The organism is Pseudonocardia halophobica (genome assembly GCF_050948485.1).
Taxonomy (GTDB): Bacteria; Actinomycetota; Actinomycetes; order Mycobacteriales; family Pseudonocardiaceae; genus Pseudonocardia; species Pseudonocardia halophobica.
The window spans coordinates 4,424,734-4,537,600 of the sequence record NZ_CP192046.1 but is presented as its reverse complement, the minus strand read 5'-3'; the positions used below and the strand labels follow the sequence as shown (position 1 = coordinate 4,537,600).

Genomic DNA, 112,867 nt, shown 5'->3' with positions numbered 1-112,867 from the left:
GGCGTCGGCACCACGCGCTCGTAGAAGCCGTTGCCGCCGGTGTAGACGAGCCGGCCCCCGCTGCCGACGAACTCGGCGAAGGCCTCGCGCATCGGGTCGGAGATGTATTCGGGGTGGGTGCACAGCAGCACCGCCCGGTAGGCGCCGAGCAGATCGGTACCGCGCTGGTGGACGTCGGAGTCGGCGACACAGTCGAAGCCGACACCCTCGCCGGCCAGCCAGCGCAGCAGGATCAGGTCCGACTGCAGCAGATGCGACACCGCTCCGGTCGGGTCGACCTCCGCCGACGTCGACGGGCGGTGGAAGCTGAGCACACGACGCACGCCTGGCTGACCGTCGGTGTACTGGTCGTGGCCGCCCCAGTAGTTGTAGGCGTTGTAGGTGTAGGTCGGGATGACGGTGAGCATGTCGGCGGCCGGGGCGTTCGGTCGCACCACGAAGACCGCGTGCCGGCGCAGCCCCTCCGGCCCGGTCAGCTCGAAGTCGTACACCCCGGAGGTCCACGTGTCGGCGACCGGGACGCTCAATGCGACCGGCCACCCGCAGCCGACGGACCGGTAGCCGGGAGGCAGGATGCTCGGGCCAGGACCGGGGGAGATCGTCGAGACCCGGCGCACGACCGCGGAGTCAGGGACGAGTCGCCGGACCCGGACGTCGTAGGAGTCGAACGTCGTCGATACCGCCACCCGCGCCGTGTCACCGGGCTCGACCGAGTCCTCCTCGGCATAGCCCTGCAACGCCGCCGTCTCCTCGACCGTGAACCCCTGGCCGATCGAGACGCCGCCGGCCGGGTGCGCCCAGTTGGCGGTGACGCCACCCTGGTCGACGGTGAGGTAGTTCAGTAGCCGGTACCAGCGCAGCACGTGGTCCATATCGGGCACGACGCCGGTGTCGAGGGCGATCGTGTAGATCTCGCCGTCGGCGCCGACCGTCCACTCGCGCATCGACTCGGGCGCCCAGCCCGACCCGATGTCCGCCCGTATGCCGCCGCGGGCCCACGCGTCCGGGCCGTTCGACCCGTCGCCGGCCAGGTAGCGCCACCAGGAGAACGCGCCGGCGATCTCGGCGCCGAAAACGACGCCCGACGGGCCGGCGGCGAGCTGCGGGAAACGGGCGAAACCCCTTCCGATCTGCTGCCCGACACCGTCCGCGGCCCACGCCCCCGGGCCGTTGCTGCCGTCGCCGGCCAGGTAGCGGTGCCACCACAGGGTGCCGTTGGGCGCGACCCCGTAGAGGGTGTCGTCATACCCGCCGAAGACGCGCGGGTAGCCGTCGAACCCGGTATGGACGGCCGAGCCGGAGCCCGGGTGCCAGGAGCCGTCGCCGTCGCCCCCGTCGGGGTTCGTCAGGTCGTAGCGCCACCAGCGGACGGTGCCGTCGCCCGACACCGTGTAGAGCTGGCCCTCGGCGCCGGCGAGCACCGCCCGGAAGACGTGCCAGTCGGTGCCGATCTCGCGCCCGACGCCGTTGGCCCAGCTCACACCGCCGGTGCTCCACCCGGCGTGCCGGTACCAGCGCAGCACGCCGTCGGCCTGGATCGCATAGATGATTCCTCGGCCCGCGGCGACGAGTCGAACGAATCGTTGCGCAGGATCGAAGGTCATGCCCGCCCCGTCTCACCGGTGGTTCCGCTGACTCGAGGAGCGTCCCACGATCGGGTGACGTCGAGGAAGCGCACACACCGGGGCGTCAAGCTCGTAGGCCGCGATGGTCGCCCTGGCGACCGACGCCACCCACTTGCTCGGCTACCAGCGGGTACTTCGACCCGTACCGGTTCGACCGCGGTGATGCGGGGCGAGTGTCCCGCTGTCCACCCTCCACAGGCGACCAATTGGGAGGACAGGGTGACGACGCACCGCGGCCGTGCCGACACACGAGCGTCGGCACGGCCGCGAGGAGATCCCGGAAGCCCGGGCCGAGAAGGAGCCGGGCTCCTAGAAATAGTGCTTACGCCCACCGACCGCCCGGCCGGCGGCACCGAGGATCGCCAGCACCGCGCCGACGACCAGCAGGATGATCCCGAGGATCCACAGCAGGGAGATCTTCAGCAGGAATCCCAGCACCAGCAGGATCAGACCGAGAATGATCATTGTGTTCCGTTTCCTCCACAGTGTCGCGCCCCTACGCGGGGAGTCGGCAGAGGACGGAGCGTCCAATCATGGATCGTCGTTTCGATGCGGAACCGTGATCACTCGCCGACGGGCGAGCCGCCCGGCGCAGGTCGCCGAGAAGATCGGATGGATCCCAACCTGGCCGCCGACCGGGGCGCACCGTGCGCTTCGGCATCCGGCTGCACGTGATCATGCGGGACACTCCGAGCAGGCCCGGACGCAGGCGGAGTCGCTGCTCGCCGCGCTGGACCCGGCGACGATCGAGAAGGTGCAGGCCGGGCTGGCCGCCGGCGAGTCCGAGGGCATCGACGAGTTCGTGCTCTCCGGCTACCCGCACCTCGAGGAGGCGTGGTGGACGGGGGAGGGCGTGGTGGAGGGCCGCCGGTGAGCGCGGGTGATCAGTCCGGCGGCGGACGTCGCGATGCCGAGCTGGTTCGGCCGGCGTCCGGCGCGGACCCGGGGGGATCGCTGGTGACGGGCGGTCCGGCGTCGCCGGCGAGGGCACGCCGGATGCGGGCGAGGTTGTCGCACAGCGCGTGCAGCCAGCCCCAGCCGTCGAGCAGCCGGGAGTCGCCCTCGGCCGGGAGCGGCGGGAACCGGCCGCGGCACTCCTCGGCGAGGCCCTCCGGCACCCGGTCCGCGGCGACGGCGTCGGCGGTGCGCCGGTAGGCCTCCGCGACGTCGGCGGCCGCCGCCCGCAGCGCGTCCGCGTCGGGATCGGCCGGGCCGGAGCGGACGGTCAGCAGCGCGGGGTGGCGCTCGCGGAGGGCGCCGTCGTAGGCGTCGAGCCGGTGCACCACGAGCACGACGCTCAGCCAGTCCGGGCCGGCGGCGCCGTGCGGCATCGGCTCGGTCCGGTACTGGACGTAGGCGTGCTCCAGCAGGACCGCGGTGCTGTGCAGGCGGCCGGGTTCGTCGGTCTCCGTGACGGGGGACCGGCTCAGCACCGCGGCGACGGCCTCGGCGTCGTCGGCCACCGCCCGCAGGGCGTCCGCGGCCACCTGCCGGACCTCCCCGCCGCCGCCCCGCGGCCACACCGCCGCGCCGATCACCGCGCCGATCACCCCGCCCACCAGCACGTCGACGAGCCGGACCTCGGCCAGGTGCCAGGTCGGCGGCGCGAGCTGGGCGAACAGCGCCGCGACCAGCACCGTGAAACCCGCCTGCCCGGCGGCGAGGCCCAGCAGCGGGCCGGCGGCGAACGTCGCGATCATGACGACCGGGAGCAGCCAGACGTAGACGGCGCGGTGGTCGCCGACCAGGAGCAGCACCCCGGCGGCGAGCACCGCACCGACGATCGTGCCGGCGAACGCCCGGACGAGCACCGACCGGTCCGCCGACGCCGAGGTGCGCATCAGGCTGAGCGTCGCCAGCAGGACCCAGAAGCCGTGCTGTAGGTCGAACACCCCGGCCACGACCCGCGCGACGGCGAGACCGAGCGCGAGGCGGACGGCGTTCTGCAGGTAGACCGAGCGCGGCGTGAGGTGCGCCCGCAGCCGCCGCCCCCACAGCTCCGCATGCCCGGCGTGCAGGAACCAGAGCATCGGCGGCGTGTCCGCGGGCGCCGGCCGGGGTGCACCGGACCAGCCGGACACGGCCAGCCCGGCGAGCCGGGCGTCCTCGGCGAGAGCGACGGCGGCGAGCCCGGCCCGCAGCGTCGTCGCCGGCCCGGGGGTGCGCGCAGCACCGTGCGCGGCGAGCACCGCGTCGAGTCCGGTGACGTCGACCGGCAGCGCCTGCCGTCCGGCCCGCAGGGTGCGGGCGACCCCGTGGAGGACGTGCCCGGACTCCGCCACGAGGTCCGCGGTCCGCGGGTGCGGCGGCTCGCCGGACGCGGAGAGCAGGTCCGCCAGCGCGACCGACCGATCCGCCGCCGCCCGGATCGCGGCGGCGGTCGCGAGCAGGCTGCGGTCCCGGCGCCCCGGCCCGAGCGGCCGTTGCTCCCGGGCGAGCCGGGTGATCCGCAGGTCCTCCGCCGACCCCAGCACCTCGCGCTGCCGGGCGAGCTGCGGGGCCGTGGCCGCCGGGACCCGAAGCGAGTCCGCCAGCGCGCCGGTGAACCCCGCGACCTCGTCGGCGAGGACCGCCATCCGGTCCGGCACCGGCGTCGGCACGGACGCGGGCAGCAGCCAGCGGTCGCAGGCGATCAGCAGCACGGCCCCCAGCGCCAGCCCGAGGAGCCGCTGGTCGAGCGTGTCCGGCTGGAAGGGCGGGAAGCACGGGAGCACGTAGAGCAGCTGCAGCCCGTTGGCCACGCCGACCACCCGCGGCCCGCCCGTCCCCGCGTAGGCGACCACGAACCCGACGACGAGCATCCCCGCCGCGGCGGCCCAGGTCGAGACGGCGAGCAGGGTGCCGAGGCTGACCAGCACCACCCCGGCTGCGGCGGCGCCCAGGAACGTCCGGAGCCGCCGGTCGGGCGAGCCGGTGACCTCGGACAGCGCGCCGAGCGCGATCACGGTGAACAGCGCGTAGATCGCGACGGTCGAGTCGCCCAGCCCGTACAGGCCGCCGTAGAAGCCGACGAGCGCAGGTACCGACACCCGGATCGACCGGCGCAGGGCCGGCCCGGCGGGCGGCCTCACCGGGCGAGGGCCCCCTCCGGTGCGGCCCCCTCCGCCGCGGTCCGCAGGGGCGGTGTCGCGGACGGTGTCGCGGCTGCCGTCGGCGGGAGCGGCACCCAGCCCTCGGGGCCGGGCAGCCGCTCGGCCGCCTCGGGTCCCCAGGAGCCCCGGGCGTACGACGCCGGAGGGGTCGCCGGGTCGAGGATCGGCTCGACGATCCGCCAGGCCTGCTCGATGGTGTCCATCCGGGCGAAGTGCGCCGGGTCGCCGGCCAGCGCGTCGCCGAAGATCCGCTCGTAGGGTGCCTGGACCGGGCCCAGCACCTCGCGGAAGTCGACGGAGAGGGGGATCTCCGTGGGGACGTCGCCGCGCCCGGGCTGCTTGGCCAGCAGCGTGATCGTGATCCCCGCCCGGGGCTGCAGGCGCAGCCGGATCCGGTCCGGGCGCATGCTGCCGAGCCCGCCGGAGAACAGCGCGCGGGGCGGCGGCCGCAGCACGGCGACGATGTCGAGCAGCGTCTCCGGCAGCGCCTTGCCGGCCCGCAGGTGCACCGGCACCCCGGCCCACCGCCAGTCGTCGACGTGGAAGGTGGCCGCGACGAACGTCTCGGTGGTCGAGTCCGGCGCGACGCCCGGCGTCTCGAGGTAGCCGTCGTACCGGCCGCGGACCACCGCGCCGGCGTCGAGCCGGCGCACGGCCCGCAGCAGCCGGAACTTGGCGTCCCGCTGGTCGTCCGCGGCGTCGGAGAGCGGGGCGTCCATGAGCAGGTAGGCCATGACCTGCAGCAGGTGGTTCTGCACGACGTCCCGCACCGTGCCGACCGCGTCGTAGAACGAGCCGCGGTCGGCGACGTCGAAGTCCTCGGCCATCGTGATCTCGAACCGGTCGATCCACTGCCGGCTCCACAGCGGCTCCAGCAGCGTGTTGGCGAACCGCAGCACCAGCAGGTCCTCCACCGGCTCCTTGCCGAGGAAGTGGTCCACCCGGAAGATCCGGTCCTCCGGGTAGTGCTTCGCCAGCAGGGCCTGCAGCGCCCGCGCCGAGTCGAGGTCCCGCCCGAAGGGCTTCTCGACGACGAGCCGGGACCGGGTGTGCAGGCCGACCCCGGCCAGCCCGTCCGCCACCGTGCCGAACAGCGAGGGCGGCACCGCGAGGTAGTGCACCGCGAACGCCGTCGGCCCGGCCTCCGCGGTGATCGCGTCGGCGAGGCGGGTGAACACGGCCGGGTCGGTGTAGTTCCCCGCCACCAGGTGCGTCGAGCCCTGCAGGCGCTGCAGCGCGGACTCGTCGACCTCGTCCACCGCGGCCCGGACGCAGTCGGCCATGTGCGCGCGCAGCCGGTCGTCGTCCCAGTCGGTCAGCGCGACGCCGATGACCGGCACGGTCAGCTCGCCGCGTTCGACCAGGCGGTACAGCGCCGGGATGATCATCTTCTTGGCGAGGTCACCGGTGATGCCGAAGAGGGCCAGGACGTCCCCCTGCCGAGCGGTCACGCCGGGCCACCCGCCTTCTCGACGTGCCCGCCGAACTCCAGCCGTTGGGCGGACTCGACCTTGTCGGCGAACAGCTCGCTGCCGCGGGAGGCGAAGCGGCTGTAGAGCGCGGCGGTGAGCAGGGGCGCGGACACGCCCTCCTCGATCGCGGCGATCGACGTCCAGCGGCCCTCGCCGGAGTCCGACACCCGGCCGGCGAACTGGTCCAGGCCCGGGTCCTGCTGCAACGCCTCGGCGGTGAGGTCGAGCAGCCACGACCCGACCACGCTGCCGCGCCGCCACACCTCGGCGACCTCGGCGAGGTCGATGCCGTCGTAGGGGTAGTACTTCGGGTCGCGCAGCGGGGCGGTCTCCGCGTCGGCCTCAGGCGGCCGGACGCCCGCGCCCGCGTTGCGGATGACGTTGAGGCCCTCGGCGTAGGCGGCCATCAGGGCGTACTCGATGCCGTTGTGCACCATCTTCACGAAGTGCCCGGCGCCGGACGGGCCGCAGTGCAGCCAGCCCTGCTCGGCCGGGCTCGGGTCGCCGCTGCGGCCCGGGGTGCGGGGGGCGGTGGCGACGCCCGGGGCGAGCGAGGAGAACACCGGCCGCAGCCGCGAGACCGCCCGGTCCGGGCCGCCGATCATCAGGCAGTAGCCGCGGTCGAGCCCCCACACACCGCCGCTGGTGCCGCAGTCGACGTAGTCGATCCCGCTCGCCGCGGCCTGCTCGGCGCGGTCGATGTCGTCCCGGTAGGAGGAGTTGCCGCCGTCGACGATCGCGTCGCCGGCGTCGAGCGCGCCGAGCAGCGCCGTCACGGTGTCGCCGGTGATCGCGGCGGGCAGCATCAGCCACACCGACCGCGGCGCGTCCAGGCCGCCGACCAGCTCCTCGAGCGATCCGGCGCCCCGCGCCCCCTCGGCCACCAGGGCGGCGACGGCGTCGGGGGAGACGTCGTACACGTGGCACTCGTGCCCGGCGCGCAGCAGCCTGCGCACCATGTTGGCGCCCATCCGGCCGAGCCCGATCATCGCGATCTGCATCCCGTCGTCCTCCCGTGCGTCAGGTGAGCCGGTGCGGGCCGGAGGCGTGCGCGACCCGACCCGGCCCGTGGTCGAGCTGGTGGTCGAGGTCCACCGCCGCGCTGATCAGCGCGAGGTGGCTGAAGGCCTGCGGGAAGTTGCCGAGCTGCTCGCCGGTCGCCCCGATCTCCTCCGAGTAGAGGCCGAGGTGGTTGGCGTAGGTCAGCATCTTCTCGAAGGCGGTGCGGGCGTCGCCGAGCCGGCCGGAGCGGGCCAGCGCGTCGACGTACCAGAAGCTGCAGAGCGAGAACGTGCCCTCGGTGCCGGTCAGGCCGTCGGGCGAGGCGGACGGGTCGTAGCGGAACACCAGCCCGTCGGACACCAGGGTCCGGTCGATCGCCTCGAGCGTGGAGTGCCACAGCGGGTCGCTCGGGACCACGAACCCGGCGCGCGGCATCATCAGCACGGCCGCGTCGAGCACGTCGCCGCCGAGGTACTGCACGAACGCCTGCCGGCCGGCGTCGAAGCCCTTGGTCATCACCTGGTCGTAGATCGCGTCGCGCCGGGTCGTCCACCCCGGCACGTCGCCGGGCAGCGCGCGCTCGCGGGCCATCCGCGTCGCCCGGTCGAAGGCGACCCAGGACATCAGGCGGCCGTAGACGAAGTCCTTCGCCCCGCCGCGGGTCTCCCAGATCCCCTCGTCGACCTGGTCCCAGTTCCCGCAGAGCCACGACAGCATGTCCCGCACGGCCTGCCAGCCGCGGTGGTCGAGCCGGACGGCGTGCCGGTCGGCCAGGTACAGCGAGTCCAGGGCCTCGCCGACGATGTCGAGCTGCATCTGGTCGGCGGCGCCGTTGCCGATCCGGACCGGCCGCGACCCCCGGTAGCCCTCCAGGTGGCCGAGGGACTCCTCGGTGAGGTCGGCGGAGCCGTCGACCCGGTACATGATCCGCAGCGGCCTGCCGTCGGGGCCGTCGTGCTCGCCGACGCGGTCCGCCAGCCAGCGCCCGAACGCCGCGGCCTCCTCGGTGTAGCCGAGGCTGAGCAGGGCGTGCACCGAGAACGAGGCGTCGCGGATCCAGGTGTAGCGGTAGTCCCAATTCCGCTCCCCGCCGACCTGCTCGGGCAGCCCGGCCGTGGGTGCGGCGACGAGTGCGCCGGTCGGGGCGTAGGTCATGAGCTTGAGCGACATGGCCGAGCGGTGGACCGTCTCGCGCCAGCGGCCGACGTAGGTCGAGCGCTCCAGCCAGGTGCGCCAGAACTCCACGGTCGCGTCGAACCGCTCGTCGGCCTCGCCGATCGGGATGCGGCGGGGCTGCAGGCCCGAGCCGGACTCCAGCACCGTGCCGACCGCCTGGCCCGCGGAGAGTGTGATCGACGCCCGGACGTCCGGCCCGTCGCGCTCCCAGTCGAGGGCGCCGCCGCCGTCGACGACCGTGTGCAGGCACAGGTCCATGTCGGGGCCGTGGAAGACGACGCCCTCGGCGGTGGTCTCGGTGGTGTGGCCGGCCCGGCCGTAGTCGAAGCGCGGCCGGCACTCCACGGTGAACCGCATCGTCCCGCGGACCACGCGCAGCACCCGGACGATCTCGTGCCGGTCGGTCGCGGCGCCGTCCCGGACGGGCATGAAGTCGTAGAGCGCGCCCACGCCGTCGGCCGTCATGAACCGGGTCATCAGCACGGCGGTGTCGTGGAAGTACCACTGCCGGCGCGTGACCTCGCCGTCCGTGTCGGGCGCGATCCGGAAGAACCCGCCGCGCCGGCGGTCCAGCAGCGCGCCGAACACGCTCGGCGAGTCGAACCGCGGGCAGCAGTACCAGTCGACGCTGCCGTCCGTGGTCACCAGGGCCGCGGTCTGCAGGTCGCCGATCAGCCCGTGCTCGGCGATCGGGGGATAGTCGTCGGGATAGGCCACGCCGCTCCTCCCTCTTACGCCGGACGACCGGCGTGATCGCGTTCGTCCCGATCACGGCCGCCGTTACGTCCGCCCCGGCCGGGAGCGGCCCGGATCGGCCGGGCGGGGGAGCAGCGCCTGCAGCACGCGGGCGGCGCGGGTGCCGTCCGGCTCCTCCCCGGTGATCGTGCGCAGGTAGACGTACGACTCGATCACGCGCACCAGGGTGTAGGCCAGGTCGTCGAGCGGGATCGGGCTGGCCAGCCGGACCGCCGCCGTCTCCGCCGCGGCCAGCTCGCGGACCAGGCCGACCAGCCGGGGCTGGAAACCGCCCGACGACAGCGTGAGCAGCCGCAGGGCGCACTCGCCCTCCTCCTCGAGGAACCGGCGCATGCCGCGGTGGGCGAGGGTGTCGGTGACGAACCGGCTCAGGACCGCGGCGAGGCACGACCCCGAACCGTCCGCGCCATCTGCGGCCGGCGGCTCCCGGCGCAGGGTCCGTTCCGTGAGGGACCAGACGACCTCGCACAGCAGGAGCTCGCGGGAGCCGACCCAGCGGTAGAGCGTGGCCCGGTTGACGCCCAGCTCCGCGGCGAGCGCCTGCATGTCGATCCGCTCACCCGCCTGGAACCGGCGCCGGGCCAACAGGAACGCGTCGAGCGCGCCGGGACGGGCCGCGTACCCGGCGAGGCTCCGCTGCAGCGGCGTCGATGCTCCGGCCACGGCCCCTCCGTTGACCCCGATGTGACGCGCACCATACTCTGCGACACCTGGCTGTGCTGTCGCATCGGTGCGACAGCACACCAGCGTGTCTCGTACCGCGACCGACGATCTCGACGAGGAGAGCGCCCATGACGGACGTGTCGACGCCGCACACCCCACCCGGCCGGCTGGGGGACCCCGGCCTGACGCTCGGCACGGACCCCCGCGCCGATCCGCGGATGGTCGCGGTGATGGAGAAGCTCGGGCTCCTCGACCACGCCGAGGGCGCCCCGCTGGCGCCCGACGCGGGGCGGGAGACGTTGCTGCAGTTCGTCGACGCCGTCGAGGAGGGGTTCGAGGGGCTCTTCGCCACGCTCGCCGAGGACCTGCCGCCGATCCACGGTGTGACCTCGGAGCTGCGCACGATCACCGGCGACGGCGGCCACGAGATCGGCCTGCACGTGCACCGGCCCGAGGGGTCCGAGGGCCCGCTCCCGGTGATCTACCAGGTGCACGGCGGGGGCATGGTCATGCTGGCCGCGAAGGGCGCGCTCTACACGCGCTGGCGGGACGAGCTCGCGGCGGCCGGGGCCGTCGTCGTCGGGGTGGAGTACCGCAACGGCGGCGGCGCGCTCGGCCCGCACCCGTTCCCGGCGGGGCTGGAGGACTGCGCGACCGGGCTGCGCTGGGTCGCCGACCACCTCGGCGAGCTGGGCGGCACGCACATCGTGGTCACCGGCGACTCCGGCGGCGGCAACCTCGCACTCGCCCTGCCGATCAAGGCGAAGCGGGAGGGCTGGGCGGAGGCGATCGCGGGCGTCTACGCGCAGTGCCCGTACATCCTCGGCGACTGGACCGAGGCGTCGCTGCCGTCACTGGTCGAGAACGACCGCTACTGGCTCAACCGCAGCCTGTTCCCGCTGCTCGCCGAGGTGTACGACCCGGGGGCCGGCAACGCCGCGGAGGCGACCTGCTGGCCGTACCACGCGACGGCCGAGGACCTCCGCGGCCTGCCGCCGCACGTGATCTCGTGCAACGAGCTGGACCCGCTGCGGGACGAGGGCGTCGCCTACCACCGCGCGCTGCTCGCCGCCGGCGTCCCGTCGATCGGCAAGGTCAACCTCGGGCTCTGCCACGTGGGCGAGCTGATGTTCCGGTCGGCGATGCCCGACGTCTACGCGGAGGCGGTGCGGGACGTGCTCGGGTTCGCGAGGTCGCTGGGCTGACCGTCGTCGCCTCGGGTCAGGGTGGCGAGCGCCAGCACCGCCGGGCCCGAGGCGACCACCGTCACCACGGCCATCGCGAGCGGGCTGGAGCCGGCCGTCACTCCCACACGACGACGTTGCGGCGCACCGGGACCGCGCCCGACGCCGACGCGAACAGCTCGGGAGAGCGCTCGCGGATCGCCTCGACGTCGTCGAACACCGCCCGCAGGTGCGTGCGCATCGCGGCGCGCGCACCGGCGACGTCGCCGGACAGTACTGCCTGGAGGATCTCGACGTGCTGGTCGGCGAAGCCCTCCGGCGGCGTCTCCTGCAGGCCGAGCCGGCGCGCCCGATCCAGGTGCCCCTTGGCCGAGACCACCGTCGCCCACGCGCGGCCGTGCCCGGCGAGGCGCAGCAGGCCGTGGTGGAACTCCTCGTCGAGGGCGAAGAAGTCCTCGACCGTGAGCCCGGGCCGGTGCTGCTCGTCGAGGTTGCGGCGCAGCTCCGCGACGAGCTCCGGGTCGAGCTCCGCGGGGAGGTCCTCCAGTGACGCGAGTTCCACGGCCTCGCGCAGGAACTGGGCGTCGGCGACCCGGTCCGGGTCGACCCGCGAGACGAACGACCCGACCTGCGGGAAGACCTGGACGAGGCCCTCCTCCACCAGCAGGATCAGGCTCTCCCGCACCGGGGTGCGGCTCACCCCGAGCGAGGCCGCCAGCTCGTTCTCCGAGAGCGCGGCACCGGGCGGCAGCTCGAGGGTGAGGACTTTGCGGCGCAACGTCTCGTAGACGGCGCGACGGCTGGTCCGCCGGCTGTTCGTCCGGGTCACGCGCCCACGATATCGGGTGTGGCGCGTCACTGATCGCTCCTCCGGTCCGGTCTTGCACACCTTCGCGACGGATGCTTGTATACAAGTACTGCGCGACCAGTCCTGCCGGGTGGTGCGCGCGGACCGGATCGTCCGAAGGAGTGGGACCTGGTGAGCAAGATCGAGCGGGCCGAGGTGTTCGTCGCCTCCCCGGGCCGGACGTTCGTGACGCTGCGGATCACGACGTCCGACGGGGCCGTCGGCCTCGGGGACGCGACGCTGAACGGCCGCGAGCTCGCCGTCGCGAGCTATCTGCGCGACCACCTGGTCCCCCTGCTCATCGGCAAGGACCCGGCGCGCATCGAGGACATGTGGCAGTACCTCTACAAGGGGGCCTACTGGCGCCGCGGCCCGGTCACCATGACCGCGATCTCCGCCGTCGACACCGCGCTGTGGGACGTCAAGGGCAAGGTCGCGAGCCTGCCCGTCTACCAGCTGCTGGGCGGCCGCTCCCGGGACGGCGTCCTGGTCTACTCGCACGCCAGCGGCCGGGACACGGCCGAGCTGCTCGACGACGTCGAGCGCTTCCTGTCGGTGGGCTACAAGGCCATCCGCGCCCAAGCCGCCGTGCCCGAGGTCGGCGGCACCTACGGCGTCCGCAAGGGCAAGCTCTACGAGCCCGCGGCCACCGCGCTGCCCGACGAGCAGCCGTGGGACACCGAGGCGTACCTGAACTTCGCGCCCACCTACCTCGAGGCCGTCCGCGAGCGCTTCGGCTTCGGCTTCCACCTGCTCCACGACGTCCACCACCGGCTCACGCCCCTCGAGGCGGCCCGGTTCGGCAAGGCCGTCGAGCCCTGCCGGCTGTTCTGGATGGAGGACCCGACGCCCGCCGAGAACCAGGAGGCGTTCCGGCTCATCCGGCAGCACACGACCACCCCGATCGCCACCGGCGAGGTGCTGAACTCGATCTGGGACGTCCAGACCCTGATCACCGAGCAGCTGATCGACTACGTCCGGACCACCGTCGTGCACGCGGGCGGCCTCACGCACCTGCGCCGGATCTTCGACCTCGCCGCGCTGTACGGGGTCCGCACCGGGTCGCACGGCGCCACCGACCTCTCGCCGGTGAGCATGGCCGCGGCGGTGCACCTCGACGTCGCCGTGCCGAACTTCGGCATCCAGGAGTACATGGGGCACGCCGACGAGACCCTCGAGGTCTTCCGCGGCGGCCCCACCCTCGCCGCCGGCATGCTGCACCCGACCGAGGTGCCCGGCCTCGGCGTCGAGTACGACGAGAAGGCCGCCGAGCGCTACCCGTACGAGGCCCGCTACCTGCCGGTCGCCCGCCGGCTCGACGGCTCGGTGCACGACTGGTGAGCACGCTGCTGCGTGCCGGCCTGGGCCGCGACACCCTCGCCCGGATCGCCGCCGACGCCCGCCCGCTCGTCGAGCCCGGCGCGCTGCGGCCGCGGGTCCTGCACCTCGGTCTGGGCGCCTTCCACCGCGCCCACCAGGCCGTCTACACCGAGCGCGCCGCGGCCGCCGCCGGCGAGCCGTGGGGGATCGCGGTCGTCGCGCCCCGGTCCGCGGACACCGCGGCGGCGTTGCGGGCGCAGGACTGCCTGTACTCGGTGACCGAGCGCGGCGCCGCCGGCAGCCGGACCTTCGTCGTCGGCTCGGTGGTCGAGGCCCTCGCCCTCGGCCCCGACGCCGCGCGCGTCGACGCGCTGCTCGCCGAGCCGGACGTCTCCGTCGTCACGCTGACGATCACGGAGAAGGGCCACCACCGGCGCCCGGACGGCACGCTCGACACCGCCGACCCGGCGATCGCGGCGGACCTCGCCGCGGGCCCGGACGGGGCGCGGACGGTCGTCGGCCGGCTCGCCGCCGGCCTGGCCGCCCGGATGCGGGCCGGCGCCGCGCCGATCAGCATGGTGTCCTGCGACAACATGTCCGCCAACGGCACCGCCCTGGCGGCGGTGGTCCGGGGCTTCGTCGAGGCGTCGAGCTGGCCGGACCGCGACCGCGTCCTCGAGCTGCTGGCCGCGGCCGTCACCTTCCCGTCGACGATCGTCGACCGGATCGTGCCGGCCACCACGGACGCGGACCGCGAGGCCGCCGCCGCCTCGCTCGGCGTCGTCGACGCGCTGCCGGTCGTCGGCGAGCCCTACCGGCAGTGGGTGCTCGAGGACCGGTTCGCCGGCGCGCGCCCGTCGTGGGAACGCGACGGCGCCCTGGTCGTGCCGGACGTCGCGCCCTTCCAGCTCACCAAGCTGCGGCTGCTCAACGGGGCCCACTCCGCGCTGGCCTATCTCGGCCTCGCGGCCGGGGCCACGACGATCGCCGACGCCATGGCGACGGGCTGGGGCGAGACCCTCGTCCGGACCCTGGCCGCCGAGGTCGCGCCGACCCTGCCCGCCGACGGGCCGGACCCGTCCGCGTACGCGGCGGACCTGGTCGAGCGCTTCGGCAACCCGGGGATCCGGCACCTGCTGCGGCAGATCGGCTCGGACGGCTCGCACAAGGTCCCGGAGCGCTGGCTCCCGGTCCTGCGGGAGCGACCCCGGGGAATCGGACAGAGCCCGGTGCTGGAGCTCGCCCTGGCCGGCTGGGTGCACGCCACCCGGCCGGGCCCGCAGGGCCAGCTCTTCGGCACCACCGACCCGGCCGCCGACGCCCTCGCCGCCTGCTGGCGCGACCGGGAGGGCCACGCCGACGCCGTGGCGACCGTCCGGCGACTGCTCGACGCGATCGGCGCCCCCGACCTGGCGGCGACGGACGGCCTGGTCACCGCCGTTGCCGCCCACCTTCCCGCCCTCTCCGCGGGGCGCGTCGAGCTCTGAGCAGAGCTCGACAGGACCCCCGCGAGCGACACCCCCCACCCAGCGGTCACTGAGCAACGGAGTTCACGATGACGGACAGCACGACCGACAGCACCAGGACGGAGCCCCCGGGCGTGGTCACCCGCACGACGCGCGACCTCACCAAGGCCGCCGTGTCCGGATGGCTGGGCACCGCGATGGAGTTCATGGACTTCCAGCTCTACTCGCTGGCGGCCGCCATCGTCTTCAACACGGTCTTCTTCCCGGACGTCAGCCCGGCGATCGGCCTGATCGCGGCGATGGCGACCTACGGCGTCGGGTACGTCGCGCGGCTCGCCGGCGCCATCTACTTCGGACGGATGGGCGACCGGCTGGGCCGCAAGAAGGTCCTGTTCATCACCATCCTGCTGATGGGTGTGTCGACCACGCTGATCGGCGCCCTGCCGACCTACGCGACCATCGGCATCCTCGCCCCGATCCTGCTCGTCGCGCTGCGGCTGCTGCAGGGCTTCGGCGCCGGCGCGGAGATCGCGGGCGCCACGGTGATGCTGGCCGAGTACGCCCCCGCGAAGCGCCGCGGCCTGATCTCGTCGCTGGTCTCGCTGGGCACCAACTCCGGCACGCTCGCGGCGTCCGGCATCTGGGCGATCCTGCTCGCGGTGCTCTCCGAGGAGCAGCTGGTCGAGTGGGGTTGGCGGATCCCGTTCCTGCTCAGCTTCGCCCTGATGATCTTCGCGGTGTGGCTGCGCCGGAACCTCAAGGAGAGCCCGGTCTTCGAGGAGCGGGCGGACGTCGTCGACGGCGTCGCGCTCTCGAAGGAGGAGGCCGCGTCCGAGGGTGTGCTGGAGGCGGGACTCAAGCAGCGCAAGGGCAAGGCGTTCTTCCTCGCCCTCGGGCTGCGCTTCGGCCAGGCCGGCAACTCCGGGCTGGTGCAGACCTTCCTGGTCGGCTACCTCGCCACCACCCTGCTCGTCGACCGCTCGATCCCGACCGACGCGATCGTCTACGGCTCGCTGCTCGGCTTCGCCACCGTGCCGCTCGTCGGCCTGCTCGGCGACAAGGTCGGCCGGCGCCCCGTCTACATCGGCCTGACGGTCGCGACGATGCTCGTCGCCTTCCCGGCGATGCTGCTGATCACCAGCGGGAGCGCCGTCGCGATCACGCTGGGCATGATCATCGCCCTGAACATCGGCGTGCTCGGGCTGTTCTCGATGGAGAGCGTCACGATGGCGGAGCTGTTCGGCGCCCGCACCCGCTTCACCCAGCTCGCGCTGGCCAAGGAGATCGGCGGCATCCTCGCCACCGCGATCGGCCCGGTCCTCGCGGCCTCGCTGACCGCGCTCACCGGCAGCTGGTGGCCGATCGCCGCGATGCTGGTCGTCTACTCGGCGATCACCCTCGTCTCGACCCTGCTCTCCCCGGAGACCCGCGGGCGCGACCTGGTGAAGCTGGAGGACGCGGCGTGAAGTCGGTCGTCGTCCACGGGGCCGGCGACCTGCGGGTCGACGAGCGCCCCGAGCCCGTCGCCGGGCCCGGCGAGGTCCTGGTCGCCATGGAGTGGGGCGGCATCTGCGGCTCCGACGTGGCCTACTGGAAGAACGGCGCGTCCGGCACCGCCTCGCTGACGCACCCGCTGGTGCTCGGGCACGAGGTGGCCGGCCGGGTCGCCGCGCTGGGGCCGGGGGCGACCGGCCCCGAGGTCGGCACCCCGGTCACCGTCCACCCCGCCGAGCTCGTCGGCGACGGGCACCTGCCGGACCGGATCGCCGGGCGCACCAACCTGTACCCGCACGTCCGGTACTTCGGGTCGGCGGCCTTCGACCCGCACACCGACGGCGGCTTCAGCGGCCTCCGCGCGGTCCGCGCCGAGCAGCTGCGGGCCCTGCCCACGGGCGTCGACACCCTGTCCGGCGCCCTCGCCGAGCCCCTCGCGGTGGCGATGCACGCCGTGTTCCGGGCCGGCGACCTGCGCGGACGCACCGTGCTGGTCAACGGTGCCGGTCCGATCGGCTCGCTGGTCGTGGCCGCGGCCAAGCACGCCGGGGCGGCCACCGTGGTCGCCTCGGACATCGCGGAGGTGTCCCTCGACGTGGCCTGCGCGATGGGCGCGGACGAGACCGTCGACGTCTCCGCGGCGTCCCTGCCCGACGACGTCGAGATCGTCTTCGAGGCCTCCGGCGCGCCCGCCGCGCTGGGCCCCGTGCTCCGCGCGACCGCCCGCGGCGGCACGCTCGTGCAGGTCGGCAACCTGCCGGGGGCAGCGGTCTCCGCCGCGCTCGGCGATCTGGTCACCCGTGAGATCACCTGGATCGGCTCGTACCGGTTCGTCGAGGAGATCTCCGACGCGCTCGCCGCCCTGGCCGCGGGCCTGGACGTCACCCCCGTGATCAGCCACCGGTTCCCGATCGACGCCGCCGCCGACGCCCTCGCGGTCGCCGCCGCGCCCGGGAGCAGCAAGGTCATGCTGGAGCTGTCGTGAGCCCGCGTGTGGTGACCCTCGGCGAGACGATGGCCCTGCTGAGCCCGCGGGGCCGGCTGGTCGCCGGCTCCGCCCTGACCGTCGGCATCGGCGGGGCGGAGTCGAACGTCGCCATCGGGCTGGCCCGGCTCGGCGTCGACGCCACCTGGGTCTCCCGGGTCGGCGACGACGACCTGGGCCGCGCCGTGGTGCGCGAGATCCGCGCCGAGGGAGTCCGGGTCCTCGCCGACACCGACCCGGACGCCCCGACCGGGATGATGCTCAAGGAGCTGCGGGGCGGGCGGCCGCACCGGGTGCGGTACTACCGCGCCGGCAGCGCCGCCGCGCGGCTGGCACCCGCGCACGTCGACGCGGTCGCGGACGAGATCGCCGCGGCCCGGGTGCTGCACCTGACCGGCATCACTCCGGCCCTCGGACCCGGTCCCCGCGCCGCCGTCGCCCGCGCCGTCGAGATCGCGCGGGAGGCGGGCGTGCTCGTCTCGCTCGACGTCAACCACCGCCGCACGCTCTGGTCCGACACCGAGGCCCGCGCGGCCCTGGGGAACCTGATCCCCGCCTGCGACCTGGTGCTCGCCGGGCCGGAGGAGGCGGCGCTGGTCCTGGGCCTGGACCCGGTGCCGGTCGACGCCGAGGGGGGCGCCGATCTCGCCGCCCGCCTCGCCAAGCTCGGGCCCGCCACCGCGGTGGTGAAGCTCGGCGCGCTCGGTGCCGTCGCGCACGACGGCGGCACCGCCGTCCACGCCCCGACCCGGCCGGTCGAGGTGGTCGACGCCGTCGGTGCCGGCGACGCGTTCGTCGCCGGCTACCTCGCCGAGCTCGTCGCGGACCGGCCCGTCGAGGCCGCCCTCGCGCTCGGCAACGCCGCGGGCGGCGCGGTCTGCCTGGTCCCGGGGGACTGGGAGGGGCTGCCCACCCGCGCCGACCTCGCGGCCCTGCAGGCCGATCCGCACGCCGACGTCGTCCGTTGATCACCACTCCAGGAGTGCACCCGTGACCCTGCCCGTCCGCTGCCCGGTCCTCCCGGTCGTCGTGCTCGACGACCCGGCGCAGGCGCTGCCGCTCGGCGAGGCCCTGCTCGCCGGGGGCGTCGACGTCGTCGAGATCACCTTGCGGACCGCGGCCGGCCTCGCCGGCATCCGCGCCCTGCGCGCGCTGCCGGAGCTGCACGTCGGGGCCGGATCGGTCGTGGTCCCGCGGCACGTCGACCAGGTCGTCGAGGCCGGGGCCCGGTTCGTCGTGAGCCCCGGGCTGTCCGTGTCCGTGCTCGACCGGGCCGTCGAGCTCGACGTGGCGGCCCTGCCCGGGGTGTCCGGCGCGTCGGATCTCATGGTCGCCACCGAGCGCGGGCTCACCGAGGTGAAGTTCTTCCCGGCGAACCTGCTCGGCGGCGTGGCCGGGATCCGCGCACTGGCCGCGCCCTTCCCGGGGATGACCTTCCTGCCCTCCGGCGGGGTGAAGCCGGAGAACATGGGGGACTACCTCGCGCTGCCGTGCGTCCCGGCCGTCAGCGGCAGCTGGATGGTCGACCCGGAGCTGCTCGCCGCCGGCCGGTGGGACGAGGTCACCGCCCGCGCCGCCGACGCGCTGGGACGGGCACGAGGTGCGGTGCCGGTCGGCTGACCCCTACCGGGCGCCCATGAGATGCTCGACGGCGAGCTGGTGCAGCCGGACGAACCCGTACCCGCGCTGCCCGGCCGCCTCGGCGTCGAAGTCCTCGAACGACGAGCGGTCGGCCAGGAGCTCGGCGTAGCCCTCGCCGGGCGCGAGGGTCGGTGTGGACAGCTCGGGGACGCCCGCGGTGGCGAGGGCCTCCTGTACCTCGGGGTCGGCGCGGAAGGCTGCGGCCCGTTCCTTGAGCAGCAGGTACGCCCGCATGTTGGCGGCGGCCGAGTCCCAGACACCCGTGTAGCTCTCGGTGCGCGAGGGCTTGTAGTCGAAGTGCCGCGGGCCGTCGTAGGCCGGGCCGCCGCCAGGGCCGCCGTGCTCGAGCAGGTCGACCAGCGCGAAGGCGTTGAGCAGGTCGCCGTGGCCGAACACGAGGTCCTGGTCGTACTTGATCCCGCGCTGGCCGTTGAGGTCGAGGTGGAAGAGCTTGCCCGCCCACATCGCCTGCGCGATGCCGTGGACGTAGTTCAGCCCGGCCATCTGCTCGTGGCCGACCTCGGGGTTCACGCCGACCAGCTCGGGGTGCGCGAGCTTCTCGATGAAGGCCAGCGCGTGCCCGACGGTCGGGAGCAGGATGTCGCCGCGGGGCTCGTTGGGCTTGGGCTCGAGCGCGAACCGGATGTCGTAGGCGCGGTCGAGGACGAACCCGCAGAGCAGGTCCATCGCCTCGCGGTAGCGGTCGAGCGCCGCCGCGACGTCCTTCGCCGAGTCGTACTCCGAGCCCTCGCGCCCGCCCCACAGCACGAAGGTCCGCGCGCCCAGCTCGGCGGCGAGCTCGATGTTGCGGAGCACCTTGCGCAGCGCGAACCGGCGCACCGACCGGTCGTTGCTCGTGAACCCGCCGTCCTTGAACACGGGGTGGGTGAACAGGTTCGTCGTGATCATCGGGACGGTCATGCCGGTGGCGTCGAGCGCCTCGCGCAGCCGCGTGACCTGCTTGTCGCGGGTGCCGGCGTCGGGCCCGAAGCCGAGCAGGTCGTCGTCGTGGAAGGTCAGGCCCCACGCGCCGAGCGCGGCCAGCCGCTCCACCGCCTCGACGACGTCGAGCGCGGGGCGGGTGGCCTCGCCGAAGGGGTCCCGGCCCTGCCAGCCGACCGTCCAGAGGCCGAAGGAGAAGCGGTCGGCCTGCGACGGCGTCGGTGCGGTCATCGGGCGCTCCTTCATTAGTCCAGATCACGAACTAAAGGAGGACGTTAGACCTGTGGTGGAGGCCGGGCAAGGGGGTCGAGCGTCGGTGAGTCGCGCTCTGTGCTCCCGCGAGTCGCGCTGCGGGGCTGACCGGTGGGAGGTGAGGACACGCTGCACCGAAGATCGAGCCGAGCGTGACACCTCGGTCGCCGACACGACCGCACGGTCACCCTCGCGCCGACCGCACCGCGTCACCCCGGTGAAGATCACGACGAGTGGGACGGGAGGCTCGTCGGCACGACCACACCGTCACGCTCGCTTCGATCACCCGCAGACCGACGAGCGCGGCGGGATGCGCAAGTCAGGCGGGCATGATCCGGACCGGGTCGGCGAGGACCGCGTCGACGACGCCCAGGGCGGCGCCGAGGACGGCTGCGTCGGGGCCGAGGGCGGAGGTCGTGACCGGGGGAGCGGTACCGCGCAGTGCCCCGACCTGCGCGGCGAGGGCGGCGTCGAGCCGCGGGACCAGGACCGGGCCGAGGGCGGCGAGCGTCCCGCCGAGCACGATCAGGCCGGGCGCGAGCAGGTGCACCGCGGCAGTCAGGGCCAGGGCGAGGCCGGCGGCGCCCTCGTCGACCGCCGCCCGCGCGGCGTCGCCGGCCGGGTCGCCCGCGGGGAGGTCCAGGGCGTCGAGCAGCGGCGTGAGACCGCCGTCGGGGTCGAGGCCGGCGGCGCGGAGCAGGGCGGGCAGCCCCGCGACCGTCTCCAGGCAGCCCCGGCCCCCGCAGGCGCAGGGTGCGCCGCCGGGCGCCACCACCACGTGCCCCAGCTCGCCGGCGAAGCCGTCGGCGCCCGAGTACAACCCGGACCCGACGACCAACCCGGCGCCGATGCCCACCTCGCCCGTGACCACGAGGAACGACGGGTGCCCGCTCCCGGCGCCGAGCCGGAGCTCGCCCAGCGCGGCCAGATTGGCCTCGTTGTCCACCGCCACCGGCAAGCCGGTCCGCGGCGGGAGGTCGGCGAGGTACGGGTCGAGCGGCACGTCCCGCCAGCCCAGGTTCGGCGCGGCGACGACGCAGCGGCCGTGGCCGGCGGCAGAGTGGTCGAGCAGGCCGGGGATCGCGAGCCCGGCGCCGACGAGCGTGAGCTCCTGCGCAGTCGCCCGCCGCTCGGCCTCGGCGGCCAGCGCCGCCAGCTCGTCGAACACAGCGGTGGGCGAGCGCCGGTTGGTGCCCACCTGCTCCAGCCGTACCCGTGTGCGGCCGCGGAGGTCGACGACCGCCACGGCGAGCCGGCGCGCCCCGATCTCGCACCCGAGCCCGGCCACGTGCCCGCCGTCGAGCGCCAGCCCGATGCCCGGGCGGCCCCGCTCGCCCTCGCCCGTGCGGCCCTCGGCCACCAGCAGCCGCGCCGCGACCAGCTCGCCGACCAGCGACGACACCGTGGACTTGGTCAGCCCGGTCGCCACCGCCAGCCCGGCGCGGCTGACCGTGCCCCGCCGCGCCACCTCGCCCAGCACCACGCCCAGGTTGTGGTCCCGCATGCTGCGGTGCCGCATCGCGGGGGCGACGGCCGGACGGTCGGTCATGGGCGCATCCTGCCCTGTCGTGCCGCGGCGCGGGGTCGCCCTGCCCGGGTCAGCCTGCGCGACGCCGGACGATCGCCTCCTGCGCCACGGTGGCGACGAGCCGGCCCGACCGATCGAAGAAACGCCCATGGCACAGCGCCCGGCCGTCCGCCGCCCAGCTGCTGTCCTGCTCGTAGCAGAGCCAGTCGTCGGCGCGGACTGCGCCGTGGAACCACACGGCGTGGTCGAGGCTGGCCGCGGTGACGTCCGGGGCTCCGAACATGGTCGCGTGCGGGGCCAGCGCGGTGGAGAGCAGCATCATGTCCGACGCGTAGGCGACCACGCAGTGGTGGAACAGCGGGTCGGCGGGGAGGGGCTCGCGGGTGCGCACCCAGAAGCGGTGGTGGGGCGGTGCCGCCTCGCCCCGGTGGGCGGCGCTGCGCGGCAGCTCGCCCTCGAACCGGAGGTCGACCGGGTGCAGCCGGTCGAGCCGCGTCCACCAGCTGCGCACGGTCTCGTCGGCCCCGGCGACCTGCTCCACGGGCGTCGGGAGGTCCGCCGGATCGGTCACGTCGGTGGTCAGCCGGGGCACCTGGTGCGCCCAGCCCTCCTGCGGTACCTCGAACGAGGCGGTGAGCAGGAAGATCTCCTTGCCGTGCTGCTCGGCGACGACCTGCCGGAGGCTGACGGTGGCCCCATCGCGCACGGGCGTGACCTGGAAGCGGGTGGCCGCGGCGGCGTCGGCGGGGCGCAGGAAGTGGCCGTGGATCGAGTGGACCGAACGGCCGGGCCCCACGGTCGACCCGGCGGCCCGCAGCGCCCGGCCGACGACGACGCCGCCGAACCCCCGCTCGACCAGCCCCTCCTGGCCGGCAGCTTCGTAGCGGTCCGGCCCGCTGGGGTGGACGTCCAGCAGGGTCCCGACGGCCGTCGCTCCAGGCGCGATCTCGAGCTCGGTCACGAACGGAGTCTGCGTTCCCGCGGCACTCCGGCGGATCTTCCGTGGCCCAGCTCACAGCCCCACCTCACAGCGCGCACCTCGCGCCCATCCCACACCGCCCACCTCACAGCATGTTCAGCATGTTCAGCTCGTACGTCTCCCGCTGGCGCTCCCGCGTGTGCTGCGCGGGGGTCGTCGGTGGGTAGCGGTCCGGCTGCCCGGGACGGCGGCAGGTCGGGATGGTGATGACCTCGGCGTCCGGGCGGCCGGAGAAGAAGAACGGCATCGAGTAGCGCTCGGCCCCGGACGTGTTGACGACCCGGTGCAGCGTGGAGCGGTAGAGGTCGTCGGTCCAGCGCGCCATGAGATCGCCGAGATTGACGACGAACGTGCCCGGGATCGGGGCGGCGTGGATCCAGCCCTCGTTCTCGTCGAGGACCTGCAGGCCGCCGTTCTCGTCCTGGGCGAGCAGGGTGATGCCGCCCCAGTCGGTGTGCGCCGCGCCCTTCTCGCCCGGCCGCGGGTTCGGCGGCTGCGGCGGGTAGTGCAGGATCCGCAGCGTCGGGGTCGGCTCGGCGCAGAAGTCGCGGAACCAGTCCTCGGGCAGGTCGAGCGAGAGCGCGAGGCCGTCCATCAACAGCGTCGCGACCTCGGTCATCCGGCGGTGGTACTCCGTGAGGATCTCGCGGAACTCCGGGCGCGCGGGCCACAGGTTGGGGCCGAAGCCCACACCGGCGTCGCCCTCGGGCACGGTGCCGTCGGAGCGCGCCTCACGGCCCAGGTAATAGCCCTCCTTGAGGTCCGGCGGCGCGCCGGCCTCGAGGGTCTGGCCGCAGACGTCCTCGTGGCCGCGGCCGTAGTTGTCCTTCGTCATCGCGACCCGCCGCTTCTCCGCCGCGGGCAGCGCGAAGAAGGTGCGGGCCTCATCGAACGCGGCCTCGAGCAGCGCAGGCTCGATGCCGTGCCCGGAGACGTAGAAGAAGCCCTTGTCGACGCAGGCCGCGCGCAGCGCGCGGCCGACGGCAGCGCGCGCCCCGGGGTCGTCCGTGCGCAGGCCGGAGATGTCGACGACGGGCAGGGCGCTGGTCTCGACGGTGCGTGCGCCGAGCTCGGCGGACCGGGTCATGGTTCCTCCGTGGGACGGAGCGGCCCGCCCGGCTCGTCGCCGGGCGGGCCGCCCCGGGATGGGGCGGTCAGCTGGTCGGGGCCGTGATCGCCGGTGCGGCGCCCTGGAAGGAGCCGGCCGGGGCGTCGGGCAGCGCGTCGAGCTGGGGCATGACCTCGCTCGACAGGAACGAGTTGTCGTACAGTGGGCCGCTCGGGTTCCAGTCGGCGGGCAGCGCGCCCATCTGCTTCATCTGGTCGATGGTGGTGGTCCAGCGCTCGTCGCCCATGGCGCCCATCTGCTTGCCGCCCCGGCCGCCGATCACGAACGGGCGCTGCCCGGCCCAGGTGAACCAGTTGGTGTCGGCGGCGAGCTGGTTGTTGTCCTCGAGCATCTGGTCGTTGGCCTTGGTGGCCGCGTCGACGTCCGTGAGGTAGGCCGTCCAGCCCTTCGACAGCGCGCCCAGCGCCCGCTTCAGCGTGTCGCCGTGGTTCTTCGCGTAGTCCTCGGTCACCGCGAGGATCTGGCCGTAGGGGTTGAAGCCGGCCGAGGCGTAGCTGAAGTAGTTGACGTCGATGTTCTGCTTGCGGGCCTCGTAGACCGTGTTGGTCGGGTAGCCCTGGACCACGCCGTCGGGCGAGGCGAAGAACGCCGCGTAGGTGCCGTTGAAGTTCTGCGTCGGGAACTGGATGTTCTGGCTGCGCTGCACCCACTGCCAGCCGAGGCTGATCGGGGCGACGGTCCAGGACCTGCCGGCGAGGTCGCTCCACTTCGTCCAGCCGGTGGACTGCTTGACCAGCACGCCGGTCGGCGGAGTGTCGAACTCGTTGTAGACCGCGGTGATCGGCAGGCCCTGTGCCTTGGCCTGCAGGTAGGACTCGGCGGTGGTCACCGCGATGTCGGCGCGGCCGGAGGCCAGCAGCTGGATGCCGGAGACGTTGGGGCCGCCGGGGAGGATCGTGACGTCGGAGAGGCCGGCGTCGGCCAGGTAGCCCTGGGTCTGTGCGGCGGTCCAGCCGCCGTTCTGCGCGTTGCTGAACCAGGACAGCTGCACGGTGAGGCTGTGGTCGCCGGCGGGCCCGGAGCTCGACGCGGCCGCACCGCCGGAGCCGCCGCCGCACGCGGCGAGGACGAGGGCGGTCGCCAGCGCCACGAGGGCGAGCGGCAGGCGCGCCCAGCGGGTGGGGGACAGGGACATGGGGGCTCCAACATCTCGCGGCGGGAACGCCCGGCCGACGCGCGGACAATCATTCCGGCGTCGTCGGGAAAAGGGGACGGACCCATTTCCGCGCGTTCACGGAAATGGCGGTGCTCGGGCCCGGGGAGCGGGTCCGGGTCGAGGGGGAGGGGACGGCGACGTCCGTACGAGCGGGCGGCCGGGCCGGCTCCGGGGTCGCGACCCCTGCCCCCTGATCGGCGGCTGCGCGAGTGATGCGCTCGACGTCGCCCCAGCTCAGCAGGCTGATCGCGGTGCCGGGGAAGGTCCGGACCGGATGGTCCGACCAAGCGGACCGCCCAGACCATCGGCCGTCGGGGCCGCCGCCGTCAACGGTTGAGCGTCGAACTTCACCTAGCCGAAACACAGTGACCAAGGCATTGCGGGCGCGCCTGGTTCACCTGTCCGTGTCGCCGGTATTTCGCGTGTGAACAAACGGTTTCGTGATCGCCGGGCCGCTGTGGTCGAACCATTCCGCCGCCTACCGTCGGATTGGTCAGGCCAACCACCCCCGGGTGGTTCGGCGCCGGAAGTCAGGAAGGACCGGGTGTGGACAGCACCACCGGAGCACCGGGCGATCGCCGCCCGGTGCCGTCCTCCGCCCTCGAGCTGCCGCGGCTCGCGCCGGGCGCGTTCCGCGGCAGCGTCAGCACCGAGATCTCGGCGCACCTGGAGAAGCTGATCGCGGTCGGCGAGCTCAGGCCGGGGGATCGGCTGCCGTCGGAGCGCGAGCTGGCGGCGAGCCTGGGCGTGTCCCGGGCGTCGCTGCGCGAGGCCATGCACGAGCTGGAGGCCAAGCACCTCGTCGAGCGCCGGCCGGGCCGCGGCACCACCGTGCTGCCCGCGCCCGAGCACGTCCGGACGCTGTACTCGCAGCTCTCCGACGCGGAGCACCAGCTGCGGGACGTCGCCGAGCTGCGCGGCGCGGTCGAGCCCCGGCTGGCCGAGCTGGCCGCCGAGCGGGCCACCGCCGCCAACCTCGTCGAGCTCGAGAACCTCCTGCGCAACCCGGTCGCGGAGGTGGCGCCCGAGGAGTCGCTGCGGCTCGACCTCGAGTTCCACATGCTCATCGCGGCCGCGGCGCAGAACCCGCTGATGTCGGCGATCAACACGCTCGCCTGCTCGTGGACCTCGTCGACCCGGGTGCTCTCGCACTCCACCCGCTACGCCCGCGAGGTCTCCTACCTCGGGCACCGCGCGATCCTCGCCGCGGTCGCGGCCGGCAACCCCGCCGAGGCGCGGGACGCGATGGCCCGCCACCTCGCCGACGTCGCCGCGCTGACCCGGGACCGGTTCGAGGACCGCGCGACGGGGGAGACCCCGTGACCGCGTCCGAGCTGGCACCCATCGCCACCGCTCCGGTGTTGCAGCCGCTCACCGCCACGTCCGACGGCGCCTACCTCCCCGCCACCCCGGCGACCACCACCTGGGGCAGGCTGCCCTCTGCCGACGACGCCCCCGCCCTCTCCGTGGAGCCCGGCACCGCCGTCGTCGTCGACACGGTCAGCCACGAGGGGATCCTCGAGGACCAGGGCCGGGACCCGGTCGCCTTCTTCGGCGCCCACGGCGTCGCGCCCGGCGACGTCCTGCTCGACGCGATCGCCGTCGCCGCCGACGCGCACCACGACCGCACCGGCGGCCCGCACGTGGTGACCGGCCCCATCGAGGTCCGCGGCGCGCAGCCCGGCGACCTCCTCGCCGTCCGGGTCGACGCGCTCGTCCCCCGGGTGCCCTACGGCGTGGTCTCCAGCCGGCACGGGAAGGGCCTGCTCCCCGGCAGCTTTCCCGTCGACGGCCCGCTGACCAGCATCTTCTGCCGGGTCGACGACCTGGAGCTCGGCCTCGACGCCGCGCGCGGCACGCTCCCGCTGCAGCCCGGCGACCCCGACCGCCCGGTCCGCTTCCCGCTGGCGCCCTTCCTCGGCGTCATGGGCGTGGCGACCCCCGGCCCGCGCCGGCACTCCACCCCTCCCGGCCTGCACGGCGGCAACATCGACATCCGGCTGCTGGTCGCCGGCACCACCCTCTACCTGCCGGTCCAGGTGGCAGGTGCCGGGCTGTACGTCGGCGACCCGCACTTCGCCCAGGGCAACGGCGAGATCGCACTGACCGCGCTGGAGGCGCCGCTGCGCGCCACCCTCACCGTCGACGTCGTGCCCGCCGCGGAGGCTGCGGCCCGCTACGGCGCCGTCACCGGGCCCTTCGTCCGCACCGCGGAGTTCCTCGTGCCCACCGGCCTCGACGAGGACCTCGACGTCGCCGTGCAGAAGTGCGGCCGCAACGCGGTCGAGCTCCTCGGCGCGGTCTACGGGATGGCCCCCGAGCTGGCCTACGCCTACCTGTCCGCGGCGACGGACTTCGAGATCTCCCAGGTGGTCGACACCGTGAAGGGCTCCCACGCACGGATCCGGCTGGCCGACTTCGCGGCCGTGGACCGGATCGAGGTGCCGCGGTGATCGCCGAGGCCGTGAAGGTCGTCTCGCCGGCGCCGGTCCCCGAGGGCCTGCTCGCCGCCTTCGACGCCTACGAGACCGCGTTGCTGACCAACGACGTCGCCACCCTCGACGCGCTCTTCGCCCCCGGCCCGGACACCGTCCGCGGCGACGGGACCATGCTGCTCGTCGGACACGGCGCCATCGCCGGGTTCCGCTCCGGCCGCGCGGTGATCCCCACCCGGCGGGTGGCCGAGCTGCACGTCCGGCCTGTCGCGGACGACGCGGCGCTGGTGATGGCGTCGACGCAGGAGCCGTCGACGGGCGCGACCGGCCTGCAGACCCAGCTCTGGCAGCGGCTCGACGGGGACTGGAAGATCACCGCCGCGCACGTGACCCTGCCCAGGAAGGACCGGCCGGCCGGGCTGGTCGAGAAGGCGGCGCCCCTCCCCGCCGCGGCCGCGCCTCCCCTCGACCGATCGGTCTGGCGGGTCGTCGGAACTCCGCTCGTCGCCGCGGCGCACTCCGGCCCGCTCGACGGCGTCACGGTCGCGGTCAAGGACCTCTTCGCCGTGGCGGGGGAGCGGCTGGGCGCGGGCAACCCGACCTGGCTCGCCGGGCAGACCCCGCGGACCACGACCGCCCCCGCGGTGTCCGCGCTGCTCGGCGCAGGTGCGGAGGTCACCGGGATCGCCCGCACGGACGAGTTCGCCTACAGCCTCGCCGGGCAGAACGCCCACTACGGCACCACCCCGAACCCGGCCGTGCCCGGCGGGATCGGCGGCGGCTCGACGAGCGGGCCGGCCTCCGCGGTCGCGCTCGGCCAGGTCGTGGTCGGGCTCGGGACCGACACCGCCGGGTCGATCCGGGTCCCGGCCTCCTACCAGGGGCTGGCCGGGATCCGGACCACGCACGGCGCGATCTCGACGGACGGGGTGCTGCCGCTCGCGCCGTCGTTCGACACGGTCGGGTGGGTGGCCCGCGCGGTCGGCCCGGCCCTGCGGGTGGCGGAGGTGCTGCTCCCCGACGCCTCCGCCACGCCGGCCGCCGCCCCGCCGGTGCGGACCGTCGTGCTGCCGACGGCCGAGGGCCACGCGATCCCCGACGTCGCCGCCGCCTGCGCCGACCGCCGCGCCGCGCTGGTCGCGGAGGGGCTGCTGCCGGGCGCCGAGGTCGTCGACCTCGCCGCGGAGACCCTCGAGGAGTGGTTCGCCGCGTTCCGCACGGTGCAGGCCTTCGAGGCCTGGGCCGCGCACGGTGAGTGGATCACCGCCCACCCGGGCGCGCTGGGGGTCGACGTCGGCGGGCGGTTCGCCGCGGCCGCCGCGGTCACGGTCGCCGGGGCGGACGCCGCCCGCGCGACGGTAGCCGAGGCCCGCGCCCGGCTCCGCGAGGTGCTCGACGGCGCGGTGCTGGTGCTGCCCAGCAGCGCCGGCGGCGCCCCGGCGCGGGACGCGAGCGCCGCGGAGGTCGAGGCCGAGCGGGCCGGGACCCTGCGCATGACCTGCCTCGCCGGGCTCGCCGGCGCCCCGGCCGTCTCGGTCCCGCTGCTGCGGACCGCCGACGGCCGCCCCGCCGGCTTGTGCCTGGTCGGCGGCCCGGGCACCGATCTCGACCTGCTCCGCCTCGCCGCGACCCTGGAGGGAACCGCATGAACCCCAACCGCTGGACCTTCGCCGAGGGGCGGGTCGACCTGCGCCGCCCGCCGCGCGAGCCCCGGCCGATCGAGCTCAAGGCCCTTCCCGCGCCCGTCACCGCGGACCTCGCCCGCAGCGCCCTGGTCGTCGTCGACATGCAGAACGACTTCTGCACCGAGGGCGGCTGGCTGCACTCGATCGGCGTGGACGTCTCCCCGCTGGCCCCGGCGATCGAGGCCCTCCGTTCCCTGGTCCCGGCGGCCCGCGCCGCCGGCGTGCCGATCGTCTGGCTGAACTGGGGAAACCGTGAGGACCAGGCCAACGTCCCGCCGGGCGTCGCGCACGTCTACGACCCGGAGGGCCGGGGCGCGGGCATCGGCGCGGTGATGCCGAACGGCTCCACGGTGCTCACCAAGGGCTCCTGGGGCGCGGCCCTGGTCGAGGGGCTCACCGCCGAAGCCGGCGACCTGCACGTCGACAAGTACCGGATGAGCGGCTTCTGGGACACGCCGCTCGACTCGATCCTGCGCAACCTGCGCGTGGACACCCTGTTCCTCGCGGGCGTCAACTCCGACCAGTGCGTCTCCTCGACGCTGGTCGACGGCGCCTGCCTGGGCTACGACGTGGTGCTGGTCGACGGCGCCTCCGCCACCACGTCGCCCGCGTTCTGCCACGAGGCGACGCTCTACAACACCCGCCAGTGCTACGGGTTCTCCTGCGACTCCGCGGACCTGCTCGCAGCCCTCTCCGCAGCATCGAACCAGAAGGACGGATCGTGACCACCCCTCCGCCGATCCTGCGGCACCTCGACGACGTGGCGCCCCAGCTCATCTCGCCCTCCGACACCGTGAAGCTGGCGCTGCTCGCCGGCCCGGCGGACGGCTCGTCGACCAGCGTGTTCTTCGAGGTCTGGGAGCCGGGCGGCAGCCAGCCGGACAACTCGCACCCGGAGTCCACGGAGATCTTCGTGATCCTCTCCGGCACCGGCCGCGCGCACAGCGACGAGCACGTCGTGGACCTGAGGGCGGGCGACGCGCTCGTCCTGCACCCGGGCTCGACCCACCGGATCGTCAACACGAGCGGGACCGAGCGGCTCTACGCCGTGACGGTCATGGCGGACGACGACGGCGCCCTGCCCGGCGGCTTCGCCGAGCTCGTGGCCAAGGGGACCGTCACCGAGTGGGACGCCACGGACCGGGCGGTGCTCTCGTGAAGCTCGCGCAGCTGTCCACCTCGGACATCACGGACCTCGACAAGGCGAACGCCGTCGTCGTGCAGCCCATCGGCGCGATCGAGCAGCACGGCCCGCACCTGCCCGTCATGACGGACGCGTTCGTCGGCGAGCAGATCGCCACGCTGGCCGCCGACCAGACGGACACCGAGGTCTGGGTCCTCCCGACGCTGCACTACGGCAAGTCCACCGAGCACCTCGGCTGGGCCGGGACCATGAGCCTGTCGAGCGAGACCCTGCTCGCGGTCCTCAAGGACGTCGGCCGCTCGGTCGCCGCCTCCGGCTTCACCCGCCTCGCGTTCGTCAACGGGCACGGCGGCAACCCGGCCTCGCTCGACGTCGCCGCCCGCGACATCCGCACCGAGACCGGCCTGCTGGTCTTCCCCGTGACGACAGGGCGGCTCGGTGTGCCCCAGGGCCTCGACCTGCCCGATGCCGAGTTCTCCATCCACGGTGGACACGTCGAGAGCTCGGTGATGCTCCACCTGGCGCCGGAGACCGTCCACACCGACCGGTTCGCCCTCGGCGGCGACCACCTCCCCGAGCTGTTCCCCGGCGAGCTGACCCTGGAGGGCGCGCTGCCCACCGCCTGGATCAGCGACGACCTCACCACCAACGGCGTGATCGGCGACCCGAGGGCCGCCACCGCCGAGATCGGCAAGGAGATCGTGACCCACTGGACCGGCCGCCTGGCCTCGGCCTACGCACGGATGTCCGCCTTCGATTTCCGGACTGCGCGGTGAAGCGCCTGCTGACCGCCGCGCTCGGCGGACTCCTCGCGCTCGGCCTGGCGGCGTGCGGCACGTCGCCGGCACCGGCGGGCTCGGGCGCCGCGCCGGTGAGCGTCGTGCTGGGCTGGTACCCGACCGCCGAGTCCGGCGGGTTCTACGCCGCCGAGGAGCAGGGCCTCTTCGCGCAGCAGGGCCTGGACGTCGACATCCGGCCCGGCGGCCCGCAGGTCTCGCAGACCCAGGTCGTGGCCTCGGGCCGCGCCGACTTCGGGTTGAGCGACGCCACCACGGTCGCCAACGCGAAGGCGACCGGGATCCCGATCGTCGCCGTCGCCGCACTCTTCCAGGAGAACCCGGTCGGTGTGATGGTCCACGCGGACAGCGGTGCCCAGGACTGGAAGGACCTCGCGGGCCGCACCTGGTACGTCCAGACCGGACAGCTCGGCCAGGAGTGGGTCAAGCGCTCGCAGGGCATCGACTTCACCACCGCCGCCTACAACGGCTCGATCGCCACCTTCGTGCACGACACTGCCGCGGTCCAGCAGGGCTGGCCGACCAACGAGGCGTACACGGCGCAGAAGGAGGGCGTGCAGACGCGCTTCCTGAGCTACGCCAGCGCGGGCTACAACCCCTACAACGACGTCATCTTCACGACCGAGGACTTCCTCCGCGACAACCCGGAGAAGGTCAGGTCCTTCCTCGACGCGACGATGCGCGGCTGGTCCGCGTACATGTCGGACACCGCTCTGGCGGAGAGGGTCAACGCCACCCTCCAGCAGGAGAACCCGCAGCTCGACGCCGCCGCGAACTGGTTCGCGTGGGACGCCCAGCGGCAGTTCCTCACCGCCGGGGACGGCGCCACCGCGCTCGGCTCGATGACCCCGGCGCGCTGGTCCACGCTCGTCGACCAGATGACGCAGCTCGGGGCGCTCCAGCCGGGCCTGGACCCGGCGAGCCTGTACGACACCTCGGCCCTGCCCACCGTCCCCGCCCCGACGACGCTGCCGCCGGCCCCCTGAGGAGACCCACAATGACGACTGCCGTGCAGGCGGACCTGGTCAGGTTCGCCGGCGTCACCAAGACCTACTCGAACGGCTTCACCGCCCTCGCCCCGATCGACCTGACGATCGGCGCGGGGAAGGTGGTGAGCATCGTCGGGCCCTCGGGCTGCGGCAAGACCACCCTGCTCCGGATGGCCGGCGGGCTGTCCTCGCCCACCACCGGTGAGCTGAGCATCGGCTCCACCCAGAACTCCTACGTCTTCCAGGACCCGACGCTGATGGCCTGGCGGAACGTGCTGGCCAACACCGAGCTCGTCTCCAAGATCCGCAAGGTGCCGCGGGCCGAGACCCGCCGCCGGGCTGTCGAGGCGCTGCGCCTGGTCGGCCTGGAGAACGTGCAGAAGTCGCTGCCGCGGGAGCTGTCCGGCGGCATGAAGATGCGCGTCTCGCTGGCCCGGGCGCTGGCCTCCGAGCCGGACCTGATGCTGATGGACGAGCCCTTCGCGGCGCTGGACGAGTTCACCCGCGACCGCATGGCGGACGAGCTGATCCGGTTGTGGCGCGAGCGCTGCTTCGGCGTCCTGTTCATCACCCACTCCATCCGTGAGGCCGTGAAGATCGCCCACGAGGTCGTGGTCATGGCCTCGGGCCCCGGCCGGATCGTGGAGATCGTGGAGTCCCCGAGCCCGCCGAGCGCGGACCCGGACGCGGCGCGCGACACCGACGCGCTCGACGAGACCGTCAAGTACATCGGCGCGCGATTGGCGGCGGCATGAGCATCGCAGAGAAGACTCCGGCGACACCCCCGGCGCAGACCACCGCGACTCCGCAGGCGGTCGCCCGGCCGAAGGCGCCCCGCAAGGCCCCGTCCGGCCGGACCCTGCTGTCCTTCGTGCTGCCGCCGCTGGTGGTCCTCGTGGTTGCCGTGGCGCTGTGGCAGGCGCTGATCAGCCTGTTCGGGGTCCCGAAGTTCCTGGTCCCCGCCCCGCTCGACGTCCTCGCCGAGATCGGGCCCGCGATCGGCACCCTGGTCGAGCCGACCCTGGTGACCATGGGCGAGGCGTACGGCGGGTTCCTGCTCGCCGCCGTCGTCGGGTTCGCGGTGGCGTTCGTGATGGCCCGCTGGGACGTCGCCGAGCGCGGCCTCTACCCCTACATGGTCCTGCTGCAGACCATCCCGATCATCGCCGTCGCGCCGATCCTGGTGGTCTGGCTCGGCCCGGGCCCCACCACGAACACCGTGGTCGCGGCCATGATCGCCGTCTTCCCCGTCACCGCGAACACGCTGACCGGCCTCAAGTCCACCGACCGCAACCTCGTGCAGCTCTTCGCCATGGCCGGCGCCTCGAAGCGCTACGAGATGAGCGTCCTGCGCATCCCGTACGCGCTGCCCTACGTGCTGACCGGGCTGCGGATCGCCGCGGGATCGTCGGTCATCGGCGCGATCGTCGGCGAGTTCGTCGCCGGCATCGGCGGCGGCCAGGGCGGCCTCGGCTACGTCATCACGTCCACCGCGCAGCAGCTGCTCATGCCGCGCCTGTTCCTCGCCGTCATCGCCGCGAGCTGCGTCTCGCTGCTGCTGTTCGGGCTCGTCCGGCTGGTGGAGGTGCTCGCGCTGCGCCGCTGGCACGAGTCCGCCATGTCCTCCGACGACTGATCCGGCCACGTCTCTCGGGAGCTCCCTGCAATGCGCATCGACACCAACATCCTCGGCGCCGTCCGGATGCCCGACGCCGGCGCCGCCGGTCCCGCCGCCACCTCCCGCCGCTACGGGCGCCAGGACTACGCGGACGCCTTCGGCGACTTCGTCGACCTGGCGAAGGTCGCGGACGAGGTCGGCTTCGACACCTTCTGGTACACCGAGCACCACTTCCAGCACGAGGGCTACGAGGTCGTCCCGAACCAGGTCCTGCTGGGCCTGTACTCGGCGGCCGTCACGCGGCGGCTGAACTTCGGCCAGATGTTCAACATCGTCCCGCAGTGGAACCCGCTGCGGCTGGCCGAGGACTTCGCCGCGGCGGACATCCTCACCGGCGGCCGGATGCGCTTCGGCGTGGGCCGGGGCACCGTGCCCCGGGAGATGCAGACCCTGGGCGCGAAGATCGAGTCCGGCGACAACGCCATGGACGCCTCGGCCGAGGAGGCCAACCGCGAGCACTTCGTCGAGGCCATGGCCACGATCCGGGCGGCGTTCACCCAGGAGCGGTTCTCCCACCAGGGCACGCACTTCCAGTTCCCGCCGGCCGGGATCCCGGACCGCGGCGGGTTCGTTCGGGACCTCGCGCTCGTCCCGAACGTGACCCGCGAGGTCGAGATCTACCAGGCCTGCACCTCGCCGCGCACCGTCGACTACGTGGCCGAGCACGGGCACATCGGCGTCTACACGCGACAGTCCGCCGCGCGTCTCGAGAAGGCGTGGGCGAGGCACGCCGAGCTCACCGCGAAGCACGGACGCCCGACGGAGGTGGGGGAGGAGCAGATGCTCGTCCTGCACGTCAACGTTGCGCCCACGCACGAGGAGGCCGTCGCCCTGGCCCGCCCCGGCCACGACGAGCTGACCAAGCTGCTTTCGCCCTACGGCCGGTTCGCCACCTACGACCCGCCCGCCGGTATGGACTCCACCCCGTTCGACTACGCGCCGACGCTCGAGGAGTCGATGCGCCAGCGGATCTACGTCGTCGGTGACTTCGACGAGGTCGCGGAGCAGATCGCGGAGTACCGAGACCGGCTCGGCCTGCGCCGGCTCTCGATCGCGATGGACGCCCTGGGCCTGACCCCGGAGCAGCAGAAAGACCAGCTGCGGATGTTCGCCGCCGAGGTGTCGCCGCGGCTCGGGATCGCCATGTCCGCGGACGGCCAGCAGGCGCTCGAGGCAGAAAGCGCAGTGGCGTGACCAGCACTCTCCCCTCGCTCGCCGCCCTCGACGGCACCCGGATGCTGGCGGACCTCGACTCCGGGGCCGTCACCGCGCGGGCGCTGCTGGAGGAGCACCTCGCCCTGCTCGACGGGGCGGGCGGCGAGCTGAACGCGGTCGTGGACCGGGACGACGAGGGCGCCCGCGCCGCCGCGGACGCGGTGGATGCGGCCCGCGCGGCGCGCGAGCCGGTCGGTCCGCTCGCCGGCCTGCCCGTCACGATCAAGGACGCGTTCGACGCGAAGGGCCTGCGCACCTCGCACGGCAGGCTGCTCGACGCGCGGCAGGCCACGGTGGACTCCCCGCTGGTCCGGCGCCTCCGGGAGGCCGGCGCCGTCGTCGTCGGGAAGACGAACGTGCCGGTCCACCTCGCCGACCACCAGTCCGTGAACGAGGACTTCGGCCGCACGCTGAACCCCTTCGACCGCGAGCGGTCGCCGGGCGGGTCGTCCGGCGGGTCCGGGGCCGCGGTGGCGGCCGGGATCGCGGTGGCGGACTTCGGCAGCGACCTCGCCGGGTCGCTGCGGGTCCCGGCCGCGTGGTGCGGACTGTTCGGGCACCGGCCGTCGAACGGGATCGTGTCGAAGCTCGGGCACATGCCGTGGCCGGAGGGCGGCCTGCTGGAGCCGATGGTCTCGGCCGTCGGCCCGATGACCCGCTCCGCCGCGGACTCCGCCCGGTTCCTCGACGCGATCGCCGGGGCCGAGGGGCTCGACGCCCACGCCTGGCGACTGGAGCTGCCGCCCGCCCGGGTCACCTCGCTCGCCGGGCTCCGGGTGGCGGTGTGGCTCGACGACCCCGCCTGCCCCGTCGACTCCGAGACCCGCGACGCGATCCGCGCCTTCGCCGACGCCCTGGACCGGGCCGGTGCGCAGGTCGAGGAGCTGACCGCCCCGCCGGTGCGCGGCGAGGAGGCGATCGAGCTGTTCGTGCGCCTGCAGGCCGGCGAGGTCGTGCACGGCCTGGACCCGGAGGCGTTCGCGCGCAGCGTCCACCTCGCCGGAGCCGGGGCGACCGGCCGGGCCGGCACCATGGCCCGCGGGCATGTGCAGTCCCTGCGCGACGCGCTGGACGACTTCGAGGCGCAGCGCGCGATCGCCGCGCGCTGGGCGGAAATCCACGAGCGGCACCACGTGGTGCTGTGCCCGGCGGCTCCGTGTGCCGCCCCGCGGCATTCGGACGTCCCAATCGAGCGCCGCACCCTGGCGCTCGACGGGCGGGAGTACCCGGCCGGCGACGCCGTCGGCGCGTGGAGCCGGATCTCCAGCCTGGGTGGCGGGCCCGCCACCGTGGTGCCGCTGGGCGCCGGGGCGGTGTCCGGCCTGCCGATCGGCGCGCAGCTGCTCGGCCGCTACCTCGACGACCGCACCCCGCTCGCCGTGGCCGCGCTCGCCGAGGAGGCGGGGCTCGTCGGGTTCACCGCACCGGAAGGCTTCTGATGAGGGCAGAGACCGTGCTCCCCGAGACACTCGCGGCGGACCTACGTGCCCTCCTCGGCGACGCCGCCGAGGTCAGCGCCGACGAGGCCGCACGCAAGGCCGCTACCAAGGACTTCTCCTGGGTCTCGCCGATCATCCACGGCAGCATCCCGCGGACCCTGCCCGACGCCGTCGTCACCGTGCGGTCGGTCGAGGCCGTCCGGGACCTGGCGCGCTTCGCCCACGAGCGCGGGATCCCGCTCACCGCACGCGGCAAGGGCACCTCGAACTACGGGCAGATCATCCCCCTCGCGCGGGGGATCATGGTGGACTTCCACGAGCTGGCCGGGGACATCGTTCTCGGCGACGACGGCGTGGTCAGCGCCCTGCCGGGCACCAGCTGGCACGACCTGTTCGCCTTCCTCGAGGGCACCGGCCGCGAGCCGGCGATGTTCCCGACCACGCTGAACAGCACCGTCGCCGGGTACGTCGGCGGCGGGGCCGGGGGACCGGGCTCGATCGAGCACGGCTTCAACCACGAAGGGTTCGTGCAGAGCCTCACGCTCGTCCCGGTCACCGCCGACGCGGAGCCGGTCGAGGTGCGGTTCCCGGACACCACCCCGCACGTACACGCCTTCGGCACCACCGGGCTGATCGTGCGGGTGGGGCTGAGGACCGTGCCGGCGCGGGAGCGGACCGCCGTGTTCGCGTCCGTGCCGGACCTCGACGCGGGCGCGGCGATGGCGCTGGAGATCCTGCGGCTGGACCCGCCGCCGCAGATCCTCGCGGTGACCGAGCCGGAGCTCGCGGCGCTCTTCCCCGAGGACCCGGGCTTCGAGCCGGGTCGGACGAACCTGCGGGCGGTCGTCGCCGTCGAGCAGTCGGAGGCGGTGCGGGAGATCGTGGAGCTGGGCAGGGGCAGCGTCTCGGGTGTGCGACCCGACGCGGTGCGCTTCCTCGCGACCTTCATCAACAACCACACCACGGTGCGGGCCAAGGCCAAGCGTCCCGAGCTGTACCACATCCTGGTGCGCGGCAACGCGATCCTGGGTGGACGAGCGCTGATCGCCGAGGCCTTCGCGGACGCGACCGTGCAGTTGGAGGGCATCCGCGGCCCCGAGGGGCCGTGTCTGATGGCCCGGATCCTCGCCCCGCACCGCGACGACGCCCTGGTGCACGCGGGCATGGAGCGCCTGCGTGCCGAGGGCCTCGCCGTCGACAGCCCGCACAGCTGGGTGGTGCACGAGGACATGCCGCCGCGCTGGGCCGCCGCGGACCGCTTCGACCCCGCGGGCCTGCTCAACCCCGGCAAGCTCCCGCGGGCCTGAGCCGGCGCGGGAGCCGGGCCCGCGCCGCCGTCAGCGCCGGAACGTGCCGGCGAGGTGCGTCTGCGGGATCCGGTCGGTGCCGAAGAGCTTCTCGCGGAAGGTGCCGGGCGCGTACTCCGTCTTGTAGCGGCCGCGCTCCTGCAGGATCGGGATCACCATGTCGATGACGTTCTCGAGGGTCTCGTGGGCCACGATCCGGGCCACGTTGAACCCGTCGAGGTCCGTCTCGTCCATCCAGCGGATCAGCTCGTCCGCGATCTGCTCCGGGCTGCCGACGAGCGCCATGTTGGTGCCGCACAAGGCCTTCTCCTCGAGCACCTGGCGGAGCGTCCACTTGTTGCCCCGGGTGAACATCTCCAGGGCGGAGCGGTTGGCGTCGTTCTCCTCGTACTCGATGGGCTGGTCCACCGGGTAGTTCGACAGGTCGATGCCCATGATCCCGGACATCGTGGCGATGAGGCCCTCGAAGCTCGTGTACCGCAGGTAGTCGTCGTACCGGGCGCGGGCCAGCTCCTCGGTCTCGTCGACGAAGATCGACACCCCGGCGAAGAACTTGGCCGACTCCCGGGAGCGGCCGACGGCCTCCAGCTCCTTGGCCATCGTCGCGATCTTGTCCCGGACGATCTCCGTGGTGGTGCCGTTGAGGTAGATGCCCTCGGCGTGGGTGCCCGCGAACCGGCGGCCGCGCTCGGAGCCGCCGGCCTGGAACAGCACGGGGGTGCGCTGCGGAGAGGGCTCCACGGCGTGCACGGCGCGGAAGCGGTGGAACTCGCCCTCGAAGACGATCTCCTCGACCTTCGACGGGTCCGCGTAGACGCGGGTCGCCTTGTCCTTGACCAGCGACCCGTCCGCCCAGCTCTGCTCCCACAGCCGGTAGACGGCCTCGCAGAACTCGTCGGCCATGTCGTAGCGCCTGTCGTGCGCGATCAGCCCGTCCAGGCCCATCGCCCGGGCGCCGCTGGCGAGGTAGCTGGTCACGATGTTCCAGCCGAGCCTGCCCTCGAGCAGGTGGTCCAGCGTCGAGATCCGGCGGGCGAACTGGTACGGCTGCTCGTAGGTGCAGCTGCCCGTCATGGTGAAGCAGAGGTTCTCGGTCACCGCCGCCATCGCGGGGAGCAGGACCGCCGGGTCGACGCTGGGGGACTGGCAGCCGTTCCGCAGCGCGCCGTCCTTGCTGCCCTCGTAGACGTCGGGCATGCCGTAGACGTCGGCGATGAACAGGTTGTCGAACAGGCCGCGCTCGAGCAGCTGCGCGTACTCGGCCCAGTAGCGGATGGACGTGTAGTCCACGGCCTTGTCCCGCGGGTGCGCCCAGAGCCCGAAGGACTGGAAGCTCGGGTTGCCCTGCTCGAGGGCGTTGAAGCGGATCTCCTTCGGTGTGCCTGCCACACCCACTCCTCGTCTCGGCATCCTTGCTCGCTCAGTGAGCGTAGCAATCATGGAATGGTAGTGGGAAGCGCTGGACGGCGTCGGCTCCGCCGAGCATGATGCGGCTCCATGACCGGTGACGTGCTGATGGTGGCCAGCCAGTTCGGGCAGAAGCTGGACTTCTTCGACGCGACCACGCTGGAGAAGCTCGACACCGTGCCGGACCTGATCGCACAGCCGCACGAGATGGCGTGGGACGGCGGGCGCCGGCTCGCCTACCTCGCACACACCTACCGGGCGGGGGCGTACGGCGAGGGCAAGCCGAAGGCGCACGAGATCAGTGTCGTCGACGCCGACGCCCGCACGGTCGTCGACGTGATCGACGTCAGCCCGTACGAGGCGCCGCACGACGTGGAGTACGACCCGGCGGCCGACCTGATCTACACCGGCGTCGAGGCGGGCGACGGCCGCAACGGGATCGTGGTGATCGATGCGGCCACCCGGCAGGTCGTCGGGAACATCCCGCTCGAGGCGCCCAACGCGCACTGGATGTGCCTGACCCCGGACGGCGCAAAGGCCTATGTGGCCCACAAGGAGGCGCCGGTGCTGTCCGTCGTCGACCTGCGGGCGCGCCGGCAGGTCGGCACGATCTCGGCCCCGGCGGGCGCGGAGGAGATCGACTGCTCGCCGGACGGGCGGTTCGTGTTCGCCGCGACGCCGATGATGAGCCTGGTCATCAACGTGGCGCAGGGGCAGCTGAACAAGGCGGTCCCGCCGCCCGGCACGCCGGTGCCCGGACTGGTGAAGATCGACACCGGCACGGACGAGGTCGTCGGCCGGCTGGAGTTCGAGGAGTACCTGTCGGCGCTGCGGGTCGCGCCCGACGGCCGGGTCCTGGTCACCGAGTTCCGCTTCCCGGAGCCTGGCGCCACGCCGTCCGGGCCGGTCCGCGGGCGGGTGCACGTCGTCGACCCGGACAAGCTCGAGGTGCTGGCCTCGGTCGAGGTCGACGAGCTTCCCTTCACCACCCGCTTCTCGGCCGACGGCCGCACCGCGTTCACGGCGAACCTCAAGACGGGCTCGGTGAGCGTGATCGACCTCGACACCTACGAGGTCACGGCCACGCTGGACAACAACATCGGCCCGGCGTTCGGCGGCTCGCACGGCATGTGCCTGGTCCCGGGCAGGGAGGGCTGACGTGGGCCTCCTCGACCGCACCGACCTCGTCGCCAGCTACTACACGCTCACCGGGGCGCACCTGAGCCTGCCGCCCCGGCACCCGCTCGCCGCCCGGGCGGAGGCGGCCGCGGCCGCGGGCTTCACCGGTCTCGCGCTCGCCCCCGCCGAGGCGTCCGCCGGGATCGCGGGCGTGCGCGCAGCGGTGTCCGGGGTCGGGGTGCCCGAGCTCGAGCCGCTGAAGGGCTGGGACTCGGGGGGGCACGGCGACGAGGGGGCCGTGTTCGTGTTGGCCGACGAGTTCGGCTCTCGGCAGGTCACCACCATTCAGCTGGTCGAGGACGTGCCGGCGGACCTGCTGGCCGAGCGGTTCGCGGGGCTGTGCGAGCGGGCCGCGGCGCACGGGCTGACCGTCGGGTTCGAGCCGCGGGCGAACTCCCCGGTCTCCACGCCGGCGCAGGCGGCTGCGCTCGTGCGGGCCTCCGGTGCCGCGAACGCCGGGATCGTGCTCGACGCCTACCACGTCCACCGCGCCGGCGTGACCCTCGCGGACCTCGCGCCGGTGGCCGACCTCGTGGTGTCGCTGCAGCTCAACGACATGCTCGCGGAACCGCGGCCGGACCCGGCGGAGGACGCGCTGGAGTTCCGCCTGGTCCCGGGCGAGGGCGCGATCGACCTGCCGGGGTGGCTGGCCGGGCTCGCCGGCCTGGGGATCGACGTGCCGATCGCCGTCGAGGCCCTGTCCCGCGAGCACAACGCCCGGCCGCTCGCGGAGGCTGCCGCCCGGGCGGCCGAGGGGGCCCGGCGCGCCTTGGCCGCGGCGCGGGAGCTCGCCCACCGGCCGGATCGGCCCACTGGCCATTCGGCCCGGTAGCTGGATCAGCCCGGCTCGCGCATCCACGGCGCAAGCCGGCGCGCAGCGTCCTCGAGGTCCGGCAGGCACTTCTCCACGACCTCCGGCGACATCCGGGTGGTCGGCCCGGACAGCGTGACGGCGGCGACGACCGCACCACCGGATCGCACGGGGACGGCGACGCCGGTCACACCCGAGATCAACCCGTCCGCCTGGACGGCCCAGCCCCGCTCGGCGGTCTCGCGCAGCCGGGCCAGCAGGTCCACCCGGGAACCGGCAGCGTCGCGGGCGCGGTCGATCAGCGCGGTCTGCTCCGCCGCGGCGAGCTCGGCCATCAGCACGTCCCCGGTGGCGGTGCCCACCAACGGCATCGCGTCGCCCACCGGCACGACCCGGCGCAGCTCGTGCCGGCTGTCGACGGAGGCGATGCACACGCGGGTGTCGTCCCGGCGGACGTTCAGCGACGCCGTCTCGCCGGTGCGGTCCCGCAGCTCGGCGAGCACGCGGTGGACGGTGGCCATCGGGTCGCCGCCCGCGCGCGCGTCCCGGACCAGCCGGAACACCCGCGAACCCAGGACGTACGAGCCGTCGTCGAGGCGGTCGAGCATCTGCTCCTCGGCCAGCTCGCGCATGATCCGCGAGACCGTGGACAGCGACAGCCCGATCTCGGTGCTGACCCGGCCGGCGGTGGCCGGCACGCGGGCGGTGGCCACGCCCTCGAGGATCGCGACCACGCGTTGCATCGACCGCACCGGAACTCCCTCCTGACGGCGCGAGCCTACTGGCCCGGCGCGGGCTTGACGCGCTCCGGCGCCGTTCCTACGGTTGTGCCATCCAGCAAGAGTAGCTCTCACTGAGTGAGCGTGAGGGCGGACGGGAGACCAGGTGGCGCCTCGCGCACTGGACGGCGTGACCGTCGTCGACCTGACGCAGATCGTGAGCGGGGCGGTCACCAGCATGATGCTGGCCGACTTCGGCGCGGACGTGATCAAGATCGAGCCCGTGGGCGGGGAGACCTACCGCAAGGCGGGCTACGAGCTGCACGGACCCGGCGGCTCGACCAACCTGAACATCCTGCGGTTCTCCCGCGGCAAGAAGAGCATCGAGCTGGACCTCAAGTCGGAGCGGGGCGCGCAGATCCTCGCCGACCTCGTGGTGCAGGCGGACGTGCTCGTGGAGAACTTCCGTCCGGGAGTGCTCGCCCGGCTCGGTTTCGGCTGGGATCGCCTGCACGAGCTGAACCCGCGCCTGGTCTACACGTCGATCAGCGGCTTCGGGCACGACGACGTGCTGCCCAGCCCGTACCGCGATCTCCCGGCGTACGCGATCATCGCCGAGGCGATGGCCGGCCTGACCCATCTGGCGGGGGAGAAGGACCGCCCGCCGGCCTGGATGGGCTTCGCGATGTCGGACATCTTCTCCGGCACCTGCGCCTTCGCCGGCACCCTCGTGGCGTTGCGCGACCGCGACCGCACGGGCGAGGGCACCCGGGTCGACATCGGCATGTTCGACGCGTCGCTGCTGATGAACGACCTGCCGATGGCCTACAAGGAGCACGTCGGCGAGGCGATGGGGCGCGGGCAGTACGCGCTGCAGTCGCCGTGGGGCCCGTTCGAGACGAGCGACGGGTACGTGATCATCGCCGTGCTCAACGGGCGCGAGTGGGCGGCGCTCTGCGAGTGCATCGGGCGGCCCGACCTCGCCGAGCACCCCGAGCTCACCACCGGCCACCAGCGGTCGAAGGCGCACGAGCGGCTCGTCCGGCCGGCGGTGGAGGAGTGGACCCGGGCCCGCACCAGGGCCGAGGCGGTGGCGGCCCTGCAGGGGCACCGGGTCCCCTCCGCACCGGTCAACACCACGGACGACCTGCTCGACGACCCGCAGGTCGCCGCGCGGCAGATGCGCCAGGAGACCGCGAACCGGGAGCTCGGCACCCTCCGCACGGTCGGCAACCCGATCAAGGTGGCCAGCTCGCTCGTCGGGCAGGAGCCCGCGACGCTGCCCGGGCTCGGCGAGCACACCGACGAGGTGCTCCGCACCCGTCTCGGGCTCGACGACGCGGCCGTCGCGGCGTTGCGCGAGGCGAAGGTGGTGGGCTGATGCCGTTCTCCCACGCCGCCGACCCGCGGGTCGCCCCGGTCGAGGACCCGGAGCCCGAGGTCACGGAGATGCTGGCCAAGACCCTCGGCGACGACCGGGGGGTGCCGTTGGCGATCTTCCGGACGATGGCCCGGCACCCGCGGATGATGAAGCGGTTCAACGTGCTCGGCGGGTTCTTCCTGACCCGCGGGGACCTGCCGGCACGGGAGCGCGAGCTCGTGGTCCTGCGCGTGGCCTGGCGCAGCGGCTGCGAGTACGAGTGGGCCCAGCACGTCCTGATCGGACGCCGGGCCGGGCTCACGGACGCCGAGATCGCCCGGGTCGCCGAGCCGGCCGCGGAGTGGCCGGCGGCCGACGCCGCGCTGCTGCGGGCTGCCGACGAGGTGCTCGACCACATCGATCTCTCCGACGAGACCTGGGCCGAGCTCGCCGGGCGCTTCACCGAGACCCAGCTCGTGGAGCTGGTCGTGCTCGTCGGCTTCTACCGGATGGCCGCCGGGTTCCTGAACGCGACGGGCGTGCAGAAGGAGGCGGACCTGCCGGGCTGGCCGACAGGACCCCGACCGGGGGAAGGGACCTGAAGCGGCCGTCCCCGGCAACTGTGCAACCGCGGCCACGCCCTCGGCACCTCCGGCCTCGCGCCGCTCGCCGAACTCGACCGCCGGCTCCGCGCGGTGACGCTCACGGGGCGGAGGTCTCGCTCTCCGTCGCCGCGACCGCGGGCCGTTCCGGTCTCCGGACCAGGACGGCCGTGGCCACCAGACCGACGAGTGCGAGGACCGTGGTGGCGAGGAACGTCACGGAGTAGCCGAAGTCGGAGGCGACCCTGGCGGAGCCGAGGTACCGGGCGACGCGGGGGTCGAAGGTGTCGGGGTGCAGCCCGAACTGCTCGGCGGCGTTCAGGGCGTCGCGCAGCAGGGGGCCGGTCCGGTCGTCCAGCGGCGGGAGGTTCCGACCGGCGACGTCGGCGTGCAGCCGCGAGAGGTAGGCGCTGTGGAACACGGCGTAGAGCAGGGCGATGCCGACCGCGCCGCCGCCCTGTTCCGCGGTGGCCGACACGCCGGACGCCTGGCCGTGATCGCGTTCCGGAACCGTGTCGATGCTGACGGGATCGTTGACGGTGAGGATGATCGCGAGGCCGACGCCGTAGACCAGCAGGCCCGGTAGCAACCAGGGGTAGTTGCGCGCCCCGGCGCCCAGCGCCAGGAGGACGCCGGCGAGGGCGAGGCAGCCGAAACCGACGACCAGGGGCGGACGTCCACCGGATCGGTCGTACCAGCGCCCGACCAGGGGGGCGAGGACGACCATGGGCACGGTGGTGGGGATCAGGGCCAGGCCGGCGACGGCGGGGTCCATCCCGAGATTGAGGATGAGCAGCAACGGGAAGATCAGCCCGAGACCCATCTCGGCCATGCCGGCCAGGCCCTGGCTGATCGTGGCGCCCAGGTAGTTGCGGCTGCGGCGCAGCAGGGCGAAGTTCATCAGCGGGTCGTGGGCCCGCCGTTCGCGCAGCACGAACGCGGTGAACGCCACGACGCAGACGACCAGGGGGACGATCACCCCTGGCGAGCTCCAGCCCCATGCCGTGGTCTGCCCGAGCCCGAACACCAGGGCGACGAGCCCGGTGCCCGCGGCGACCGCGCCGCTCAGGTCGACGTGGACGCGACCCGTCCGCCGCACGTCGGCGGGCACGGCGCGCATCGTGCAGGCCAGCGTCACCACGAGGAGCGGAAGGTTGATCAGGAGCACCGCACGCCAGCTCAGGACCGAGGTCAGCAGGCCGCCGATGGTGGGGCCCAGCGCACCGGCCACCGCGGCGATCCCGCCCATCGTGCCGAGGGCACGGCCGGCCGCGTCGCGGGAGAAGGCCGAGCTGACGATGGCCACCGTCGTGGGCAGCATCAGCGCGCCACCGGCGCCCTGCAGGACGCGGGCGGCGAGCAGCACCGCGAAGGAGGGCGCGAGGCCGCCCAGCGCCGAGGCGCCCGCGAACAGGACCGCTCCGGTGACGAAGACCTTGCGCCGGCCGAGCAGATCGCCCAGCCGTCCGCCGAGAATGGTCAGGCCCGCGAGCGGCAGGAGGCTCGCGGTGAGCACCCATTGCACCGACTGCGAACGGACGCCGAGATCCTGGGCGATATCGGGCAAGGCCAGGGGGACGGCGGTCTGGTCGATGAGAATCATCGCGTTGGCCACCGTCATCGCGACCAGGACCAGCGTTCCTCTTCCGGACGCGCCGCCATTCGCCATTCGCGCATCCCAACAACTCCCGGCCAGGGCAACCAGGGCACTGCGACCGTCGTCCGCTCGCCGACCGGCCCGTCGGGAATTCACCGTCGGGGGAAATCGACAGGGCGGCGACGGCTATGCGCCATTCTCATGGCATGCCACCTGCCTTCGAGCCACACCCGTCGGGGCCGGCCGTCCCGACCCCGTCCGACGTACGCGACGCCTACCGGGAGGGGCTCGGGCCACGCGAGCGGGCGGTCCTGTGGTCCTGGACCGGCTTCACCGCGACGTTCGCGGGGGTCCGTGGCATCACGTACAGCATCCGGCGCGGCGGCGGCCCGTTCCGGAACGTGTCGGTCGGGGGCGCACACCTGCACCACTACCTCTGGGGCATCGGCCTGCTGGCAGGGGTCGGTGCGGTCGCGGTTCGCGGCACCGACAGGACCCGGCGCCATCCCCTGGTCGCGCTCGCCTACGGCAGCGGCCTGGCGCTGATCGTCGACGAGTTCGCCCTGCTGCTCGATCTGAAGGACGTCTACTGGGAGCGCGAGGGGCGGATCTCGATCGATCTGGGCGTGGGGCTCGTCGCGGCCGGGGGAACCTCGTTCAGCGCGTTGCCCTTGCTGCGACGGCTGCGCGCCGACCGCCGGCGCGGTCGCCGCCGCCGGTGAACGGTCCGGACGGTCGCGCGCTCCCCGACCGCGGTGTACCCCCTGGTGGACGGTCCGCCGCCGGCCGCCGCACCGACCAGGTCCGCGGGCGGCTCCGGCGGCATGCGGCAGCGGGTGCTGATGCGATCGCGATCCCCGGCCGGCCGGGGCTGATCATTCGCCGACGAGCCGACCGGCGCCCTCGACGCCACGGTGCAGCGCCGGATCCTCGACCACCTCGACGCGCTGCGGGCCGAGACCGGCACGGCGACGCTGCTGATCACGCACGACGTCCGGGTGGCCGCGGACCGGGCGGACCGGGTCGTCGTGATGTCCGGCGGGCGGATCGTGGAGGAGGGAGTCCGGCTCCGGGAAGTCGACCACCGCCCGGCTCGTGCTGCGGCTGGCCGACCCGACCGCCGGCGAGATCCGGTTCGACGGCGCCGACATCACCAGGGTGAAGGGCCGCGGCTGGCGGGAGCTGCGCCGGCGCGCCCAGCTCGGGGACTACTACACCCGCGAGCTGCTCGGGGCGATCGCCGGCCGCCGGCACGCCACCGAGGCCGCCTGACCCGCCGCTCCCGCTGCCGGCGCCCGGCGGAGCGGTCGACACCCGCTGTCGGTCACCACGCGGCGCGCGTGAACGCCGGGCGCGTGCGGCGCAGCCGCAGCACGCGCCAGGAGCGGTTGCCGACGCGCGTGCGGTGCGGCTGCCACCAGGAGGGCCGGTGGGCCGACGCGACGGCGGCGACGGCGTGCCGGGACCGGCCTCCGCTGCGGGCGAGTGCGAGGACTTCCTCGTCCATCGGGATGACTCCGAATCCGATGTAGGAGTGATTGCGGTCACTCCGAGCGTATCCACGCACTACGCGGAGTGGTCCATGCCGCGGTCCGGAATCGTCGGTGAATGGCGAGGCGCCGACGGTGAACGGAATGGGGACATTCGGCGAACGAACGTGGTGGAGATCGCGGCCGTCGGGCTGCGCCGAGCCGGTGGACACACGCCGTGAGCAACGCACCCCTACCCGTCTCACTCGACTGCGACACCGGCATCGACTACTCGACGACCCTGCCTGCCTGCTGCGGAGGCCGGAGGCGCTACACGGGCGCCGCCCGGGCGAGCTGACGGCCTCCCCGCCGGGCCGGGATCCACGTTCGGAGCGCGGAGGCGATCTCCACGCGGTACGGTCCACCCACGGGTGAAGAAGGCCGCCCGGCCCTCGACGAGAGGAGGCGGCCGATGACGCTCGCCCATCCCGCTCCCATGGCCATCGACGTCCCGGAGCCGGGCGCATACACCATCCGGCTCCGCGGTCACCTCGACCGCCTGACCGGCGCGCGGCTGCTCCGGCTGGTCGACGCGCGGCTCCAGCTCGCCCGGCACGGGCACGCCGCCACGCGGCACGTCCTGATCGACGTCGCGGACGTCGACTCGATCGGCCCGGGCGCGCTCGCGGCGCTCACCCACGCCCAGCACGCCGCCGACCGCAGCGGCGTCACGCTCGACCTCGTCGGGGCGGGGGCGCTCGCGGGGCGGCTGGGCACGGTGGACCGGCAGGCGCTCGCGCGGTTCCGCTCGTTCCCGACGGTCGCCGCGGCGCTCGCGGGCCTGGAGGCCTAGCCCGCGCGGTGGGCGCGGAGGAGCTCCTGCATCTCGGGGAGCCCGAAGAACTCCGCGGTGGCGAACGCCGACTGGCCGCCCAGAGCGGGGTCGCCGCCGGCTGCGAGCAGGGCCCGCACCGACTCGGGCGACTGCCGGAAGGTCGCGGCGGACAGCGCCGTCTGCCCGCGGTCGTTCGCGCGGTCCGGGTCGGCGCCGCGGTCGAGCAGCGCCTGCACGGTGTCGGGGTGGTCGTGGTAGGCGGCGAGGATCAGCAGGGTGTCGCCCTTGTCGTTGGTCAGGTCCGCCGGCAGGCCCGCGTCGAGGTAGGCGGCCAGCTGCGCGGCGTCCCCGTTCCGGGCCAGGTCGAACATGCGGTGGGCGAAGGCGAGGGTCTCCTCGTCCGGCTCCGGCATGCCGGTCAGCCTAGGTGCGGCGCGGACCCGCCGCCGGTCGCGGCGCGGTGCGCCGCGGTGACCAGGGCGGCCGCCACCGCCACCTCGGCGTCGTCGCGCGGCGCCGGGACGAGGACCAGCCCGGCCGCGAGCCGGACACCGGCGAGCGGGTGGGCGAGGGCCCAGCCCTTCCCGAGGGCGTCGTAGAGCAGCGCGTCGGGGAGGGCGAGGTGCAGGCTGCCGTCCGGGTGCAGGTGCGCGAGCTCGTTCTCCGCCGGGTGGACCAGGGCCGCGGCATCGGCGGGACCGTCCAGGAACAACGCCCGCGTGCCCGCCGGGCCGATCACGGACGGCGCCTCCAGGCCGAGCCCGCGGATCCGCTCCCACAGCGCCGCCTGCCGCGTGCCGGTCGGCCCGACCGGCAGCTGAGGCAGGTCGGGCGTGGTGTCGGGCGGCTCCCCGGCCCGCTCCGGCAGCCGGCCCAGCCCGGGCCAGGTGGGCTCGTCGCCGTCGGGCAGGGGGTTCTCGCCGTGGGCGCGGAGGAAGTCGAGCCGGTCGCCCAGCCAGCTCCCGACGGCCGCGACGACCGATCCCGCCAGCGTCCCGCCGTCGGGCGTGCGCGCGACCCGGACCGGCGCGCCCGACCACCGCCGCAGCCAGTCCCACGTCCGGTCGAGCAGCGGCGCGGGGGTGCGCGGGTCGGCGTCGGCGTGGGCGAGGAACACGGGCATGCCGCGCAGCGCCCCGCGAGGCGGCTCGGGGTCGAGGGGGACGGCGCCGTGCAGCAGGACCGCGCCCGAGAACCGCTCCGGCGCGCGCAGCATCAGGTGCCCGGCCAGCGCGACGCCGCTGCGGAAGGCCAGCAGCAGCACGCAGCGGTCGGGGTGGCCCTCGGTGTCCAGCCAGCGCAGCAGCCAGTCCCCGGCGTCGGCCAGCCCGGCGGGGTCCGGCCGCCCGTCGGTCTCGGCGAACCACGCGAACCCGCGCTCGACGGCCAACGGAGCCCGGACGGCCACGTAGGCGACCGGGCCGTGCGGCAGCCACGGCGAGATCTCGATCATCGAGTGCTCGCTGGTCCCGTTGCCGTGCAGCACCAGGACCAGCGGCGCCGCCGGGTGCGGCGACCCCCACCGCGCGACCATCGGCTCGTCGCCGGGACCGGTGGAGCGCGCGCCGACCGTCATCCGGCGACCGTAGGACGCGGAACGGACCGGGCCCGTCTCAGTTCGACGCACCGCCTGCGGGGTTCTCGCGGCGTGCCGCGTCACCCCTCGCGCAGGTCGCCGTACGCCACCACGGACAGGAACCGGATCGGCAGGGCGACCAGCTCGCGCGGACCGTGCACGCCCTCGCCGTCGAGCTGCAGCGCGTCGCCCGGGCGCAGGGTGTAGCTGGACTCGCCGTGCCCGTAGACCATCTCGCCCTCGAGCATGTAGAGCAGCTCGGTGCCGGGGTGCTGGAACAGCGGGAACTCCTCGCTGCGCTCGGTGAGCGTGACGAGGTGCGCCTCCATCCGCTTGTGCGGCCCGCGCAGCGCGCCCAGCAGGGTGTAGTCGTGGCCGACGCGGGTGCCGCGCGCGACGATCCGGGCGCCGGACCCGGCCGGGGTGAACACCGCCTCGCGCGGGGTGTCGGCGCCGCGGAACAGCGAGGTCACGGGCACGTCGAGGGCGTCGGCCAGCCGGACGAGCGTGGTCAGGCTGCACGAGGTCTGGGCGTTCTCGATCTTGGAGAGCATCGGCTTCGAGATGCCGGTGCGCACGGCCATGTCCGCCAGCGTCAGCCCGGCGGCCTGGCGCAGCCGCCGCACCTGCACGGCGATCGCCCGCTCGAGCCGGCCCTCCTGCGGCGCGGGCCGCTCGACCTCGCGCGCGGCCGGCCCGTGCTCCGGGACCTGCCGCACCTGATCGCTCGCACCCTCCACGGCGGCGAGGCTAGGCCGTGTCTCTCGATCCGGCCCCGCCGGGCCCGGTGATCCACGTTGTTCCCGGCAACGCCGGCGGGGACGGCGTGGGCGCCGGGAGCGGTGGCCGGCGGGTGGGGAGACACGGCCTGGTCGAGTCGGCGGGGTGCGCCGCGCCGCACGCCCGTTCCCTCGACGCACCTCCGGATGGCACGATCGGAACAGTCCTGAACGATCGATCAGGACGGGGTGTGCGACGACGGACGGGAGCGAGCGTGATCGACCTGACGGGTCTCAACGCGGTGGTCACCGGTGGCAACGGCGGCATCGGGCTGGGCATGGCGACCGGCATGGCGAAGGCCGGCGCGAACATCGCGATCTGGGCGCGGGACGAGGCGAAGAGCGCGGAGGCGGTCGCCGGGCTGGAGAAGCTGGGCGTGCGCGCCCTGGCCCTGACCTGCGACGTCGCCGACGAGGCCCAGGTGGCCGACGCCATGGAGCGCACCGTGTCCGAGCTCGGGCCGCTGGGCTGCCTGGTCGCGAACTCGGGGACCTCGGGCCGGCACACCGTGGTCGAGAGCTCGCTCGAGGACTGGCGGCGGATCATGAGCGTCAACCTCGACGGCGCATTCCTGACCTGCCGGGAGGCGGCCCGACGGTTCGTCGAGCAGGGCACGGGCGGCTCGATCGTCGTCGTCAGCTCGATGATCGCGGCCTTCGGCGGCGTGGGGCAGTCCGCCTACGCCGCGAGCAAGACGGGGCTGCTCGGGCTGAGCCGCACACTCGCCGTTGAGCTGGCCCGGCACCGGGTGCGGGTGAACGCGCTGATCCCGGGGTGGACGGTGACCGGGCTGAGTTCGGGCGGCTACGCCGACGACCGCTTCCGCACCGCGACCACGCAGCGCACCCCGGTGCGGCGGTGGGCGGACCCGGCGGAGTTCGAGGAGGTCGGCGCCTACCTCGCCGACCCGTCGTTGACCTTCCACACCGGCGACGAGGTCCGGATCGACGGCGGCTACACGATCTTCTGAGCGAGCGTGCGGAGCGAGCATCGGTATCGCGCGGAGCCCGCGGAGCGAGCACCGGTACCGACGCTCTGGGACCCTGGTCCGGGTGAGCACGACGAGACGGACCGGCGTCGCCGGGGTCGTGGTCGGCGCGGCGGCGGCCGGGATCGGCTGGGCCGCGCGCGACTACCGGCGGTGGAAGGCCCTGGGCCCGGGCGGGGTGCCGGCGAACCCGGTGGGGTGGCTGGCGGTGAGCGGGATGCGGCTGCGTGCCCGCGATCCCTACACATGGCGGGAGGCGGGCAGCGGGGACGTCGACCGCGGGCTGCTGACCCTGCCCCCGCGGGCGGGGGAGCGGCCCGAGGTCGGCCCGCACCCCGTGCCGCACCGGGTCCTCACCCAGCACGCCGACCAGGCACGGGTCGCCGCCCTGCAGGACGTCGTCGAGGAGCTCGCCGGGCGCGACGACCTGGAGATGCGGACGAGCGGCTGGGAGAAGCACCATCCCGCGCTGTGGCGGACCGGTGGCGCCGAGATCGGCCACGTCCACCCCGCGGACGGGTCGATGCACGTCGTGCTCGCCCCGCTCGACGCCCGCGTGGTCGTCGCCCGCCGGTGGGGCGAGTTCCACCCGCTCGCGGGCCGGATGCTGGGCCTGCCCGAGGGCTACGTGCTGCTCTACCCGCCGCGGACCGAGGCCGAGATCGGGCACCTGCGGTCGATCCTCGAGGCCGCCGCCCGCTGACCGGTACCGAGCCGGTCCCGGGCCGGTCCCGGGCGCGGCGCCCACCCCCGCGGCGCCGCGCCCGAGGTTCTAGTGCCGACCTCCGTCGGGCCGGCTGCCGCAGACCCGGCGCCCGGACAGGGTGCCGAGGAGGAGCATCACGCCCCACGGCCCGGCGACCCAGAGCGGCCAGAAGGGCAGCGGGTGCCCGGCGCCGAGCGACGTCGCCACCCACACCACCACGCAGATCGCGTTCACCACGATCCACGGCACCCACGCGGCCGCGAGCGGGGACGGCGGGGTACGTCGGGCCCGGACCGGTGCCGGCCGCGCCGCCTGCGGCCCCGGCAGGTCGGCGAAGACCGCGTCGAGCTCCGCGCGGGTCCGGACCGCGTAGACCCGGTCGACCCGGCGTTCGTACTCGGCGAGGTCGAGCCGCCCCGTCCCCACCTCGGCGGCCAGCCGGGCCGCCCCGCGCTCCCGCTCGTCGTCGCCGATGCGGATCCCCGTCCCGCCCTGCTCGGTCATCGCGAACCACCACCCCCGTCGGACGTCACGAGTGTGCTCCGGTCACGACCGACATGTCAAGTTCGACATGTCAATTCAGGAAGGCGGGACGGCGCACCTGAGCACGACCATCGAGCGGGCCTGGATCCGCATCCGTGCCCCGGCCTTCTGGGTGCGCCGGCGCGTGTTCGCCAGCAGGGGGTCCGCGGTGTCGACGGCCGTCTCCCAGATCCGGCCGTACTCCTCGCCGGGCAGTGTGAACTGGACCTGCTGGTGGTGGGTGTTGATCAGCAACAGGAAGGAGTCGTCCACGATCCGCACGCCGAGGTGGTCGCGGTCCGGGATGCCCTGCCCGTTGAGGTAGATCGCCAGCGACCGGGTCTGCGGGCGCTGCCAGTCCTCGTCGGTCATGTACGTGCCGTCGGGCCGCAGCCAGGCGATGTCGTCCATGCTGGACCCCTGGATGGGCCGGCCCTGGAAGAACCGCTGCCGGCGGAAGATCGGGTGCTTGGCGCGCAGCGCCGTCAGGCACCCGACGAACTCGGTGAGCACCTCGTGCTCCCGGGCGCGGTCCCAGTCGACCCAGGACAGCTCGTTGTCCTGGCAGTAGACGTTGTTGTTGCCCTGCTGGGTGCGGCCCAGCTCGTCGCCGTGCGCGATCATCGGCACGCCCTGCGAGAGCAGCAGCGTGGTGAGGATGTTGCGCTTCTGCCGCTCACGCAGCGCGTGGACCTGCACGTCCTCGGTCGGGCCCTCCGCACCGTGGTTCCAGGAGCGGTTGTGGCTCTCCCCGTCCCGGTTGTCCTCGCCGTTGGCCTCGTTGTGCTTCTCGTTGTAGGAGACGAGGTCCTCGAGGGTGAAGCCGTCGTGCGCGGTCACGAAGTTGATCGACGCGATCGGGCGCCGGTTGTCCGCCTCGTAGAGGTCCGAGGAACCGGTGAACCGGGCCGCGAACTCGCCGAGGCCGGCGGCTTCTCCGCGCCAGAAGTCCCGGACCGTGTCGCGGTAGCGCCCGTTCCACTCCGTCCACAGCGGCGGGAAGCCGCCGACCTGGTAGCCGCCGTCGCCGACGTCCCACGGCTCGGCGATCAGCTTCACCTGGCTCACCACGGGGTCCTGGTTGACCAGGTCGAAGAAGGCGGACAGGCGGTCCACCGCGTGGAACTCGCGGGCGAGCGAGGAGGCGAGGTCGAACCGGAAGCCGTCGACGTGCATCTCCGTGACCCAGTACCGCAGCGAGTCCATGAGCAGCCGCAACGACTCGTGGTGGCGGACGTTGAGGCTGTTCCCGGTGCCCGTGGTGTCGAAGTAGTACATCGGGTCGCCGTCGACGAGCCGGTAGTAGGCCTGGTTGTCGATGCCGCGGAAGGAGAGCGTCGGGCCCAGGTGGTTGCCCTCGGCGGTGTGGTTGTAGACGACGTCGAGGATCACCTCGATGCCCGCCCGGTGCAGCGCGCGGACCATCGCCTTGAACTCCGCGACCTGCTCGCCGCGGGTGCCGAAGCAGGCGTAGCCGTTGTGCGGGGCGAAGAAGCCGATGGTGTTGTAGCCCCAGTAGTTGCGCAGGCCCTTGTCGTCGAGCGTGGAGTCGTGCACGAACTGGTGCACGGGCATGAGCTCGACGGCGGTGACCCCGAGCTCGCGGAAGTGCTCGATCATCACCGGGTGCGCCAGGCCGGCGTAGGTGCCGCGGACATCCTTCGGGATGTCGGGGTGGCGCATGGTCATGCCGCGGACGTGCGCCTCGTAGACGACGGTCTCGTTGTAGGGGATCCGCAGCGGGCGGTCGTCCTGCCAGTCGAAGAAGGGACTGACCACGACGGACGTCATCGCGTACGGCCCCGAGTCCTGGTCGTTGTAGGAGTCGGGGTCGCCGAAGCGGTAGGCGAACAGCGCCTCGTTCCAGCGGTACTCGCCGTCGATCGCCTTCGCGTAGGGGTCGAGCAGCAGCTTCGACGGGTTGCACCGCAGCCCCGCGTGCGGGTCGTACGGGCCGTGCACGCGGTAGCCGTAGCGCTGCCCCGGTCCGACGCGCGGCAGGTAGCCGTGCCAGATCAGGCCGTTGCGCTCGGGCAGGACCACGCGCTCCTCGGTGTCGTCGTCGTGCACGAGACAGAGCTCGATGCGCTCGGCGACCTCCGAGAAGATCGCGAAGTTGGTGCCCCCGCCGTCGAAGGTCGAACCCAGCGGGTAGGGCGAGCCGGGCCAGATGTGCACGTGTCCTCCGGTGCGTGACGAGCGGAGCACAAGTTCTAACCCGCCCGGGCGGCGTCGGCCATTCCTGGCGACCGTGCGCGCCCGGGTTGGGCCGGGTGGGTGTGCGGCGGGATGACGGGTGGGGGAGCGGGTGCGCCGGCCGCGACGGGGTGACGAAGATGGTGGCCGCCCCGCACCGTCGCCGACCGGAAGGACCGCCGTGGACTTCACGCTCCCCGAGACCGCCCTCGCCGTGCAGGAGGGAGTGCGCGCGATCGGCGCCCGCTACGACCACGCCTACTGGTCGCGGCTCGAGGAGGAGCACCGCTTCCCGTGGGAGGTCTGGAGGGACCTGGCCGACGGCGGCTGGATCGGGCTGACCGTGCCGGAGGAGTACGGCGGCGGCGGGCAGGGGATGCTCGAGCTGGCCGTGGCCTGCGAGACCCTGGCCGCGTCGGGCGGCACCGGCGGGATCTTCCTCTACGTCCTCACGCCCGGCTTCGGCGCGACCACGCTCGCCCGGCACGGCACCGAGGAGCAGAAGAAGCGGCTGCTGCCCGGCCTCGCGTCCGGCGACACCCAGTTCTGCATGGCCCTCACCGAGCCCGACGCCGGCAGCGACGCCCTCCGCATCCGCACCCGCGCCGTCCGGGACGGTGGCGACTTCGTGATCAACGGCCAGAAGATCTGGATCTCCGGGCTGGAGAACGCCGACTGGATGATCGCGATCACCCGCACGATCCCCGCCGAGGAGGCGAAGCCCCGCACCGGCGGGTTCACCCTGTTCCTGGTCGACGTCAGGGAGGCGGTCGCCGCGGGGACGCTGCAGTACACCCCGATCCCCAAGCTGGGCAGCAACGTCGTCACCTCCAGCCAGGTCTTCTTCGACGACTTGAGGGTCCCCGCCGGGAACGTCCTCGGCGAGGTCGACGGCGGCTTCTCGGTGCTGTGGGACGTCCTCAACCCCGAGCGCATCCTCGCCGCGGCCGGGGGAGTGGGCACCGCCGACGCCGCGCTCGACGTCGCCGTGCGGTACGCGAAGGAGCGGGAGGTGTTCGGCCGCCCGATCGGCGCCAACCAGGGCATCCAGTTCCCGCTCGCGCAGATCAAGGCGAAGACCGAGCTGGGCAGGCTGATGACCTACAAGGCCGCGTGGCTCTTCGACCGGGGCCTGCCCTGCCACGCCGAGACCAACATCGCCAAGCTGACCGGGGCGCAGGTGGGGTGGGAGGCCGCCAACCAGGCCTTCCAGACCTTCGGCGGCATGGCGTACTCGAAGGAGTACCCGGTGGAGCGGCTGTTCCGGGACTCCCGCATCGCCCGCAACATCCCCGTCGCCGAGGAGCTGGTCCTCGCCCACATCGGCACCCAGGTCCTGGGGCTGCCGCGGAGCTACTGAGACGGCACCGCGGCCGGCCCCGGCTCCGGCGACCGCCGGTCGTGCAGGCTCAGCCGACCCCGCGTCGCCGCGACGACGATCACCGCCAGCACACCGAACCCGACCAGCTCCGGCAGCAGGCCGTAGGTCCGGAGCAGCGGGGCGGGGAAGAGCGGCGCCACGACCTTGTTCGCGAACGTGTTGAAGGACGCGTGCATGAGCATGGTGATCAGCAGGCTCCCCTCCGCATTGTTGAACACCCAGCTCATGACCACGGTCAACGCGGTGATCATCACGAAGAACATGACGACGTTCGCCACGCTCGGAGGCGTCCACACCCCCGTCCAGAACAGGGGCAGGTGCCATGCGGCCCACAGCACGCCCAGGAGGACGCTGCCGGCCAGCGGCCCGTGGGCCGCCTGCAGGCGGGGCAGCGCGAAGCCGCGCCAGCCCGGCTCCTCGCCCAGCGGTCCGCCGAGCACGAAGGTCGTGACGAACGCCAACGGGTAGCCGAGCGCCATCCCGGGCGTCAGCGGCTGGTACGACGCCAGGACCCCGGGCAGCACGATCGCGCCGAACACCTCACCGGCCGGGATCACCAGCAGCACGAACAGGTACCACCGGAGCTTCACGCGCCATTGCACGTACCGGCGCAGCAGGCGCTTCGGGCCCTCGCCGCCCTCGGTCGCCCGGGCCATGACGAACGCCGCCACGGTCGGGCCGGTGAACGTCGCGCCGGCGATCAGCAGGAGCACCGCGACCGGGGGAGGGTGTACGGCAGGAGGCCGGTACCGGTCCGGGAGAGCACGATCGGCAGTTCGAGCAGCCAGGCGCCGGCGAACGCGAGGAGGAAGAAGGACACGAGCGGGCGCCGGGCGAGCACGCCGGGACGCGGGTGGTCCGGCCTCACCCCGAATCCGGAGGTCGTCATGTCGAGCCTCGCTTCCGTGGGCCGGAACAGCAGGTCGTCGAGGTGACGAGCAGCCTCCGGGGCAGCGAGAGTAGGCACCGGAGGTCCGCCGGAGACCACCGTTCATCCGATCGTGTGCCCGCGATTCCGGTCCGGTCGGCGCCGGTCGGTGCGGTCGGTGGCCTCGCCCCTCCGCTCTCGCGCCTACGTCAGGACGAGCGGCGGGCCCCAGTCGAGGAGCAGGCGCAGCGAGGGCGGGCCGTCCGGGGTGAGCGAGAGGCCCGGGAGCGTGGGTCCCGGCGGGACCGCCCCGGTCAGCCGGGTCGCGACGATGCCGGTGGCGCCGCCGGGATGCGCGGGACCGGGCCGGTGGGCGAGGCCGGTGAGCTGGGCGTCGGACAGCTCGGCGACCGCGAGGAACGGCATGTCGGGGTCGCCCTCGTGCACCGCGAGCGTCGGCCCGCTCGGCACGGTGTAGCGGCGGAAACGCCCCTCCGGCAGCGTGCCGCGCAGCACGATCCCGAACGGGTACGCGGTCCGGGCGCAGCGCGCCGCGAAGCCCAGCCCCGACGCCCGCTCGACCTCCGGTTCGTCGATCCAGAGCAGCTCGACGTAGTGCCGCGCGAAGACGATCCGGCGGTTGCGGGTGCCCTGCCCGACGTGCCGGGTGCCGTCGTCGAGCAGCAGCCCGTCCGGCGGCTCCGGAGGACCGGGGAGGAAGGCGATGAGGTGGTCGAGCTCCAGCACCCGTCCAGCATCCCGCGCCGGGCCGCGGGTACGCAGGTGGGGTGATCGATCGTTTCGACGGCTGGATCGCCGGCCTGGGCACGGGCTCCGGGCTGCGCGTCGTGGTGGGGCACTGGCCGCGCTCCCCGCTGGGTCCCTTCACCGATGTCATGGTCGAGCAGCCGGACGGGCACCGGCTCCTGCTCGCGCCCGACGACCGCGTCGCCGGGTTCGTGTCCGCGACGTACACGTTCGACGAGGTGCGGATCGGCCCCGTCGACCACGAGATCCGCGGGGACCGCCGGCAGGTCCGCGCGGGCCCGCTGGAGTGCGCGTTCCGCGTGGGCGGGCGGACGCCGCTCGGCCTGCTGCTCCGCACCGTGCCGCGCTCGCTCGCAACCGCACCCCGCTGGATCGGCACGATCGACGCCGTCGCCCGCCGCGTCCTGCCCGGCGTCCGGACCGTCGGCAGCGCGGGCGGGGGTCGCACCGAGTACTACGGCGCGCTCGACCTCCACCGCCTCACCGCCGCAGTCGTCCGCTGGGAGGGGGAGGACCGGGGTCCCCTCACGCCGGTCCGGCCGCCCGTCCGTTTCGGCTTCGGCTCCACCCCCACCGCCCCCTCCCTGGTCCGCATCATCACCCTCGTCACCCGCGAGAGCTGAGCGCGGGGCCTAAGCCGTGTCTCCCAACCGCCACCACCGATCCCGGCGCCCGCGCCGTCCCCGCCGGCGTTGCCGGGCCACCCGAATACGCCCGGTATGAGGGCAGCCCGGCTGCCTTGCCGGGAACGACGTCGATCACCGGGCCCGGCGGCGCCGGATCGAGAGACACGGCCTAGATCCGTGCCGCGGCGACCGTCGCGCTGAGGCGGGCGGCGGCGGCGCGGACGGCCGCGGCGCGGGACTCGCCCGCCGCACCGGCGAAGTCCTCGCTGCGGCCGCCGAGGCTCAGGGTGGCGACCAGGGAACCGTTGTGGCCCAGGATCGGGGCGGCGACGGCGGAGACACCGGTGAGGTAGTCGTCCCGGCTCCGGGAGACGCCCTCGACCCGGACGTGCTCGAGGTGTGCGGCGAACCCCGCGGGGTCCACGTGGGTCTCGGAGGTGAAGGCGGGCAGGGGTTCCGCCAGCACCCGCGCCCGGATCTCGGGATCGAAGGCGACCATGGCCACCGGGGCCGCGGCCGCGTGGTACGGCAGCACGGTCCCGATCCCGACCGCGGCCAGGACCAGCGGCTTCCCGCCCTCGACGCGGTCGATGCACACCGCGCCCGCCTCCGCCGGGACCATCAGGAACGCCGTGTCCCCGAACTCCGCGGCGAGCGCCTCCAGGGCGGGCCGCGCCTCGGCGCGCAGGTCGAACTCGGCGAGCGCCGCGGCGCCGATCGCGAAGAGCGGCATGCGGATCCGGTAGGCGCCCGCTGCGTCCCGGGACACCCAGCCCGCCTCGACGAACGTGGTCATCAGCCGGTGCACGGTCGGCTTGTTCAGCCCGGACAGGGCGGTCAGCTCGGCGAGCGTGATCACCGGGCGGTCCGCGCCGAAGTGGCCCAGCAACGCACAGGCCCGCAGCACCGACCCGACGGTCTCCCGACCACCTGCCTCCTCCGTCACGGTCGCCAGGTTAGTGATCGCCGTGCCGACGGTCTGCCGCGCAGGCTTCGCCGACGCGTGATGCGGGCGTCTTGACACCGCCCACCTCCCTCGCCCATATTTCCGGAACGCGTATCGCATAACGATACACAGAGAGGTGGACAGTGGAACTGCGCGAGAAGATGACCCACGGGCTCGTCTACGCCCCCGGGGTCTGGGACGGACTGACCGCGCGGCTGGCCGAGCAGGCCGGCTTCGACGCCCTGTGCGCGTCGGGCTTCGCGATCTCCGCCGCGCTCGGGTACCCGGACGCCGAGCTGTACACGATGTCCGAGAACCTGCAGGCCGTCCGCGTGATCCGGGAGTCGAGCACCCTGCCGGTGATCGCGGACATCGACACCGGCTACGGCAACGCCGTCAACGCCGCCCGCACCGCGCGGCGGTTCGCCGACGCCGGGGTCGCGGCGGTCTTCATGGAGGACCAGCGCTCCCCGAAGCGCTGCCCGCTCATCCCGGGCGCCGAGGTGGAGCTGACCGAGCTGCCCGAGGCCGTCGGGAAGGTGCGCGCGGTCAAGGAGAACGCGGGCGACATGATCGTCATCGCCCGGACGGACGCCAAGGGCGACGAGGCGCTGCGCCGTGCCGACGCCTACGTCGCGGCCGGCGCCGAGATGATCATGCCGGTGACCAAGACCTTCTCCACGGTGGAGGAGTGGGCGAAGTGCCACGAGCTCGTCGGGGTGCCGCTCATGGCCACCCTGACGGCGTCGGCGTGGACCGAGCGCGAGTTCACCACCGAGGTCATGGAGCAGATCGGCGTCCGGCTCGCGCTGCTGCCGACCCAGATCCTCATGGCCGTGACGGGCGCCGCGCAGCGCTGCCTGACCCGCCTCGCCGCGGGCGAGCCGCCCGCGACGGTCAGCGAGGACGGCTTGCCGCACCACGACTTCGTCGGTCTGATCGGCATGGACGAGATCGAGCGGCAGCAGCACGCCTATCTCCCGGCGGGAGGCTGACGATGGGCTCCACGATCACCGAGAAGATCCTCGCCCGGGCCGCCGGCACGGACACCGTGCAGGCCGGGGACAACCTCCCCGCCCGCCCGGACTACATGATCGCGTACGACTTCCCGGGCTACACGGACGTCATGTTCCGGCAGATGCACGACGACTTCGGCATCCGCACGCTGAGCGACCCCGAGCGCTACGTGGTCTTCATCGACCACATGCTGACCAAGGGCGACGAGAAGGAGCAGGAGGTCCACCAGGTCACCCGCGACTGGTGCGACTTCTACGGCATCGAGCTCCACGAGGCCCGCGGCATCGGCCACCAGGTCATGGCCGAGCTGGGCTACGCGCTGCCGGGCAATCTCCTCGTCCACTTCGACGGCCACATCTCCGGCGCCGGCGCGTTCGGCGCGCTGGGCTGGGGCGTGCGCCGGGACCTCCTCGAGGCCTGGGTCTCCGGGCAGATCTTCCTCGACGTCCCCGCGACCAGCCGCTTCGAGCTCGACGGCGAGTTCGCTCCGGGCGTCGACAGCCGGGACCTGGTGCACCGCATCATCGCCGACCACGGCGCCGACGGCTGCGCCCACCAGGTCATGGAGTACGCCGGGCCGGGCGCGCGGGCGATGTCGATCGACCGCCGTCAGGGCCTGTGCGGCATGGCGATGTTCACCGGCGCCGTCTCGGCGGTGTTCGAGCCGGACGAGAAGGCGCTCGCCTACGCGAACCGGGTGGCGCGCAAGGAGTTCACGCCCCTGCTGCCGGACGCGGACGCCGAGTACGCCGCCGTCCACCACTACGACCTCTCGACGGTCACGCCGCAGGTCGTGCTCCCGGGGTCCGCCCGCAGCGCCCACACCCGCAGCGCCGCCGAGCTCACCGGCACCCCGGTGACCAAGGCCTTCATCGGGTCCTGCGCCTCCGGCCGGATCGAGGACATCCGCGCCGCGGCGCTGGTGCTCGACGGCCGCACGGTCGCCCCGGGCGTCGAGCTCAACGTGGTCCCCACCTCGGACGCCGTGCACAGGCAGGCGGAGGACGAGGGCCTGCTCGACGTGCTGCGCAGGGCGGGCGCGCAGATCGCGCGGTCCAGCTGCGACTTCTGCTTCGGCTACCAGAAGCCGCTGCAGCCGGACGAGAACTGCATCTCCACCGGCGTGCTCAACATCTCCGGCCGGATGGGCAGCACGGCGGCGAACATCTACATGGGATCGGCCTTCACCGTCGCGGCGAGCGCAGTGGCCGGCACGATCACGGCCGCCGAGGAGGTGTCCCGCTCGTGAGCGCCGCGCGCGACTACCCGCCGCCGCCCGACCTGATCGAGGGCCGCGTCGCCTGGGTCTTCGGCGACGACTTCGACATCGACCTGGTGATCGGCGTCGAGAACATCAAGTCCTACGACGCGGAGTTCCTGCGCAGCAAGGTGATGGAGGCCTACGACCCGGCCTTCGCCGATCGCGTGCGGCCGGGGGACGTGATCGTCGGCGGCCGGAACTTCGGCTACGGCCACCCGCACTACCCGCCGATGGTGGCGCTGCGCGATCTCGGGATCGCCGCAGTGCTGGCCGAATCCTTCTCGCCCGGCTTCTGGCGCGGCGAGACCTACAACGGCATGCCGCTGCTGACCGTCCCCGGCATCAGCGACGCCGTGACCACCGGCGACGCCGTGTCCGTCGACTGGCGCAAGGCCGTCGTCACGCTCGCCGACGGCGTCCGGCTGCACGGCACCCCACCCAGCGACCGCGTGGTCCGGGTGATCGAGGCGGGCGGCTCGCTCAAGCTGCTGCTCGCCGAACACTCCCGCGTCTGACCCTTCCCGCTCAGCCCGCTCGAGGACGAACGGAACCGCCATGACCACCACGGCCGCGTCGCCGACCTCCACCCTGTCCGCCCGCAGAGCCGCCCTCGCCGGCGGTGTGGGCACGCTGATCGAGTACTACGACTTCAGCGTCTACGCCTTCCTCGCCGTGACCCTCGGCCCGCTGTTCTTCCCCAGCGACCAGCCCGCGGTGTCCGTGCTGCTCACCCTGGCCGTGTTCGGCTCGGCGTACGTGATGCGCCCGCTCGGTGGCTGGTTCTTCGGCCGGCTCGGCGACCGCCGCGGCCGCCGGCACGCGCTCGTCGTCACCGTCGTGACGATGGGGCTCTTCTCCGGCATCCTCGGCATCCTGCCCAGCTACGCCACCGCGGGCGTGCTCGCGCCGATCCTGCTGGTGCTGGTCCGGCTCGCCCAGGGCTTCTCCGCCGGTGGCGAGATCGGCGGCGCGGCCACCTACGTCGCCGAGTCCGCCCCGCCCGGCCGGCGCGGGCTGTTCGGCTCGCTGACGCCGGTCGGCTCCACACTCGGCTTCTCGGTCGCCGCGGCCGTCGTCGGCCTGGTGACGGCGCTGACCACCGCCGAGCAGATGGCCTCCTGGGGCTGGCGGGTGCCGTTCCTGATCGCGCTGCCGCTGGCCGCGATCTGCCTCTGGGTGCGGGTCCGGCTGGAGGACACCGCCGAGTTCGAGGCGATGGCCGAGAAGCACGAGGTCGAGCGCAGCCCGCTGCTGACCGTGATCAAGGAGAAGCCGGGCTCGGTGCTGCGGGTCATCGGCATCGCGATCGCCATGAACGGCACCGGGTACGTCGGCCTGACCTACTTCTCCACCTACCTCATCCAGACGGAGGGCTTCGACAAGCAGTCGGTGTACTGGGCGTCCGCGATCGGCATCGCGCTGGCCTGCGCCACCTACCCGCTCGCCGGCATGCTCACGGACCGCTTCGGCCGCCGCCCGGTCCTGATCTCGGCCTACGTGCTCTACCTGATCCTGGCCTGGCCCGCGTTCGCGCTGCTCGGCGCCACGTCCAGCATCGTGGTCGTCACCCTGGTCTACGTCGTCTACATGGCGGTCAACGGGCTCGCGCAGGTGCCGGCGTTCCCGCAGTTCACCGAGCTGTTCCCGCGCCGGATCCGGTACACGGGCGTGGCGCTGGGCTTCAACATCGGCACCATCCTCGCCGGTGGCACCGCGCCCTACGTGGCGGCGCAGCTGGTGGAGAGCACGGGCAACGCGATGTCCCCCGCCTTCTGGGTGCTGGGCGTGGCGCTGGTCGGCCTGGTCACCGTGTTCACGCTGCGGGAGACCGGCAAGGACCGACTTCCCGTCTGAGCCCCCTCCGTGCGCAAGGGAGACAGGTGAGTGGCGATAGTCGCGATGGCGACTATCGCCACTCATGACGGGGCGGTGGGTTCCGGTCGGGTCGGTGAGGCCGCCGTCGAGCGGGTACCTCACGGTCCGTGGTGCAGACCTTCCTCCCGTACCCCGACTTCGCCGCCAGTGCCCGGGCGCTCGACGACCGGCGGCTGGGCAAGCAGCGCGTGGAGGCGCTGCAGATCCTGCGTGCGCAGGTGCGGGAGGGGTACGGCTGGCAGCACCATCCCGCGGTGCGGATGTGGCGGGGCCATCCGGAGGGCGTGGCCGCCTACGCGCTCGCGATCTGCGAGGAGTGGGCGGCCCGCGGCAAGGCCGACACGGTGGCGGAGTCGGTGCGGGCCGATCTCCAGACCGCGGGGCTGCCGCCGCCCCGCAGCCAGACCGAGCTCGCCGCGGCGGGCCTGCTGCCGGGCTGGCTCGGCGACGACCGTGTGCACCGCAGCCACCGCGAGGTCCTGCTCGGCAAGCTGCCGGAGCACTACGCCCCGCTCTTCCCCGACGACGAGCCGGGGACCGCGTACGTCTGGCCGGTCTAGCTCCGCGGCTTCAGGCTCGCCCCGGCGTCGGAGACCAGCGTGGTGCCGGTGATGTGCTCCGCGCCCTCGTCGCACAGGAAGACCACGGCGACGGCGATGTCCTCGGGCGTGCCCGCGCGGCGCAGCGGCGTGGTCTGCTGCACCCGCCCCACCAGCTGCTCGTACGCCTCCTCGCCGAGCGGCCCGGAGAACCAGCGGGTGCCGATGAAGCCGGGGACCACGGCGTTGACCCGGATCTCGGGGGCGAGCGCCCGCGAGAGCGACACGGTCAGCGTGTTGAGCGCGCCCTTCGACGCCGCGTACGCGATCGACGAGCCCTCGCCGTCGAGGCTGCTGGTGGAGGACACGTTGACCACGGCCCCGTACCCGCGCTCCCGCATGTGCGGGACCACGGCCCGGGTCATCTGGTAGGTGCCGATCACGTTGGTGCGGTAGATCGCCTCGAAGTCCTCGGCGGCGAGCCCGTCGAGGTCGGAGTGCGGGACGATCCGCGTGCGGCCGGCGTTGTTGACCAGGACGTCGATCCGGCCCCACCGCTGCGCGACGTCGGCGGCGACCTTGCGGCAGGCCGCGTCGTCGCCGACGTCACCGCGCAGGGCGACGGCGTCGACGCCGCGCGCCCGGCACTCCTCCGCCGTGGCCTCGGCCTCGTCGGCGCTGCGGGAGTAGGTGATCGCGACCCGGGCGCCGCGGCCGGCCAGGCGGCGGCTGACCGCCGCGCCCAGGCCGGTCGCGCCACCGGTGACGACGGCGACCCTGCCGTCCATGCTGCCCATGCCGGGCAGCTTAACGACTGTTCAGCGCAGAGTCAGCCGAGCCGCTCGTAGATCACGGCCATGCCCTGCCCGCCGCCGACGCACATGGTCTCCAGGCCGATGCTCTTGTCCTTCGCGCGCAGGCCGTTGAGCAGGGTGGCGGTGATCCGGGCGCCGGTCATGCCGAACGGGTGGCCGACGGCGATGGCGCCGCCGTGCACGTTGAGCTTGTCGCCGAACGGGTCGATGCCGAGGTCGCGGGCCGACGGGATGACCTGCGCGGCGAAGGCCTCGTTGATCTCGACGAGGTCCACGTCGTCGATGGTCATGCCGGCGCGGGCGAGGGCCTGCCTGGACGCCTCGACCGGGCCCAGCCCCATGATCTCGGGGGAGAGGCCGGTGACCCCGGTGGAGATGATCCGGGCCAGCGGGGTGATGCCGAGGTCCCGGGCCTTCGTGTCGGACATGACGATCAGGGCCGCGGCGCCGTCGTTGAGCGGGCAGCAGTTGCCCGCGGTGACGAACCCGTCGGGCCGGAACACCGGCTTGAGCTGGGACACCGCCTCGTAGGTCACCCCGGCGCGCGGACCGTCGTCGGTGTCGACTTTCGAGCCGTCGGGCAGCGTGACGGGGGCGATCTCGTGGGCGAAGAAGCCGTTCCTGATCGACTCCTCGGCCAGGTTCTGCGAGCGGACGCCGAAGCGGTCCATGTCCTCGCGGCTGACGCCCTTGGCGCGGGCGAGGTTCTCCGCGGTCTGGCCCATGGCGATGTAGACGTCCGGCAGCCGGCCGTCCGCGCGCGGGTCGGTCCAGGTGTCGGTGCCGGACTCGGCGGTGGCGACCGTGCGGGCCTCGGCGTCGGCGAACAGCGGGTTGTGCGTGTCCGGCCAGGAGTCCGAGCTGCCCCTCTCGAAGCGGGACACGGTCTCGACGCCGGCGGAGACGAACACGTCGCCCTCGCCCGCCTTGATCGCATGCAGCGCCATGCGGGTGGTCTGCACCGACGACGAGCAGTACCGCGTGATGGTCGTGCCCGGCACGGTGTCGAGGCCGAGCAGCACGGACACGATGCGGCCCAGGTTGTTGCCCTGCTCGCCGCCGGGCAGGCCGCAGCCGAGCATCAGGTCGTCGATCTCGGTCGGGTCGAGCGCGGGCACCTGGTCCAGCGCGGCGCGGACCATCTGGACGGTCAGGTCGTCGGGGCGCATGTCCTTGAGCGAGCCCTTGCGCGCGCGGCCGATGGGGGAGCGGGCCGCCGCGACGATCACTGCCTCGGGCACGGGTGTCTCCTTCGCTGGAGGGCTGGTGCTGGGTTCGAGTGTGCACCCCTGCGCGACGCCGGGGTTACCAGGCGGTAGGGAATCACACGGGTTGTCCGGGCGCGCGCGGGCGGCGAGGGTACGGGCATGGACCGCCCACCCGTGATCGTCGAGGTCGCCGTGAACGGGGCCACCCCGCGCAGCGTCAACCCGCACGTGCCGCGCACCCCGGCCGAGATCACCGCCGACGCCCTGGCCTGCGCGCGGCTCGGCGCCACGATCCTGCACAACCACAACGACGAGCCGATGTTCACGGCCGACGGCGTGCACGCGGCCGGCCCCTACCGCGCGGCCTGGCGGCCGGTGCGGGAGCGGTACCCGGACCTGCTGCTCTACCCGACGATGGCGGCCGGGGCGCGCGGCATCCCGGTCGAGCGGCGGTGGGCGCACGTCGCCGAGCTGGCCGGCCTGGGCGGGATGACGCTGATCGACCCGGGCTCGGTGAACGTGGGGCTGACGGCCGCGGGCCGCTGTCCCACGCCTGCGGCGGCCGAGCCCTACCAGAACTCGATCGCCGACACGGAGTACATGTGCGCGCGGACCCGGGAGCTGGGTGCGCTGCCCAGCTTCTCGATCTTCGAGCCGGGGTTCCTGCGGACCGTCGTGACGCTGCAGCGCGCCGGGCGGCTCCCGGCGGGCGGGATCGTGAAGCTGTACTTCGGGGGCGACCTGCAGTTCGGCCTGCCGCCGACGCCGACCGCGCTCGACGCCTACCTCGAGCTGCTGGAACCCACCGGCCTGCCCTGGTCGGTCGCGGTCCTCGGCGGCGACGTCGTGGAGTGCGGGCTGGCGGAGCTCGCGATCCGGCGGGGCGGGCACGTCCGCGTGGGCCTGGAGGACCACACCGGCGACCGCCGGCCGTCGAACACCGAGCTGGTGGAGGAGCTGCTCGCGCTCCTGGACCGCCTCGGCACCCGCTCCGCGACGAGTACCGAGACCCACGCCCTCCTCACCCGGTGAGCGGCAACTACCCCTGGAGGGGCAGTTGCCGCTCACGACCAGGGGTGACCTGCTACGTCGCGCGCAGGTCGCGGAGCCGCTGGAGCTTGCCGACCGAGCGTTCGAGGGTGTCGGGGTCGACGACGTCGCAGGTCACCGAGACGCCGATGGTGTCCTTGACCGCTCGGACCAGCTCGGCCGCGGCCTCGGCCCGGCGCTCGGCCGTGGCGTCCGCGCGGGCTTCGACCCGGACGGTGAGGGCGTCCATGCGGCCCTTGGTGGTGAGTTCGAGCTGGAAGTGCGGGGCGAATCCCGGGGTGCGCAGGACGATTTCCTCGATCTGGGTGGGGAACAGGTTGACCCCGCGCAGGATGATCATGTCGTCGGAGCGGCCGGTGATCTTCTGCATGCGCCGCATGGACGGGCGTGCGGTGCCGGGTAGCAGCCGGGTGAGGTCGCGGGTGCGGTAGCGGATGATCGGCAGGGCCTGCTTGGTGAGCGAGGTGAACACGAGTTCGCCCTCCTGGCCGTCGGCGAGCACGGTGCCGTCGAGGGGGTCGAGGACCTCGGGCAGGAAGTGGTCTTCCCAGATGTGCAGCCCGTCCTTGGTCTCCACGCATTCCTGGGCCACGCCGGGGCCCATGACCTCGGAGAGGCCGTAGATGTCCACGGCGTGCATGTCCATGCGGTCTTCGATCTCGGCGCGCATCTGTTCGGTCCACGGTTCGGCGCCGAAGATGCCGACCGTGAGCGAGGTGGAGCGGGGGTCGATGCCCTGGCGGTCGAACTCGTCGAGCAGGGTGAGCATGTAGGACGGGGTGACCATGATGACGTCGGGGGCGAAGTCGCCGATCAGCTGGATCTGCCGCGGGGTCATCCCGCCGGAGATCGGGATGGCGGTGGCGCCGAGTTTCTCGATGCCGTAGTGGGCGCCCAGCCCGCCGGTGAACAGGCCGTAGCCGTAGGCGTTGTGCACCTTGTGCCCGGGCCGGCCGCCGGCGGCACGGATGGAGCGGGCGATCAGGCCGGCCCAGGTGTCGATGTCGCGCTCGGTGTAGCCGACGACGGTGGGTCGGCCGGTGGTGCCCGAGGAGGCGTGGATGCGGCGGACCTCGGCCTGTGGCACGGCGAACATCCCGAACGGGTAGTTCTCGCGCAGGTCGGCCTTGGTGGTGGTGGGGAACTTCGCGATGTCCGCGAGGTCGCGGCAGTCGTCCGGGTGCACGCCCGCGGCGTCGAAGGAGCGGCGGTAGTGCGGCACGTTGTCGTAGGCGTGCCGCAGCGTCCACCGCAGCCGCTCGAGCTGCAGCGTGCGCAGCTCGTCCGTCGACAGGCGCTCGGCCGCGTCGAGGGTCTGCGGGTCCGGCGCCTCGCCCAGCCGGCGCGCCGCGGTCGGGCTGGTCACTGGTCGGGCTCCTTCTTCGCGACGAGGGTGAGGACGTCGTAGCGGGCGACGGATTCGCCGTCCTGGCGGGTGACGTCGGCGTCCCAGCGGACCTCGCCGTAGCCGGCGGACTCGCGCGGGGTGAGTTGTTTGCAGGTCAGGGTGACGGTGAGTTCGTCGTCGAACTTGACCGGGGTGAGGAAGCGCAGGTTGTCCACCCCGAAGTTGGCCAGTACCGGGCCGGGGTCGGGGTCGACGAACAGCCCGGCGGCGAGGGAGACGATCAGGTAGCCGTGCGCGACGCGCTCACCGAACAGCGGGTTCGCCGCGGCGGCCTGCGCGTCGGTGTGGGCGTAGAAGGTGTCGCCGGTGAACTCGGCGAAGTGCTCGACGTCGGCCTGGGTGACCCGCCGCGGCCCGGCCACGATGGTGTCGCCGGGGCGCAGTTCTTCGAGGTGCAGCCGGAAGGGGTGCCGCTCGGTCTGGTGCCGTTGCGCCCCGGGGACCCAGCGGCCGGTGATCGCGGCCAGGGTGTCCGGGTCGGCCTGGATGGCGGTGCGCTGCATGTGGTGCAGCACCCCGCGGAGGCCGCCCATCTCCTCCCCGCCGCCGGCCCGGCCGGGCCCGCCGTGCACCAGCTGGGGCAGCGGGGAGCCGTGCCCGGTGGACTCCTGGGCGTCGGCCTCGTTGAGCACCAGCAGCCGCCCGTGGAACGCGGCGGTGCCCAGCACCACCTCGCGGACGAACCCGGGGTCGGCGCTGACCAGGGAGCCGGCGAGGCTGCCCTGCCCGCGGGCGGCGTAGTCGATCAGCTGTGCGGTGGTGTGGTAGGGGAGGATGGTGCAGACCGGGCCGAAGGCCTCGACCTGGTGCGGCTCGGCCCGCTCCGGGTCACCGACCAGCAGGATCGGCGAGACGAACGCGCCCCGGTCCGGGTCCGCGTCGACCACCTCGACCTGCTCCGGGTCGCCGAACACGATCCGCCCGGCGTCGGCCAGCGCCTTGACGCTGCGGCGGACCTCCTCGCGCTGATCCAGCGAGGCGAGCGCCCCCATCCGGACACCCTCGCTTGCCGGGTTGCCGACCACGGTCGTGGCCAGCCGGGCGGAGACGGCCTCGACGACGGCGTCGACCCGCTCGGCGGGGACGAAGGCGCGGCGGATGGCGGTGCACTTCTGCCCGGCCTTCACGGTCATCTCGGCGACCAGGGCCTTGACGAACAGCTCGACCTCGGTGTCGGTGGCGTGCGGGCCGAGGGCGGAGAAGTTCAGCGAGTCGGCCTCGGCGGTGAACCGCACGCAGTTGCGCACCAGCGTGGGGTGGCTGCGCAGGGTCTGCGCCGTGGACGCCGACCCGGTGAACGAGACCAGGTCCTGGCCGGTGAGGTGGTCGAAGGTGTCGCCCAGCGCGCCGGCCACGAACTGCAGCGCCCCGGCGGGCAGCAGCCCGGAGCCGACGATCAGCTCGACCAGCTTCGCGGTCACAAACGCGGTCGGCGACGCCGGCTTGATCAGGCTCGGGACGCCGGCGAGGAACGCGGGCGCGAACTTCTCCAGCGGCCCCCACACCGGGAAGTTGAACGCGTTGACCTGCACCGCGACCCCGCGCAGCGGGACACACAGGTGCTGGCCGACGAACGTGCCGCCGCGCCCGAGCGGCTCCACCGCCCCGTCGAGGTAGACGGTGTCGTTCGGCAGTTCGCGCTTGGCCTTCGAGGCGTAGGCCAGCAGCACCCCGATCCCGCCGTCGACGTCGAACTTCGCATCCCCCAACGTCGCCCCGGTCCGCGCGGAGACCGCATAGAGCTCCTCGCGGTGCGAGCGCAGATGCTGCCCCAGCGCCTTGAGCAGCCCGGCCCGCTGGTGGAAGGTCAACTCCCGCAGCCCCGGCCCACCGACCTCACGCCCGTACCGCAGCACGGCGGCGAAGTCGACGCCGGTGGACGAGACCCGGGCGATCACCTCCCCGGTCACCGCATCGAACAACGGACGCCCGGAATCGGACGCGGTGTACCAGTCACCGCAGACATAGCTGCGCAGGACCGGGATGCTCACGGGCGGTCTCCTCGTCGTCGGGAAGCCGGTGTGTCCGCCGTCGCTCACCCGATCTCGCGGCGAACGATCGTTCGGTTGCCGGGAGACGCTAGCATGACCGCGTGCAGACGAACAGTGGTGCGGCCGAACCCGACGGCCCGGCGGTCCTCGTCACCGCGGACGACGAGGACCCGGCCGTCGCGATCGTCACGCTCAACCGTCCGGCGAAGCGCAACGCGCTCACGGTCGAGGTCAAGGAGGCGCTGCTCGAGGCGCTGGAGCGGGTGGCGGCCGACGGCGCCGTCCGTGCCGTCCTGCTGACCGGGACCGGCAAGTCGTTCTGCGTCGGCCAGGACCTCGGCGAGCACGTCGAGTCCCTGCGGGGCAACGCCGCGACCTCCTTCGACACGGTCGAGAAGCACTACAACCCGATCGTTCGGGCGATCGCGACGATGCCGAAGCCGGTCGTCTGCGCGCTCAACGGCGGCGCCGTCGGTGCCGGCCTCGGCTTCGCCCTGGCCTGCGACCTGCGCGTCGCCGCCGACACCGCCACCTTCGCCACGGCGTTCTCCGCCATCGGGCTCACCGCGGACTCCGGGCTGTCCGCCAGCCTCGTGCACTCGTTGGGCGCCGCCCGGGCCACCGAGCTGCTGCTGCTCGGCGAGTCCTTCGACGCCCAGCAGGCGCTGGCGTCGGGGCTCGTCAGGGCCGTGGTGCCGGCGGAGGAGGTGCTCGGCACCGGGCTGGAGCTGGCGCGCCGGCTCGCGGCCGGGCCCACGCTCGCCTACGCCGAGATCAAGAAGGCGGTCGCGATCGGCGCCGTCTCCTCGCTCGACACGGTCCTGGCCAACGAGGGCGAGGGGCAGGCGCGGCTCGGCGTGACCCGCGACCACCGCGAGGCCGTCGAGGCGTTCCTGGAGAAGCGCAAGCCCGCGTTCGAGGGCCGATGACCGCCGCGCCGTCCGAGCCGCCCGCCCCGCCCGCGCGCACCCGCCGCGCCCGGGGTGCCGCCGGTGCGCGCCGGCCGGTGTACGACGCGTCGTCGCTGCTCGCCGTGGCCGTGCAGGAGTTCAACGCCCGCGGCTACGACGCGACCTCGATGGAGGACCTCTCGCGGGCCGCGGGGATCACGAAGTCCTCCTTCTACCACCACGTCAGCGGCAAGGAGGAGCTGCTGCGGGCCGCGCTGAACCGCGCGCTCGACGGCCTGTTCGGCATCCTCGAGGAGCCCGCGGCGCAGGAGGGCGCGGCCCTGGACCGGCTGCGGCACATCATCTTCCGCCAGGTCGAGGTGCTCACCTCCGAGCTGCCCTACGTCACCCTGCTGCTGCGGGTGCGGGGCAACACCGAGACCGAGCGGTGGGCCCTGGCCCGGCGCCGGGCGTTCGACGCCACGATCGCCTCGCTGGTCGCCGACGCCGTGGCCGACGGCGAGGTCCGCGCCGGGGTGGAGCCCTCGCTCGCCGCCCGGCTGCTCTCGGGCACGGTCAACTCGATCATCGAGTGGTACCGGCCGGGGCGGCCCGGGTCCGAGTCGCTGCCGGGCGAGGTCGTCCGCATCGTCTCCGAGGGGATCATCCCGCCCGCCTGAGGCCCTCCACGACCGGGCGAACGAACATTCGGTGCCGCGTACCGGTGCTCAGCGGGCCACGACCCGCACGGTCTCCAGCTTCGGATCCGCCGGGTCGGGCAGCACCATCCCCGCCCGCAGGCCCGTGGCGAGGTAGTCGAGGATCTCCCCGGTCACGCGCTCGCCGGGCAGCAGCACCGGGATGCCCGGCGGGTACGGGGTGACCTGCTCGGCGCAGACCCGCCCCTCGGCCTCCCGCAGCGGCACGTCCTCGAAGGGCGCGAAGAAGGCGTCCCGCGGGATCATCTCGGCGTCGGTCTCGAGGGCGGACCTGCCCGGCAGGTCGACGGGCGGCGGAGTGTCGAACCCGTCGGCCGCCTTCGCCATGGCCGAGAGGGCCTCGAGCAGGATCCCGGCCGTCTGCGCGTCGTCGGCCAGGCTCAGCTGGGCCTCGATCCGGCGGTGGTCGGACAGCCCGACGTCGACCGCGCGGTGCCCGCGCAGCCAGTCGGCGGCCTGGTAGCCGCTGATCCCGAGCTCCGACAGGTCGATCAGCACCTTCAGCTCGTCGAGCTCGTGCGAGGCCTCCGCGCCGAGGAGCTGGTCCCGCAGCGGGGTCAGCCCGGGGATCGCGTCGACCTGCTGGCGGACGTCGGCGGCCAGGTAGAGCGCCCGGCCGAGCAGCTCGTGGCCGTGCTCCACCATCTGCCGCCGCCAGCCGTCCATCCCGGCCCACAGCAGGATGCTGGGGCTGGTCGTCGAGAGCATGTCGGCGCAGGCGGCCAGGAACGTCGGGTCGATCAGGTCGCCCTGCTGGTGGAACACCGAGCCCTGCTCCAGCCCGGCGCCCATCTTGTGGATGCTGACCACGCAGAGGTCCGCGCCCGCGTCCATGGCCCAGGTCGGCAGCCGCTCGTGGAAGGGCAGGTGCGCGCCCCAGGCCTCGTCGACGAGCAGCGGCAGCCCGCGCGCGTGGCACAGCTCGGCGATCGCGGAGATGTCGGCGCAGGTGCCGTAGGGCGTCGGGCTCGTGATCAGCACCCCGGCGACGGCCGAGTCCCGGTCGAGGGCCCGCTCGACGTCGGCGGGCGAGGGCGGGTGGGCGAGGTGCTGGTCGCGGTCGTAGCGGGGGGACACCCAGACCGGCTGCAGGCCCGAGAGCACCAGCCCGGAGATCACGGACTTGTGCGCGTCCCGGCCCACGAGCAGCCGCCCGTGCCGGCCGGCCACGGCGAGCATCGCGCTCTTCACCGACAACGAGCTCCCGCAGGTGGAGAAGAAGGCGTTCTCGGCGCCGACGGCGTCGGCCATGAGCTCCTGCGCCCGGGCGATGATCCCGGAGGACGAGGCCCGGTCGTCGAGCCCGCTGGAGGCGAGGACGTCGGCGCGGAAGACGTCCTCGCCCAGGACCGCCCGCACCCGCGGATCGGCGCCGCGGCCCTGCTTGTGGCCGGGCGGGGTGAACGGGGTGTGGTGCTCGCGGTGGTAGGCCTCGAGCGCCTCCAGCACCGGTGCCTGCGTGTGGTCCACGGGCGTCGACCTCCGTCCTGTCGTGCGGGCGTCAGGTCCTACCCGGACACGACGGGGGCGAAACGGGGGCTCAGGGCAGGCCCGCCACCCAGTCGGCCAGCCGCGCCACGTTCTCGGCGTTGCGGCCCTGGTCGACGAGCGTGAACGGGACCAGCGGGCGGCTGCGCAGCACGACCCGGGCCGCCGGGCCCTGCGGGTGCACCTCGACCTCGACCCGCTCGCCCCAGCTGCGCCAGGTCACGCCGGTCCGCAGCAGGGCGCGGCCGGCGTCGACGGCCGTGAGCCGGCCACCGGGCAGCAGCGCGGCGGCCTCGCGGACGCGAGCGAGCACCTCCGGCCCGGACACCGCGGCCCGCACGGTGCGCTGCGCGACCACCCCGGCCACCCCGGTCCGGCGCGCCGCCCGGTGCTGGAGGTGACCGAGGACCAGCGCCATGATCAGGCCGAACGGCGCACCGGCCACGATCGACGCCGCCGCCAGGATCGCGTAGCCGGCGGGTCCGGCGTCGGCGTCCGGGCCGCCCTGCAGCGCCACGAGCACGCCCCAGAACAGGCCGAAGGGCACCCCGGTGGCCAGGCCCAGCTGCATGCGGCTCGGCGGCTCCGGTGCTCCTGCGACGTTCCCTCCGGACACGGTGTCCTCCCCCGACGGGCCCGCTCCGGCGGGCGCTGGTGACGCACCCGCTTCGGCGGGCTGCCGAGAAGGGTCGGGGTCGGGGCCCGCGCGGCGAGGGAGGGGGCCCCCGGAGGACCGGGGGTAAACCCCCGGTGGGGTCAGGGGGATCACTCCGTCACCTCGGGTATCTGCCCCAATGTCCCAGGGCTCTCCCCAGAGCATTCTCGTTCCCGTCGAACCGCACCAACGGCGGCCGACGAACCGGGGGAACGCAGCAGCACCGAGGCTGCTCGATGGGGGGAGACAGCAATGCCGATCGTGACCGGTCCGCAGGAATTCACCGAGGAGCGACTGTTCGTCGACCTCCGCTCGATCGTCGGACACGAGCTGTACCTGAAGTGCGAGGGCTTCAACTTCGCCGGCTCCGTGAAGCTCAAGGCCGCCGCCTCCATGGTCGAGGCTGCCGAGCGTGCGGGGGAGATCGGGCCCGGCTCGACGCTCGTCGAGTCGTCGTCCGGCAACCTGGGCGTGGCGCTGAGCATCATCGCCGCCAACAAGGGCTACCGCTTCATCTGCGTCACCGACATCCGCTGCAACGCCGCCACCATCCAGCTGATGGAGGCCATGGGCACGGACGTCCGCGTGATCCGCGAGGCGGGCCCCGAGGGCTTCCTCGGTGCGCGCCAGGCGTACGTGCGGGCCGTCCTCGCGGCCGACCCGCGCGCCCACTGCCTGAACCAGTACAGCAACCCGAACAGCTGGAAGGCGCACTTCCGCACCACCGCGCCGGCCATCGCCGAGGAGTTCCCGCAGCTCGACGTCCTGTTCGTCGGCGCCGGCACCACCGGCACGCTGATGGGCTGCGCCCGCTGGTTCCGCCAGTACCGCCCGGACGTGCACATCGTGGCCGTCGACGCCGTCGGCTCGGTGACCTTCGGGCAGCCCTCCGGGCGCCGGCTGATCCCCGGCCTGGGCACGAGCGTCGTGCCGGAGATCTTCGACCGGTCCTACATCGACGACGTGGTGTTCGTCGAGGAGGCCGACGCGGTCGCCATGTGTCACCGGATCGCGAGAAAGGGCTTTCTCTTCGGCGGATCTACGGGCACGGTGGTCAGCGGCGCGAAGGCCTGGCTGGACCAGAACTCGGCCGGGCACCTCACGTCGGTAACGCTCGCCCCCGATCTGGGCGAACGCTACCTGGAGACGCTGTACCGAACCGAGTGGGTCCGGGACAACTTCGGCGAGGACGTGCTCGCCGAGCCGGCCGACGAGAGCCTGGTGGCCTGAGAAGATGGCACTGCTGCCGCCCACCCCGGGGTCCGCCCCGGCGGAGGCCCCCGCGGGCCCGCCCGCCCCGCTCTCGGAGCTGGTCCTCGTCGACCGGCACGAGGCGCAGGGCTGGCGGGTCCGTCGCCACGAGCGCCTGGACTCCGTGTTCGAGGAACGGTGCGACTGGATCCGGGAGTACGGCCGTGCCGGCCAGCTCGCCGTCGACGGCCCCGGGGCCTCGCTGACCTACGACGAGCTCGACGCCCGCGCCAACCGTCTCGCCCGCTACCTGCGCCTGCACGGCGCCCGCCCCGGTGACCGGGTCGCCCTGCTGTTCGACGTCCGGGTCGAGACCTACGTCGCCCTCCTCGCGGTCCTCAAGATCGGCGCCACCTGCGTGCCGCTGGACCCCGACGCCCCGACCGAGCGGCTCGGCTTCCTCGTGGCCGACGCCGAGGTCCGGCTCGTGCTCACCCGCTCGCACCTGCGCGGACGCGTCGCCGTCGTCGGGTCGCTGCCCGCGGGCGCCGAGATCCTGACCGTCGACGACGCGGCCGCCCTGATCGCCGAGATGAGCCCGCAGCGGCTGCAGCCCGCCGAGCGCGGCGAACCCGTCGACCGGCCCGCGTACGTCGTGCACGTACCCGGCCCCGCCGGCTGGTCCGAGCGCGTGGAGATCGACCACCGCAGCATGTGCAACGCCGTCCGGGTCTCGTCCGAGACCTTCGGTGTTCGCGGGCACCGCCTCTACCAGGGCCGGGCCCTGTTCTCCGGAGGCGGCATCGAGGAGGTCTGGATGGCCTGGGCGGCAGGCGCCACCCTGGTGCCCGCACCCGACGGCCCGCGCCTCGTCGGCGACGTCCTGCACGCCGTCCTGGCCGAGCGCCGGGTCACCGCGCTGTGCACCACCCCGGCCGTGCTGGCCACGCTGGAGGCGGACCTGCCCCAGCTGCGGTTCCTGCTGGTCTCGGGGGAGGCCTGCCCCCAGAGCCTGGTCGCGCGCTGGCACCGGCCGGCCCGCCGCTTCCTCGTCGCGTACGTGCCGCCGGGCGCGACCGTGGCGGCGACCTGGACGGACGCGCACCCCGACAAGCCGATGACGATCGGCGTTCCGCTGCCGACCTTCGCGACCGTCGTCCTCGACCCCGAGGTGCCTGCGCGGGCGTTGCGGCACGGCGAGACCGGCGAGATCGGCGTGGCCGGGCTCGGCCTCGCCTGCGGCTTCCCCGATCCCGCGAGCGACGCCTTCGTCGACGACTTCCTCGGCATCCCCGGCAACCCCTCGGGGCGGATCTACCGGACCGGCGACCTCGGCCGCGTCGACGACGCCGGCGAGATCGAGTACCGCGGCCGCCGGACGCTGCAGGTGCTGGTGCACGGCGAGCGCGTCGACCTCACCGCGATCGAGTCGGTGATGCTGGCGGTGCCCGGGGTGGCGTCGGCGGCGGTCGCGCCGCACGAGCCCGAGCCCGGTGTCACCGAGCTGGTCGGCTTCTACACGCTGCGCGCCGACAGTCCGGCGGTCACCGAGCGGGAGATCGGGTCGTGGCTGCGCGAGCGGCTGGCGACGGACCACGTGCCGGCCCGCCTGGAGCGGCTCGACTCGCTGCCGCTGACCGCCGACGGGCGGGTGGACCGTGAGGCGCTGCCGCTCAGCGGGGGTGAGATGACGCGGCTGCGCGCCGAGAACGCGCGGCTGCACGAGCAGCTGGAGCAGTTGCGGCCGCCGGTGACGCCGGTCGACGCCGCGCCTCCCGTCCCGCCCGTGCCTTCTGCGCCGGCCGTGCTTCCGGCGCCGGTCGCGCCTCCCGCGCCTCCCGCGCCGGCCGCGTCGGGGAACCTCACGCTCGACCAGATCATCGGGGCGACGCCTCCGGCTCCGGTTCCGGCGGCGACCCCTGCCCCGGCGCCCCGGCCGGAGTCGCAGCCGGGCATCCTGACGTTCGACCAGATCATCGGCTCGACGGCGCCGGCCCCGGCTCCGGAGAAGCCGGCGACCCGGCGGCCCACGCCCTACCCGCGGGCGAGCGCCCCGGCACCGGTGCGGCCCACGCCCTTCCCTCGGCAGACCGGCCCCGCCCCGAGCCCCGCGCCGAACCGGGCGCCGAGCCCGGCCCCGCGTCCGGCGGCGTCCGCTCCGACGCAGGCCCCGCGGCCCCCGGCGCCCTCGCCGTTCCCGCGGTCGACGCGGCCGACGCCGTTCCCGCGCACCTCGGCTCCCATGACGCCGACACCCTTCCCGCGGACCTCGGCCCCGGCCCGTCCCGCTCCGGCCCCGCGGCCGGTCGTGCCGCCGACCCCGGCCCCGCTGCCGGTCGCGCCGGCGGCCCCGGCGCCCACCCCGGCCGCACTGGCACCCGCCCCGGCCGCCCCGGCGCCCGCCCCGGCCAAGGCCCCGTCCTCCGCGGGTCTCGCCTCGTCGCTGGCGAGCGTGCTGGCCGAGGTGCTGGCGGTGGAGCACGTCCCGACCGACCGCAACGTCTTCGACGACCTCGGCGCCGACTCGATGGTGATGACCCGGTTCTGCGCCCGGTTGCGCAAGCGGGCCGACCTGCCGTCGATCTCGATCAAGGACGTCTACGCCCACCCGACGATCGCCGGGCTCGCGACCGCCTTCGCGCCGTCGATGCCCGTCGCCGCCCCGGTCGTCCCCGTGGGCGCGGCCGGCGACGACGTCGTCCACGGGCTGGCCCAGGTGCTGGCCGAGGTGCTCGGGGTCGACCGCGTGCCGACGGATCGCAACGTGTTCGACGACCTGGGCGCCGACTCGATGGTGATGACCCGGTTCTGCGCCCGGTTGCGCAAGCGGGAGGACCTGCCGTCCATCTCGATCCGGGACGTCTACGCCAACCCGACGATCGCCGGCATGGCCGCCGCGGCCGCGCCGAGCACAGCCGCCCCGGCCCCGGTGCAGGCCGCGCCCGCGCCGGTCGTCCCGGTGCGGCACAGCACGTTCGGCTACTACGTCACCGGGTTCCTGCAGCTGCTGGTGTTCGCGCTCTACGCGACCGCCGCCGGCGTCGTCATGGACCGGGCCTACAGGTGGATCTCCACGAGCACGACCGTGCTCGAGACCTACATCCGGTCGGTCGAGGCCGGGGCGGGCGCGTTCCTGGCGCTGTGCCTGCTGCCGGTCGTCGCGAAGTGGGTGCTGGTCGGGCGCTGGAAGGAGAAGGAGTTCCCGGTCTGGAGCCTGCGGTACTTCCGGTTCTGGCTCGTGAAGACGCTCGTGCGCGGCAACCCGATCGCCCTGCTGATGGTCGGCTCGCCGATCTACACGCTCTACCTGCGCGCCCTCGGGGCGAAGGTCGGCAGGGACGTCGTGATCCTCACCCGGAACCTGCCGGTCTGCACCGACCTGGTGACGATCGGCTCGGGCACGGTCATCCGCAAGGACGCCCTGATGCCGGGCTACCGCGCGCACGCGGGCAAGATCCAGACCGGACGGGTCACGCTGGGCCAGGACGTCGTCGTCGGCGACAAGAGCGTGCTGGACATCGGCACCGCGATGGGCGACGGCGCGCAGCTGGGGCACGCGTCCTCGCTGCACCGCGGGCAGAGCGTCCCGGCGGGGCAGAGCTGGCACGGCTCGCCGGCCGTCCCCACGGACACCGACTTCCGCGCCGTCCCGCCCCTTCGGATCCGGGCGCTGCGCAAGGTCAGCTACGTGACGAGCCAGCTGGTCAAGCTGTTCGCGATCTACCTGCCGCTGGGCTTCGGCGGGCTGTACATCGTGGTGAACGCCGTGCCGCGGTTCAAGGAGCTGCTCCAGCCCGGCGTCCTCGGGTACACCACCTCGGCGTTCTACCTGGAGGCCCTGGCCGAGTCGGCGATCATCGTCTTCGGCGGCCTGGCCGTCGGGCTGCTGATCGTGCTCACCGTCCCGCGGCTGGTGGCCCTGTTCGTCCGGCCGGACCGCGTGTACCCGATGCACGGGTGGCGGTACTCGCTGCACCGCACCGTCACCCGGCTCACGAACGTGAAGACCTTCGTCTACCTGTTCGGGGACAGCTCGTTCATCGTCGGCTACCTGTACCTGCTGGGGTACGACCTCGGCAAGGTCGAGCAGACCGGCTCGAACTTCGGCTCGGCCATCGCCCAGGAGACGCCGTTCCTCACCTCGGTGGGCCGCGGCACCGTCGTCGCCGACGGACTCTCGGTGAACAACGCCGACTTCTCCAACACCTCGTTCCGCACCGCGCGGGTCGCCATCGGCCGCAACAGCTTCCTCGGCAACGCCATCGCCTACCCGATCGGCGGGCGCATCGGCGACGACTGCCTGCTCGCCACCAAGGTCGCGGTGCCGGTCGACGGTCCGGTCCGCCAGGGGGTGGGCCTGCTCGGCTCGCCCGCCTTCGAGATCCCCCGCACCGTGCAGCGGGACCGGGTGCTGGAGATCGACATGCGGGAGCGCCGCCGCCGGCTGCGCCGCAAGAACCTGCACAACCTCGTCACCATCGGCCTCGCGCTGCTGGTGCGCTGGGGGCACGTCCTCGGCCTGCTGCTGCTCGGCCTGCTGGCGCTGGACCACTTCCAGGACTTCGGCGCGGTGGCGTTCGGGCTGGAAGTGGTGGCGAGCCTGCTGTTCACGATCGTCTGGTTCGTGCTGTGGGAGCGGCTGATCGTCGGCTTCCGCCGGCTCCGCCCGAAGTCCTGCTCGATCTACGACAAGGCCTTCTGGCGCCACGAGCGCTTCTGGAAGCTCGTGGTCCCGCCGATGGAGAAGCTGCTCGGCGGCACGCCGTACAAGAACCTCGTCGCGCGGATGCTCGGGGTCCGGGTGGGCCGCCGGGTGTTCGACGACGGCATCGGCCTCACCGAGCGCACGCTGACCGCCATCGGCGACGACTGCACGCTCAACTTCGGCACCACCATCCAGTGCCACTCGCAGGAGGACGGCGCCTTCAAGTCCGACCGCACCACGCTCGGTGCGGGCGTGACCCTCGGCCTCGGCGCCTTCGTCCACTACGGCGTCACCGTCGGCGACGCCGCGGAGATCGCCCCCGACTCCTTCGTCATGAAGGGCGAGGAGATCCCGGCGGGCGCCCGGTGGGGCGGCAACCCGGCCCACGAGCTGGCCGACCCGCCCGCGCCGGCCCCGCCCGCCCTCCCGTCCCCGACCGACCGGGGCGCGTCCGACTGGACCGCCGCCCTGCTCACGGCCCGCTAGGAGCCCCCCGATGACCACACCGTCCGGCCCGCTGCGGCCGTTCCCCCCGACCACGCCCGTCCTGACCCCGGAGAGCCTGATGACCTCGCCGACCGCCGCTCCGACCTGCGCCCCCGGCAGCGCGGCCCGCGTCTGGTGGACCGCCGCGCTCACGGCGGGCGGCCACACCACGGTCCCGCGCTGGACCCTCGAGCCGCGCCCGGGCGTCGAGCTGGTCGAGGTGCCGTTGCCCGGCCCGGTGACCGAGGCCGCGCTCGTCGCCGCCCACGCGAGGGTGCTGGCCGCGGTGTCCGGCGAGGCCGAGACCGTCGCCGGACTGGTGACGCCGGCCGGGCCGCTGCCGTTGCGCCTGCCCGTGGTGCCCGGCCCGTGGCGCACCCTGGTCGAGGCCGCCGGGCGGACCGCCGCCGAGCTGCACACCCACCAGGACTTCCCGGTCGACGGGCTGCGCGCCGAGCTCGGCGTGTCCGGTCCGGTGTTCGAGACCGTGGTCGACCCCGCCGGACCGGCACCGGAGCCCACGGGGGACGTCGTGCTCACGGTCGGCGTCCGCGACGGGCACCTGCAGCTACGGCACCGCACGGACGTCCTCGACGCCGCCGCCGGGTCCCGGATCGCGGGGTACCACCTCGCCGCGCTCGCCCAACTCACCGCCGATCCCGACGCCGACCACACGGCGTCGACGCTGCTCTCCGACTCCGAGCGCGCCTTCCAGCTCGAGGGGCTCGCCGGTCCGATCCGCCCGCTGCCCGACCGGCGCTTCCACGAGCTGGTCGAGGAGCGCGTCCGCCGCCACCCCGACGCCGTCGCCGCCGTCCAGGGCGACGTGCGCTGGACCTACGCCGAGCTGAACGACCGCGCCAACCGCCTCGCCCGCGCGCTGCGGGCCCGCGGGCTGGAGCGCGAGGGCGTCGTGGGCGTGGTCATGGAGCGCAACCTCGACTGGATGGCCGCCGTGCTCGCCGTGTTCAAGGCGGGCGGGGTGTACCTGCCGATCGAGCCGCACTTCCCGGCCGAGCGCATCCGCAAGACGCTGACCCGCGGCGACGCGGTCCTGGTCGTCACCGAGCCGGGCAGCACGGAGACCCTCGACCGCGCCCTCGACGCGATGCCCGAGGTCCGCGTGCTCACGCTGGCCACCGCGCTCGCGGAGGAGCCCGACGGCTCCGACCTCGGCATCGAGGTCGGCCCCGACCAGGCCGCGTACGTCTACTTCACCTCCGGCTCCACCGGCGAGCCCAAGGGCGCGATGTGCGAGCACGCCGGGATGCTCAACCACCTGCTCGCCAAGATCGAGGACCTGGAGATCGCCGAGGGCGCGGTCGTCGCCGAGATCGCCCCGCAGTGCTTCGACATCTCGCTCTGGCAGCTGGTGTCGGCACTGCTGGTCGGCGGCCGGACCGTCGTGGTGGATCAGGACTCGATCCTCGACGTCGAGCGGTTCGTCGACACCGTCGTCGGCGAGCGGGTCGCGGTCATGCAGGTCGTGCCGTCCTACCTCGAGGTCGTGCTGTCCTACCTGGAGCGCACCGGCCGCGCGCTGCCCGACCTGCGGTGCGTCTCGGCGACCGGCGAGGCCCTGAAGACCGAGCTCGCCCAGCGCTTCTTCGGGCAGGTGCAGGGCGTGTCGCTGGTCAACGCCTACGGCCTGACCGAGACCTCCGACGACACCAACCACGAGGTCATGCGGTCCGCGCCGGCCAAGGTCCTGCTCGGCCCCGCGGTGCGGAACGTGCGGGTGTACGTGACCGACGAGAACCTCGAGCCGGTCCCGCTCGGCGCGCCCGGCCTGATCTGCTTCGCCGGGGTCTGCGTGGGCCGCGGGTACGTCAACGACCCGGATCGCACGCGCGCGGTCTACCTGACCGACCCGCACGTGCCGGGGGAGCGGCTCTACCGCGGCGGCGACTACGGCCGCTGGACGCCCGAGGGCAAGCTCGAGTTCCTCGGCCGCCGGGACAGCCAGGTCAAGATCCGGGGCTTCCGCATCGAGATCGGCGAGATCGAGAACGCGCTGCTGGGCATCCCCGGGGTGCGCGACGGCGCCGTCGTCGTGGCCGAGCGGCCGGGTGCCGGTGCGCAGCTGGTCGCCTTCTACGCCGCCGCCGAGGACCTGCCCGTCGACCTGCTGCGGGACGGTCTGGCCCGCACGCTGCCGGTGTACATGGTTCCCGCGGCCTTCCACCGCCGGGAGCCGTTGCCGCTGACCGCCAATGGCAAGATCGACAAGAAGGCGCTGACCGCGCTCGCCGCCGAGCTGGGCCAGGAGCCCGCGGCCGCCGCCGACCACGAGGCTCCGGCGACCCCCGCCGAGCAGCGGCTGGCCGCCGCGTTCGCCCAGATCCTCGGGGTCCCGGAGGCGGAGATCAGCCGGCACGACCACTTCTTCGACCGCGGCGGCTCGTCGCTGTCCGCGGTGAAGCTCGCGGTCGCGCTGGACCGGGCGGTGTCGCTCAAGGACATCACCCGCAACCCGGTGCTCGCCGACCTCGCCACCCTGCTCGACGCACCCGCCCAGCCGGCCGACCCGGCCGTCGCCGCCGCCCCGGCGGAGCTGCTGCAGCCGCTGGTCACCGGGGCCGACCCGGGCCGGGCGCTGATCTGCTTCCCGCCCGCCGGCGGCAACGCCGTCAACTTCCGGCCGGTGGCCACCGAGCTCGGCGCGCTGTCCGGCCTCACCGTGTACGGCGTCGAGCCGCCCGGCCACGACCCGTCCACCACGGAGAAGTTCGTGCCGCTCGGCGAGATCGTCGACCGCGTCGTCGCCGAGATCGCCGCGAAGAACCTCACCCGTGTGCTCCTGTGGGGGCACTCCTCGGGCACGGCGTACGCCGTCGCCGCGGCCCGGGCGCTGGACGAGCGGGGCGTGCGCGTCGAGCTGGTCGTCCTGTCCTCGCAGCAGCTCGGCGACCCGATGACCCGGCGGAACGGGATCGTCGAGCTGTCCGGCCGGTCGGACGCCGCGCTGGTCGACCGGCTGCGCGAGACCGGCCTGTACCCGGAGCTGGCCCAGCTCGACCCGGAGGGGGCCCAGCGGGTCGCGGCGGCGTACCGCCACGACTGCATCGAGGCGCACCGCTACCTGGCCGACGCCGCCACGTCCGGGATCAAGGTCACCCCGCCCGTCGCGGTGGTCCGGGCCGCGGACGACCCGAGCACGGCGGACGAGTCCCGGCGCCGGGACTGGGAGCTCCTGGCGGGGGAGGTGCAGACCCGAGAGCTGGACGGGGGCGGGCACCACTTCCTCCGGAGCCGGCCCCACGACGCGGCGGTCGTCGTACTCGACGCGGTCCGCGCCGCCTCTTCCTGACCGGACCCACGAGTCGCACACCCTCGGAAGGACAAGACATGACCCAGCCCGCACCCGCACTGGACCTCACCCAGCGACCCGGTGGGCCCGTCGTCCTCACCACCACCGCGCCGCAGGGGCCCGCCGCGTGGGCCGCCCAGAACCGGGACACCGTCCGGAACCTGGTGACGCAGTACGGGCACCTGTTCGTGCGCGGCCTCGGCCTGCAGGACTGGGCGGCCACCGCGGCCGTCTTCCGCGGGCTCACGAACACCCTGCTCGGCGAGCGCGAGGCCTTCGCCCCGCGCCAGCACTTCGGCGACGGCGTGCACTCGTCGACCTCGTGGCCCGCCAACCAGCAGATGTGCATGCACCACGAGCTGAGCTACACGCTCGAGTTCCCGGGCCTCATGCTGTTCGCCTGCCTCAACCCGCCCGCGTCCGGCGGCGCCACCACGGTCTCCGACGCCTCCGCGGTGCTCGAGGCGCTGCCCGCCGACCTCGTCGCCCGCTTCGAGCGCGAGGGCTGGATGCTCACCCGCACGTACAACGACGAGATCGGCGCCTCGTGGCCGGACGCCTTCGGCACGGACGACCGCGCCGCCGTCGAGGCCTACTGCCGCGGCAACGCGATCGACTTCGAGTGGACCGCCGACGGCGGCCTCAAGACCCGGCAGCGCCGGCTCGCCGTCGTCCGGCATCCGGTCAGCGGGGCGCGGTGCTGGTTCAACCAGATCGCCTTCCTCAACGAGTTCACGCTCGACCCGGACGTCCGCGAGTTCCTCGTCGACACCTACGGGTCCGACGGCCTGCCGTTCACCACGAGGTTCGGCAACGGCGACCCGATCGGCCCCGAGGTCATCGCGCTGATCAACGACGTCTACACCGCCCACACGCTGCGCGAGCCGTGGCAGGCCGGTGACCTGCTGCTCGTCGACAACGTCCGGTGCGCGCACAGCCGCGAGGCCTACCAGGGCGACCGGCAGGTGCTCGTCGGGCTCGCCGACTCGGTCAAGCTCGCCGACTGCGCCCCGCAGGGCGGTGCGCAGTGACCGCCGTCGACCCCGCCGCGGCGCCCTCGGGCGCCGAACTCACGGTGCCGCCGTTCGCCGTCGTGTCGGGATCGCAGGTCCAAGGGGCGCTGGCGGGACGCGAGCGGGAGATCACCGATCTCGTCGAGGCCACCTACCGGCTGCACGGGGCGGGGGACACGGTGAACCCGCCGTCGTACTTCCTGCGGTTCCCGGACCGGCCGACCTCCCGGATCATCGCGCTGCCGGCCTCGCTCGGCGGGCAGACCCCGGTCGACGGGCTGAAGTGGATCTCCAGCTTCCCCGGCAACGTCCAGGCCGGGATCCCGCGCGCCTCCGCCGTGCTGATCCTCAACGACCACGACACCGGCTACCCCTTCGCCTGCATGGAGAGCTCGATCATCAGCGCCACCCGCACCGCCTCCTCGGCGGCGCTCGCGGCGGACCGGCTGAGCGAGGGTCGCAAGCGGCCGACCCGCGTCGGCTTCTTCGGTACGGGCCTGATCGCGCGGTACATCCAGACCTTCCTCGCGGGCACCGGCTGGGAGTTCGAGGAGATCGGCGTGTTCGACCTGTCGGCGGACAGCGCCGCCGGCTTCCGCGGGCACCTCGAACGCACGGGCACGCCGGGGCGGGTCACGCTGTACGACACCCCCGAAGAGCTGATCCGAGGCAGCGACCTGGTGGTCTTCGCGACGATCGCCGGCACCCCGCACGTCACGGACGTCTCGTGGTTCGACCACGGGCCGCTGGTCCTGCACGTCTCGCTGCGCGACCTCGCGCCGGAGATCCTGCTGGAGGCGACCAACTACGTCGACGACGTCGAGCACTGCCTCAAGGCGGACACGTCGCCGCACCTGGTGGAGCAGCGGCTCGGGCACCGGGACTTCCTGGCCGGGACGCTCGACGACGTCCTGTCCGGGCGCGCGTCGGTGCCGGCCGAGGGCACCGTGATCTTCTCGCCGTTCGGGCTGGGCGTGCTCGACCTGGCTGTCGGGAAGTACGTGTACGACCAGATCGTGCGGGCGGGGGAGCTGCAGGTCGTCGACGGGTTCTTCCACGAGTTGAAGCGACACGGGTAGCCCCGGCGGTGCGGGGGCGGTTTCGTCGGTGGCGCCCGCTAGCGTCCGCGTCGATGGCTGCGACGTGGATGAGCTTCCTGGGCGGGCTCCTCGGCGCGCTGCTCGGCGCCGTGGCGAACCTGCTGGTCGGCGAGGGCAAGCGGCGCCGCGAGGAGGACACCGCGCTGCTCGGCTGGTGCAGCCAGGTGTACGACTGGGTCGTCGAGGGGAAGGTCGCGCCGGAGGCCGCCCGCCACATGCTGGAGGAGCGGCGGATCGCGGGGCACTGGTACGCCTTCAACCGGCGGTACGCGAAGCGGGTCGACGCTATCCTGGACGAGCTCGACCGGGCCTTCGCGCCGCCGGAACCACCGGGTGCGGCCCGCGAGAGGTTCGTGCTCGACACGGAGGACGACGATGAGCGACCAGGCTGACGAGCCCGTGGTCACCGAGGTGACCGCGCGGCAGGTCCGGGCGGCCCGCTTCCGGGTCGTGCGGGACTCCGTGCAGGGCCGGGTCACCCCCGAACGCATCCGCCGGCTCGCCCGCGTACTGCTGCCGGGGGAGGACTCGCCGCAGACGGGCTGAGCCCGGGGTCACCCCTCGCCGTCGGCGTCCGCCACGTCCGGGCTGTCACCGCGGGGATCCTGCGTGCCCCCATCCGGCCGGTTCTCGGCCGGCGCCGTCATCGTCGGCTCGGCGTCCTGGTCCACGGGGTCGTCGGGCAGCGCCGGCTCGTCCTCGGCCCTGCTGGTCTCGGGGTTCTGAGGGTCGGTCATGACCCCGCCTACCCGGGTGGGGGTGGGGTATGCGGGGCGCCCGGCGCGATCAGAACGGGATGAGCGGGACGATCGCGGTGCGGAGGATCAGCACGCCGACGAAGACGATGATGAAGGCCAGGTCGAGGCTGATCCCGCCGAGGTTCACCGGCCTGACCACGCGACGGACCGGCGCGATCACGGGCTCGGTGATGCCGTGGGTCACGCGACGGGCCTGGTAGAGGGCGGAGCCGCCGCTGCCGGGGGAGAGCACCCCGATCCAGTCGACGACCACCCGCGCGAGCAGGACCAGCTGGAACAGCACCAGCAGCAGCCCGAGGAGGGAGGCGATCACGGAGGTCTCCTTTCCATTTCCTCTCCGAGTGTCCCGATCCCAGGTGAGAGGGGCCTGAGAGTTTTCTGTCGGTAGGCCCTTCTAAGGTCGTGACCATGACGGCCGCCGCCTCCGTGGTGTCGCCCGCGGCGGACGCGACCGCCCGGGCGCGGTGGCGCGCGCTCGCGCTCACCGACCCGATCGCGCGGCTGGTGCGCAACGCCGCCCACGCCGGGATCGACGACGAGCTGTTCGATCTCCGCCAGCTCGCCCTGGCCGCCGTGGACCTGGTGGTCGGGTCGATGGGCTTCGCGCGCGAGGCCACCCTCGAGGAGGTGGCGGACGACCTCACAGCGCTGGCCGCCCGGATGCGGCCGGACCGCGCGCACCAGGCCCGGGACGTCGCGCAGGTGGTGCTGAAGGGCCTGCTCAACGAGGCGCACGAGCACCGCCGCTTCACCTACTGGTTCGCCGACCTCTCCGGCGAGCGGGTGGAGCGCGAGCCCTACAGCTTCCGGCTGCTGTCGTTGCGGGACGCGGAGTACGGGCCGGTGCTCACGGCGTCGGACCAGGCGATCACGTTGTTCCTGCACGGGCTCGACGTGGACCTGGAGGACGCCGACCGCGCCCTCGCCCACGTCCTGCAGCGCCAGCTCGACGACCGCCGCTTCGACGCCGCGGTCCGCACCGCCGCCCAGGCCGAACGCACGTCCGTCGGCATCGCGGCCACGTTGTCCGAGCTGCTCGACGCCACGCGGCGGGACGTCGGCAGCCACGACTGGCTGGTCGACGTGCCGGAGCGGCTCGCGATCGCCCGCCGGCACGTGGAGGAGCGGATCGCGGAGGACGACCGGTTCCTCGAGCACGTGCAGAGCGGGCTCGACGCCGAGACGAGCGGGGACGTGCGGGCGGCGTCCGGCCGGATCGTCGACCTGCTCGGGCGGGTCCGGCAGGTGCACCTCGACCTGGAGAGACGGCTGGTGGGCGCCCGCGAGGTCTTCCTCGCCGCCCAGGTCCGGCAGCGACTGACGAAGCGCCGCCGGCTGCGGATGCTCGCCCTCGGGGAGGACGTCCTGCGCCCCGCCCTGGACCTGCCGCGCGAGCAGGCGGTGGAGGTCACCACCGCGTTCGCTGACCGGTCGCTCGGGATCAGCGTGCCGCGGCTCGTCCGGTTCGACGACCTGCTCGACCAGCTCTGGGTGCCGCCGCGCCAGCGGGAGACCGTCGAGCCGGTGGCGGAGGAGGCCGGCGTCGAAGCGGCGGCGGAGGAGGACGTCCAGCGCTACCCCGCGGCCGTCGTCGAGGCGGCGCGCGGCGTGCTCGACACCGCCCGCGCGGCACCGGCCCGGCTGTCGGACCTGCTCGACGGGTGCGAGTCGGACGAGGTCGCCGAGCTCGTGCTGCTGTCGGCGCTGTGGGCGTTCGCGCCGGACCCGGTGGCGGACGAGGAGGGGCCGGACGGCTCGGTCGAGCTCGCGGCCGGGCTGGCCGCCGAGGACGACGGCGCCCGCCTGGACCACCGGCTGGCCCGCGGGCGGGACCTGCTGCTGCGCGCCGGCGCACCCGAGGAGGGCGAGGCCGGGCCGCGCGAGGCCGAGGAGGACGAACTGGAGCTGGTGTCGCGGTGAGTACCCCGTCCGAGCGGAGCGAGGCGTGAGCGGCTCCGTCGCGGCCGACCTGACCGAGGTCAGGGCGGCGGCCGAGCTGGTGGCGTTCGGCCTGCAACGCCGCTCCCGTCCGGTCGAGGGGAGCGACTACCGCGCCCTGCTGGACCGGTACCGGTCCGAGCTGCGGTTCCGGGACGTCGTCGACACCATGGCCGAGGGGCTGGGCCTGGAGGTGCTGGGCACCCCGCGGTCGGGGATCGTGCTCGCGCCCGAACCCGGCGGCGCGTTCGCCACCCGGCTCGCCGACCTGCGCACGATGGACCAGGCGGAGCGGCTGGTGTTCGGCCTGGTCCTGCTGGGGATCGCGGCGTACGCGTACCCGCAGGACGTCGACTTCGACGACCCGGAGACCAAGCTGGTCGACGTCGTGAAGGTCGACGAGTTCCTCCGCTCGGCGATCGGCACGCTGCAGGGCCAGGAGGGCGGCGAGGGCACGCCCGAGGAGCGCGCCCGGGCGGCCGCCGAGGTCTACGCGGACATGCCGCAGCTGATCACCACGCAGACCGGTCGCTGCGGCCGCGGCTGCACCCTCAAGGCGATCGAGGACGCGTTGGGCTGGCTGGTCGACCAGGGCGCGGCCGGCGAGGCCACCTCGCTGGGCCCGGACGTCTACCACCTCACCGACCGGTTCCGGCTGCTCGTCGCGGACTCGGCCGGCGGCGCGGCGCTCGACGCCCTGCGCGAGCTGCGGGCGGCGGGGGGACGGGCGGCGTGACGGCCCCGGTCATGTGGAAGATGAGCCGTGTCCGGCTCGACCGGGTGGGGCCGACGGCGGCGCGGTTCCTCGACGTCACGCTGGACTTCACCGACGAGCGGGACGGGCACCCCCTCGACTCGATCCTCTGGCTGCGCAACGGCGGCGGGAAATCCACCGTCCTGTCCCTGATCTGCGCGCTGATCCGCCCGCGACGCCGGGACTTCCTGGCCACCGCCGCCACCGGCAAGCACCTCGAGGACTACGTGCTGGGGGCGGACACCGCGCACGTCGTCGTCGAGTGGTCGGGGCCGGACGGGAGGCGCCTGGTCACCGGGGCCGTCCACGAGTGGGCCGATCGCGCGCAGCCCGCCGATCCCAACCGGGACCACGACCGGCTCAACTCACGCTGGTACCTCTTCCGGCCGCAGGCCGGGCGGGCGGAGCTGGATCTGCTGCCCTTCGAGATCGACGGGCGGCCGGCCACCCAGAAGGACTTCCTGGCCGCGCTGCGCAGCTGGGACGCGGTGCCCCAGGCGGCCGTCGCGGTCACGGACGGGCAGGACCGCTGGGCCCGGCTGCTCGACGAGCAGGGGCTCGACCCGGCGATCTTCACCGCGCTGCTGCAGATGAACGCCACCGAGGGCGGCATCGAGGGCCAGTTCCAGTTCCGCAACGCGGACCAGTTCGTGCGGTACCTGCTGGAGCTGATCGTCGATCCCGAGGTCCCGGGGCAGGTGTCGGCGATCCTCGAACGGGTGCGGTCCGGCCTGGCCGAGCGGCCAGAGCTGCTCGCCGACCTGGCCTTCGCGTCCGAGGCCGTACCGCTGCTGCGCTCGCTCGCCGAGGGCCGCTCGGCGCTCGCCGAGGCCGAGGAGGCCGAGCAGGCGGTGCAGGGGCGGGCCGCCGGCCTCGCGGGCGCGATCGCGGCCGGGGTGCGTCGGGCGCGTCGCGAGGAGGCGGTGTACTCCGACCTGCAGGAGGAGCTGTCCGCGCAGGTCACCGAGCTGCGCGGACTGGCGGCCACGGCCGAGGAGCGGGAGTCGGCGCTGCGCGGCCACGCGGCGCGGTACCGGCTGGAGGCGGCCCGGGCCGGGCTGGCCGAGGCGCAGGCCGGTCAGGAGCGGGCGCGGGCGACGCTGGCCGCGTGGCGCGCGGTCGTCGACGTGCTCCGGCTCCGCGATGCCCGGGCGCGTGTGCGGTCGCTGGAGGAACAGCTCGCGGCGGCCGAGGAGGACGCGGAACCGTTGCGGCGCAAGCTCGCCGAGGCGGCGGCCCGCTACGCCCGGAGCCTCGACCGTGCCCTCGCCGAGCAGGCCGAGCAGAGTGCGGAGCTCGAGGATCGCCTGGCCACGGCTCGGGCGGCCGCGGAGGCGGCGCGGGAGCGGGCGCGGTCCGCGACCCGCGTCCAGGGCCGGCTGTCCGGCGAGCTCGCGGCGCTGCAGAGCCGGCTCGCGGAACTCGACGACGGCACCGCCGCGGCCCGCGCGCACGGGCACCTCGAGCCGGAGGAGGAGGTCGCGGCGGCCGTCGAGCGGCACCGGACGGCCGACGCGGAGGCCGCCGTCGAGCTGGGGCGGCTGCTCGAGGAGCGGGCCGGGCTGCGGGAGCGGCGCGAGGAGCTGCGGGCGGCCGCGGAGTCGCTCGCGACGGAGCGGCGCGCCCTCGTCGAACGGCACCGGGCGGCGGCCGAGCGTGTCGCGGCCCTGCGGGCGCGGGTGGCCGAGCTCGGCGCCGACGACCGGCTGCGCGCGCTCACCGGCGGCGACGAGGTGGACCCGGTCGCCGAAGCGGGGGACCTCGAGGACCTGCTCACCGCGGCGATCGCCCGGGCCGACCGGCACCGGGTGGAGCTCGCCGTCGAGGGGGCGGAGGACGAGCGCGCGCTCGGCGCGCTGGGCGCCTCCGGGCTGCTCCCGCCGACCCTGGACCTCGGCCGGGCGCAGGAGGCGGTGGAGGCCGCGGGCATCGCCGTCGCCACGGGGTGGCGGTACCTCGCCGACTCGGTCCCGCAGCGGGAGCACGCGGCGGTGCTGCGCGCGGAGCCCGCGCTCGCGTCGGGGCTGCTGGTCCACGCGGAGGCGGATCTGCCGGCCGCGCGCCGGGCGCTCGCCGCGGCCGGGATCCGGCCGACCACGGCCCTCGTACTGGCCACGACCGCCGACCTCGACGCCGTCGTCCGGGGCGGCGCGCTCGAGCGGTTCGAGCTGGTCACGCCCGCGGCGGCGCTCACCGACCCGGCCGCGGCCGGGGCCGAGACCGCCGCCCGGGAGCAGGCGCGGGCCGCCCGCGCCAGCCGGGACGCCGCGCTGGTGGCGGACCGGGAGCGCGACGACGACCTGCGCCGCGGCGTCCGGGCGCTGCGCGCCGACTGCCCGCCCGGGACCCTCGAGGTGCTCGACGGCGAGGTCGCCGCCGTCGCGGAGGAGCTGGCCCGGGCGGACGAGGACGCCGTGCGGGTGGCCGCCGACCTGGCCGTCGCGGACGAGCGGGAGCAGGACTGCGAGCGCCGGCGCGAGGCGGCCGAGGCCACCCGGCGCGCGGCCGGGGTCGCCGGGGCGGTGCTCGACGGGCTGGCCGAGCGGCTCGCCGCCGCCGAGGAGTCCCGGGCGCGGGCCGAGGCCCTGCCGGCCGAGATCGAGGCCGCGCACGAGGAGGTCGAGCGCGCCCCAGCCGAGGAGGAGACGGCCCGCCGGCAGGCGCGGGAGGCCGAGGAGCTGGCCGCCGGGCTCCGACGCAGCATCGCTGCGTTGCGCGAGGCGCGCGACGGGCTCGACGTGCCGGCCGGCGACCTGGAGACCGCCGACGCGCCGCCGCTGGCCGAGGCACAGCGGGCCTGGGAGAGCGCGGAGCGCGCCTACGCGAAGGAGGTCTCCGACTCCGCGCTGGTCGCGGCGGTCGTCGAGGCGCGGCGGGCCGTCGAGGTCCCCGCCCAGCAGGTTGCTGCCCTCCCCAGGGCCGTGCACGAGGCCGCGACCGCCCTGGCCGACGGGCCGGAGGCCGTCGACGCGGAGGCGCGCGCTGCCGCCGTCGCCCGGGCCGAGAATGCCGCCCAGGCCGCGGGCGAGGCCGTGGGATCCGCTCGGTCCGCCGTGGGCCTGGCGGAGGCCGAGTCGGCCCGGCACCCGGCCGTCGTCGATCTTCCCGATCCGCCCGGCGACGCCGCCAAAGCGCTCGCCCTCGCGGCCGAGGCCGCGGAGGAGCACGCCGCGCACCGGGCAGCCACCGAGCGCGCCCGGACCGAGCACGAGAAGGCCGGCGGGCTGCGGGCCGAGGCGCGGGAGCGGGCGTCGGAGCTGGGCCATCAGGGGCAGCTGCTGGGCGTCGAGCCGCCCTCCGACGAGGGCGCCGACGAGGGCGACGCGATCCCGGGCGGCGTGGTCTCGGACGGCGTGATCTCGGGCGGCGTGATCTCGGACGGCGCGATCCCGGTCGACGAGGCCACCGCCGAGGTGACCGCCGTCCGCGACCGTCTCGACGCCGCGGGGGCCGCGGTCCGCCGCGGCCGCGGCGCCGTCGAGAAGGTGGCGCGCGAGATCGTCCTGTGGTCCGCGGCGGACCGGTTCTCGGCGGTCAAGGCGGCGGTGCGGGACCGGTTCCGCGTCTCGGACGTCGCCGGCGAGCTCGGCCCGGAGGCGGAGGACCTCGCCGGCGAGCTGGAGACCTACGCCGCCAACCTGCGGGGCCGGCTGGAGGAGCTCGAGGAGCACAAGTCGGTCGTCGTCACGGCGATGACCGGCATGGTGCGCCAGGCGCTCAAGTCGCTGGCCCGCGCGCAGTCGTTGTCGGAGCTGCCGGAGAACCTCGGGCCGTGGGCCGGGCACCGGTTCCTCGACGTCGGGCCGCGGTCCGCCGTCGAGACCGCCGACGTCGTGGTCCGGGACCGGTGCTCCCGGCTCGTCGACCTGCTGACCTCGCGGGGCGCGGAGGTGCCGCGCGGCCAGGAGCTGCTGTGGCAGGCCACGAACGCGGTGGTCGGCGACGGGAACTGGAGAGCCCGGGTGCTCAAGCCGTCGACCGCGCTCGCGCTGGAGCGGGTGCCGGTGGAACGGATGCGGAAATGGTCCGGCGAGAAGGTCACGATCTCGCTGCTGCTGTTCTGCATGGTCGCGAAGCTGCGCGCCACCAGCCGCGGGCGGGACCTGCCGGGCCTGGGCGCGCTGCCGCTCGACAACCCGCTGGGCAAGGCCAACTACGTGGTCTTCCTGGACCTGCAGCGCAAGGTCGCCGCCGCCAACGGCGTGCAGCTGATCTTCCTGACGGGTGTCGGGGACATGAAGGCGGTCGGCCGCTTCCCGAACATCATCCGGCTGCGCAACACGGCCAACCGCGGCCGCGAGTACGTCCGCGTCGCCGATCGCACGCAGGCGGGGGAGGACCCGGCGGGCGCGGTGGACGTCACGCGCATCCACCGCGACGACCCGGTCCTCACCCTGCTGTAGCGCTCATGGCCCACCTTCGGGCAGGAAGAGCCTCGGTTCTCCTGCCGAGATACGGATCATGAGCGGGGGAGGTACTTCTCCGCCGCCTCGCGGTAGCGCTCCTCCAGCCCGTCGGTGAGGTCGCCGTCGTAGCGCTCCGAGGTCCCGCTCGCCCAGGACGGGGGCTCGGAACCGCCGGAGAGCACCCAGGCGGCCTGGCGGGCGGCGCCGTCGGCCACGTACTCGCCGGGTTCGGGCACCACGACCGGCACGCCGAAGACCGTCGGGGCGATGCGCCGCACGGCCTCGGAGCGGGCCGCGCCGCCGATCAGCATGATCTCGTGCGCGTGCACGCCGACCGCGGCCAGCGCGTCGACCCCCGCCTTCTGCCCGGACAGCATGCCCTCGATCGCGGCGCGGGCCAGGTTGGCGGGCGTGGCGTTGGCCAGTGTCATGCCGTGGATCGCGCCGGTGGAGTCCGGCAGGTTGGGCGTGCGCTCGCCCTCGAGGTACGGCACGAGCGTGAGGCCCTCGGCGCCGGGCGGGGCGGACAGCGCGAGCCGGGCGAGCTCGGCGTGGTCGACGCCGAGGAGGCGGGCCGCCGCATCGAGCACCCGGGCGGCGTTGAGCGTGACCACGAGCGGCAGGAAGGCGCCGGTGGCGTCGGCGAACCCGGCGATCGTGCCGGTCGGGTCCGTGCCCTGCCGGTCGCCGCGGGCCGAGACCACCCCGGAGGTGCCCAGGGAGACCACGACGTCGTCGCCGGCCCCGAGCCCGAGCGCGGCGCCCGCGTTGTCCCCGGCGCCGGGGCCGAGCCGGAACCCCGGGCCCTCGACGGACTCGGTGGGGCCGAGCACCCGGGGGAGGACGACGTCGTCGCGGCCGAGGCCGAGCCGCAGCAGGTCGCGGCGGTACTCGCCGGACGAGGCGTCGAAGTAGCCGGTGCCGGAGGCGTCGGAGCGGTCGGTGACCAGCGCGTCGAGTCCCGGAGCGCCGTGTCGACGGTCGGCTCCGCCTCCGGCAAGCTGCCAGGTCAGCCAGTCGTGCGGCAGGCAGACGGCGGCGGTGCGGGCGGCGTTGGCGGGCTCGTGCTCGGCGAGCCAGCGCAGCTTGGTCACGGTGATCGAGGCGACGGGGACGGTGCCGGTCGCGTCGGCCCACGCCTGCGCGCCCAGCTCCTCGACGAGCGCGGCGGCGGCGGAAGCCGAGCGGGTGTCGTTCCACAGCAGGGCGGGCCGGACGACCTCGCCGGTCTCGTCGAGGCACACCATCCCGTGCTGCTGCCCGGCGACGCTCACGGCCGCCACGTCCGCGAGCCCCCCGGCCTCGTCGAGGGCCTGCTGCAGCGCCGCCCACCAGTGCTTCGGCTCGACCTCCGTCCCGTCGGGGTGCGCGGCCCGGCCGGAGCGGACCAGTTCCCCGGACTCCGCGTTCCGGACGACGACCTTGCAGGACTGTGTCGACGAGTCGACGCCGGCGACGAGCTCACCCATGCCGCCCACCCTGCCCTGCGCGACCTCTCCCGCGCGAGGGCAGGATCACGGCGTGCAGCGAGTACTGATCACGGGAGCCGGCGGACGGATCGGGCGGATGCTCCGGGCGCGGATGCCACACCCCGACCGCGAGTTGCGCTTGCTCGACCGCGTGCCGGTCGACGAGCCCGGCGCGATCACCGCCGACATCGCCGACCTGGACGCAATGATCGCCGCGTGCGAGGGCATCGACGCCGTCGTGCACCTCGGCGGGATCTCCGGCGAGGCGGACTGGGCGTCGATCCGGGACGCGAACATCGAGGGCACGTACGCCGTGTTCGAGGCGTCGCGACGGGCCGGGGTCCGGCGGGTGGTCTACGCGTCGAGCAACCACGCCGTCGGGTTCGTTCACCAGCCCGACGACCCCGATCTCGACATGCCCGACGACCTCGGGCCCCGCCCCGACACCTACTACGGCGTGAGCAAGGTGCTCGGCGAGGCGCTCGGCAGCCTGTACCACGACCGGCACGGGCTCGACGTCGTCTGCCTGCGGATCGGCACCTGCGCCGACGAGCCCCACGACCTGCGCGGACTCTCCACGTGGCTCTCGCCGGACGATTGCGCCCGCCTGGTCGAGGCCGCGCTCGCGACGCCGTCGCCGGGTTTCCGAGTCGTCTGGGGCGTCTCGGCCAACACCCGCCGGGTCTGGTCGCTCGAGGGCGGCGCCGCGATCGGGTACGTCCCGCAGGACGACGCCGAGGTGTTCGCCGCCCGGATCGGGCCCGGTGATCCGGTGAAGGACGAGGCCGGGCGGAGGTTCGTCGGCGGGGCGTTCACCCTCTGACGACGACGAAGATGTGCGACTCGGACGCCTGAACTGCCGACTCGCGGGTCCGGAACTACCGACTCGCGGGTTCGGATCTCGCGACTCGCGGTGCTGGAACTCCCGACTCGCGGGGTTCAGAGGGCCATGGCGTCGGTCCAGAGGCGGGCGGAGCGGCCGGTGAGGACGTCGAGCAGGGCGCCCGCCTGCGCATCCGTGAGCGAGGCGACGTAGTCGATCACCGCCCGGCCGCGGGCGAGGTCGCCGACCTGCGCCGCCTTCACCACGCCCTCCTCTGCGAGCGCCGCGTACTCGCCGCGGGCCAGCTCGACGAGGTCGTGCAGCCGCGGCGGGAGGCCGGGCGCGTCCGGCGACCGACCGTCGGCGAGCCAGTCGTGCAGCGCCCCGACCAGCCCGGTGACGACGGTCGCCTGGCCGCGCTGGTGCGAGGCCAGGTCCGCGCGGCGCAGCACGAACTGCTGGTGCACGAACTTCAGCACCGCCACCTCGTGCCACTGCGCCTCGCCGAGCGCCACGTGCGCCGCGCGGACCGGCGGCTCCTCCAGCACCCGGATGCCGCCGACGAGCCGGGAGGTCCAGCGCGCCGAGAACTCGGCAACCGCCCGTTCGGCGGCCATCGAGCCGTCGAAGGGCACGGCGAGCAGGCCGTCGACCAGCTCCGCCCGGACCCGGGAGACGGCCGCGGCGAAGGCGTCGTCGGAGTAGACCCAGACGTCGCGCTCGGCGAGCCTGCGGCGCAGGCGCTCCAGCGCGGCACCGGGCCCCGCGGTCGGGCCCGGCTCGGCCGACCGCTCCCACCCGCGCAGCTCGGAGGCCACCCCGGCCTGCTGGAGCACGCCGACCCGGTGGAAGTCCTCGACGTCGTGGATGGCGTAGGCGATGTCGTCGGCCGTGTCCATCACCGCGGCCTCGACCGTCTGCTGCCACGGCGTCACCGGGAACGGTGCCCGCGCGGTCCGCAGCTCGCCGAGCTCGGTCACGTAGGCGGAGAACTTGGCCGAGCCGGAGTCGGGTACGCCGGGCAGCGGGCCGCCGCCGCGGGGCGGCAGCTCGGCCTCGCTCGGGTGCGGGTCCGGGTACCCGCGGCGCGCCCACGGGTACTTGAGGACGGCGGCGCGCACCGCCGCCGTCAGGCCGAGGCCGGTGCGTCCGGGTCCGTGCAGGTCGATCGTGGTGATGATCCGAAAGCTCTGCGCGTTGCCCTCGAAACCGTCGGCGAGGCCGAGCCGCTCGCGGGCGAGCCGGTCGAGCACCTGCTCGCCGAGGTGCCCGAAGGGCGGATGGCCGAGGTCGTGGGCCAGCGCGGCGGCCTCGACGACGTCCGGGTCGCAGCCGCCGAGCTTCTCGACCACCGGCCCGGACTCCTCGCCCAGCCGCTCGGCGATCGCCCGGGCGACCTGCGCGACCTGCAACGAGTGCGTGAGCCGGTTGTGCAGCAGCAGCCCCGCCCCGTTGGGGCTCACCACCTGCGTGACGCCGGCGAGGCGGGCGAAGAACGGCGACGCGGCGATCCGGTCCCGGTCCACGCGGAACGGCGAGCCCGCGAGCCCCGCTCCCGTCTCCGCCGCGCCGGACGCGCGCTCCTCCCGGCCGTCGTTCATGCACGGCAGGCTATCCGCGCGCCTTCGCGGCCGCCGGGACCGCCTCCGGGGCGTGGGCGCGGACCGTGGGGCGGACGAGCCACAGCACCAGCAGGCCGCCGACCACCCCGGCCGCCCCGGCGACCAGGTACCCCGCGTGCAGCCCGGCGGCGACGGCCTCGCGGACCTCGTCGACCCGCGGCGCCTGCCCCGCGACGACGGACTCCACCAGCCCCGGGTCGGAGACGTGCCCCTCGACGGTGTCCCGGAAGACCAGCCCGAGCACCGCGATGCCGAGCGCGTACCCCAACTGCCGCGCGGTGTTCAGGGTTCCGGCGACCATCCCGCCGAGCTGCGGCGGCGCGGCGGACATCGCGGCCGCGGTGAGCGTGGGGATCGCGAGCCCCACCCGACCCCGACGACGGCGAGCCCGGGCAGCAGCGCGAGGGCCCCGGAGTCCGCGCCGACCACCGACTGCAGGCCGGAGCCCAGGCCGACCAGCACCAGGCCGATCCCGACCGTCCAGCGCGGGGAGACGCCCTGCAGCGCCCGGCCCGCGATCGCCGAGACCAGGAAGGAGCAGACCGCAATCGGCAGCAGCGCCACGCCCGCGGCGATCGGGGACAGCCCGAGCACGCCCTGCAGCCAGACCGAGGTGTAGGCGAGGATCGCGAAGGCCGCGGCCATGAGCAGCAGCCCGGCGGTGATCGTCGCCGAGAAGGAGGCGGACCGGAAGAGCCGCAGGTCCAGCAGCGGGTGCTCGACCCGGGCCGGGGCCTACCCGTGAGCGTCGATGCCGATCACAGGCGGTGCAGCCGCACCGGGATGCCGCCGACGGGGACGGGCAGCGAGGTGTTGTCCCAGCGCAGCGTGTAGCCCGGCTCGATCTCCCAGCGGTAGGTCCGCAGCATCTCGTGCAGGATCGCAGTGACCTCGTAGGTGCCGAAATGCAGGCCGATGCACTTGTGCACGCCGCCGCCGAACGGGACCCACGCGTCGCGGTCCGACCGGTCCTCGCGGCGCGCCTCGGAGAACCGGTCCGGGTCGAAGGTCTCCGGGTCCGTCCAGCACGCCGGGTCGTAGTGGTTGACCCCCTGCGCGACGACGACCCGGGTCCCCTTCGGCACGTGGTAGCCGGCGACGGCGGTGTCCTTGAGCGCGGTGCGCATCACGACCGGGACCGGGGCGTCCATCCGGAGCGCCTCCTTGATCACGAGGTCGAGCGTGGTCAGCGACGTGAGCGCGGCCACGTCCGGCGGCGTGTCGCCCAGCGCGAGCGACTCGGCGCGGGCCTTCTCCTGCCACTCCGGGTTGCGGGCCAGGTGGTGGGCGGCCGACGCCGTGGCGACGGTCGACGTGTCGTGCGCGGCCATCATCAGGAAGATCATGTGGTTGACGACGTCGTCGTCCGAGAACCGCTCGCCCTCCGGCGTCCGGGCGTGGCAGAGGGCGGTGAACAGGTCGTCGCCCGTCCCCGCGCGCTTGGCAGGCAGGGCGTCGCGGAACCACTTCTCCAGCACGGCGCGCCCCCGGAGGCCCTTCTCCCAGCGCGTCCCCGGGATCGGGTACCGGACGAACGAGTTGGCCGCCCGCACGCACGCGACGAAGGCCCGGTTGATCTCGTCGGCCTCCGGCCCGCTGCGGGCGTCCATGAACACCCGGGTGGCGATGTCGAGTGTCATGCTCTTGAGCGTGGGGTAGAGCCGCAGCGAGCTCTCCCAGGTCGGCACGACGTCCCGGATGACGGGCACGGCCTCGTCCACGTAGGCCTTGATGCGGCCGGCGGTGAACGCCTCCTGCATGATCCGCCGGTGGGCGCGGTGCTCGTCGAAGTCCATGAGCATGAGCCCACGGTGGAAGAACCGGTCGATGAGGACCCGCCAGCCCTCCTGGGAGAAGGCCTTGTCCCGGTTGGTCAGCACCTCGCGGGTCGCCGCCGCCCCGCCGACGACGACTGCGCGGCCGTTCGGGGTGCGCATCCACCAGACCGGGCCGTAGTGGGCGCTGCGGCGGCGGTTGAGGTCGGTGCCGAAGCGGACGTAGCCGAGGGCGTGCCCGAGCAGGGGCAGGCCCTCGTCGCCCGGCACCGGGCGCAGGCCCTCCGGCGCGGGGGAGAACGGGGTGCCGACGCCGCCGCCGGAGCGCTCGAGCAGGGCACGGTCGACCTGTTCGGGCAGGGGCAGGGTGAGCACGGAGGAGAACCGCTCGCGGGCGCGGCGGGGGAGCGACCCCAGTCCCGCACCGACCTGCTGCACCTGCTCGATCACCGTCACGTGAGTCTCCCTCGACCTCGGCTACGGCGCCGACGTTAGACACTGTGACCGGATGTGTCCACACGATTGACGAATCTGCCCTCGACGTCCAGGCTGACGCGATGGAACCGAGGTCGATGGCCCAGCGGGCGCGCGCCGGACTGCGCGACGACGCGCTCAACATCGCCGAGGAGCTCGTCGTCGACCGGGGGTTCCGGGCCTTCTCGATGCGCGACCTGGCCACGCGGGTCGGGGTGAGCCGGCAGACCCTGTACAACGAGTTCGGCGACCGCCGCGGCGTGGCGTCGGCGCTGGTCCTGCGCTCGACCGAGCGGTTCCTCGACGAGATCGAGCAGGCCCTGGCCGGGGAGGCCGACCTGCACGCGGCGTGGGTGGCGGCGGTACGCGGGGCATTGGCGAGGGCCGAGGACAACCCGCTGCTCAAGACGCTGCTGACCGGTGACGAGGGCACGCCGGAGCTGTTCGGCACGGACAGCGAGCCGATCGTGGTGGCCGCGCGCGAACGGGCCGCGGGCTACCTACGCCGCCGCTGGCCCGAGCTCGACCCCGACGCCGTCGGGCTGGCCGCCGAGACCGCCGCCCGGCTCACGGTCAGCCACATCGTGCTCCCGCTCGCCCCGGCCGACGTGGTCGCCGAGCAGGTGGCCACCGTCGTCACCCGCATCTGTGAGTGGCGATAGTCGCTCTGGCGACCATCGCCACTCACGGGGTCAGCGGGACAGGCGGGGAAGCAACGCGCTCGCGATGGTGATCATCACCGCGGCCGCGAGGACGAGCACGCCGAAGCAGAGGCCCAGCCGCGCCGGTGTCCCGATCAGCAGCCCGCGGAGCGCCTCCACCTCGTAGGACAGCGGGTTGACGTGGTTGACCCACTGCAGCCACGTCGGCATCAGCTCCACGGGGTAGAGCGCGTTCGAGGCGAAGAACAGGGGCATCGTGATCGCCTGCCCGATGCCCATCAGCCGGTCCCGGGACAGCACCAGCCCGGCGATCGTGATCGACAGGCAGCAGAAGAACGCCGAGCCGAGCATCAGCGCCACGACCACGCCCAGCAGCTTCAGCGGGTTCGCGGTCAGCGCCACACCGAGGATCAGGGCCAGCAGCAGCACGACCACGGCCTGCGCCACCGCCCGCACCCCGGCCGCGAACGCCTTGGCCGCGACGAGGGCGATCCGCGGCGTCGGCGTGACCAGCAGCTTGGCCAGCACGCCGGCGTCGCGTTCCCAGATGATCTGGATGCCGTAGAAGATCGCGATGAACAGCGCGGACTGGGCGAGGATGCCCGGCGCGAGGAAGTCCAGGTAGGGGATGTTCCCGGTCGGGATCGCGTGGATGTTGGTGAAGACCTGGCCGAAGACGAGCAGCCACAGCGCCGGCTGCACGGCGCGGGTGACCAGCTCGGTCCGGTCGTGGCGGAGCTTCTGCAGCTCCACCAGACACATCGTGGCGACGCGCGAGACCGCGGTCCGGACGAGCGCGACCGGCCCCGGTTCGGCCTCAGCCCAGGCGGCCGGCGGTGCGGCGAGCGGCGCGGACATCGCGGATCCCTCCCTTGTCCTCCGTCAGGGTGTCGCCGGTGTGGTGGCGGAAGACGTCGTCGAGCGTGGCTGCGCCGCCGTCCCGCGCGGCCCCGATCGCACCCTTGAGCTCGGCGGGGGTGCCGAGCGCCCGGATGCGGCCGCGGTGCATCAGCGCGATCCGCTCGCAGTGCTCGTCGGCCTCCTGCATGGCGTGCGTGGTGACCAGCACCGTCATCCCGGTCTCGGCGCGGGTGCGGGCGATCCGTTCCCACACGCCTTCGCGCGCGACGGGGTCCAGGCCGACCGTCGGCTCGTCGAGCACCAGCAGTTGCGGGGCGCTGACCAGGGCCTGCGCCAGCTCGAGCCGGCGCACCATGCCGCCGGAGTAGGTCTTGACGGGCCGGTCCGCGGCCTCGACCAGGTCCATCGCCTCGAGCACGCCCTCGACCTGGTCCTTCCGCGCGCGGCGCGGGACGTCGTACAGCCGGGCGAACAGCATGACGTTCTCCCGGCCGGTGAGCGTGCCGTCCGCGGACAGCTGCTGCGGGACGTACCCGATCAGCCGCCGGACCTGGGTCTTCTGCCGCGCGACGTCGCGACCGAGCACGGTGACCGTGCCGGGCGGGGCGGGCAGCAGGGTGGTGATCGAGCGGATCGTGGTGGTCTTGCCGGCGCCGTTGGGGCCGAGCAGGCCGAAGACCTCGCCGCGGTGGACCTCGAGGTCGAGGCCGTCGACCGCGACGGTGTCGCCGAAGGCCTGGCGCAGCCCGGTGCAACGGACGGCGGGCGGATCGGAGCGGGTCGCCGGGCCGGTCACGGGGCCTCCCGGTCGGACGGGTCCTCGAGCGTGGCGAGGAGGAGCTCCAGGGCCGGCAGTGCGGCGGTGATCGCGGCCCGGTCGCCCGCGTCGAGCCGGGCGAGGGCGTCGTCGAGCAGCTCGCGGCGGGCGGCGCGGCGCAGCGCCAGGCGGTCGACGGCCGCGGGCGTCAGGAAGAGCCGGACGGCGCGGCGGTCCGCGGGGTCGGGCTCGCGGCGGAGCAGTCCGTCGTCGACGAGCTGGTTCACCAGCGTGCTCACCGAGTTGCCGGCGAGGTGGAGGGCGCGCGCGGCGGCCGCCACCCCGATCCCGGGCTCGGCGTCGACCTGCTGCAGCAGCTCCGCCTGGGCGCCGCGCAGCGGCGGCTGCCCGAACCGAGCGCGCAGGCGCCGGCGGAGCACGCGCCGCATCCCGACGACGACGCGGAGGACGTCGTCGGAGGTGGTGGTGGGTGCGCTCACGCTCCAGACAATAGCTCGCACTCAGAGCTGTTAGGAACGCTCACGATTAGAGAGACTGCGAACGGCGCTCTCGCTCCTACCTGGTGAGCGAGAGCGCGTTCGCTCAGCGGGTGGCAGGGGTGGCCGCGAGTTCGGCGGCGATCTCCTGCACGCTCGCGCGCAGCGCCGCGGCGGCGTCCGCGACCGGGAGGTCGAACGGGCCCGTTGCGACTGCGACCAGCCGGGCGCCGTGGCCCGTGCCCTCGACCAGCTCCCAGCGCACGGTCCCGCCGGCGACGACGGCCGGCTCCAGCAGCGGCCGCGCGGCCTCGGCCGAGGCGGTGAGCTGCCGCTCGACCCGGACCGTGTCGCCGTCGAGCACCGGCTCGTCGAGGGCGAACTCCCGGACGTACTCCTCGTGTCGCGCCGTCATGTCGACCGACGGTGCCGGGTCCTGCCCGGCGAGCACCTGTGAGAGGCCCTCGATGCAGGCGGACCAGCCCGTCGCGAAGCTGGCGGCGCCGTAGCGGTCGGTGAAGGCGTGGTGCAGGACCAGCAGCGACCCGTCGTCGGCCGGGTGGACCTCCCAGCGCAGGTGGTCCGTGTCGCCCCAGCTGAAGGCGAACAGGCGCGGCGGGTCCAGGTCGGTGACGACGCCTCGCGTGTCGCCGTCGTCGAACACGATCTCGCCGCCTTGCCGGAGGTCGAGCCGCACGGTCGACGGGAACCATTGCGCGAGGTGCTCCGGGGTGGTCAGGGCGCGCCACACCTTCTCCGGCGGGTGGGGGAGCGGCCGCTCCAGGCGGAGCACGGTGCGGCCGTCGCGCAGGGTGAGGCTGTCGGGGGTCACGGGCCCTCCTCGTCGGGCATGCGGTCGAGCTCTCGTTCGAGGGCGTCGAACCGGCGGTTCCAGAAGCGGCGGTAGGGGGCGAGCCAGGCGTCGAGCTCGGCGAGCGGCTCGGCCCGCAGCGCGTACCGGCGCCGTTGCGCGTCCGGTTGCACCTCGACCAGCCCGGCCTCGCGCAGCACCCGCAGGTGCTTGGACGTGCCCGGCTGGCTCAGGCCCAGCTCGGCGCCGATCTCGCCGACCAGGCGCGGGCGCTCCCGCAGCAGGTCGAGGATCCGGCGCCGCGTGGGCTCGGCGAGAACGGCGAACGGCAGCACCGCGTCAATGTACCGCTACGGTTATATAACTAGCAAGGCATGTACGAGCGTGATCGGACGAGACCTGACACGCTCACACCCATGAGCGAGCAGCAATGGTTCTTCTGCCTCAAGCACCACACCGTGGAAGGCCCGGAGGGCTGCCGGGCCGCCGACCGCCTCGGCCCGTACCCGGACAAGGAGACGGCCGCCCGGGCGCTCGAGATCGCCCGCGAGCGGACCGAGCAGGCCGACCGCGAGGACGAGGAATGGCGCGAACGGGGTTCCACGCGCTGATCACCGGCTAGGCTTCCCGTTCGGTGATGCAGGCGCATGAACGGAGGACGCCGATGGACGGCAAGGTCGCTGTCGTGACCGGGGGCAGCCGGGGCATGGGGCGCGAGATCTGCCGGGATCTCGCGCGCCGCGGCCACCGGGTGGTCGTGGCCAGCCGGAAGGCGGAGGCCTGCGAGGCCCTCGCCGCCGAGCTCCGCGACGAGTTCGGGGTGCAGGCCCTCGGGATCGCCTGTCACGTCGGACGCTGGGCGGACTGCGACGCCCTGATGGACCGCGTGCTCGGCGAGTTCGGCCGGGTCGACGTCCTGGTGAACAACGCCGGCATGTCGCCGCTCTACCCGTCGCTCGGCGAGGTGGGCGAGGACCTGTTCGACAAGGTCATCGGCGTGAACCTCAAGGGTCCGTTCCGGCTCGCGGTGCGTGCGGGCGAGGCGATGCAGAAGGGCGAGGGCGGGCAGATCGTCAACGTCAGCAGCATCGCCGCCGTCCAGCCGCAGCCCGGCGAGCTGCCCTACGCCACCGCGAAGGCCGGGCTCAACGCGATGACCCTCGGCCTGGCCCGCGCCTTCGGCCCGACGGTGCGGGTCAACGGCGTGATGCCCGGCATGTTCCGCACGGACATCAGCAAGGCGTGGGACGAGGAGATGTTCGCCAAGGGGGAGACGGCCGCGCTCGGCCGGATCGGCGAGGCGGACGAGATCGTCGGGGCCGTGCGGTACCTGACCAGCCCCGACTCCAGCTTCACCACCGGGGCGATCCTCAAGGTCGACGGCGGCATGGCCTGGGCCCCGGCATGATCGACACCGACACCAGGACCGACGGCAGGGGCGACACGCGCTCCCGGCTGCTCGACGCCGCCGAGGCGCTCTTCGCCGAGCGGGGCAGCGAGTCGGTGTCGCTGCGCGAGATCGGCCGGGCGGCCGGGGCGCGCAACGTCATCGCCGCGCAGTACTGGTTCACCGACCGGGACGGCCTGCTCAAGGCGCTGATCGACCGGCACCGGCCCGAGATCGAGGCGGCCCGCCACGCGCTGCTCGACGAGTACGAGGCCGCCCTCGACGCGGGCTCCGCCGGCGACGCCGAGGCTCGGATCGCCGCGCTCGCCGGCGCCCTGGTCCGGCCGAGCGCGGTCAAGCTCGACCAGGGCGCGAGCGGCGCCGGCTACCTGCGCACCGTCGCCGACCTGCTCACCCGGCCCGAGCCGCAGACCGAACCGCTGGGCTACGACGTCCAGGGCGGCAGCATCCTGCGCTGGCGGGCGCTGCTGGAACCGCTGCTCGACCCCGACGCCGTGGTGCTGCACCGGCGCTTCCACGTGATCCGGTTCGTCGACGTCGAGCTGGCCCAGCGCGCCCGCGCCCCCGGCCGCCGCGACCACCGGCTGTTCGTGAGCCAGCTCGTCGACTCCGCCGCCGGGCTGCTCAGCGCCCGGACCTCCGAGGAGACCCGGCGGCTGCGGGCCGAGCGGACCGAGCGATGAGCGCCGTCGACACCGTCGACCTCGGCGCGCTGGCCGCCTGGCTGCGCACCCAGGGCGTCGAGGGGCGGATCGGGGAGGTCACGCCGCTGGCCGGCGGGACCCAGAACGTCGTGCTGCGGATCGAGCTCGGCGACCGGCCCGTCGTGCTGCGCCGCCCGCCCGAGCACCCGCGGCCGACGAGCGACCGCACCATCGCGCGGGAGATCACCGTGCTGCGCGGCCTCGCCGGTACCGACGTCCCGCACCCCCGGCTGATCGCCGGCTGCGAGGACACCTCGGTGCTCGGCGTCGTCTTCTACCTGATGGAGCTGATCGACGGCGTCAACCCCGGCGAGGAGGTCACGCCCGAGCAGCGGGCGCACGCCGAGCTGCGGCACGGCCAGGGCCTGGCCATGGCCCGCGCGCTGTCCCGGCTCGGAGCGCTCGACCCCACCGCCCAGGGGCTCGACGTGCTGCGCAAGCCCGGCAGCTTCCTGGAGAAGCAGGTGCCGCAGTGGCTGCGCCACCTCGAGGGTTACCGCGAGTTCCCGGACTGGGAGCCGGGCGGGCTACCGGACGTCGAGCTGGTCGCGCGGTGGCTGGAGGAGCAGCGCCCGCCGGACGCCCCGCCGGGCGTGATGCACGGCGACTTCCACCTCAACAACGTGCTGCTCGCCCGCACCGAGCCCGAGGTGGCGGCGATCGTCGACTGGGAGATGTGCACGGTCGGGGACCCGCTGCTGGACCTGGGCTGGCTGATGGTGACCTGGCCGCAGGAGCCGACGGCGATGGACGTCGGCGGCCCGCTCGCGCAACTCGGCGGGCTGCCGACGCGCAAGGAGCTGGTCGCGGCCTACGCCGACGCCGGGGGCCGGGAGCCGGTGCACGTCGACTGGTACACCGCGCTCGCCGGGTTCAAGCTCGGGATCGTCCTCGAGGGGACGTGGGCCCGGGCCAGCGCGGGCAAGGCGCCGCAGGAGATCGGGCAGCGCCTGCACGCCCACGCCGTCGGCCTGCTCACCCTCGCGGGCCGGGTCGCGCGGGGGGAGTGGTCGGTCCTCGACTGACTCCGCGTCAGGTCGCCGTGCGGTGGACGCCGGCGAGGTGCACGTAGGCGGCGGCGTTGAGGGCGATGCCCTGGCGCTCGTCCTCCCCCGTCTCCTTGCGCACCTTGCCCGGCACGCCCGCGACCAGGGAGTTCGGCGGGATCTCCATGCCCTGGGTGATCACCGCGCCCGCGGCGACGATCGTGCCGGAGCCGATCCGCGCGCCGTTGAGCACCACCGCGCCCATGCCGATCAGCACGTCGTCCGCGATCGTGCAGCCGTGCAGCACCGCCCGGTGTCCCACGCTGACCCCGGACCCGATCGTCACCGGGAACCCGGGGTCGGCGTGCACGACCGTGCCGTCCTGGATGTTGGAGCGGGCGCCGACCGTGATCGAGTCCATGTCGCCGCGCAGCACGCACGTGTACCAGACACTCGCCTCGGCCCCGAGCTGCACGCGCCCGGCCAGCACTGCACCGGGCGCCACCCACGCCTGCGGGTCCACCGACGGCGTCGACCCCTCGATCGTGATCATCGAGCTCCTCTCAGACCTTCTCGAACGCGCGCAGGATCTCCGCGCTGAACAACACGAACCGCGCCAGCTCGACCTGCGTGTCCGCCTCGCGCACGGTGGTGACGGCGATGCGGGCGGCGTCGGCGAGCGGCCAGCCGTAGATCCCTGCGGACACCGCCGGGAAGGCGACGGACCTCGCGCCGAGCTCGTCCGCCACCCGCAGCGACTCCCGGTACGCCGAGGCGAGCAGGTGCGAGCGGTCCTCCCGCTTCGCGTACACCGGCCCGACGGTGTGGATCACCCACCGCGCCGGCATGTTCCCGGCCGTGGTGGCCACCGCCTGGCCGGTCGGCAGCCCGTCCGGGTAGCGCGTGGCCCGCAGCTCCCGGCACTCGGCGAGGATCGCGGGGCCGCCGGCGCGGTGGATGGCGCCGTCGACGCCCCCGCCGCCGAGCAGACCCGAGTTCGCCGCGTTGACGACGGCGTCGACCTCCTGGGTCGTGATGTCCCCCTGGACCAGCTCGATCCGGGTCACGAGGCACCTCCCTGGTTCCGTAGCCCCTGGTTCCGTAGCTTCGCCAGCAGCGGGATCGCCGCGATCTTCTCGTCGGTGAGCGACTCCCACCGCACTTCCCCGGTCGGCCGCGCGCCCCGCACCGGCCGGCAGTCGATCACCCGGTCCGGGGTGACGACGAGGTCGACCGGGATGTCGTGCGCCGCGGTCGGGATGACCCCGGCCGGGCGGACCTGCAGCTCGTGCACCGTGGTCACCACGACGGTGCGGTCGGAGATCAGCCCCGCCGCGCCGGCCAGCGCGAACTCCAGGTCGGCGAACCCGCCGCCCTTGCCCAGCCGGGCGCCGTCCTCGCCGACCGCCACGCATCCCGTCACGACGAGGTCGACGGGGTCGAGCTCGTCGACGGCCACGCGGCGGGCGGAGCGGGTGGCGTTCTTGATCGACACCGCGCGCCGCGGCGGGTCGGCGAGGTGCTCGGGGTCGAGCAGGAAGAACGGGTCCTCCTCGGCGAGCTTCGGCACGGCCATGTAGAGCGTCTTGCCGTCCTCGAGGGCGCGCTGGCGGACCGGGAGCTGCGCGGAGTCCGGGTTGGACTTGACCGCCCGCGCCTTCTCCCACTCGGGCAGCGAGCGCAGGAGCTCGGCGGCCGTCTCCGCCCCGGTGAAGTTGGAGATCCGGTTGCGGGCGCCCGGGAAGCGCGCGACCTTCGCCTCGGTCAGCGCGGTCCAGACCTCCTCGCGCAGCGCCGCCTTGGCGTCGAGGAGGGCGCGGTCGCCGCCCGCGTCGTGATCGTGCCGTCGGGGCGTCCGTGCCATGGGCCGACCCTATCGGCGCCGGTCGGCCGCGGCGCGTGCCGCATGATGGGGGACATGACGGCGGTCCCGCACAGCGCGCACTGGGGAGTGTTCCGGGCCGAGTGGCGGGAGGGTGAGCTGCAGGTCCGCCCGCACGAGGCCGACCCGCACCCGTCGCCGGTGCTGCAGAACATCCCCGCCGCCGTCCGCAACCCCGTCCGGGTGGCCCGCCCCTCGGTCCGGCGCGGCTGGTGGGAGCAGGGCCCGGGGCCGACCGACCGGCGCGGGCGGGAGGAGTTCCTCGAGGTCGGCTGGGACGAGGCGCTCGACCGGCTCGCCGGGGAGTTCCGCCGGGTCCACGCCGAGCACGGCCCGACCGCGGTCTACGGCGGCTCCTACGGCTGGGCCAGCGCCGGCCGCTTCCACCACGCCCAGGGCCAGATCCACCGGTTCCTGGGCCTGGCCGGCGGCTACACGCAGTCCGTCAACACCTACTCCGGCGGGGCGGCGGAGGTGCTGCTCCCGCACATCCTGGGCCCCTTCGACGCGGTGACCCGCTCGGTGGTGACCTGGGACCAGATCGCCGCGCACACCGACACCGTGCTCGCCTTCGGCGGGATGGCGCTGAAGAACTCGACGGTGGCCGCGGGCGGGGTGAGCCGGCACGTCGAGCGCGATGCGATGCGGGCGGCGCACCGTCGGGGTGCCCGGTTCGTGCTGGTCAGCCCGCTGCGGCAGGACCTGCCGCAGGAGGTCGGCGCCCGGTGGCTCGCCCCGGAGCCCGGCACCGACGCCGCGCTGATGACCGGCCTGGCGCACACCCTGCTCACCGAGGGCCTGCACGACCGGGAGTTCCTCACCACGCACTGCGCGGGCTGGCCGGAGTACGAGCGCTCCCTGCGGGGGCGCGACGCCGAGTGGGCGGCGGGGATCTGCGGGATCGAGGCCGAGGAGATCCGGGCCCTGGCCCGGCGGCTCGCCGCAGGGCGCACGCTGATCACCGTCTCGCAGTCCCTGCAGCGCGCCGAGCACGGCGAGCAGCCGGTGTGGGCGGGGCTCGCGCTGGCCGCGATGCTCGGCCAGATCGGGCTGCCCGGCGGCGGCTTCGTCTACGGGCTCGGGTCGTTGGGGCACTACGGCCGGCCGCGCAACGCGGTCCCGGTCCCCACGCTCTCGCGACGGCCGAACCCGGTGCGCAGCTACATCCCCGTCGCGCGCGTGGCGGACATGCTGCTGCACCCCGGCGAGCCCTACTCGTACAACGGCGAGGACCGGACCTACCCCGACATCCGGCTTATGTACTGGTGCGGCGGCAACCCGTTCCACCACCACCAGGACCTTGCGCGGCTGCGCCGGGCGCTGGGCCGGGTGGACACCTTCGTCGTCCACGAGTCCGTGTGGACGGCCACGGCACGGCACGCCGACGTCGTCCTGCCGGCCACGACCACGCTCGAACGCGAGGACATCGGGGCGCACGGCACGGACCCGCTGGTCGTCGCCATGAAGCAGGTCGCGGAGCCCTACGGCGAGGCCCGGGACGACCACACGATCCTCGCCGCGCTGGCCGGACGGCTCGGGTTCGGGCCCCGCTTCACGGAGGGCCGGACCACCCGCGAGTGGCTCGCGCACCTGTGGGAGCGGACCGAGAAGGCGTTGGCGGACAAGGGCTTCCCCGCCCCGACCTTCGACGAGTTCTGGGCGGCGGGGGAGCACGAGCTCCCACCCGGGGCGGACGACGGCGGCCTGCTCGCCGCGTTCCGCGCGGGCACCGGCCGGCTGCCGACCGAGTCCGGGCGGATCCAGCTCGCCTCGGAGAGGATCGCGTCGTTCGGCTACGACGACTGTCCGGGTCACCCGGAGTGGCTCCCACCGACCGAGCCGCCCACCCCGGAACAACCGCTCTGGCTCGTGTCCAACCAGCCGTCGACCCGGCTGCACAGCCAGCTCGACTTCGGTGCCACCAGCGCGGCGGGAAAGGTCGGCGGGCGGGAGGTCGTGCGGATCCACCCCGCCGACGCCGCGCCGCGGGGGATCTCCGACGGCGACGTCGTCCGGCTGGTCAACGCCCGCGGCGCCTGCCTGGCGGCGGCCCGGGTCACGGACGAGGTGCGGGCCGGCGTGGTGCAGCTGCCGACGGGGGCCTGGTACACGCCCGCCTCGGCCGACGACCCGACCTGCGTGCACGGCAACCCGAACGTGCTGACCCGGGACGTCGGGACCTCGCGGCTGGCGCAGGCCTGCACCGGGCAGCTCACCACGGTGCAGGTGGAGCGGTACGCGGGGGAGCCGCCGGAGGTGTGGGCGCACCGGCGGCCGCCGATCGTGCCGCGCGCCTGACGAGGTTTCCCCGCCCGCCGCCGGAGGGCTCTCGTCCGGCGGCGGGCGGGCGTCCGGCGTCGTCGGGGTACCGCTGGGCCGCGACGGCGCCGGGAATCCTCAGGAGGGAGCGGTGCCCGCGTGCCGCTGCTGCCACGCGTGGATGCGGTCCTCGGGCCGGCGCACGCCGGCCAGCGCGCGCACCTCGGCCACCACCTCGGGCCGGGCGCGGTGCTCCGCGACCGCCCGCTCCGCCTCGGCCAGCTCGCGGGCCGCGGCGGCCTCGGCCGCACTCCCCTCCAGGTCGATGCCGCTGAGTTCGGGGCTCAGCTGCGGGTCCTCGAACGTGCCGACCGAGTGCTCGCGCGAGTAGGGGCTGTCGGCGCGGAGCCGGCCGGTGAACCGGCCCCAGGACCCGACCGTCAGCAGCATGCCGCCCACGACCAGGCTGAAGATCACGTTGGGCATCCGGAACGCGAGCAGGTTGAGGTCCGAGTTCAGGACCAGCACGTTCACGATGCCGGAGAGCAGGAAGAGCGCCCCGACCACGACCTGCACGGTCGACGACAGGCGCCCGCCGCGGATCCCGGCGCCGATCAGGATCGCGCCGAACACCACGGAGATCGCGGAGAGCAGGCCGTTGGAGGACAGGCCGAGCACCGGCTGGCCCTGGGTGGAGAAGAAGTCCAGGCGCTGCACGAAACCCAGCACCGCGAACACCCACAGGCCGAGCCCGATCACCACCGATCCCGTCCGGTGCAGGAGGTCGAGACGGCGCGCGGTGCGCTCCTCCGCGGCGCGCGCCTCGCCGAATGTGTCGGTGCTGCTCACGGTGCTTCTCCTCGTGGTGGAGACGAACGCGTCCGCCCTGCGGACGAAACGCGCCGAACGTTGTTCACGTCCAGGATGGTGCGCTTCGCCGGAGGGCGCCACCCGAGCGGCCCCGAGGTGGGTCAGTGGTCGCGCAGGGCCTTGACCAGCTCGTCCTTCGACATGCCCGACCGGCCCTCGATGCCGACCTTCTTGGCGCGCTCGTAGAGCTCGTCCTTGGTCATGTCGTCGTAGGAGCCGGACTTGCCGCCGCGGGCCGACACCTTCTTCTTGCCCTCGGCCGCGGAGGCGTTCGCGATCCGGGCGGCCTTCTCCTTGCTCTCGCCGCGGTCGCGCAGCTCCTCGTACATCTTCTCGTTCTTGATGCTCGAGTTCGGCATGTCGGCGGTGGTACCCGGGCTCGCTCCGTGCTAAGCGCCGCGGGACGAGAAGAAGCCGGGCGGTCGGCGGGCGGCGCCGAACGGAGGTGATCCTCGAAACACCGTTTGAGCAGGCGTGACCGGGGTACCCGCGGCCAGTCGGGGGAGGTACGCCGATGGGCCTGCTTCGTGGGGTCACCGGTCTGGTGTCCGGTCTGCTCGGGGCCGTCACGGGCCTGCTGTCCGCGGTGGTGCGCGCGCTGCTGGCGATCGTGCTGGGCCTGCTCGGGACGGTGCTGCTGCTCGTCGGGGTCCTGTTGTGCGCGACCGTCCTGCTGGTCCCGCTGGGGATCCCGGTCGTCGTCCTGGGGTTGTCCTGCTACAGCCGGGCGGCGAAGCTCATGGTGCCCGGCAGCACCCGCGTCGAGGGGCTCGTCCGCCGGGCCGAGGACTCGGTGCGCGGCGGCGGTTCCCGGCTGCGGCGGCGCCTGCGTCTGGGGTGAGGGATGTGATCCGCGCGCTGCGGGCGGTGGCCGGGGTCCTGCTGCTGGTGCTGGCCTCGCTGCTGATGGTCGTCGGGCTGGTGTTGTGCCTGACGGTGGTCCTGCTCCCGCTCGGCGTCGCCCTCGGCTTCCTCGCGGTGAAGCTGGGCAAGGTCGGTGTCCGGCTCGTCATGCCGCGGAGGGCGGACGTGCAGCGGCGCCTGGAGGGGAGTGTGCGGATCCCCGAGATCCGCGCGGCCGTCCGTCGGCTCGCCCGGTCGTCGCGCCGACCCCGCCGACGCTTCCGGAAGCGGGTCGGCAGGGCACGGCGGCGACTGGGGAAGCGCCTGTCCTCGTGAGTGCGGACGGTCGCGTCAGGAGGCGAGCAGCTCCAGACCCGGGTAGGGGCGAATGTGGGCGCCCGGGGCGCGGGTCGGCGGCGTGGTCGTCGTCGCCGGGGTGAGAGCGGGCAGGTCCGCGGCGGCGCGGTGGACGATCGCCTTCCCGCGCAGCACCGCGGGCCGGGCGGTCACCGCGACCCGCGAGCCGGCGGTGCGGACGATGCGCAACGGCTGGGTGCGTGCGACCGCGGTCGCCGTACGGGCGGCGAGGATCCCGATACCGGCCGGGTCGACGGGGCGGGCCGTGGCCCGAGCGACGCGGCTCAGCGCGGCGCGCACGGGCCGCTCGGGCACCGTCGACAGCGTCGGCAGGGTCGGCAGCGCGGGCAGGGGCAGGCGGGCCGGCAGCCGGAGCCGCGGGTTCTCGGCCGAGACGGCCAGCGCCAGCCCGGCCGCGACCACGGCCAGCAGCGGCACCGACGCCATCGCCGCCGGGAGCCCGGCGTGCTCGGCGAGGAATCCGATCGCGGGCGGC

The 112,867-nt window shown here is 74.1% G+C and carries 109 protein-coding genes (2 of these 109 running past the window's edge); 58 read left to right on the top strand and 51 right to left on the bottom strand.

Annotated elements, in window-relative coordinates; translation table 11 throughout:
* On the bottom strand, positions 1-1,604 hold the 5' portion of the coding sequence (locus tag ACQP04_RS21510) for a N,N-dimethylformamidase beta subunit family domain-containing protein (RefSeq protein WP_433502355.1). It extends 439 nt beyond the left edge of the window; 1,604 of the gene's 2,043 nt are visible here — the first part of the coding sequence; it begins with the start codon at positions 1,602-1,604; its stop codon lies off the left edge, out of view.
* A 330-nt stretch (positions 1,605-1,934) separates the two neighbouring features.
* A complete protein-coding gene (locus ACQP04_RS21505; protein WP_197040831.1) occupies positions 1,935-2,090 on the bottom strand; it encodes a DUF6131 family protein in 156 nt (51 codons plus the stop codon).
* A 94-nt stretch (positions 2,091-2,184) separates the two neighbouring features.
* Here ACQP04_RS21505 and ACQP04_RS21500 point away from each other — a divergent pair, with 94 nt between their 5' ends.
* The gene (locus tag ACQP04_RS21500) at positions 2,185-2,499 is read left to right on the top strand and encodes a hypothetical protein (RefSeq protein ID WP_433502354.1); all 315 of its coding nucleotides are present in this window, start codon (positions 2,185-2,187) and stop codon (positions 2,497-2,499) included.
* A 10-nt stretch (positions 2,500-2,509) separates the two neighbouring features.
* On the opposite strand, the gene ACQP04_RS21495 is transcribed toward ACQP04_RS21500, so the two are convergent.
* The 5 genes from ACQP04_RS21495 to ACQP04_RS21475 form a co-directional block, all read right to left on the bottom strand.
* A complete protein-coding gene (locus ACQP04_RS21495; protein ID WP_433502353.1) occupies positions 2,510-4,696 on the bottom strand; it encodes an FUSC family protein in 2,187 nt (728 codons plus the stop codon).
* Positions 4,693-6,168 (bottom strand): glucose-6-phosphate dehydrogenase, encoded by a 1,476-nt coding sequence (gene zwf, locus ACQP04_RS21490; protein ID WP_433502352.1) that lies wholly within the window; start codon positions 6,166-6,168, stop codon positions 4,693-4,695. Before zwf ends, ACQP04_RS21495 begins: the two co-directional genes overlap by 4 nt.
* Positions 6,165-7,190, bottom strand: a complete 1,026-nt coding sequence (gnd, locus tag ACQP04_RS21485; RefSeq protein WP_433502351.1) for a phosphogluconate dehydrogenase (NAD(+)-dependent, decarboxylating) — start codon at positions 7,188-7,190, stop codon at positions 6,165-6,167. Before gnd ends, zwf begins: the two co-directional genes overlap by 4 nt.
* A gap of 19 nt (positions 7,191-7,209) precedes the next feature.
* Positions 7,210-9,084, bottom strand: coding sequence for a glycoside hydrolase family 15 protein (locus tag ACQP04_RS21480; protein ID WP_433502350.1), 1,875 nt, complete (start codon positions 9,082-9,084; stop codon positions 7,210-7,212).
* Positions 9,085-9,147: 63 nt separating this feature from the next.
* Positions 9,148-9,786 (bottom strand): QsdR family transcriptional regulator, encoded by a 639-nt coding sequence (locus ACQP04_RS21475; RefSeq protein WP_433502349.1) that lies wholly within the window; start codon positions 9,784-9,786, stop codon positions 9,148-9,150.
* Between the two features lie 128 nt (positions 9,787-9,914).
* Here ACQP04_RS21475 and ACQP04_RS21470 point away from each other — a divergent pair, with 128 nt between their 5' ends.
* Positions 9,915-10,991, top strand: coding sequence for an alpha/beta hydrolase (locus ACQP04_RS21470; RefSeq protein WP_433502348.1), 1,077 nt, complete (start codon positions 9,915-9,917; stop codon positions 10,989-10,991).
* Positions 10,992-11,088: 97 nt separating this feature from the next.
* Here the strand turns inward: ACQP04_RS21470 and ACQP04_RS21465 are convergent, their stop codons facing one another.
* The gene (locus ACQP04_RS21465) at positions 11,089-11,799 is read right to left on the bottom strand and encodes a GntR family transcriptional regulator (protein WP_433502347.1); all 711 of its coding nucleotides are present in this window, start codon (positions 11,797-11,799) and stop codon (positions 11,089-11,091) included.
* A gap of 150 nt (positions 11,800-11,949) precedes the next feature.
* Between ACQP04_RS21465 and manD the strand changes: the two genes are divergently transcribed.
* From manD to eda, 6 genes are all read left to right on the top strand, one after another.
* Positions 11,950-13,158, top strand: a complete 1,209-nt coding sequence (gene manD / locus ACQP04_RS21460; RefSeq protein WP_433502346.1) for a D-mannonate dehydratase ManD — start codon at positions 11,950-11,952, stop codon at positions 13,156-13,158.
* On the top strand, positions 13,155-14,624 hold the full coding sequence (locus ACQP04_RS21455; protein WP_433502345.1) for a mannitol dehydrogenase family protein: 1,470 nt from the start codon (positions 13,155-13,157) through the stop codon (positions 14,622-14,624). Before manD ends, ACQP04_RS21455 begins: the two co-directional genes overlap by 4 nt.
* A 68-nt stretch (positions 14,625-14,692) precedes the next feature.
* The gene (locus ACQP04_RS21450) at positions 14,693-16,069 is read left to right on the top strand and encodes an MFS transporter (RefSeq protein ID WP_433502344.1); all 1,377 of its coding nucleotides are present in this window, start codon (positions 14,693-14,695) and stop codon (positions 16,067-16,069) included.
* Positions 16,066-17,082, top strand: coding sequence for an L-idonate 5-dehydrogenase (locus tag ACQP04_RS21445; protein WP_433502343.1), 1,017 nt, complete (start codon positions 16,066-16,068; stop codon positions 17,080-17,082). Before ACQP04_RS21450 ends, ACQP04_RS21445 begins: the two co-directional genes overlap by 4 nt.
* A complete protein-coding gene (locus ACQP04_RS21440; protein ID WP_433502342.1) occupies positions 17,079-18,050 on the top strand; it encodes a sugar kinase in 972 nt (323 codons plus the stop codon). The genes ACQP04_RS21445 and ACQP04_RS21440 overlap by 4 nt, the downstream gene beginning before the upstream one ends.
* 22 nt (positions 18,051-18,072) lie before the next feature.
* Positions 18,073-18,702, top strand: a complete 630-nt coding sequence (gene eda, locus ACQP04_RS21435) for a bifunctional 4-hydroxy-2-oxoglutarate aldolase/2-dehydro-3-deoxy-phosphogluconate aldolase (protein ID WP_433502341.1) — start codon at positions 18,073-18,075, stop codon at positions 18,700-18,702.
* A 3-nt stretch (positions 18,703-18,705) separates the two neighbouring features.
* Here eda and xylA read toward each other — a convergent pair whose 3' ends face one another.
* The 5 genes from xylA to ACQP04_RS21410 all read right to left on the bottom strand — a co-directional run bounded on the left by xylA (position 18,706) and on the right by ACQP04_RS21410 (position 24,688).
* Positions 18,706-19,896 carry a xylose isomerase gene (gene xylA, locus ACQP04_RS21430; RefSeq protein WP_433502340.1) on the bottom strand — a complete coding sequence of 397 codons (1,191 nt, stop codon included), beginning with the start codon at positions 19,894-19,896 and terminating at the stop codon, positions 18,706-18,708.
* A 340-nt stretch (positions 19,897-20,236) separates the two neighbouring features.
* Entirely contained in the window at positions 20,237-21,466 is a 1,230-nt protein-coding gene (locus ACQP04_RS21425) for an ROK family transcriptional regulator (protein ID WP_433502339.1), read from the bottom strand.
* A gap of 49 nt (positions 21,467-21,515) precedes the next feature.
* Positions 21,516-22,406 (bottom strand): acyl-CoA thioesterase, encoded by an 891-nt coding sequence (locus ACQP04_RS21420; RefSeq protein WP_433502338.1) that lies wholly within the window; start codon positions 22,404-22,406, stop codon positions 21,516-21,518.
* A gap of 103 nt (positions 22,407-22,509) precedes the next feature.
* A complete protein-coding gene (locus tag ACQP04_RS21415; protein ID WP_433502337.1) occupies positions 22,510-23,511 on the bottom strand; it encodes an isopenicillin N synthase family dioxygenase in 1,002 nt (333 codons plus the stop codon).
* A 67-nt stretch (positions 23,512-23,578) separates the two neighbouring features.
* Positions 23,579-24,688 (bottom strand): ABC transporter substrate-binding protein, encoded by a 1,110-nt coding sequence (locus tag ACQP04_RS21410; RefSeq protein ID WP_433502336.1) that lies wholly within the window; start codon positions 24,686-24,688, stop codon positions 23,579-23,581.
* Between the two features lie 567 nt (positions 24,689-25,255).
* Here ACQP04_RS21410 and ACQP04_RS21405 point away from each other — a divergent pair.
* Genes ACQP04_RS21405 through ACQP04_RS21350 form a run of 12 tightly spaced genes read left to right on the top strand, consistent with a single transcriptional unit; the run spans position 25,256 to position 37,398 of the window.
* Complete coding sequence (locus ACQP04_RS21405; RefSeq protein ID WP_433502335.1) at positions 25,256-26,032, top strand: FadR/GntR family transcriptional regulator; 777 nt, start codon at positions 25,256-25,258, stop codon at positions 26,030-26,032.
* A complete protein-coding gene (locus ACQP04_RS21400) occupies positions 26,029-27,162 on the top strand; it encodes an acetamidase/formamidase family protein (RefSeq protein WP_433502334.1) in 1,134 nt (377 codons plus the stop codon). The genes ACQP04_RS21405 and ACQP04_RS21400 overlap by 4 nt, the downstream gene beginning before the upstream one ends.
* A complete protein-coding gene (locus ACQP04_RS21395) occupies positions 27,159-28,793 on the top strand; it encodes an AtzH-like domain-containing protein (RefSeq protein WP_433502333.1) in 1,635 nt (544 codons plus the stop codon). The genes ACQP04_RS21400 and ACQP04_RS21395 overlap by 4 nt, the downstream gene beginning before the upstream one ends.
* Positions 28,790-29,554 (top strand): cysteine hydrolase family protein, encoded by a 765-nt coding sequence (locus tag ACQP04_RS21390; RefSeq protein ID WP_433502332.1) that lies wholly within the window; start codon positions 28,790-28,792, stop codon positions 29,552-29,554. The genes ACQP04_RS21395 and ACQP04_RS21390 overlap by 4 nt, the downstream gene beginning before the upstream one ends.
* Entirely contained in the window at positions 29,551-29,988 is a 438-nt protein-coding gene (locus tag ACQP04_RS21385) for a cupin domain-containing protein (protein WP_433502331.1), read from the top strand. The genes ACQP04_RS21390 and ACQP04_RS21385 overlap by 4 nt, the downstream gene beginning before the upstream one ends.
* Complete coding sequence (locus ACQP04_RS21380; protein WP_433502330.1) at positions 29,985-30,749, top strand: creatininase family protein; 765 nt, start codon at positions 29,985-29,987, stop codon at positions 30,747-30,749. The genes ACQP04_RS21385 and ACQP04_RS21380 overlap by 4 nt, the downstream gene beginning before the upstream one ends.
* Positions 30,746-31,756: an ABC transporter substrate-binding protein gene (locus ACQP04_RS21375; RefSeq protein ID WP_433502329.1), complete on the top strand. Its 1,011-nt coding sequence runs from the start codon at positions 30,746-30,748 to the stop codon at positions 31,754-31,756. The genes ACQP04_RS21380 and ACQP04_RS21375 overlap by 4 nt, the downstream gene beginning before the upstream one ends.
* Before the next feature lie 11 nt (positions 31,757-31,767).
* Positions 31,768-32,514, top strand: coding sequence for an ABC transporter ATP-binding protein (locus ACQP04_RS21370; protein ID WP_433502328.1), 747 nt, complete (start codon positions 31,768-31,770; stop codon positions 32,512-32,514).
* A complete protein-coding gene (locus tag ACQP04_RS21365) occupies positions 32,511-33,395 on the top strand; it encodes an ABC transporter permease (protein ID WP_433502327.1) in 885 nt (294 codons plus the stop codon). The genes ACQP04_RS21370 and ACQP04_RS21365 overlap by 4 nt, the downstream gene beginning before the upstream one ends.
* Before the next feature lie 30 nt (positions 33,396-33,425).
* Positions 33,426-34,631 (top strand): LLM class flavin-dependent oxidoreductase, encoded by a 1,206-nt coding sequence (locus ACQP04_RS21360; RefSeq protein ID WP_433502326.1) that lies wholly within the window; start codon positions 33,426-33,428, stop codon positions 34,629-34,631.
* A complete protein-coding gene (locus ACQP04_RS21355; protein ID WP_433502325.1) occupies positions 34,628-36,091 on the top strand; it encodes an amidase family protein in 1,464 nt (487 codons plus the stop codon). Before ACQP04_RS21360 ends, ACQP04_RS21355 begins: the two co-directional genes overlap by 4 nt.
* The gene (locus tag ACQP04_RS21350; protein ID WP_433502324.1) at positions 36,091-37,398 is read left to right on the top strand and encodes an FAD-binding oxidoreductase; all 1,308 of its coding nucleotides are present in this window, start codon (positions 36,091-36,093) and stop codon (positions 37,396-37,398) included. The genes ACQP04_RS21355 and ACQP04_RS21350 overlap by 1 nt, the downstream gene beginning before the upstream one ends.
* A gap of 30 nt (positions 37,399-37,428) precedes the next feature.
* Here ACQP04_RS21350 and ACQP04_RS21345 read toward each other — a convergent pair whose 3' ends face one another.
* Entirely contained in the window at positions 37,429-38,787 is a 1,359-nt protein-coding gene (locus ACQP04_RS21345) for an LLM class flavin-dependent oxidoreductase (RefSeq protein ID WP_433502323.1), read from the bottom strand.
* Positions 38,788-38,895: 108 nt separating this feature from the next.
* Here ACQP04_RS21345 and ACQP04_RS21340 point away from each other — a divergent pair, with 108 nt between their 5' ends.
* Positions 38,896-39,963 carry a YncE family protein gene (locus ACQP04_RS21340; protein WP_433502322.1) on the top strand — a complete coding sequence of 356 codons (1,068 nt, stop codon included), beginning with the start codon at positions 38,896-38,898 and terminating at the stop codon, positions 39,961-39,963.
* Position 39,964: 1 nt separating this feature from the next.
* Positions 39,965-40,816, top strand: coding sequence for a sugar phosphate isomerase/epimerase family protein (locus ACQP04_RS21335; RefSeq protein ID WP_433502321.1), 852 nt, complete (start codon positions 39,965-39,967; stop codon positions 40,814-40,816).
* Positions 40,817-40,821: 5 nt separating this feature from the next.
* Here ACQP04_RS21335 and ACQP04_RS21330 read toward each other — a convergent pair whose 3' ends face one another.
* A complete protein-coding gene (locus ACQP04_RS21330; RefSeq protein WP_433502320.1) occupies positions 40,822-41,538 on the bottom strand; it encodes an IclR family transcriptional regulator in 717 nt (238 codons plus the stop codon).
* A 142-nt stretch (positions 41,539-41,680) separates the two neighbouring features.
* Between ACQP04_RS21330 and ACQP04_RS21325 the strand changes: the two genes are divergently transcribed.
* Both ACQP04_RS21325 and ACQP04_RS21320 read left to right on the top strand, forming a co-directional pair.
* Positions 41,681-42,895 (top strand): CaiB/BaiF CoA transferase family protein, encoded by a 1,215-nt coding sequence (locus ACQP04_RS21325; protein WP_433502319.1) that lies wholly within the window; start codon positions 41,681-41,683, stop codon positions 42,893-42,895.
* Positions 42,895-43,476 (top strand): carboxymuconolactone decarboxylase family protein, encoded by a 582-nt coding sequence (locus ACQP04_RS21320; protein WP_433502318.1) that lies wholly within the window; start codon positions 42,895-42,897, stop codon positions 43,474-43,476. The genes ACQP04_RS21325 and ACQP04_RS21320 overlap by 1 nt, the downstream gene beginning before the upstream one ends.
* Positions 43,477-43,576: 100 nt before the next feature.
* Here ACQP04_RS21320 and ACQP04_RS21315 read toward each other — a convergent pair whose 3' ends face one another.
* The gene (locus ACQP04_RS21315; RefSeq protein ID WP_433502317.1) at positions 43,577-45,145 is read right to left on the bottom strand and encodes an MFS transporter; all 1,569 of its coding nucleotides are present in this window, start codon (positions 45,143-45,145) and stop codon (positions 43,577-43,579) included.
* A 134-nt stretch (positions 45,146-45,279) separates the two neighbouring features.
* On the opposite strand from ACQP04_RS21315, the gene ACQP04_RS21310 reads away from it, so the two are divergent.
* A complete protein-coding gene (locus tag ACQP04_RS21310) occupies positions 45,280-45,795 on the top strand; it encodes a hypothetical protein (protein WP_433502316.1) in 516 nt (171 codons plus the stop codon).
* A gap of 153 nt (positions 45,796-45,948) precedes the next feature.
* Here the strand turns inward: ACQP04_RS21310 and ACQP04_RS21305 are convergent, their stop codons facing one another.
* Positions 45,949-46,158 carry a hypothetical protein gene (locus ACQP04_RS21305; RefSeq protein WP_433502315.1) on the bottom strand — a complete coding sequence of 70 codons (210 nt, stop codon included), beginning with the start codon at positions 46,156-46,158 and terminating at the stop codon, positions 45,949-45,951.
* 10 nt (positions 46,159-46,168) lie between these two features.
* On the opposite strand from ACQP04_RS21305, the gene ACQP04_RS21300 reads away from it, so the two are divergent.
* Positions 46,169-46,345: a hypothetical protein gene (locus ACQP04_RS21300; RefSeq protein WP_433502314.1), complete on the top strand. Its 177-nt coding sequence runs from the start codon at positions 46,169-46,171 to the stop codon at positions 46,343-46,345.
* A gap of 52 nt (positions 46,346-46,397) precedes the next feature.
* Here the strand turns inward: ACQP04_RS21300 and ACQP04_RS21295 are convergent, their stop codons facing one another.
* Positions 46,398-46,580: a hypothetical protein gene (locus ACQP04_RS21295; protein ID WP_433502313.1), complete on the bottom strand. Its 183-nt coding sequence runs from the start codon at positions 46,578-46,580 to the stop codon at positions 46,398-46,400.
* 434 nt (positions 46,581-47,014) lie between these two features.
* On the opposite strand from ACQP04_RS21295, the gene ACQP04_RS21290 reads away from it, so the two are divergent.
* Positions 47,015-47,395 (top strand): hypothetical protein, encoded by a 381-nt coding sequence (locus tag ACQP04_RS21290; RefSeq protein WP_433502312.1) that lies wholly within the window; start codon positions 47,015-47,017, stop codon positions 47,393-47,395.
* On the opposite strand, the gene ACQP04_RS21285 is transcribed toward ACQP04_RS21290, so the two are convergent.
* From ACQP04_RS21285 to ACQP04_RS21275, 3 genes are all read right to left on the bottom strand, one after another.
* Entirely contained in the window at positions 47,392-47,790 is a 399-nt protein-coding gene (locus ACQP04_RS21285; RefSeq protein WP_433502311.1) for an ankyrin repeat domain-containing protein, read from the bottom strand. The genes ACQP04_RS21290 and ACQP04_RS21285 overlap by 4 nt on opposite strands.
* A 5-nt stretch (positions 47,791-47,795) precedes the next feature.
* A complete protein-coding gene (locus ACQP04_RS21280) occupies positions 47,796-48,953 on the bottom strand; it encodes a luciferase family protein (RefSeq protein ID WP_433502310.1) in 1,158 nt (385 codons plus the stop codon).
* An 80-nt stretch (positions 48,954-49,033) separates the two neighbouring features.
* A complete protein-coding gene (locus ACQP04_RS21275) occupies positions 49,034-49,693 on the bottom strand; it encodes a helix-turn-helix domain-containing protein (RefSeq protein ID WP_433502309.1) in 660 nt (219 codons plus the stop codon).
* A 254-nt stretch (positions 49,694-49,947) separates the two neighbouring features.
* Here ACQP04_RS21275 and ACQP04_RS21270 point away from each other — a divergent pair, with 254 nt between their 5' ends.
* Both ACQP04_RS21270 and ACQP04_RS21265 read left to right on the top strand, forming a co-directional pair.
* Positions 49,948-50,703 carry an SDR family NAD(P)-dependent oxidoreductase gene (locus ACQP04_RS21270; RefSeq protein ID WP_433502308.1) on the top strand — a complete coding sequence of 252 codons (756 nt, stop codon included), beginning with the start codon at positions 49,948-49,950 and terminating at the stop codon, positions 50,701-50,703.
* An 82-nt stretch (positions 50,704-50,785) separates the two neighbouring features.
* On the top strand, positions 50,786-51,424 hold the full coding sequence (locus ACQP04_RS21265) for a hypothetical protein (protein ID WP_433502307.1): 639 nt from the start codon (positions 50,786-50,788) through the stop codon (positions 51,422-51,424).
* A gap of 69 nt (positions 51,425-51,493) precedes the next feature.
* Here the strand turns inward: ACQP04_RS21265 and ACQP04_RS21260 are convergent, their stop codons facing one another.
* Both ACQP04_RS21260 and glgX read right to left on the bottom strand, forming a co-directional pair.
* Positions 51,494-51,931, bottom strand: coding sequence for a DUF1707 SHOCT-like domain-containing protein (locus ACQP04_RS21260; RefSeq protein ID WP_433502306.1), 438 nt, complete (start codon positions 51,929-51,931; stop codon positions 51,494-51,496).
* Between the two features lie 75 nt (positions 51,932-52,006).
* Positions 52,007-54,127, bottom strand: a complete 2,121-nt coding sequence (gene glgX / locus ACQP04_RS21255; RefSeq protein ID WP_433502305.1) for a glycogen debranching protein GlgX — start codon at positions 54,125-54,127, stop codon at positions 52,007-52,009.
* Between the two features lie 199 nt (positions 54,128-54,326).
* Here glgX and ACQP04_RS21250 point away from each other — a divergent pair, with 199 nt between their 5' ends.
* On the top strand, positions 54,327-55,505 hold the full coding sequence (locus ACQP04_RS21250; protein WP_433502304.1) for an acyl-CoA dehydrogenase family protein: 1,179 nt from the start codon (positions 54,327-54,329) through the stop codon (positions 55,503-55,505).
* Here the strand turns inward: ACQP04_RS21250 and ACQP04_RS21245 are convergent.
* The 3 genes from ACQP04_RS21245 to ACQP04_RS21235 all read right to left on the bottom strand — a co-directional run bounded on the left by ACQP04_RS21245 (position 55,499) and on the right by ACQP04_RS21235 (position 57,141).
* Positions 55,499-56,239, bottom strand: a complete 741-nt coding sequence (locus tag ACQP04_RS21245) for a CPBP family intramembrane glutamic endopeptidase (RefSeq protein WP_433502303.1) — start codon at positions 56,237-56,239, stop codon at positions 55,499-55,501. The genes ACQP04_RS21250 and ACQP04_RS21245 overlap by 7 nt on opposite strands.
* Positions 56,227-56,415 carry a hypothetical protein gene (locus ACQP04_RS21240; protein WP_433502302.1) on the bottom strand — a complete coding sequence of 63 codons (189 nt, stop codon included), beginning with the start codon at positions 56,413-56,415 and terminating at the stop codon, positions 56,227-56,229. The genes ACQP04_RS21245 and ACQP04_RS21240 overlap by 13 nt, the downstream gene beginning before the upstream one ends.
* Before the next feature lie 183 nt (positions 56,416-56,598).
* A complete protein-coding gene (locus ACQP04_RS21235) occupies positions 56,599-57,141 on the bottom strand; it encodes a VOC family protein (protein WP_433502301.1) in 543 nt (180 codons plus the stop codon).
* Between the two features lie 41 nt (positions 57,142-57,182).
* Here ACQP04_RS21235 and ACQP04_RS21230 point away from each other — a divergent pair, with 41 nt between their 5' ends.
* Complete coding sequence (locus ACQP04_RS21230; RefSeq protein WP_433502300.1) at positions 57,183-57,785, top strand: hypothetical protein; 603 nt, start codon at positions 57,183-57,185, stop codon at positions 57,783-57,785.
* Between the two features lie 172 nt (positions 57,786-57,957).
* On the opposite strand, the gene ACQP04_RS21225 is transcribed toward ACQP04_RS21230, so the two are convergent.
* Positions 57,958-58,734 carry an IclR family transcriptional regulator gene (locus ACQP04_RS21225; protein ID WP_433502299.1) on the bottom strand — a complete coding sequence of 259 codons (777 nt, stop codon included), beginning with the start codon at positions 58,732-58,734 and terminating at the stop codon, positions 57,958-57,960.
* A 143-nt stretch (positions 58,735-58,877) separates the two neighbouring features.
* Here ACQP04_RS21225 and ACQP04_RS21220 point away from each other — a divergent pair, with 143 nt between their 5' ends.
* The 5 genes from ACQP04_RS21220 to ACQP04_RS21200 all read left to right on the top strand — a co-directional run bounded on the left by ACQP04_RS21220 (position 58,878) and on the right by ACQP04_RS21200 (position 63,447).
* A complete protein-coding gene (locus ACQP04_RS21220; RefSeq protein WP_433502298.1) occupies positions 58,878-59,729 on the top strand; it encodes an isocitrate lyase/PEP mutase family protein in 852 nt (283 codons plus the stop codon).
* A 2-nt stretch (positions 59,730-59,731) separates the two neighbouring features.
* Positions 59,732-61,000, top strand: coding sequence for a 3-isopropylmalate dehydratase large subunit (locus ACQP04_RS21215; protein WP_433502297.1), 1,269 nt, complete (start codon positions 59,732-59,734; stop codon positions 60,998-61,000).
* On the top strand, positions 60,997-61,527 hold the full coding sequence (locus tag ACQP04_RS21210) for a 3-isopropylmalate dehydratase (RefSeq protein WP_433502296.1): 531 nt from the start codon (positions 60,997-60,999) through the stop codon (positions 61,525-61,527). The genes ACQP04_RS21215 and ACQP04_RS21210 overlap by 4 nt, the downstream gene beginning before the upstream one ends.
* 40 nt (positions 61,528-61,567) lie before the next feature.
* Positions 61,568-62,866, top strand: a complete 1,299-nt coding sequence (locus ACQP04_RS21205; RefSeq protein ID WP_433502295.1) for an MFS transporter — start codon at positions 61,568-61,570, stop codon at positions 62,864-62,866.
* A gap of 128 nt (positions 62,867-62,994) precedes the next feature.
* On the top strand, positions 62,995-63,447 hold the full coding sequence (locus ACQP04_RS21200) for an MSMEG_6728 family protein (protein WP_433502294.1): 453 nt from the start codon (positions 62,995-62,997) through the stop codon (positions 63,445-63,447).
* Here the strand turns inward: ACQP04_RS21200 and ACQP04_RS21195 are convergent.
* Both ACQP04_RS21195 and ACQP04_RS21190 read right to left on the bottom strand, forming a co-directional pair.
* Positions 63,444-64,223 carry an SDR family NAD(P)-dependent oxidoreductase gene (locus ACQP04_RS21195; protein WP_433502293.1) on the bottom strand — a complete coding sequence of 260 codons (780 nt, stop codon included), beginning with the start codon at positions 64,221-64,223 and terminating at the stop codon, positions 63,444-63,446. The genes ACQP04_RS21200 and ACQP04_RS21195 overlap by 4 nt on opposite strands.
* 32 nt (positions 64,224-64,255) lie before the next feature.
* On the bottom strand, positions 64,256-65,482 hold the full coding sequence (locus ACQP04_RS21190) for an acetyl-CoA C-acetyltransferase (RefSeq protein ID WP_433502292.1): 1,227 nt from the start codon (positions 65,480-65,482) through the stop codon (positions 64,256-64,258).
* 126 nt (positions 65,483-65,608) lie between these two features.
* Between ACQP04_RS21190 and ACQP04_RS21185 the strand changes: the two genes are divergently transcribed.
* A complete protein-coding gene (locus ACQP04_RS21185) occupies positions 65,609-66,481 on the top strand; it encodes a 3-keto-5-aminohexanoate cleavage protein (RefSeq protein ID WP_433502291.1) in 873 nt (290 codons plus the stop codon).
* Between the two features lie 52 nt (positions 66,482-66,533).
* On the opposite strand, the gene paaK is transcribed toward ACQP04_RS21185, so the two are convergent.
* The gene (paaK, locus tag ACQP04_RS21180) at positions 66,534-67,865 is read right to left on the bottom strand and encodes a phenylacetate--CoA ligase PaaK (RefSeq protein WP_433502290.1); all 1,332 of its coding nucleotides are present in this window, start codon (positions 67,863-67,865) and stop codon (positions 66,534-66,536) included.
* Entirely contained in the window at positions 67,862-69,892 is a 2,031-nt protein-coding gene (gene paaZ, locus ACQP04_RS21175) for a phenylacetic acid degradation bifunctional protein PaaZ (protein WP_433508411.1), read from the bottom strand. The genes paaK and paaZ overlap by 4 nt, the downstream gene beginning before the upstream one ends.
* 107 nt (positions 69,893-69,999) lie before the next feature.
* On the opposite strand from paaZ, the gene ACQP04_RS21170 reads away from it, so the two are divergent.
* Both ACQP04_RS21170 and ACQP04_RS21165 read left to right on the top strand, forming a co-directional pair.
* Positions 70,000-70,827 (top strand): enoyl-CoA hydratase/isomerase family protein, encoded by an 828-nt coding sequence (locus ACQP04_RS21170; RefSeq protein ID WP_433502289.1) that lies wholly within the window; start codon positions 70,000-70,002, stop codon positions 70,825-70,827.
* Positions 70,824-71,468 (top strand): TetR/AcrR family transcriptional regulator, encoded by a 645-nt coding sequence (locus tag ACQP04_RS21165; protein ID WP_433502288.1) that lies wholly within the window; start codon positions 70,824-70,826, stop codon positions 71,466-71,468. Before ACQP04_RS21170 ends, ACQP04_RS21165 begins: the two co-directional genes overlap by 4 nt.
* A 48-nt stretch (positions 71,469-71,516) precedes the next feature.
* On the opposite strand, the gene ACQP04_RS21160 is transcribed toward ACQP04_RS21165, so the two are convergent.
* Together ACQP04_RS21160 and ACQP04_RS21155 are read right to left on the bottom strand one after the other, a co-directional pair.
* Complete coding sequence (locus ACQP04_RS21160; RefSeq protein WP_433502287.1) at positions 71,517-72,977, bottom strand: aminotransferase class I/II-fold pyridoxal phosphate-dependent enzyme; 1,461 nt, start codon at positions 72,975-72,977, stop codon at positions 71,517-71,519.
* A gap of 70 nt (positions 72,978-73,047) precedes the next feature.
* Positions 73,048-73,611 carry a hypothetical protein gene (locus tag ACQP04_RS21155; RefSeq protein WP_433502286.1) on the bottom strand — a complete coding sequence of 188 codons (564 nt, stop codon included), beginning with the start codon at positions 73,609-73,611 and terminating at the stop codon, positions 73,048-73,050.
* A 291-nt stretch (positions 73,612-73,902) separates the two neighbouring features.
* Here ACQP04_RS21155 and sbnA point away from each other — a divergent pair, with 291 nt between their 5' ends.
* From sbnA to ACQP04_RS21120, 7 genes are read left to right on the top strand one after another with little or no spacing between them, the layout of a single operon-like run.
* Entirely contained in the window at positions 73,903-74,880 is a 978-nt protein-coding gene (gene sbnA, locus ACQP04_RS21150; RefSeq protein WP_433502285.1) for a 2,3-diaminopropionate biosynthesis protein SbnA, read from the top strand.
* Positions 74,881-74,884: 4 nt separating this feature from the next.
* Positions 74,885-80,032 carry a Pls/PosA family non-ribosomal peptide synthetase gene (locus tag ACQP04_RS21145; RefSeq protein ID WP_433502284.1) on the top strand — a complete coding sequence of 1,716 codons (5,148 nt, stop codon included), beginning with the start codon at positions 74,885-74,887 and terminating at the stop codon, positions 80,030-80,032.
* A gap of 10 nt (positions 80,033-80,042) precedes the next feature.
* On the top strand, positions 80,043-83,342 hold the full coding sequence (locus tag ACQP04_RS21140; protein ID WP_433502283.1) for a non-ribosomal peptide synthetase: 3,300 nt from the start codon (positions 80,043-80,045) through the stop codon (positions 83,340-83,342).
* Between the two features lie 38 nt (positions 83,343-83,380).
* Complete coding sequence (locus ACQP04_RS21135) at positions 83,381-84,373, top strand: TauD/TfdA family dioxygenase (protein ID WP_433502282.1); 993 nt, start codon at positions 83,381-83,383, stop codon at positions 84,371-84,373.
* On the top strand, positions 84,370-85,434 hold the full coding sequence (gene sbnB, locus ACQP04_RS21130; RefSeq protein WP_433502281.1) for a 2,3-diaminopropionate biosynthesis protein SbnB: 1,065 nt from the start codon (positions 84,370-84,372) through the stop codon (positions 85,432-85,434). The genes ACQP04_RS21135 and sbnB overlap by 4 nt, the downstream gene beginning before the upstream one ends.
* Before the next feature lie 53 nt (positions 85,435-85,487).
* The gene (locus ACQP04_RS21125) at positions 85,488-85,847 is read left to right on the top strand and encodes a hypothetical protein (protein WP_433502280.1); all 360 of its coding nucleotides are present in this window, start codon (positions 85,488-85,490) and stop codon (positions 85,845-85,847) included.
* Positions 85,831-86,001: a hypothetical protein gene (locus tag ACQP04_RS21120; RefSeq protein ID WP_232872008.1), complete on the top strand. Its 171-nt coding sequence runs from the start codon at positions 85,831-85,833 to the stop codon at positions 85,999-86,001. Before ACQP04_RS21125 ends, ACQP04_RS21120 begins: the two co-directional genes overlap by 17 nt.
* Positions 86,002-86,009: 8 nt before the next feature.
* On the opposite strand, the gene ACQP04_RS21115 is transcribed toward ACQP04_RS21120, so the two are convergent.
* Positions 86,010-86,192 (bottom strand): hypothetical protein, encoded by a 183-nt coding sequence (locus ACQP04_RS21115; RefSeq protein WP_433502279.1) that lies wholly within the window; start codon positions 86,190-86,192, stop codon positions 86,010-86,012.
* 49 nt (positions 86,193-86,241) lie between these two features.
* Complete coding sequence (locus ACQP04_RS21110; RefSeq protein WP_037054048.1) at positions 86,242-86,526, bottom strand: YggT family protein; 285 nt, start codon at positions 86,524-86,526, stop codon at positions 86,242-86,244.
* A 95-nt stretch (positions 86,527-86,621) separates the two neighbouring features.
* Between ACQP04_RS21110 and ACQP04_RS21105 the strand changes: the two genes are divergently transcribed.
* The 3 genes from ACQP04_RS21105 to ACQP04_RS21095 are packed head-to-tail and all read left to right on the top strand — an operon-like array spanning position 86,622 to position 93,308.
* On the top strand, positions 86,622-88,133 hold the full coding sequence (locus tag ACQP04_RS21105) for a hypothetical protein (protein ID WP_433502278.1): 1,512 nt from the start codon (positions 86,622-86,624) through the stop codon (positions 88,131-88,133).
* Positions 88,134-88,158: 25 nt separating this feature from the next.
* Complete coding sequence (locus ACQP04_RS21100) at positions 88,159-88,887, top strand: hypothetical protein (protein ID WP_433502277.1); 729 nt, start codon at positions 88,159-88,161, stop codon at positions 88,885-88,887.
* Positions 88,884-93,308 (top strand): hypothetical protein, encoded by a 4,425-nt coding sequence (locus ACQP04_RS21095; protein ID WP_433502276.1) that lies wholly within the window; start codon positions 88,884-88,886, stop codon positions 93,306-93,308. Before ACQP04_RS21100 ends, ACQP04_RS21095 begins: the two co-directional genes overlap by 4 nt.
* A 56-nt stretch (positions 93,309-93,364) precedes the next feature.
* On the opposite strand, the gene ACQP04_RS21090 is transcribed toward ACQP04_RS21095, so the two are convergent.
* The gene (locus ACQP04_RS21090) at positions 93,365-94,780 is read right to left on the bottom strand and encodes a xylulokinase (protein WP_433502275.1); all 1,416 of its coding nucleotides are present in this window, start codon (positions 94,778-94,780) and stop codon (positions 93,365-93,367) included.
* Here ACQP04_RS21090 and ACQP04_RS21085 point away from each other — a divergent pair.
* Positions 94,779-95,603, top strand: a complete 825-nt coding sequence (locus tag ACQP04_RS21085) for an NAD-dependent epimerase/dehydratase family protein (RefSeq protein WP_433502274.1) — start codon at positions 94,779-94,781, stop codon at positions 95,601-95,603. The two genes, ACQP04_RS21090 and ACQP04_RS21085, sit on opposite strands and share 2 nt — an antisense overlap.
* Before the next feature lie 116 nt (positions 95,604-95,719).
* On the opposite strand, the gene ACQP04_RS21080 is transcribed toward ACQP04_RS21085, so the two are convergent.
* From ACQP04_RS21080 to ACQP04_RS21065, 4 genes are all read right to left on the bottom strand, one after another.
* Positions 95,720-97,204, bottom strand: a complete 1,485-nt coding sequence (locus ACQP04_RS21080) for a deoxyguanosinetriphosphate triphosphohydrolase family protein (RefSeq protein ID WP_433502273.1) — start codon at positions 97,202-97,204, stop codon at positions 95,720-95,722.
* 10 nt (positions 97,205-97,214) lie between these two features.
* Positions 97,215-97,592, bottom strand: coding sequence for a hypothetical protein (locus ACQP04_RS21075; protein WP_433502272.1), 378 nt, complete (start codon positions 97,590-97,592; stop codon positions 97,215-97,217).
* Complete coding sequence (locus ACQP04_RS21070) at positions 97,508-97,870, bottom strand: hypothetical protein (protein ID WP_433502271.1); 363 nt, start codon at positions 97,868-97,870, stop codon at positions 97,508-97,510. The genes ACQP04_RS21075 and ACQP04_RS21070 overlap by 85 nt, the downstream gene beginning before the upstream one ends.
* 113 nt (positions 97,871-97,983) lie before the next feature.
* A complete protein-coding gene (locus ACQP04_RS21065; protein WP_433508410.1) occupies positions 97,984-99,450 on the bottom strand; it encodes a cytochrome P450 in 1,467 nt (488 codons plus the stop codon).
* Between the two features lie 107 nt (positions 99,451-99,557).
* Here ACQP04_RS21065 and ACQP04_RS21060 point away from each other — a divergent pair, with 107 nt between their 5' ends.
* The gene (locus ACQP04_RS21060) at positions 99,558-100,136 is read left to right on the top strand and encodes a TetR family transcriptional regulator (protein ID WP_433502270.1); all 579 of its coding nucleotides are present in this window, start codon (positions 99,558-99,560) and stop codon (positions 100,134-100,136) included.
* 30 nt (positions 100,137-100,166) lie between these two features.
* On the opposite strand, the gene ACQP04_RS21055 is transcribed toward ACQP04_RS21060, so the two are convergent.
* The 5 genes from ACQP04_RS21055 to ACQP04_RS21035 all read right to left on the bottom strand — a co-directional run bounded on the left by ACQP04_RS21055 (position 100,167) and on the right by ACQP04_RS21035 (position 103,397).
* Entirely contained in the window at positions 100,167-100,994 is an 828-nt protein-coding gene (locus ACQP04_RS21055; protein ID WP_433502269.1) for an ABC transporter permease, read from the bottom strand.
* Entirely contained in the window at positions 100,954-101,793 is an 840-nt protein-coding gene (locus ACQP04_RS21050; protein ID WP_433502268.1) for an ABC transporter ATP-binding protein, read from the bottom strand. Before ACQP04_RS21050 ends, ACQP04_RS21055 begins: the two co-directional genes overlap by 41 nt.
* The gene (locus ACQP04_RS21045) at positions 101,790-102,254 is read right to left on the bottom strand and encodes a MarR family winged helix-turn-helix transcriptional regulator (RefSeq protein ID WP_433502267.1); all 465 of its coding nucleotides are present in this window, start codon (positions 102,252-102,254) and stop codon (positions 101,790-101,792) included. Before ACQP04_RS21045 ends, ACQP04_RS21050 begins: the two co-directional genes overlap by 4 nt.
* A gap of 103 nt (positions 102,255-102,357) precedes the next feature.
* Positions 102,358-103,083, bottom strand: coding sequence for an SRPBCC family protein (locus tag ACQP04_RS21040; protein ID WP_433502266.1), 726 nt, complete (start codon positions 103,081-103,083; stop codon positions 102,358-102,360).
* On the bottom strand, positions 103,080-103,397 hold the full coding sequence (locus tag ACQP04_RS21035) for an ArsR/SmtB family transcription factor (protein WP_425566518.1): 318 nt from the start codon (positions 103,395-103,397) through the stop codon (positions 103,080-103,082). The genes ACQP04_RS21040 and ACQP04_RS21035 overlap by 4 nt, the downstream gene beginning before the upstream one ends.
* Positions 103,398-103,478: 81 nt before the next feature.
* On the opposite strand from ACQP04_RS21035, the gene ACQP04_RS21030 reads away from it, so the two are divergent.
* From ACQP04_RS21030 to ACQP04_RS21015, 4 genes are read left to right on the top strand one after another with little or no spacing between them, the layout of a single operon-like run.
* Positions 103,479-103,673, top strand: a complete 195-nt coding sequence (locus ACQP04_RS21030) for a hypothetical protein (protein ID WP_037050254.1) — start codon at positions 103,479-103,481, stop codon at positions 103,671-103,673.
* A 26-nt stretch (positions 103,674-103,699) separates the two neighbouring features.
* On the top strand, positions 103,700-104,470 hold the full coding sequence (locus ACQP04_RS21025) for an SDR family NAD(P)-dependent oxidoreductase (RefSeq protein WP_433502265.1): 771 nt from the start codon (positions 103,700-103,702) through the stop codon (positions 104,468-104,470).
* Positions 104,467-105,153 (top strand): TetR/AcrR family transcriptional regulator, encoded by a 687-nt coding sequence (locus ACQP04_RS21020; protein WP_433502264.1) that lies wholly within the window; start codon positions 104,467-104,469, stop codon positions 105,151-105,153. The genes ACQP04_RS21025 and ACQP04_RS21020 overlap by 4 nt, the downstream gene beginning before the upstream one ends.
* Positions 105,150-106,199, top strand: coding sequence for a phosphotransferase family protein (locus tag ACQP04_RS21015; RefSeq protein ID WP_433502263.1), 1,050 nt, complete (start codon positions 105,150-105,152; stop codon positions 106,197-106,199). The genes ACQP04_RS21020 and ACQP04_RS21015 overlap by 4 nt, the downstream gene beginning before the upstream one ends.
* Positions 106,200-106,206: 7 nt before the next feature.
* Here ACQP04_RS21015 and ACQP04_RS21010 read toward each other — a convergent pair whose 3' ends face one another.
* The 3 genes from ACQP04_RS21010 to ACQP04_RS21000 are packed head-to-tail and all read right to left on the bottom strand — an operon-like array spanning position 106,207 to position 108,024.
* Positions 106,207-106,713 carry a gamma carbonic anhydrase family protein gene (locus ACQP04_RS21010; protein WP_433502262.1) on the bottom strand — a complete coding sequence of 169 codons (507 nt, stop codon included), beginning with the start codon at positions 106,711-106,713 and terminating at the stop codon, positions 106,207-106,209.
* A 10-nt stretch (positions 106,714-106,723) separates the two neighbouring features.
* Entirely contained in the window at positions 106,724-107,227 is a 504-nt protein-coding gene (locus ACQP04_RS21005) for an O-acetyl-ADP-ribose deacetylase (protein WP_358208245.1), read from the bottom strand.
* Positions 107,224-108,024 carry a 5-formyltetrahydrofolate cyclo-ligase gene (locus tag ACQP04_RS21000; protein WP_433502261.1) on the bottom strand — a complete coding sequence of 267 codons (801 nt, stop codon included), beginning with the start codon at positions 108,022-108,024 and terminating at the stop codon, positions 107,224-107,226. The genes ACQP04_RS21005 and ACQP04_RS21000 overlap by 4 nt, the downstream gene beginning before the upstream one ends.
* A gap of 54 nt (positions 108,025-108,078) precedes the next feature.
* Here ACQP04_RS21000 and ACQP04_RS20995 point away from each other — a divergent pair, with 54 nt between their 5' ends.
* Positions 108,079-110,340, top strand: a complete 2,262-nt coding sequence (locus tag ACQP04_RS20995) for a molybdopterin-dependent oxidoreductase (protein ID WP_433502260.1) — start codon at positions 108,079-108,081, stop codon at positions 110,338-110,340.
* A gap of 99 nt (positions 110,341-110,439) precedes the next feature.
* Here ACQP04_RS20995 and ACQP04_RS20990 read toward each other — a convergent pair whose 3' ends face one another.
* Positions 110,440-111,150 (bottom strand): DUF4383 domain-containing protein, encoded by a 711-nt coding sequence (locus ACQP04_RS20990; protein WP_433502259.1) that lies wholly within the window; start codon positions 111,148-111,150, stop codon positions 110,440-110,442.
* A 122-nt stretch (positions 111,151-111,272) separates the two neighbouring features.
* Positions 111,273-111,530, bottom strand: a complete 258-nt coding sequence (locus tag ACQP04_RS20985) for a DUF7218 family protein (protein ID WP_433502258.1) — start codon at positions 111,528-111,530, stop codon at positions 111,273-111,275.
* 155 nt (positions 111,531-111,685) lie between these two features.
* On the opposite strand from ACQP04_RS20985, the gene ACQP04_RS20980 reads away from it, so the two are divergent.
* Both ACQP04_RS20980 and ACQP04_RS20975 read left to right on the top strand, forming a co-directional pair.
* Entirely contained in the window at positions 111,686-112,012 is a 327-nt protein-coding gene (locus ACQP04_RS20980; protein ID WP_433502257.1) for a hypothetical protein, read from the top strand.
* A gap of 5 nt (positions 112,013-112,017) precedes the next feature.
* Entirely contained in the window at positions 112,018-112,350 is a 333-nt protein-coding gene (locus ACQP04_RS20975) for a hypothetical protein (protein ID WP_433502256.1), read from the top strand.
* Between the two features lie 15 nt (positions 112,351-112,365).
* Here the strand turns inward: ACQP04_RS20975 and ACQP04_RS20970 are convergent, their stop codons facing one another.
* Positions 112,366-112,867, bottom strand: partial view of an MFS transporter gene (locus tag ACQP04_RS20970; RefSeq protein ID WP_433502255.1) — the end only. It continues 1,001 nt past the right edge of the window; 502 of the gene's 1,503 nt are visible here — the last part of the coding sequence; its start codon lies off the right edge, out of view; the stop codon is at positions 112,366-112,368.

Excerpts from the sequence above, each read along its gene's own strand:
- ACQP04_RS21505 (WP_197040831.1), bottom strand. The coding sequence starts at position 2,090 with ATGATCATTCTCGGTCTGATCCTGCTGGTGCTGGGATTCCTGCTGAAG.
- gnd (WP_433502351.1), bottom strand. The coding sequence starts at position 7,190 with ATGCAGATCGCGATGATCGGGCTCGGCCGGATGGGCGCCAACATGGTG.
- ACQP04_RS21470 (WP_433502348.1), top strand. The coding sequence starts at position 9,915 with ATGACGGACGTGTCGACGCCGCACACCCCACCCGGCCGGCTGGGGGAC.
- ACQP04_RS21450 (WP_433502344.1), top strand. The coding sequence starts at position 14,693 with ATGACGGACAGCACGACCGACAGCACCAGGACGGAGCCCCCGGGCGTG.
- xylA (WP_433502340.1), bottom strand. The coding sequence starts at position 19,896 with ATGACCGCACCGACGCCGTCGCAGGCCGACCGCTTCTCCTTCGGCCTC.
- ACQP04_RS21425 (WP_433502339.1), bottom strand. The coding sequence starts at position 21,466 with ATGACCGACCGTCCGGCCGTCGCCCCCGCGATGCGGCACCGCAGCATG.
- ACQP04_RS21415 (WP_433502337.1), bottom strand. The coding sequence starts at position 23,511 with ATGACCCGGTCCGCCGAGCTCGGCGCACGCACCGTCGAGACCAGCGCC.
- ACQP04_RS21410 (WP_433502336.1), bottom strand. The coding sequence starts at position 24,688 with ATGTCCCTGTCCCCCACCCGCTGGGCGCGCCTGCCGCTCGCCCTCGTG.
- ACQP04_RS21390 (WP_433502332.1), top strand. The coding sequence starts at position 28,790 with ATGAACCCCAACCGCTGGACCTTCGCCGAGGGGCGGGTCGACCTGCGC.
- ACQP04_RS21370 (WP_433502328.1), top strand. The coding sequence starts at position 31,768 with ATGACGACTGCCGTGCAGGCGGACCTGGTCAGGTTCGCCGGCGTCACC.
- ACQP04_RS21365 (WP_433502327.1), top strand. The coding sequence starts at position 32,511 with ATGAGCATCGCAGAGAAGACTCCGGCGACACCCCCGGCGCAGACCACC.
- ACQP04_RS21360 (WP_433502326.1), top strand. The coding sequence starts at position 33,426 with ATGCGCATCGACACCAACATCCTCGGCGCCGTCCGGATGCCCGACGCC.
- ACQP04_RS21350 (WP_433502324.1), top strand. The coding sequence starts at position 36,091 with ATGAGGGCAGAGACCGTGCTCCCCGAGACACTCGCGGCGGACCTACGT.
- ACQP04_RS21340 (WP_433502322.1), top strand. The coding sequence starts at position 38,896 with ATGACCGGTGACGTGCTGATGGTGGCCAGCCAGTTCGGGCAGAAGCTG.
- ACQP04_RS21330 (WP_433502320.1), bottom strand. The coding sequence starts at position 41,538 with ATGCAACGCGTGGTCGCGATCCTCGAGGGCGTGGCCACCGCCCGCGTG.
- ACQP04_RS21320 (WP_433502318.1), top strand. The coding sequence starts at position 42,895 with ATGCCGTTCTCCCACGCCGCCGACCCGCGGGTCGCCCCGGTCGAGGAC.
- ACQP04_RS21315 (WP_433502317.1), bottom strand. The coding sequence starts at position 45,145 with ATGGCGAATGGCGGCGCGTCCGGAAGAGGAACGCTGGTCCTGGTCGCG.
- ACQP04_RS21310 (WP_433502316.1), top strand. The coding sequence starts at position 45,280 with ATGCCACCTGCCTTCGAGCCACACCCGTCGGGGCCGGCCGTCCCGACC.
- ACQP04_RS21295 (WP_433502313.1), bottom strand. The coding sequence starts at position 46,580 with ATGGACGAGGAAGTCCTCGCACTCGCCCGCAGCGGAGGCCGGTCCCGG.
- ACQP04_RS21290 (WP_433502312.1), top strand. The coding sequence starts at position 47,015 with ATGACGCTCGCCCATCCCGCTCCCATGGCCATCGACGTCCCGGAGCCG.
- ACQP04_RS21285 (WP_433502311.1), bottom strand. The coding sequence starts at position 47,790 with ATGCCGGAGCCGGACGAGGAGACCCTCGCCTTCGCCCACCGCATGTTC.
- ACQP04_RS21280 (WP_433502310.1), bottom strand. The coding sequence starts at position 48,953 with ATGACGGTCGGCGCGCGCTCCACCGGTCCCGGCGACGAGCCGATGGTC.
- ACQP04_RS21260 (WP_433502306.1), bottom strand. The coding sequence starts at position 51,931 with ATGACCGAGCAGGGCGGGACGGGGATCCGCATCGGCGACGACGAGCGG.
- ACQP04_RS21240 (WP_433502302.1), bottom strand. The coding sequence starts at position 56,415 with ATGACGACCTCCGGATTCGGGGTGAGGCCGGACCACCCGCGTCCCGGC.
- ACQP04_RS21215 (WP_433502297.1), top strand. The coding sequence starts at position 59,732 with ATGGGCTCCACGATCACCGAGAAGATCCTCGCCCGGGCCGCCGGCACG.
- ACQP04_RS21205 (WP_433502295.1), top strand. The coding sequence starts at position 61,568 with ATGACCACCACGGCCGCGTCGCCGACCTCCACCCTGTCCGCCCGCAGA.
- ACQP04_RS21195 (WP_433502293.1), bottom strand. The coding sequence starts at position 64,223 with ATGGGCAGCATGGACGGCAGGGTCGCCGTCGTCACCGGTGGCGCGACC.
- ACQP04_RS21185 (WP_433502291.1), top strand. The coding sequence starts at position 65,609 with ATGGACCGCCCACCCGTGATCGTCGAGGTCGCCGTGAACGGGGCCACC.
- ACQP04_RS21165 (WP_433502288.1), top strand. The coding sequence starts at position 70,824 with ATGACCGCCGCGCCGTCCGAGCCGCCCGCCCCGCCCGCGCGCACCCGC.
- sbnA (WP_433502285.1), top strand. The coding sequence starts at position 73,903 with ATGCCGATCGTGACCGGTCCGCAGGAATTCACCGAGGAGCGACTGTTC.
- ACQP04_RS21145 (WP_433502284.1), top strand. The coding sequence starts at position 74,885 with ATGGCACTGCTGCCGCCCACCCCGGGGTCCGCCCCGGCGGAGGCCCCC.
- ACQP04_RS21140 (WP_433502283.1), top strand. The coding sequence starts at position 80,043 with ATGACCACACCGTCCGGCCCGCTGCGGCCGTTCCCCCCGACCACGCCC.
- ACQP04_RS21135 (WP_433502282.1), top strand. The coding sequence starts at position 83,381 with ATGACCCAGCCCGCACCCGCACTGGACCTCACCCAGCGACCCGGTGGG.
- ACQP04_RS21125 (WP_433502280.1), top strand. The coding sequence starts at position 85,488 with ATGGCTGCGACGTGGATGAGCTTCCTGGGCGGGCTCCTCGGCGCGCTG.
- ACQP04_RS21120 (WP_232872008.1), top strand. The coding sequence starts at position 85,831 with ATGAGCGACCAGGCTGACGAGCCCGTGGTCACCGAGGTGACCGCGCGG.
- ACQP04_RS21115 (WP_433502279.1), bottom strand. The coding sequence starts at position 86,192 with ATGACCGACCCTCAGAACCCCGAGACCAGCAGGGCCGAGGACGAGCCG.
- ACQP04_RS21105 (WP_433502278.1), top strand. The coding sequence starts at position 86,622 with ATGACGGCCGCCGCCTCCGTGGTGTCGCCCGCGGCGGACGCGACCGCC.
- ACQP04_RS21085 (WP_433502274.1), top strand. The coding sequence starts at position 94,779 with ATGCCGCCCACCCTGCCCTGCGCGACCTCTCCCGCGCGAGGGCAGGAT.
- ACQP04_RS21090 (WP_433502275.1), bottom strand. The coding sequence starts at position 94,780 with ATGGGTGAGCTCGTCGCCGGCGTCGACTCGTCGACACAGTCCTGCAAG.
- ACQP04_RS21080 (WP_433502273.1), bottom strand. The coding sequence starts at position 97,204 with ATGAACGACGGCCGGGAGGAGCGCGCGTCCGGCGCGGCGGAGACGGGA.
- ACQP04_RS21070 (WP_433502271.1), bottom strand. The coding sequence starts at position 97,870 with ATGGCCGCGGCCTTCGCGATCCTCGCCTACACCTCGGTCTGGCTGCAG.
- ACQP04_RS21060 (WP_433502270.1), top strand. The coding sequence starts at position 99,558 with ATGGAACCGAGGTCGATGGCCCAGCGGGCGCGCGCCGGACTGCGCGAC.
- ACQP04_RS21055 (WP_433502269.1), bottom strand. The coding sequence starts at position 100,994 with ATGTCCGCGCCGCTCGCCGCACCGCCGGCCGCCTGGGCTGAGGCCGAA.
- ACQP04_RS21030 (WP_037050254.1), top strand. The coding sequence starts at position 103,479 with ATGAGCGAGCAGCAATGGTTCTTCTGCCTCAAGCACCACACCGTGGAA.
- ACQP04_RS21025 (WP_433502265.1), top strand. The coding sequence starts at position 103,700 with ATGCAGGCGCATGAACGGAGGACGCCGATGGACGGCAAGGTCGCTGTC.
- ACQP04_RS21020 (WP_433502264.1), top strand. The coding sequence starts at position 104,467 with ATGATCGACACCGACACCAGGACCGACGGCAGGGGCGACACGCGCTCC.
- ACQP04_RS21015 (WP_433502263.1), top strand. The coding sequence starts at position 105,150 with ATGAGCGCCGTCGACACCGTCGACCTCGGCGCGCTGGCCGCCTGGCTG.
- ACQP04_RS21010 (WP_433502262.1), bottom strand. The coding sequence starts at position 106,713 with ATGATCACGATCGAGGGGTCGACGCCGTCGGTGGACCCGCAGGCGTGG.
- ACQP04_RS21000 (WP_433502261.1), bottom strand. The coding sequence starts at position 108,024 with ATGGCACGGACGCCCCGACGGCACGATCACGACGCGGGCGGCGACCGC.
- ACQP04_RS20995 (WP_433502260.1), top strand. The coding sequence starts at position 108,079 with ATGACGGCGGTCCCGCACAGCGCGCACTGGGGAGTGTTCCGGGCCGAG.
- ACQP04_RS20985 (WP_433502258.1), bottom strand. The coding sequence starts at position 111,530 with ATGCCGAACTCGAGCATCAAGAACGAGAAGATGTACGAGGAGCTGCGC.
- ACQP04_RS20980 (WP_433502257.1), top strand. The coding sequence starts at position 111,686 with ATGGGCCTGCTTCGTGGGGTCACCGGTCTGGTGTCCGGTCTGCTCGGG.